Annotated in this window: 90 protein-coding genes, 4 tRNA genes and 1 pseudogene (1 of these 95 running past the window's edge); 54 read left to right on the top strand and 41 right to left on the bottom strand. The window is 66.9% G+C overall.

Annotation, left to right across the window (positions count from 1 at the left end):
* The first annotated feature begins 592 nt into the window (after positions 1-592).
* The 5 genes from LG661_RS03980 to trmD all read left to right on the top strand — a co-directional run bounded on the left by LG661_RS03980 (position 593) and on the right by trmD (position 4,257).
* On the top strand, positions 593-808 hold the full coding sequence (locus LG661_RS03980) for an eL24 family ribosomal protein (protein ID WP_230530564.1): 216 nt from the start codon (positions 593-595) through the stop codon (positions 806-808).
* 2 nt (positions 809-810) lie between these two features.
* A complete protein-coding gene (gene ffh, locus LG661_RS03975; RefSeq protein ID WP_230530563.1) occupies positions 811-2,361 on the top strand; it encodes a signal recognition particle protein in 1,551 nt (516 codons plus the stop codon).
* Between the two features lie 140 nt (positions 2,362-2,501).
* Complete coding sequence (gene rpsP, locus LG661_RS03970) at positions 2,502-2,867, top strand: 30S ribosomal protein S16 (protein ID WP_230530562.1); 366 nt, start codon at positions 2,502-2,504, stop codon at positions 2,865-2,867.
* Between the two features lie 5 nt (positions 2,868-2,872).
* The gene (gene rimM, locus LG661_RS03965; RefSeq protein ID WP_322098833.1) at positions 2,873-3,577 is read left to right on the top strand and encodes a ribosome maturation factor RimM; all 705 of its coding nucleotides are present in this window, start codon (positions 2,873-2,875) and stop codon (positions 3,575-3,577) included.
* Positions 3,574-4,257: a tRNA (guanosine(37)-N1)-methyltransferase TrmD gene (gene trmD, locus LG661_RS03960; RefSeq protein ID WP_268995431.1), complete on the top strand. Its 684-nt coding sequence runs from the start codon at positions 3,574-3,576 to the stop codon at positions 4,255-4,257. The genes rimM and trmD overlap by 4 nt, the downstream gene beginning before the upstream one ends.
* Here the strand turns inward: trmD and LG661_RS03955 are convergent, their stop codons facing one another.
* On the bottom strand, positions 4,258-5,205 hold the full coding sequence (locus tag LG661_RS03955; RefSeq protein WP_230530561.1) for a PLP-dependent cysteine synthase family protein: 948 nt from the start codon (positions 5,203-5,205) through the stop codon (positions 4,258-4,260).
* Positions 5,206-5,315: 110 nt separating this feature from the next.
* Here LG661_RS03955 and LG661_RS03950 point away from each other — a divergent pair, with 110 nt between their 5' ends.
* From LG661_RS03950 to leuD, 7 genes are all read left to right on the top strand, one after another.
* Positions 5,316-5,987, top strand: coding sequence for a winged helix-turn-helix transcriptional regulator (locus tag LG661_RS03950; RefSeq protein ID WP_230530560.1), 672 nt, complete (start codon positions 5,316-5,318; stop codon positions 5,985-5,987).
* A 140-nt stretch (positions 5,988-6,127) separates the two neighbouring features.
* Positions 6,128-6,511 carry a 50S ribosomal protein L19 gene (rplS, locus tag LG661_RS03945; RefSeq protein WP_230530559.1) on the top strand — a complete coding sequence of 128 codons (384 nt, stop codon included), beginning with the start codon at positions 6,128-6,130 and terminating at the stop codon, positions 6,509-6,511.
* A 224-nt stretch (positions 6,512-6,735) separates the two neighbouring features.
* On the top strand, positions 6,736-8,142 hold the full coding sequence (leuC, locus tag LG661_RS03940) for a 3-isopropylmalate dehydratase large subunit (protein ID WP_230530558.1): 1,407 nt from the start codon (positions 6,736-6,738) through the stop codon (positions 8,140-8,142).
* Positions 8,143-8,397: 255 nt separating this feature from the next.
* On the top strand, positions 8,398-8,661 hold the full coding sequence (locus tag LG661_RS03935; RefSeq protein WP_230530557.1) for a hypothetical protein: 264 nt from the start codon (positions 8,398-8,400) through the stop codon (positions 8,659-8,661).
* A 3-nt stretch (positions 8,662-8,664) separates the two neighbouring features.
* Entirely contained in the window at positions 8,665-9,072 is a 408-nt protein-coding gene (locus LG661_RS03930) for a metallopeptidase family protein (RefSeq protein WP_230530556.1), read from the top strand.
* Between the two features lie 91 nt (positions 9,073-9,163).
* Positions 9,164-9,772: a hypothetical protein gene (locus LG661_RS03925; protein ID WP_230530555.1), complete on the top strand. Its 609-nt coding sequence runs from the start codon at positions 9,164-9,166 to the stop codon at positions 9,770-9,772.
* Between the two features lie 222 nt (positions 9,773-9,994).
* Positions 9,995-10,597, top strand: coding sequence for a 3-isopropylmalate dehydratase small subunit (gene leuD / locus LG661_RS03920; RefSeq protein WP_230530554.1), 603 nt, complete (start codon positions 9,995-9,997; stop codon positions 10,595-10,597).
* Positions 10,598-10,612: 15 nt separating this feature from the next.
* Here the strand turns inward: leuD and LG661_RS25030 are convergent, their stop codons facing one another.
* Positions 10,613-10,735, bottom strand: a complete 123-nt coding sequence (locus LG661_RS25030) for a hypothetical protein (protein WP_268995430.1) — start codon at positions 10,733-10,735, stop codon at positions 10,613-10,615.
* Between the two features lie 129 nt (positions 10,736-10,864).
* Between LG661_RS25030 and LG661_RS03915 the strand changes: the two genes are divergently transcribed.
* The 5 genes from LG661_RS03915 (at position 10,865) to leuB (ending at position 16,097) form a co-directional block, all read left to right on the top strand.
* Positions 10,865-11,242: a cupin domain-containing protein gene (locus tag LG661_RS03915; protein ID WP_230530553.1), complete on the top strand. Its 378-nt coding sequence runs from the start codon at positions 10,865-10,867 to the stop codon at positions 11,240-11,242.
* Between the two features lie 116 nt (positions 11,243-11,358).
* The gene (locus LG661_RS03910) at positions 11,359-12,546 is read left to right on the top strand and encodes a lytic murein transglycosylase (protein WP_230530552.1); all 1,188 of its coding nucleotides are present in this window, start codon (positions 11,359-11,361) and stop codon (positions 12,544-12,546) included.
* Between the two features lie 168 nt (positions 12,547-12,714).
* Positions 12,715-13,455 carry a metallophosphoesterase family protein gene (locus LG661_RS03905; protein WP_230530575.1) on the top strand — a complete coding sequence of 247 codons (741 nt, stop codon included), beginning with the start codon at positions 12,715-12,717 and terminating at the stop codon, positions 13,453-13,455.
* A complete protein-coding gene (locus LG661_RS03900; protein ID WP_230530551.1) occupies positions 13,456-14,865 on the top strand; it encodes a bifunctional serine/threonine-protein kinase/universal stress protein in 1,410 nt (469 codons plus the stop codon). It begins immediately after the preceding gene.
* 125 nt (positions 14,866-14,990) lie between these two features.
* Positions 14,991-16,097: a 3-isopropylmalate dehydrogenase gene (leuB, locus tag LG661_RS03895; RefSeq protein ID WP_230530550.1), complete on the top strand. Its 1,107-nt coding sequence runs from the start codon at positions 14,991-14,993 to the stop codon at positions 16,095-16,097.
* A 5-nt stretch (positions 16,098-16,102) separates the two neighbouring features.
* Here leuB and LG661_RS03890 read toward each other — a convergent pair whose 3' ends face one another.
* Both LG661_RS03890 and LG661_RS03885 read right to left on the bottom strand, forming a co-directional pair.
* Positions 16,103-16,447, bottom strand: coding sequence for a hypothetical protein (locus LG661_RS03890; protein WP_230530549.1), 345 nt, complete (start codon positions 16,445-16,447; stop codon positions 16,103-16,105).
* 277 nt (positions 16,448-16,724) lie between these two features.
* On the bottom strand, positions 16,725-17,528 hold the full coding sequence (locus LG661_RS03885; RefSeq protein WP_230530548.1) for a hypothetical protein: 804 nt from the start codon (positions 17,526-17,528) through the stop codon (positions 16,725-16,727).
* Between the two features lie 379 nt (positions 17,529-17,907).
* On the opposite strand from LG661_RS03885, the gene LG661_RS03880 reads away from it, so the two are divergent.
* Entirely contained in the window at positions 17,908-18,939 is a 1,032-nt protein-coding gene (locus LG661_RS03880; RefSeq protein ID WP_230530547.1) for an aspartate-semialdehyde dehydrogenase, read from the top strand.
* Positions 18,940-18,984: 45 nt separating this feature from the next.
* Here the strand turns inward: LG661_RS03880 and LG661_RS03875 are convergent, their stop codons facing one another.
* From LG661_RS03875 to LG661_RS03855, 5 genes are all read right to left on the bottom strand, one after another.
* Positions 18,985-19,665, bottom strand: coding sequence for a carbonic anhydrase (locus LG661_RS03875; protein WP_230530546.1), 681 nt, complete (start codon positions 19,663-19,665; stop codon positions 18,985-18,987).
* A gap of 183 nt (positions 19,666-19,848) precedes the next feature.
* Positions 19,849-20,160 (bottom strand): DUF190 domain-containing protein, encoded by a 312-nt coding sequence (locus tag LG661_RS03870; RefSeq protein WP_230530545.1) that lies wholly within the window; start codon positions 20,158-20,160, stop codon positions 19,849-19,851.
* 85 nt (positions 20,161-20,245) lie between these two features.
* A complete protein-coding gene (locus LG661_RS03865; protein ID WP_230530544.1) occupies positions 20,246-21,226 on the bottom strand; it encodes a sodium-dependent bicarbonate transport family permease in 981 nt (326 codons plus the stop codon).
* A 51-nt stretch (positions 21,227-21,277) separates the two neighbouring features.
* Complete coding sequence (locus tag LG661_RS03860) at positions 21,278-22,216, bottom strand: threonine/serine dehydratase (protein WP_230530543.1); 939 nt, start codon at positions 22,214-22,216, stop codon at positions 21,278-21,280.
* A 3-nt stretch (positions 22,217-22,219) separates the two neighbouring features.
* Positions 22,220-22,957 carry a DUF429 domain-containing protein gene (locus LG661_RS03855; protein ID WP_230530542.1) on the bottom strand — a complete coding sequence of 246 codons (738 nt, stop codon included), beginning with the start codon at positions 22,955-22,957 and terminating at the stop codon, positions 22,220-22,222.
* Positions 22,958-23,125: 168 nt separating this feature from the next.
* On the opposite strand from LG661_RS03855, the gene LG661_RS03850 reads away from it, so the two are divergent.
* The gene (locus LG661_RS03850; RefSeq protein ID WP_230530541.1) at positions 23,126-24,007 is read left to right on the top strand and encodes an HpcH/HpaI aldolase/citrate lyase family protein; all 882 of its coding nucleotides are present in this window, start codon (positions 23,126-23,128) and stop codon (positions 24,005-24,007) included.
* A 37-nt stretch (positions 24,008-24,044) separates the two neighbouring features.
* Here LG661_RS03850 and LG661_RS03845 read toward each other — a convergent pair whose 3' ends face one another.
* The 4 genes from LG661_RS03845 to LG661_RS03830 are packed head-to-tail and all read right to left on the bottom strand — an operon-like array spanning position 24,045 to position 26,442.
* A complete protein-coding gene (locus tag LG661_RS03845) occupies positions 24,045-24,251 on the bottom strand; it encodes a Trm112 family protein (RefSeq protein WP_230530540.1) in 207 nt (68 codons plus the stop codon).
* Positions 24,252-24,261: 10 nt separating this feature from the next.
* Positions 24,262-24,933, bottom strand: coding sequence for an LON peptidase substrate-binding domain-containing protein (locus LG661_RS03840; protein WP_230530539.1), 672 nt, complete (start codon positions 24,931-24,933; stop codon positions 24,262-24,264).
* Positions 24,934-24,959: 26 nt separating this feature from the next.
* Positions 24,960-25,865 (bottom strand): thioredoxin, encoded by a 906-nt coding sequence (gene trxA, locus LG661_RS03835; protein WP_230530538.1) that lies wholly within the window; start codon positions 25,863-25,865, stop codon positions 24,960-24,962.
* 37 nt (positions 25,866-25,902) lie between these two features.
* Positions 25,903-26,442, bottom strand: a complete 540-nt coding sequence (locus tag LG661_RS03830; RefSeq protein WP_230530537.1) for a prolyl-tRNA synthetase associated domain-containing protein — start codon at positions 26,440-26,442, stop codon at positions 25,903-25,905.
* A gap of 150 nt (positions 26,443-26,592) precedes the next feature.
* Between LG661_RS03830 and LG661_RS03825 the strand changes: the two genes are divergently transcribed.
* From LG661_RS03825 to LG661_RS03815, 3 genes are all read left to right on the top strand, one after another.
* Positions 26,593-26,667 (top strand) — tRNA-Gly (locus LG661_RS03825).
* 179 nt (positions 26,668-26,846) lie between these two features.
* Positions 26,847-29,240 carry a transketolase-like TK C-terminal-containing protein gene (locus LG661_RS03820; protein WP_230530536.1) on the top strand — a complete coding sequence of 798 codons (2,394 nt, stop codon included), beginning with the start codon at positions 26,847-26,849 and terminating at the stop codon, positions 29,238-29,240.
* Positions 29,241-29,325: 85 nt separating this feature from the next.
* The gene (locus LG661_RS03815) at positions 29,326-31,110 is read left to right on the top strand and encodes an ABC transporter ATP-binding protein (protein WP_230530535.1); all 1,785 of its coding nucleotides are present in this window, start codon (positions 29,326-29,328) and stop codon (positions 31,108-31,110) included.
* 146 nt (positions 31,111-31,256) lie between these two features.
* Here the strand turns inward: LG661_RS03815 and LG661_RS03810 are convergent, their stop codons facing one another.
* From LG661_RS03810 to LG661_RS03795, 4 genes are all read right to left on the bottom strand, one after another.
* The gene (locus LG661_RS03810; protein ID WP_230530534.1) at positions 31,257-31,979 is read right to left on the bottom strand and encodes a fused DSP-PTPase phosphatase/NAD kinase-like protein; all 723 of its coding nucleotides are present in this window, start codon (positions 31,977-31,979) and stop codon (positions 31,257-31,259) included.
* Positions 31,980-32,105: 126 nt separating this feature from the next.
* On the bottom strand, positions 32,106-32,465 hold the full coding sequence (locus LG661_RS03805; protein ID WP_230530533.1) for a DUF1428 domain-containing protein: 360 nt from the start codon (positions 32,463-32,465) through the stop codon (positions 32,106-32,108).
* A gap of 93 nt (positions 32,466-32,558) precedes the next feature.
* Positions 32,559-32,981 carry a YciI family protein gene (locus tag LG661_RS03800; RefSeq protein WP_230530532.1) on the bottom strand — a complete coding sequence of 141 codons (423 nt, stop codon included), beginning with the start codon at positions 32,979-32,981 and terminating at the stop codon, positions 32,559-32,561.
* Positions 32,982-33,044: 63 nt separating this feature from the next.
* The gene (locus LG661_RS03795; RefSeq protein ID WP_230530531.1) at positions 33,045-33,476 is read right to left on the bottom strand and encodes a VOC family protein; all 432 of its coding nucleotides are present in this window, start codon (positions 33,474-33,476) and stop codon (positions 33,045-33,047) included.
* 61 nt (positions 33,477-33,537) lie between these two features.
* On the opposite strand from LG661_RS03795, the gene LG661_RS03790 reads away from it, so the two are divergent.
* The 10 genes from LG661_RS03790 to LG661_RS03745 all read left to right on the top strand — a co-directional run bounded on the left by LG661_RS03790 (position 33,538) and on the right by LG661_RS03745 (position 42,475).
* A complete protein-coding gene (locus LG661_RS03790) occupies positions 33,538-34,236 on the top strand; it encodes a winged helix-turn-helix transcriptional regulator (protein WP_230530530.1) in 699 nt (232 codons plus the stop codon).
* A 218-nt stretch (positions 34,237-34,454) separates the two neighbouring features.
* Positions 34,455-34,736 carry an acyl carrier protein gene (locus tag LG661_RS03785; protein WP_230530529.1) on the top strand — a complete coding sequence of 94 codons (282 nt, stop codon included), beginning with the start codon at positions 34,455-34,457 and terminating at the stop codon, positions 34,734-34,736.
* Positions 34,737-34,871: 135 nt separating this feature from the next.
* Positions 34,872-35,333 (top strand): 3-hydroxyacyl-ACP dehydratase FabZ family protein, encoded by a 462-nt coding sequence (locus LG661_RS03780; RefSeq protein ID WP_230530528.1) that lies wholly within the window; start codon positions 34,872-34,874, stop codon positions 35,331-35,333.
* A complete protein-coding gene (locus LG661_RS03775) occupies positions 35,333-36,454 on the top strand; it encodes a beta-ketoacyl-ACP synthase (RefSeq protein WP_230530527.1) in 1,122 nt (373 codons plus the stop codon). The genes LG661_RS03780 and LG661_RS03775 overlap by 1 nt, the downstream gene beginning before the upstream one ends.
* A gap of 13 nt (positions 36,455-36,467) precedes the next feature.
* Positions 36,468-37,748 (top strand): beta-ketoacyl-ACP synthase, encoded by a 1,281-nt coding sequence (locus LG661_RS03770; protein WP_230530526.1) that lies wholly within the window; start codon positions 36,468-36,470, stop codon positions 37,746-37,748.
* Between the two features lie 4 nt (positions 37,749-37,752).
* Positions 37,753-38,499: an SDR family oxidoreductase gene (locus tag LG661_RS03765; RefSeq protein ID WP_230530525.1), complete on the top strand. Its 747-nt coding sequence runs from the start codon at positions 37,753-37,755 to the stop codon at positions 38,497-38,499.
* A 161-nt stretch (positions 38,500-38,660) separates the two neighbouring features.
* Entirely contained in the window at positions 38,661-39,437 is a 777-nt protein-coding gene (locus LG661_RS03760; RefSeq protein WP_230530524.1) for a hypothetical protein, read from the top strand.
* A 166-nt stretch (positions 39,438-39,603) separates the two neighbouring features.
* Positions 39,604-40,626 carry a zinc-binding dehydrogenase gene (locus tag LG661_RS03755; RefSeq protein ID WP_230530523.1) on the top strand — a complete coding sequence of 341 codons (1,023 nt, stop codon included), beginning with the start codon at positions 39,604-39,606 and terminating at the stop codon, positions 40,624-40,626.
* Positions 40,627-40,745: 119 nt separating this feature from the next.
* Positions 40,746-41,705, top strand: a complete 960-nt coding sequence (locus LG661_RS03750) for a lipid A biosynthesis lauroyl acyltransferase (protein WP_268995429.1) — start codon at positions 40,746-40,748, stop codon at positions 41,703-41,705.
* Between the two features lie 17 nt (positions 41,706-41,722).
* Positions 41,723-42,475: a DUF1223 domain-containing protein gene (locus LG661_RS03745; RefSeq protein WP_230530522.1), complete on the top strand. Its 753-nt coding sequence runs from the start codon at positions 41,723-41,725 to the stop codon at positions 42,473-42,475.
* Positions 42,476-42,478: 3 nt separating this feature from the next.
* Here the strand turns inward: LG661_RS03745 and LG661_RS03740 are convergent, their stop codons facing one another.
* The 7 genes from LG661_RS03740 to LG661_RS03710 form a co-directional block, all read right to left on the bottom strand.
* Entirely contained in the window at positions 42,479-43,087 is a 609-nt protein-coding gene (locus LG661_RS03740; protein ID WP_230530521.1) for a TPM domain-containing protein, read from the bottom strand.
* Position 43,088: 1 nt separating this feature from the next.
* Positions 43,089-43,820: a TPM domain-containing protein gene (locus LG661_RS03735; protein WP_230530520.1), complete on the bottom strand. Its 732-nt coding sequence runs from the start codon at positions 43,818-43,820 to the stop codon at positions 43,089-43,091.
* Positions 43,821-43,890: 70 nt separating this feature from the next.
* Entirely contained in the window at positions 43,891-44,448 is a 558-nt protein-coding gene (locus LG661_RS03730) for a LemA family protein (RefSeq protein ID WP_230530573.1), read from the bottom strand.
* A 145-nt stretch (positions 44,449-44,593) separates the two neighbouring features.
* Positions 44,594-45,076, bottom strand: coding sequence for a hypothetical protein (locus LG661_RS03725; RefSeq protein WP_230530519.1), 483 nt, complete (start codon positions 45,074-45,076; stop codon positions 44,594-44,596).
* A gap of 99 nt (positions 45,077-45,175) precedes the next feature.
* A complete protein-coding gene (rlmN, locus tag LG661_RS03720; protein ID WP_230530518.1) occupies positions 45,176-46,489 on the bottom strand; it encodes a 23S rRNA (adenine(2503)-C(2))-methyltransferase RlmN in 1,314 nt (437 codons plus the stop codon).
* A 167-nt stretch (positions 46,490-46,656) separates the two neighbouring features.
* Positions 46,657-47,322, bottom strand: coding sequence for an invasion associated locus B family protein (locus LG661_RS03715; protein WP_230530517.1), 666 nt, complete (start codon positions 47,320-47,322; stop codon positions 46,657-46,659).
* Positions 47,323-47,611: 289 nt separating this feature from the next.
* A complete protein-coding gene (locus tag LG661_RS03710) occupies positions 47,612-47,992 on the bottom strand; it encodes a YkvA family protein (RefSeq protein ID WP_230530516.1) in 381 nt (126 codons plus the stop codon).
* An 82-nt stretch (positions 47,993-48,074) separates the two neighbouring features.
* On the opposite strand from LG661_RS03710, the gene LG661_RS03705 reads away from it, so the two are divergent.
* From LG661_RS03705 to LG661_RS03695, 4 genes and pseudogenes are all read left to right on the top strand, one after another.
* Positions 48,075-48,860, top strand: coding sequence for an SDR family NAD(P)-dependent oxidoreductase (locus LG661_RS03705; RefSeq protein ID WP_230530515.1), 786 nt, complete (start codon positions 48,075-48,077; stop codon positions 48,858-48,860).
* Between the two features lie 184 nt (positions 48,861-49,044).
* Positions 49,045-49,305, top strand: a complete 261-nt coding sequence (locus LG661_RS03700; protein ID WP_230530514.1) for a hypothetical protein — start codon at positions 49,045-49,047, stop codon at positions 49,303-49,305.
* Positions 49,290-49,481 (top strand): annotated as a pseudogene (locus LG661_RS25330) (hypothetical protein); the annotation flags it as partial. The gene LG661_RS03700 and the pseudogene LG661_RS25330, both read left to right, overlap by 16 nt.
* A gap of 39 nt (positions 49,482-49,520) precedes the next feature.
* Positions 49,521-50,915 carry a calcium-binding protein gene (locus tag LG661_RS03695; protein ID WP_230530513.1) on the top strand — a complete coding sequence of 465 codons (1,395 nt, stop codon included), beginning with the start codon at positions 49,521-49,523 and terminating at the stop codon, positions 50,913-50,915.
* 46 nt (positions 50,916-50,961) lie between these two features.
* Here LG661_RS03695 and LG661_RS03690 read toward each other — a convergent pair whose 3' ends face one another.
* The 5 genes from LG661_RS03690 to LG661_RS03670 all read right to left on the bottom strand — a co-directional run bounded on the left by LG661_RS03690 (position 50,962) and on the right by LG661_RS03670 (position 54,453).
* Positions 50,962-51,267 carry a 4a-hydroxytetrahydrobiopterin dehydratase gene (locus tag LG661_RS03690; RefSeq protein ID WP_230530512.1) on the bottom strand — a complete coding sequence of 102 codons (306 nt, stop codon included), beginning with the start codon at positions 51,265-51,267 and terminating at the stop codon, positions 50,962-50,964.
* An 88-nt stretch (positions 51,268-51,355) separates the two neighbouring features.
* Positions 51,356-51,946, bottom strand: a complete 591-nt coding sequence (locus LG661_RS03685) for a histidine phosphatase family protein (protein WP_230530511.1) — start codon at positions 51,944-51,946, stop codon at positions 51,356-51,358.
* Between the two features lie 36 nt (positions 51,947-51,982).
* Positions 51,983-52,519, bottom strand: a complete 537-nt coding sequence (thpR, locus tag LG661_RS03680) for an RNA 2',3'-cyclic phosphodiesterase (protein WP_230530510.1) — start codon at positions 52,517-52,519, stop codon at positions 51,983-51,985.
* A 159-nt stretch (positions 52,520-52,678) separates the two neighbouring features.
* Positions 52,679-53,722, bottom strand: a complete 1,044-nt coding sequence (locus tag LG661_RS03675; protein ID WP_230530509.1) for an aldo/keto reductase — start codon at positions 53,720-53,722, stop codon at positions 52,679-52,681.
* 68 nt (positions 53,723-53,790) lie between these two features.
* The gene (locus LG661_RS03670) at positions 53,791-54,453 is read right to left on the bottom strand and encodes an arylesterase (RefSeq protein WP_407666631.1); all 663 of its coding nucleotides are present in this window, start codon (positions 54,451-54,453) and stop codon (positions 53,791-53,793) included.
* A 74-nt stretch (positions 54,454-54,527) separates the two neighbouring features.
* Here LG661_RS03670 and LG661_RS03665 point away from each other — a divergent pair, with 74 nt between their 5' ends.
* The 5 genes from LG661_RS03665 to LG661_RS03645 all read left to right on the top strand — a co-directional run bounded on the left by LG661_RS03665 (position 54,528) and on the right by LG661_RS03645 (position 60,718).
* Positions 54,528-55,220 carry an ABC transporter ATP-binding protein gene (locus LG661_RS03665; RefSeq protein ID WP_230530508.1) on the top strand — a complete coding sequence of 231 codons (693 nt, stop codon included), beginning with the start codon at positions 54,528-54,530 and terminating at the stop codon, positions 55,218-55,220.
* 9 nt (positions 55,221-55,229) lie between these two features.
* Positions 55,230-57,818 carry an ABC transporter permease gene (locus LG661_RS03660; protein WP_230530507.1) on the top strand — a complete coding sequence of 863 codons (2,589 nt, stop codon included), beginning with the start codon at positions 55,230-55,232 and terminating at the stop codon, positions 57,816-57,818.
* A gap of 231 nt (positions 57,819-58,049) precedes the next feature.
* Complete coding sequence (locus LG661_RS03655; RefSeq protein ID WP_230530506.1) at positions 58,050-58,832, top strand: Bax inhibitor-1/YccA family protein; 783 nt, start codon at positions 58,050-58,052, stop codon at positions 58,830-58,832.
* Between the two features lie 94 nt (positions 58,833-58,926).
* Complete coding sequence (locus LG661_RS03650) at positions 58,927-59,463, top strand: GNAT family N-acetyltransferase (protein WP_230530505.1); 537 nt, start codon at positions 58,927-58,929, stop codon at positions 59,461-59,463.
* Positions 59,464-59,473: 10 nt separating this feature from the next.
* Positions 59,474-60,718, top strand: coding sequence for an MFS transporter (locus LG661_RS03645; RefSeq protein ID WP_230530504.1), 1,245 nt, complete (start codon positions 59,474-59,476; stop codon positions 60,716-60,718).
* Here LG661_RS03645 and LG661_RS03640 read toward each other — a convergent pair.
* Both LG661_RS03640 and LG661_RS03635 read right to left on the bottom strand, forming a co-directional pair.
* On the bottom strand, positions 60,715-61,089 hold the full coding sequence (locus LG661_RS03640) for a DUF2794 domain-containing protein (RefSeq protein WP_230530503.1): 375 nt from the start codon (positions 61,087-61,089) through the stop codon (positions 60,715-60,717). The two genes, LG661_RS03645 and LG661_RS03640, sit on opposite strands and share 4 nt — an antisense overlap.
* Positions 61,090-61,387: 298 nt before the next feature.
* Entirely contained in the window at positions 61,388-62,410 is a 1,023-nt protein-coding gene (locus LG661_RS03635) for a zinc-binding alcohol dehydrogenase family protein (protein WP_230530502.1), read from the bottom strand.
* Between the two features lie 97 nt (positions 62,411-62,507).
* Between LG661_RS03635 and LG661_RS03630 the strand changes: the two genes are divergently transcribed.
* The 3 genes from LG661_RS03630 to LG661_RS03620 all read left to right on the top strand — a co-directional run bounded on the left by LG661_RS03630 (position 62,508) and on the right by LG661_RS03620 (position 69,242).
* Positions 62,508-62,858: a winged helix-turn-helix transcriptional regulator gene (locus tag LG661_RS03630; protein ID WP_230530501.1), complete on the top strand. Its 351-nt coding sequence runs from the start codon at positions 62,508-62,510 to the stop codon at positions 62,856-62,858.
* Between the two features lie 116 nt (positions 62,859-62,974).
* Complete coding sequence (locus LG661_RS03625; protein WP_230530500.1) at positions 62,975-67,813, top strand: NAD-glutamate dehydrogenase; 4,839 nt, start codon at positions 62,975-62,977, stop codon at positions 67,811-67,813.
* A gap of 34 nt (positions 67,814-67,847) precedes the next feature.
* A complete protein-coding gene (locus LG661_RS03620) occupies positions 67,848-69,242 on the top strand; it encodes an MFS transporter (protein WP_407666638.1) in 1,395 nt (464 codons plus the stop codon).
* 2 nt (positions 69,243-69,244) lie between these two features.
* Here the strand turns inward: LG661_RS03620 and LG661_RS03615 are convergent, their stop codons facing one another.
* The 5 genes from LG661_RS03615 to htpX all read right to left on the bottom strand — a co-directional run bounded on the left by LG661_RS03615 (position 69,245) and on the right by htpX (position 75,912).
* Positions 69,245-69,565 (bottom strand): heavy metal-binding domain-containing protein, encoded by a 321-nt coding sequence (locus tag LG661_RS03615; RefSeq protein ID WP_230530499.1) that lies wholly within the window; start codon positions 69,563-69,565, stop codon positions 69,245-69,247.
* A gap of 42 nt (positions 69,566-69,607) precedes the next feature.
* Complete coding sequence (gene purH / locus LG661_RS03610) at positions 69,608-71,200, bottom strand: bifunctional phosphoribosylaminoimidazolecarboxamide formyltransferase/IMP cyclohydrolase (protein ID WP_230530498.1); 1,593 nt, start codon at positions 71,198-71,200, stop codon at positions 69,608-69,610.
* 615 nt (positions 71,201-71,815) lie between these two features.
* Positions 71,816-73,576: a heparinase II/III family protein gene (locus LG661_RS03605; protein ID WP_230530497.1), complete on the bottom strand. Its 1,761-nt coding sequence runs from the start codon at positions 73,574-73,576 to the stop codon at positions 71,816-71,818.
* Between the two features lie 91 nt (positions 73,577-73,667).
* Positions 73,668-74,981, bottom strand: a complete 1,314-nt coding sequence (locus tag LG661_RS03600) for an RsmB/NOP family class I SAM-dependent RNA methyltransferase (RefSeq protein ID WP_268995428.1) — start codon at positions 74,979-74,981, stop codon at positions 73,668-73,670.
* A 4-nt stretch (positions 74,982-74,985) separates the two neighbouring features.
* On the bottom strand, positions 74,986-75,912 hold the full coding sequence (htpX, locus tag LG661_RS03595) for a zinc metalloprotease HtpX (protein ID WP_230530496.1): 927 nt from the start codon (positions 75,910-75,912) through the stop codon (positions 74,986-74,988).
* A gap of 105 nt (positions 75,913-76,017) precedes the next feature.
* Between htpX and LG661_RS03590 the strand changes: the two genes are divergently transcribed.
* Together LG661_RS03590 and LG661_RS03585 are read left to right on the top strand one after the other, a co-directional pair.
* Positions 76,018-76,254, top strand: a complete 237-nt coding sequence (locus LG661_RS03590; RefSeq protein WP_230530495.1) for a DUF1674 domain-containing protein — start codon at positions 76,018-76,020, stop codon at positions 76,252-76,254.
* A 55-nt stretch (positions 76,255-76,309) separates the two neighbouring features.
* The gene (locus LG661_RS03585; RefSeq protein WP_230530494.1) at positions 76,310-77,611 is read left to right on the top strand and encodes a class I SAM-dependent methyltransferase; all 1,302 of its coding nucleotides are present in this window, start codon (positions 76,310-76,312) and stop codon (positions 77,609-77,611) included.
* A 107-nt stretch (positions 77,612-77,718) separates the two neighbouring features.
* Here LG661_RS03585 and LG661_RS03580 read toward each other — a convergent pair whose 3' ends face one another.
* From LG661_RS03580 to tsaD, 5 genes are all read right to left on the bottom strand, one after another.
* Positions 77,719-78,228, bottom strand: coding sequence for a L,D-transpeptidase (locus LG661_RS03580; protein ID WP_230530493.1), 510 nt, complete (start codon positions 78,226-78,228; stop codon positions 77,719-77,721).
* Positions 78,229-78,343: 115 nt separating this feature from the next.
* Positions 78,344-80,302 carry an acetate--CoA ligase gene (acs, locus tag LG661_RS03575; RefSeq protein WP_230530492.1) on the bottom strand — a complete coding sequence of 653 codons (1,959 nt, stop codon included), beginning with the start codon at positions 80,300-80,302 and terminating at the stop codon, positions 78,344-78,346.
* 237 nt (positions 80,303-80,539) lie between these two features.
* Positions 80,540-80,953: an EVE domain-containing protein gene (locus LG661_RS03570; protein WP_230530491.1), complete on the bottom strand. Its 414-nt coding sequence runs from the start codon at positions 80,951-80,953 to the stop codon at positions 80,540-80,542.
* Positions 80,954-80,962: 9 nt separating this feature from the next.
* Positions 80,963-81,958, bottom strand: a complete 996-nt coding sequence (locus tag LG661_RS03565) for an NAD(P)H-dependent glycerol-3-phosphate dehydrogenase (protein WP_230530490.1) — start codon at positions 81,956-81,958, stop codon at positions 80,963-80,965.
* Complete coding sequence (gene tsaD / locus LG661_RS03560) at positions 81,958-83,013, bottom strand: tRNA (adenosine(37)-N6)-threonylcarbamoyltransferase complex transferase subunit TsaD (RefSeq protein ID WP_230530489.1); 1,056 nt, start codon at positions 83,011-83,013, stop codon at positions 81,958-81,960. The genes LG661_RS03565 and tsaD overlap by 1 nt, the downstream gene beginning before the upstream one ends.
* A gap of 123 nt (positions 83,014-83,136) precedes the next feature.
* Here tsaD and hemC point away from each other — a divergent pair, with 123 nt between their 5' ends.
* The 8 genes from hemC to LG661_RS03520 form a co-directional block, all read left to right on the top strand.
* Positions 83,137-84,063 (top strand): hydroxymethylbilane synthase, encoded by a 927-nt coding sequence (gene hemC / locus LG661_RS03555; protein WP_230530488.1) that lies wholly within the window; start codon positions 83,137-83,139, stop codon positions 84,061-84,063.
* Entirely contained in the window at positions 84,063-84,761 is a 699-nt protein-coding gene (locus tag LG661_RS03550; protein WP_230530487.1) for a uroporphyrinogen-III synthase, read from the top strand. The genes hemC and LG661_RS03550 overlap by 1 nt, the downstream gene beginning before the upstream one ends.
* Before the next feature lie 152 nt (positions 84,762-84,913).
* Entirely contained in the window at positions 84,914-86,314 is a 1,401-nt protein-coding gene (locus tag LG661_RS03545; protein ID WP_230530486.1) for a COG4223 family protein, read from the top strand.
* A gap of 15 nt (positions 86,315-86,329) precedes the next feature.
* Positions 86,330-87,931 (top strand): heme biosynthesis protein HemY, encoded by a 1,602-nt coding sequence (locus tag LG661_RS03540; RefSeq protein WP_230530485.1) that lies wholly within the window; start codon positions 86,330-86,332, stop codon positions 87,929-87,931.
* A gap of 81 nt (positions 87,932-88,012) precedes the next feature.
* Positions 88,013-88,088: transfer RNA gene (locus LG661_RS03535), tRNA-Thr, on the top strand.
* Positions 88,089-88,176: 88 nt separating this feature from the next.
* A tRNA-Ala gene (locus LG661_RS03530) sits at positions 88,177-88,252 on the top strand.
* A gap of 21 nt (positions 88,253-88,273) precedes the next feature.
* Positions 88,274-88,348, top strand: a tRNA-Gly gene (locus tag LG661_RS03525).
* Positions 88,349-88,573: 225 nt separating this feature from the next.
* Positions 88,574-89,659: the 5' portion of a hypothetical protein gene (locus tag LG661_RS03520; RefSeq protein WP_230530484.1), read on the top strand. The gene runs 321 nt beyond the window's last position; the window shows 1,086 of its 1,407 coding nt (coding positions 1-1,086); it begins with the start codon at positions 88,574-88,576; its stop codon lies beyond the right edge, outside the window.

Below are 89,659 nucleotides of genomic sequence, written 5' to 3'. Positions count from 1 at the left end.
CTCGTGGAGCAGATCTGATGCAGGTTATAGCAAAGCTTGTCCCCACAGTCTAGAACAAAATGAGAACATTCCTTCGGGATCACCGGAACAGGGCCGGTGATGAGGAGGGTGTCGGCTCTGGAGAGTGTCATTCCCGGCCGGAGATGGCGCAGCCATCGCAGGGGAAGGGAATCCATAGCGCCGCGTCTGTGCGTGGATCCCCTTCCCTCGCTGCGCTCGCCGGGGATGACACGCGAATACCCCTCCCCCTTGTGGGGAGGGGCCAAGGGTGGGGGCGCCAGCTCCACATTCTAAAAGGCTGGCGCTCACACCCCCACCTCCCACTCCTCCGGCAAGCCCGAGGCCTGTAGGACAGGAGAGCGCGCCTCCGCCGCCCCCGCACGTCCAGGGCGGCTTTTCTTGACTCTTCGGCCTTTTCCCCTTAATTCCTGCCCGCAAATCTGTAGAGCGAGCCCTTTTGAGCCGCCGACCAGCCCGAGAGGCTGGAGGTCAACGTCCGACAGCGCGATGCGCCCTCGGGCGCGTTTCTCTTTGGAGCTTCTCTATGCCGCTGCGGCCGGACTGTTCCGGCCCGGCGAGAAAGGATGAACGGATGTCGGACGAGAGCCTGCGCATCGAGGACGCGATCAACGAGACCTGCCCGTGGTCGGGAAAGCCGATCTCGGCGGATTCGCTCACCCTCTATCGGGGCGAGGTCGTCGGCTTCTGCAATCCTGGCTGCCGCGACAAGTTCAAGGCGGCAATCGACCACTTTGAAAAGGCCCTTTCGGATCGCGATGTACCGCTCATCGCAAAAGGAATTGATTGATCATGTTCGAAGGCCTTTCCGACCGTCTTTCCAATATCCTGAATTCCCTCACGCGCCGCGGCGCGCTGACGGAAGAGGATGTGAACGCGGCCCTGCGTGAGGTCCGCCGCGCCCTGCTCGAGGCCGACGTGGCGCTCGAGGTCGTGCGCTCCTTCACGGACAAGGTGCGCGCCCGCGCGGTCGGCGCGGAGGTCGTCAAGTCGGTTTCTCCCGGCCAGCAGGTGGTCAAGATCGTCCACGACCAGCTCGTGGAGATGCTGGGCGCGGATGCGGAGGTCATCAGCCTCAACGCCACGCCGCCCGTCGGCATCCTCATGGTCGGCCTTCAGGGCTCCGGTAAGACGACCACCACCGCCAAGATCGCCAAGCGCCTCACCGACCGCGACCGCCGGCGCGTGCTCATGGCCTCCCTCGACACCCGCCGCCCGGCGGCGATGGAGCAGCTCGCCGTGCTCGGCAAGCAGGTGGGCGTCGACACGCTTCCCATCGTGGCGGGCCAGTCGGCCGTGCAGATCGCCCGGCGCGCCATGGAGGCCGCGCGCCTCGGCGGCTACGACGTGGTGATGCTCGACACCGCAGGCCGCGTCACCGTGGACGAGGGCCTGATGCTCGAGGCGGCGGAAGTACGCACCGCCACGAACCCGCACGAGGTCCTGCTCGTCGCCGATGCGCTGACCGGCCAGGACGCGGTCAACACCGCGCGCGCCTTCGACGAGCGCCTCGGCGTCACCGGCATCGTGCTGACGAGAATGGACGGCGACGCCCGCGGCGGCGCGGCGCTGTCCATGCGCGCCGTCACCGGCAAGCCGATCAAGCTCATCGGCACGGGCGAGAAGGTCGATGCGCTGGAGGAGTTCCATCCCTCCCGCGTCGCCAACCGCATCCTCGGCATGGGCGACATCGTCTCGCTGGTCGAAAAGGCCGCCGAGAACTTCGACGCCGAAAAAGCCCAGCGCATGGCCGAGAAGATGCGCAAGGGCAAGTTCGACCTGGAGGACCTGCGCGATCAGCTGACGCAGATGGAGAAGATCGGGGGCATCGGCGGCATGCTCGGCATGCTGCCCGGCATCGCGAAGATGAAGTCGCAGCTCGAGAACGCCAATCTCGACGACAAGGTCATCAAGCGCCAGCGCGCCATCATCGATTCCATGACCCCGGCCGAGCGCCGCAACCCGGATGTTCTGAAAGCCTCGCGCAAGAAGCGCATAGCGGCGGGCTCCGGCGTGAAGGTCGAGGACATCAACAAGCTCCTCAAGATGCACCGCCAGATGGCCGACATGATGAAGATGATGGGCGGCGGCAAGGGCAAGGGCATGGCCGGCGCGCTCGGCAAGATGTTCGGCATGGGCGGCGGCGGAATGGGCGGCATGCCCCAGCCGACGCCTGAGCAGATCGAGGCCCTGCAGAAGCAGATGGGCGGCAAGCTCCCCGACTTCCCCGGCGGGGCGGGCGGCCTTCCGCCCATGCCGAAGGGCGTGCCGGGTGTTCCGGGTCTCGGCGGGCCGAAGGGCCTTCCGGGCATCGGTGGCTTCCCGTTCGGGAAGAAGAAATGAGTTTTGTCATTCCCGGCGAGCCGTAGGCGAGGGAAGGGAATCCAGAACCGGATTGCTCTGGAACCTGGATCCCCTTCCCGCGCTCCGCGCGCCGGGGATGACGCAAGGTTTGATCACAAGGACACCAAAAGGAGAAACCCATGTCCCTGAAGATCCGTCTCACCCGTGGTGGCGCCAAGAAGCGTCCCTATTACCGCATCGTCGTTGCCGACTCGCGCTCCCCGCGCGACGGCCGCTTCATCGAGAAGGTCGGCACCTACGACCCGATGAAGCCCCGTGACGATGCCGGCCGCGTCGTTCTCGAGACCGAGAAGATCCAGGCCTGGCTCGCCAAGGGCGCCCAGCCGACCGACCGCGTCCTGCGCTTCCTCGACGCCGCCGGCCTCCTGAAGCGTCCGGCCCGCAACAACCCGCAGAAGGCCGTTCCGGGCAAGAAGGCCCAGGAGCGCGCCGACGCCCGCGCCGCTGCGGCCGCTGCTCCCGCCGGCGAAGGCGAGGCTGCGTAAGCATCATGGCGAAGAAGGAGCGCTTCAACCAGCGCTCCACTTCCTCCTTCTCCCGACCGGAGAAGGGCAGGGGTGGGGAGGCCAGCGCAAACCGACCGAAGAATGCGCCTGCACCCCCACCGTCCTCCCTTAAGGGGGATGAGGGCCGCACGGCCCCTGCCGGAGACGACCTCGTCCTCGTGGGCGAGTTCGGCCGCGCCCATGGCCTCAAGGGCGAGGTGCGGCTGAAGTCCCATACCGGCGATCCGCAGGCCATCGCGGATTACAAGCCGCTCCAGGCCTCCGACGGCCGGACCTATTCCCTGAAATCCGTGCGCCAGGCCCCCGGCGGCGCGCCCGATCTTCTCATCGCCGTCGTGGACGGCGTCACCACGCGCGAGGCGGCGGAAGCCCTCAACCGCGTGCAGCTTCATGTGGAGCGCGACAGGCTTCCTCCCCCCGAGGAGGACGAGTTCCTGCTCGCCGATCTCATCGGCCTCGCCGTCCAGAACGAGGCGGGCGACGAGCTCGGCGCCATCGTCGCCGTGCCGAACTATGGCGGCGGCGATCTTCTGGAAATTGCGCCCGTGCAAAAGGGCCCGACCGCGCTCCTGCCCTTCACCAAGGCCTTCGTGCCTTTGGTGGACATTGCCGGGAAGCGCGTCGTCGCCGCGCTGCCGGAGGATTTCTTCGAGCCGGCGAAGCCGGAACCCGGCGAGGACCGGGCGTGACCTTCGACGCCACCATCCTCACCCTTTATCCCGACATGTTCCCGGGCCCCCTCGGCGTCTCGCTCTCGGGCGATGCGCTCTCGCGCGGGCTCTGGTCGCTTGCCGCAAAGAACATCCGCGACCATGGGCTCGGCCGCCACCGCGCAGTGGACGACACGCCCGCGGGCGGCGGGCCCGGCATGGTGATCCGCTGCGACGTGCTGGCTCAGGCCATCGACGCCGCCGTGCCCGCGGACGATCCGCGCCCGAAGCTCCTCATGAGCCCGCGCGGCAGGCCGCTCACTCAAGGATACGTGCGCGAGCTCGCGGCGGGGCCGGGAGTCGTGATCGTCTGCGGCCGCTTCGAGGGCGTGGACGAGCGCGTGATCGAGGCGCGGGGCCTGAGGGAAGTCTCCATCGGCGACTACGTTCTCTCCGGCGGCGAGATGGCGGCGATGATCGTGCTCGACGCCTGCGTGCGCCTGCTGCCCGGCGTCATGGGCAAGGAAGCCTCCGGCCTTGAGGAGAGCTTCGAGACGAACCGTCTCGAATATCCGCATTACACGAGGCCGCGGGAATGGGAGGGACGCGCCATTCCCGACGTCCTGCTCTCCGGCAACCACGCCGCCATCGAGCGCTGGCGGCGGGAGCAGTCGGACAGGATCACGCGGGAGCGGCGGCCGGATCTTCTGGAGCGCTGATCAGGCGCCCGCCTCCAGCCGTGCCCCGAAGGTCTTCAGGTACTTCATCCCCGTATCGCACATGACGGTGACGACGGTGGCGTCCGGCCCCAGCCGCTCGGCGAGCCGCAGGGCCGCGATCACGTTCGCGCCGGTGGAGGTTCCCGCAAACAGGCCCTCCTCGCGGGCGAGCCGGAAGGCCATGGCCATCGCGTCTTCCGTCGAGACCTTTTCGATCCCGTCGGCGATGCTCCCGTGCCAGAGCGGCACGATGTAGCCCGCGCCGACGCCGTCGATCTTGTGCGCGCCCGTCGGGCCGCCGGACAAGACCGCCGACTCGGCGGGCTCCACGGCGACGATTCTGACATCGTCGCGATAGCGCCGCAGGCCCTCGGCCACGCCGCGCAGGGAAGCTGCCGTTCCCACGCCCTGCACGAAGCCGTCGATCCGGCCGGAGGTCTGGCTCCAGATCTCGTCCGCCATCCGGTGATAGGCGGCGATCTGGTCCCGGTTCCTCATCTGGTCGGTCCAGAAGGAGCCCTTCGCCTCGGCGATGATGCGGGCCTCCTCGATCATGTCCTTCGTCAGCTTTTCCGTCATGCGCCCGCTGTCGCTCGTCACGATGTGCAGCGTCGCGCCGAGAAGCTTCATGTGGTCGAGCTTCTCCTTCGTGAAGGCGTCCGAGGTGACGATGTCGAGCGGGTATCTCTTCACCGCGCAGACGAGGGAGAGCGAGACGCCGGTGCTGCCGCCGGTATATTCGACCACCGGGCCGCCGGGCCTGAGCCGTCCGTCGGCTTCCGCCGCCTCGATCATGGCGAGCGCCATCCGGTCCTTCATGCTCCCCGTCGGGTTCTCGTTCTCCAGCTTCAGCAGGATGCGCGCGCCGTTCTTCGGCGCGATCCTGTGCAGGGGCAGAAGCCCGGTGTTGCCGATCGTGTCCAGGATGGTGCGTTGCTTCTCAGTCATGGCGCGGGCTCCCCAGGCTGTTTCCCGCCTCCGTTACGCCGGAGGGGCCGGGTTGTCAGGTCCGGAATCCGGACTTCTCCCTGAAAGCTCGCCGTGGTAGCGCTCGATGCATGGCAGGTTACGGTCAGTTCTGTTCCGTGGCGCGGGCGCACGAGGTCATCGGCGGGCGCTGGACGCTTCTTATCGTGCGCGAACTCCTGTGCGGCAGCCGGCGCTTCAACGATATCCGCCGCGGCATCCCGCGCATCTCCCGCACCATGCTCTCCGAGCGCCTGCAGGAGCTCATCCATGCGGGGGCGGTCGAGCGCGTCGAGGGCGGGCAGGGTCCCGAATACGTTCTCACCGAGGCCGGCCGGGAACTGATGGGAATCGTGGGCGCGCTCGGAGCCTGGGGCCAGAAATGGTTGCCGCGGCAGGCGGCGGCCGAGGACCTGGACCTCGAGCCCCTGCTCGTGGACATGCAGCGGCGGGTCAGGGCCGAGGCGCTGCCCGCCGAGCCCATCGTGATCCGCTTCGAGATCGAGGGTCACAGGCCGCCGCGCTTCATGCTGCTCAAGGCGGCGGAGGTCTCGCTCTGCACCCAGAACCCGGGCTTTCCCGAGCCGCTCGTCATCCGGACTCCCCTGTCCGCCCTGGCCGCCTGGTGGCGGGGCGACGTCGGCTTTTTCGAAGCGCGGCGCATGGGGCTGAACCTGGAAGGGTCGAAGGAGCTCGCGCGGGCCTTCCCGGGCTGGTTCGAGCGCTACCTGTTCGCTCACGTGAGCCCGGCCGCCGCAGAATGAGCGGGAGCCTCGGCCCCTGCGACATGGCTCGACAACCTCCTGAAACTCCTGTATACGCGCGGCCTCAACTTAAAACAGGACGCCGAAATCCCGCGGGTCTGGGGCTTGCCCCAAGGCCACGCAACGGCAGGAGCTAGACCATGAACATCATTCAGCAGCTCGAGCAGGAGCAGATCGCCAAGCTCGGCAAGACCATTCCCGATTTCCAGCCCGGCGACACCGTCATCGTGAACGTGAAGGTGAAGGAAGGCGAGCGCAGCCGCGTGCAGGCCTATGAGGGCGTCTGCATCGCCCGTTCCGGCGGCGGCCTCCAGGAGAGCTTCACGGTCCGCAAGATCTCCTACGGCGAAGGCGTCGAGCGCGTGTTCCCGGTCTATTCGCCGAACGTGGATTCCATCAAGGTCGTGCGCCGTGGCGCCGTCCGCCGCGCCAAGCTCTATTACCTGCGCGACCGCCGCGGCAAGGCCGCCCGTATCGCCGAGCGCGCCGAGAAGAAGACCGTCGCTCCGGCCGCTGCCGAGTAAGTCTTTTCCCGACGGGACGAGTTTTCAAAGCGCGGCGTGAGCCGCGCTTTTTGCTTTTGGGGCCAAGCGTTGCAGATGGCGTGGTCACGGAAGTTTTATTGCGCAGCCTGCCTTATCTGCTATGCAAAAGTTTCAAGGCGCTGTGCGCCCACGACACCTTTTCCTGGACGGAAAGTCCCGCTAAACACGAAGAAAAGAACCCTTTCACCGCTGGAAAGAGAACCATGGCCAATCCCCGTACCCTCTACGACAAGATCTGGGACGACCACGTCGTCGACCGGCAGGATGACGGGACGTGCCTTCTCTATATCGACCGCCACCTCGTCCATGAGGTGACGAGCCCGCAGGCCTTCGAGGGCCTGCGCGTGGCGGGCCGCAAGGTGCGCCAGCCGAACAAGACGCTTGCCGTCGTCGACCACAACGTGCCGACCACCGACCGCTCGCACGGCATCGAGGATCCGGAATCCGCCACCCAGGTGGAGACGCTGGCCCAGAATGCCCGCGACTTCGGCATCGAGTACTACAACGAGCTCGACCGCCGTCAGGGCATCGTGCACGTGGTCGGCCCCGAGCAGGGCTTCACGCTGCCGGGCATGACCATCGTCTGCGGCGACAGCCACACCTCGACCCACGGCGCCTTCGGGGCGCTGGCCCATGGCATCGGCACCTCTGAGGTCGAGCACGTGCTCGCCACCCAGACGCTGATCCAGAAGAAGGCCAAGAACTTCCGCGTCACCGTGGACGGGCAGCTGCCCGCCGGCGTCACCGCCAAGGACATCATCCTGTCGATCATCGGCGAGACCGGGACGGCGGGCGGCACCGGCCATGTGATGGAATATGCAGGCGACGCGATCCGCGCCCTGTCCATGGAAGGGCGTATGACGGTCTGCAACATGGCCATCGAGGGCGGCGCCCGCGCCGGCATGGTCGCGCCCGACGAGAAGACCTACGCCTATCTCAAGGACCGGCCCAAGGCTCCGAAGGGCGACGCCTGGGACGCCGCCGTGCGCTACTGGGACAGCCTTCGCACCGACGAGGGCGCATTCTTCGACACCGAGATCAAGCTCGATGCCGCCAACCTGCCGCCCATCGTCACCTGGGGCACGAGCCCTGAGGACGTGATCTCGGTGGCGGGCGCGGTGCCCAACCCGGACGACATCCAGGACGAGAACAAGCGCCGCTCCAAGTGGCGCGCGCTGGAATACATGGGCCTCAAGCCCGGCCAGAAGATCACCGACATCACCCTGGACCGCGTCTTCATCGGCTCCTGCACCAACGGCCGCATCGAGGACCTGCGGGCGGTGGCGAAGGTCGTCGAGGGCAAGCGCGTGCACGAGGCGGTCAACGCCATGATCGTGCCCGGCTCCGGCATCGTGAAGATGCAGGCCGAGGCCGAGGGCCTGGACAAGATCTTCAGGGCCGCGGGATTCGACTGGCGCGAGCCGGGCTGCTCCATGTGCCTCGCCATGAACGCCGACCGCCTCGCGCCCGGCGAGCGCTGCGCCTCCACCTCGAACCGCAATTTCGAGGGCCGCCAGGGCTTCAAGGGCCGCACCCACCTCGTCTCCCCCGCCATGGCGGCGGTGGCGGCGATCGCGGGACGGTTCGTGGACATCCGCACCTTCGGCTGAACGCGGCGCCTGGGCCTGACGCAACCTGCTCTCCTCCCCCTTGCGGGGAGGAGGTGGAGGTGGGGGTGGTTCGGCCGGGTGAGAGGTCAGGCAAGCAAAGGTTGTAGAGACTTCGGGCATTCGCCGCGAGGCGCAGCACTCTGACATTCCGACCCCCACCCTTAATCCCTCCCCGCAAGGGGGAGGGAAGAGTGCGCGCCACACTGTGTCGCGACGCTATGATAGGTCGTGAGAATGTCGCCGGGAGAGACACCCATGAACGATCAGGACCGCGAACGGGAGGCCCACGAGGCGCTGAAGCGCGTCAACCGCGACACGGATGCGGTGGGCTCCTCGGCGCTGGCGCGCATGAGCCGGCGCGCGCAGGACCATTTCGGCGGGCGCGACGCCGTCGGTTCGGCGGAGGGCGGCGGTACCGATCCCGTCGAGCTCTGGGGCCGCCGCATCGGCCGCGCCCTGTCTGTCGTCGGCGTGATCGTGCTCGCCTTGTGGCTTCTGGTTCAGCTTCGTATCCTCTGATCCATGACCGACTGGGCCAAACTCCACGCGCCGTCCCTCGCCGATTTCGAAGCCATCGCCGAGGCGGCCTATGCGCGCCTGCCGGAAGCCTTCCGGCAGCTCTGCGAAGGGGTCGTGATCCGGGTCGAGGATTTTCCCGACGAGGAAACCATGCGGGAGATGGGTTGCGAGACGCCCTTCGACCTCCTCGGTCTCTTCCGCGGCATCGGCCTCGCCCAGGGCGGGGCCATGATGCAGACGGGCCAGTTCCCCAACATGGTCTGGCTTTACCGCCGCCCGATGCTCGATTACTGGGCCGAGCACGAGGAGAGCCTCGGCTCCCTGATCACCCACGTGCTGGTGCACGAGATCGGCCACCATTTCGGTCTCTCCGACGAGGACATGGAGGCCATCGAGGCCGCGGCCGGCTGAGGTCGGAGCCACGCCGCCCGGCGCTGTTTACGTAACGTTAAATCCCCTCGTGCATGATCGGAGGACCAGAGTCCTAGGGGGGAACCGGCCGGTGATACGCAAGCGATTCGAAAAGGTTCTTGAGCAGGTGGCGAAGGCCCATGCGAAGGCTCAGGCCGCGGCTGTCACCGGTCCGATGACGCAGCGTCACGAACGGCTTGTCCGGGCCCGCTTCATCAAGGCCGAGCGGCTCGCGCTAGCCTTCTGCCTGACCCTGGGCGTCGCTTCCCTCGGCTTTGCCGCCCACGCCATCGAGGCCCGGTTCGGGAAGACCTTCCGGCCCTCCCTGACGAACATCCTGCCTTCCCTCGAGAACGGCGTTCCGGTGAACGCGGCCATTGCCGCGGCCGCGCGCTCCACCATCGACCTCGACCCCGAAACGACGGGCTCCGTCAGAATCGGCGCGGGCCGGGGCGAGCCCGTCTACCAGGGCGACAGGGCCCGCGACCTGAAGGCCCCCGGCCGGGGCTATGTGGTCCGCGACGTGACCCGCATGGCGGCCCTCGTGGAAGGGCCGGAAGGCCTGCAGCAGGTGAAGCCCGGAGACATCCTGCCGGGCGCAGGCCGCGTCGTGACCATCGCGCGCGCAGGCGCAGGCTGGGTCGTCGTGACCTCCGAGACCGTCATCGAAAGCGCCCCGCCCCGGCAGCCCAAGGCCTGAGGCGCTTCTTCGGTCTCGGCGCGATTATCGCCGGCCCGGAGCATCGGACCCGAAGCGGAGGCCACTGGGGCCTAATGCGGTGCTCGTTCTCCTTGCCTGCGCATCGTTGGAGCGGCAGACCGGGCCCACTTTTGCGCACGATATGCTGGTCCTGACGCCCGTGCTTTGATATGAGCACCTTGCGGCGACATGGTTTACGCCGCGCGAGGATGGATCGAGGCCATGGAAAAGTTCACCGTGCTGGAAAGCGTCGCGGCGCCGCTGCGGATCATCAATGTCGATACCGACATGATCATCCCCAAGCAGTACCTGAAGACGATCAAGCGCACCGGACTTGGAACGGGTCTCTTCGCGGAGATGCGCTACCGCGAGGACGGCTCGGAAAACCCGGATTTCGTCCTCAACCAGCCGGCCTACCGCAACGCCCAGATCCTCGTCGCGGGCGACAATTTCGGTTGCGGCTCGTCCCGCGAGCACGCTCCCTGGGCGCTGCTCGATTTCGGCATCCGCTGCGTGATCTCCACCAGCTTCGCCGACATTTTTTATAACAACTGCTTCCAGAACGGCATCCTGCCGATCAAGGTCTCCCCCGAGGACCTGGAAAAGCTCTTCGACGACGCCAGCCGCGGCGCGAACGCGACGCTGACCATCGACCTGGAGAACCAGGAGATCCGCGGCCCCGACGGCGGCTCGATCAAATTCGACATCGACCCGTTCAAGAAGCACTGCATGCTCAACGGCCTCGACGGTATCGGCCTGACCATGGAAAAGGCGGCCACCATCGACAGCTTCGAGAAGAAGCTTTCCGAGCGCGCCTGGGCTTAAAGGCTAAGGCTTGTTCTACTGGACCTCATCCTGAGGAGCAGCCGCAGGCTGCGCCTCGAAGGATGATCCAGAGCGCGCTGGAGACGCCTCGTCCTTCGAGACGCTGCGCTCCTCAGGATGAGGCTGCGTAGCAGCCATGGACCCCCTTCCCGGTTCTTCGAGCCGTCGGGGATGACAATGGCGTGGGCTGCTCCCTAAGATCACTTCTCCGACCAGTGCCATCGGGTGCATCGTCCGTTCTCGCGTGCATTCCAGCTCGGAGGAGCCATGACACAAGGCAAGCCTCAGGTTCTCGACCGCGCCGATTGGGCCGTCCACGCCGAACTCTGGAAGGGCCTGATCGAGGGGCACACCCTCGGCACCGGGGTCACCGTACTCTTCTATGCGACCGACGAGGTCGGCGTCGGGCCGCGGTGGCATGTCCATCCCTATGACGAGCTGTTCATCATTCGCCAGGGGCGGGCGCTCTTCACCGTCGGCGACGAGCGCTTCGCGTGCGAGGCGGGGCAGATCGTCTTCGGTCCGGCCGGGATCCCCCACAAATTCACGAATCTCGGCCCGGGTCGGCTCGAGACCACCGATATCCACGTCAGTGACCGCTGGATCCAGACGGACCTCCCGGACCCGGAAGCCGGCTCCGGGTAAAGCAAAGTGCGGCTGGAACCGTCGGCAGCGCGCCCGGAGCGGCATGGGCTCTCACGCTCACGGCAATGTAGGCTTGGTTTCCATATATTAACCAAATTCCCCGCACACTGGGGGGCATGACCAGGATACTTGCCCCCACCCTTCTCGCTCTCCTCGGCCTCAGCCTGTCCATGCCGGCTCAGGCCCAGGATTTCCGCTCCTGCCTGTCCGGCCTTCGCAGCAAGGCCGCCGCCAAAGGCATCTCGGGACAGGCTTTCGACGTCGCGACCCGCGGCGTCGAGCCGGATCTGTCGATCCTCGACCTCATGAACAACCAGCCGGAGTTCAAGACGCCGATCTGGGACTATCTCGCCGCCCTCGTTGACGACGAGCGGGTGCAGGACGGCCGGACCGCCATGCAGCAATGGGGCCGGGCGCTCGCCGCGGCCGAGGCGCGCTTCGGCGTCGACCGGCACATGATCGCCGGCGTCTGGGGCGTGGAATCGAATTTCGGCAAGGATATCGGCGGGCGGCCGCTGATCCAGTCGCTCTCGACGCTCGCCTGCTACGGGCCGCGCCGCCGCGACTATTTCACCGGCGAGCTGATGGCGACCCTCAAGATCGTCCAGGACGGCGACATCGACCCGGCCGCCTTACGCGGCTCATGGGCCGGGGCCTTCGGCCATACCCAGTTCATGCCCTCCACCTTCCAGCGGCTCGCCGTCGACGGCGACGGCGACAAGCGCCGGGACATCATGGCCTCCGTGCCGGATGCGGTCCATTCCACCGCCAACTTCCTCAAAAAAGCCGGCTGGCAGAACAACCTGCCCTGGGGCTACGAGGTGCGCCTGCCGGAAAACTTCAACACGAAGCTCGCCGGCCGCAAGAACAAGAAGCCGCTCTCCACCTGGGCCGCCATGGGCGTGACGCGGATCGACGGGCGGCCGCTCTCGGGCAACTACCCGGCCGGCATTCTGATTCCGGCGGGCGTAAACGGCCCGGCCTTCGTGGTCACGAAGAACTTCGACGCGCTCTATTCCTACAACGCCGCCGAGTCCTACGGCCTCGCCATCGCCATTCTCGGCGACCGGCTGAAGGGCCAGCCCGGCATCCGCGCCGCCTGGCCCACCGACGATCCGCCGCTCTCGCGCGCCCAAAGGCGTGAGCTCCAGAGCCTTCTCCTCGCCCGCGGCTACGACATCGGCGAGGTCGACGGCAAGATCGGCTCCAAGACCCGCGAGGCGATCAAGGACGTGGAGCGCCGCATCGGCCTCGAACCGCGAGGCCGTCCGGGCGGCAAGGTGCTGCAAGCGCTGCGGGGCTAGAGCATTTTTCGGCGAAGTGGATCCGGTTCGCCGTCAAAAAATGCGGCAAACAAAAGAAGAGAGCCGATTCCATGCGAATGGAATCGGCTCTAGGAACATCGCGCACCGCACGCTGCCTCCCATTGGCTAGCTTGCGGCGCGGACGGGTTTGGGTCTCTCATGCGGCCCATGCTCATCGCCATCCTCACCGATATCCACGGCAACCGCGAGGCTTTGTCAGCCTGCCTCGCCCATGCCCGCACGCACGGGGTCGACCGCTTCGTTTTCCTCGGCGACTATGTTGGCTACGGGGCCGATCCGGCCTGCGTGGTGGAGACGGTTGCGGAACTCGTGGAGGAGGGGGCCGTCGCCCTCCTCGGCAACCATGACGCCGCCATCGAGGATTCCGACGAGGACATGAACAGCGTCGCCCGCGAGGCGATCCGCTGGACGCGCGCGCAGCTCGGGCCCGACCACCGCGCCTTTCTCGCCGGGCTTCCCCTCGTCCACGAGGAGGGGAGCGTTCTCTATGTCCACGCCAACGGCTACGCTCCGGCCAACTGGGACTATATGTTCGGGCCGAACGAGGCCCTGCGGCACTTTTCGCGCGTGGACGCGCAGATCACCTTCTGCGGCCATGTCCATGTGCCCATGCTCTACAACATGAGCCCGACCGCAAAAATAGTCTCCTTCGCGCCGCTCGCCGACAACGACATTCCGCTTCTTCCCAGCCGCCGCTGGCTAGCGGTGGTCGGCGCCGTGGGACAGCCGCGCGACGGCGTTCCGGCCGCGAACTACGCGATCTTCGATTCCGCGCAGCAGAACCTGCGCTACCTGCGCGTGCCCTACGATGCGGCGGCGGCGGCGCGGAAGGTGCGGGAGGCGGGGCTGCCCGAAAAGCTCGCCCAGCGGCTCGAACAGGGGCGGTAGATGCGCGCCTCCTTTCGACCCGGGACGGTGATCGACGGTTTCGAGCTTCTGGAGCCTCTCGGCCTGGGCGGCACCGCCGATCTCTGGACCGTGCGCCGCGAGGGCGATCCGACGCCGCTCGTGATGAAGATCCCGCTTCTCCACGACAGCGACGATCCCCTGCCCATCGTCTCCTTCGAGACCGAGCAGATGATCATGCCGCGCCTGTCCGGCCCGCACGTGTCGCGCTTCATCGCGACCGGCAACATCGAGACGCAGCCCTACATCGTCATGGAGAAAATCCCGGGCGTGTCGCTGAAGGCGCGCCTGCCCGATGTGCCGCTCCCCTGGCAGGAGGTGGTCGCCATCGGCGTCAAGGTCGCCAGTGCCCTGCACGACCTCCACCGCCAGCGGGTCGTGCATCTCGACGTGAAGCCGAGCAACGTCATGTTCCGGGAGACCGGGGAGGCAGTGCTCATCGATTTCGGCTTCTCCCGCCACGAGCTTCTGCCCGACCTTCTCGACGAGGAGTTCCGCGAGCCCTTCGGCACCACGCCCTACATGGCCCCGGAGCAGGTGCTGCAGGACCGCTGCGATCCGCGCAGCGATCTTTTTGCGCTCGGCGTGATGCTGTACTTCTTCGTTGCGGGCGTGCGCCCCTTCGGCACGCCGAAAGGCGGCCAGATTCGCCGCCGCCTCTGGCGCGATCCCGTCCCGCCGCGGGCGAAGAACCCGGACTGCCCGCCCTGGCTGCAGGAGATCATCCTGCGCTGCTTGGAGGTCGACCCGAAGGAGCGCTACGCGACCGCGGCGCAGCTCGCCCTCGATCTCGAGCATCCGGATCAGGTCCAGCTCACGGAGCGGGCCGAGCGGCTCGAGCGCGACAGCGGGATGAAGACGTTCCGGCGCTGGCTGAAGGCGCGCAACGCCAGGCCGCTGGAAAGCCCCAACATCGCAGGCCAGCTCTCCCGCGCGCCGATCATCCTGGCCGCCATCGATCTCTCCCCCGGGAGCGAGGATCTCGGCGAGGCCCAGCGGGTCCTGGTCCGGCGCATCCTTAACATTGAGAGCGAGGCGCGCATCGCCTGCGTCAATGTTCTCAAGCTCTCGCGCATCGCCATCGACATCCTGGAGGACGAGAACGGCCAGAGCCTCCATGTGCAGCGCCTCGTCCAGCTCCGGCACTGGGGCGCATCCCTCGATATTCCCAAGGAGCGCATGACCTACAGCGTGCTGGAAGCGCCCGATCCCGCCGCCGCCCTCATCGATTATGCCCGCCACAACAACGTGGACCACATCGTCGTCGGCGCGCGGGCCTCGTCGGCCTTCCGGCGCTATCTCGGCAGCGTCTCGTCCCGGATCGTGGCCGAGGCGCCCTGCTCGGTCACGGTGGTCAGGTCCCTCAAGGACCGCCGCGCGGCGGGCGCGTGAGCCCGTTCGCCTAACGGAGAAGGCTGCTGGCGCTTGCAAAAGGCATCGTCCCGCGCCTAAACCCTCCTCAAGGCGCGGCTCGTTCCGGCGCTTCCCCTGCAAGAACCACCACGAAGGATCTTCCCATGGCAACGCATAAGCTTCTCCTTCTCCCCGGCGACGGAATCGGCCCGGAGGTCATGCGTGAGGTGGAGAAGATCGTCGGCTGGTTCCGCAAGCGCGGCGTCGGCTTCGAGACCGAGACGGACCTCGTCGGCGGCTCCGCCTATGACGCCCACGGCGCGGCGATCTCGGAAGCCGCCATGGATCGCGCTCAGGAGGCCGATGCGGTGCTCTTCGGCGCGGTCGGCGGCCCCAAGTGGGAGAGCGTCCCTTACGCCGTGCGCCCCGAAGCGGGCCTGCTGCGCCTGCGCAAGGATCTCGGCCTCTTCGCCAATCTTCGTCCCGCGATCTGCTACCCGGCCCTGGCCGACGCCTCCTCGCTCAAGCGCGACGTGGTGGAGGGCCTCGACATCATGATCGTGCGCGAGCTCACCGGCGGCGTCTATTTCGGCGAGCCCAAGGAGATCGTGACCCTGGAGGACGGCTCCCAGCGCGCGGTCGACACGCAGCTCTATCACACGCATGAGGTGGAGCGGATCGCCCGCGTCGCCTTCGACCTCGCGAAGAAGCGCCGCAACAAGGTCTCCTCGGCCGAAAAGTTCAACGTGATGAAGACCGGCGTGTTCTGGCGCCAGGTCGTCACGCGCATCCACAAGGCGGAGTTCTCCGACGTGGAGCTCGAGCACGTGCTCGCCGACAACTGCGCCATGCAGCTTGTGCGCTGGCCGAAGCAGTTCGACGTGATCGTCACCGACAATCTCTTCGGCGACATTCTCTCCGACATCGCGGCCATGCTCACCGGCTCGCTCGGCATGCTGCCGTCCGCCTCGCTCGGGGCGGAGGACCCGAAGACCGGCAAGCGCAAGGCGCTCTACGAGCCCGTCCACGGCTCCGCGCCGGACATCGCCGGCAAGGGGCTTGCCAACCCTATCGCCATGATCGGCTCCTTCGGCATGTCCCTGCGCTATTCCTTCGGCCTGCTCGACGAAGCGGACCGGCTCGACAAGGCCATCGCCAACGTGCTCGCCTCCGGCACGCGCACGAAGGACATTGCGGCTCCCGGCGCGAACGCCGTCGGCACGCAGGATGTGGGCGACGCCATCGTCAAGGAGCTGGAAAAGCTCGCCTGATCGCCTTACTGGGGCACGCCTGTCGGCAGGTTCGGGCCGATCGGGCCGAAGGGATTGGCCGCGCCCACCCACGGACCCGGGCCGCCGGCAGGATCGGGCAGCAAGCCCTCGCCATAGAGGTCGCGCGCGCTCCACCAGGCCGTCGGCCGGTCGACGAAGGTCTGGCGGTAGGACATGGTGACCGTGCTGCCGCCGATCGATCCGGGCGGCACCACGTTGCCGGGATCGAGGAAGCTGCGGGGCGTGACCCGGAAGGTGAGGGGGCGTTCCTGGGCCTGAGCATCCGCTACGGGCGAAAAGGCCATGCCCGCAGTCAGGACGCCCAAGCCGATAAGAGCGAAGCGGCGCATCTGACACATCTCCATCATGGGCGCGCGGCCGGGAATGGCTGCGGCCTCCACACGCGAGAACCTGTCAGGTCAAGACGCCTCTTCCGCAAAAGGTTCCCCATGCAGAAAGCCGCCGGAGGGCACGGAACAGTGAGCCGGATCCTAGAGCATCGTGCGGAACCGGAGGTCCGCATCAGCGAAAAGTGGATCCGGTTTTCGCACTCAACGATGCTCTTGTCATAAGAGAATGCATCGGATGGGATCCCGAAAGTGCAAGTCCACTTTTGGGTCCGATGCCTCAAGGGCGCCGCGGCGCTCTGGGGCCTACCGAGGAGGTGCGCGCGACGGGGCTGCAGGCCTCGATCCGGCTGCGCTCGGCGCGGGCTAAGACGGCCTTGAGGGACGGGGTGGAGCCGCCGGCGAGGGCGATCCCGTCGATGAAACAGGCGAGCCCCATATCCTCGGACATGGCCCCGGAGCCGGCTCCGGAACTGCACAGCCAGCCCTGGAAGCCGAAGCCCGTCTCACCTTGTGAGAAGCGGAAGGCCTGGCATTCCTGCTCGACCGTTCCGGCAAGGGTCACGGCCGCCGCCTCCACGGGGCCGAACTTCGTCGGGACCATCCGGCTCTGAGCGTTGCGGGTGACCGACAGGCCCGCCGACGCGGCCCGGCGCACGAGATCGACGAAAAAGCTGCGCTCCGGCTCGACGGAGCCCTGGGCGAGGATGATGCGGGCGTGCCGCCCCTCCCCGAAGGCGCCGAGGATGAGGGTGTCCTCCCGCGCGCCGCTCGTATGCTGGCGCGCTTCGGCCGTCACGGGGCTTGCGCTCCGCTCCAGGGCATAGGTGCCCGGGGAGGGGGAGACCGGCTTCCATGCCGGGTCGGGGGCGATCAGGACGGAGGGCGGGACGGGGCGCGAATCCGCCGCCTGTTCCTGCTGCTGCCGCTGCTGCGCGATATAGACGAGGCCTGCGATGCTCAGAGACGACAGCACGAGAATGCGCAGCCAGGGCAGGCGCCTGCGCCCGCGGCGCAGGGAACGCTCGTCCAAGTCGTCGAACGCGTCGTCCTCGTCCCAATCGGCAAAACCGGCCTTCGGCATTCTCTCCGCCCGCAGTCAATCCACGGGATTGTTCTAGCGTAGCATTGGATGCCGTTCGAAAGCTTTCGTTGAGCAAAGTAAATCGAAGCTTAATGCGCCGGAGGAGCGTTTAAGACTTATGACGATCAAGACAGCGCTTGACGAAAGCGGCGCTTTGGTGTGTTGCTGAGCGCGACGGGCCCGCTCCGGGCCCGGTGGACGATGGCGATGGCGCTGCTCACCTTCACGACGAGCAAAACGAAAACTGCCACGACGGCCGTGAAAACGACGGCCGCTTAAGCCTCGTCGTCCCCGGTCCTCTCTCCCGTCGGGGCGAGAGGCGACACCCCAAAAGGGTTTTCAGGAGTTATCCGGGGAGAGCGACAACAGGAGAAGTCCGATGGGTTACAAGGTCGCCGTGGTCGGCGCGACGGGCAATGTGGGCCGCGAGATGCTGGGCATCCTCGCAGAGCGGGCCTTTCCGGCCGATGAGGTGGTGGCGCTGGCCTCGCGCCGCAGCCAGGGCACGGAAGTGTCCTACGGCGACAAGACCCTGAAGACGAAAGCGCTCGACACCTACGATTTCTCCGACGTCGACCTGTGCCTCATGTCCGCGGGCGGCGAGGTCTCGAAGGAATGGTCGCCGAAGATCGCGGCCCAAGGCGCGGTGGTGATCGATAATTCCTCCGCCTGGCGCTACGACGCGGACGTGCCGCTGGTCGTGCCGGAGGTCAATGCCGAAGCGCTCCGCAACGTCAAGAAGGGCATCATCGCGAACCCGAACTGCTCGACGGCCCAGCTCGTCGTGGCGCTGAAGCCGCTCCACGACCGCGCCACGATCAAGCGCGTCGTCGTCGCCACCTACCAGTCGGTTTCCGGCGCGGGCAAGGACGGCATGGACGAGCTCGACCGCCAGACCAAGGCGCTCTACTCGCTTCAGGACGTGCAGGAGAAGAAGTTCCCCAAGCGCATCGCCTTCAACCTGATCCCCCACATCGACGTGTTCATGGAGGACGGGTACACGAAGGAAGAGTGGAAGATGATGGCCGAGACGAAGAAGATTCTCGACCCCAAGATCAAGCTCACCGCCACCTGCGTGCGCGTGCCGGTCTTCATCAGCCACTCGGAAGCCGTGAACGTGGAATTCGAGAAGCCGATCACGGCGGACGAGGCGCGCGACATCCTGCGCTCCGCACCCGGCCTGATGGTGGTCGATAAGCGCGAGCCCGGCGGCTACATCACCCCGCACGAGGCGGCCGGCGAGGACGCGACCTACATCTCCCGCATCCGCGAGGACATCACGGTCGAGAACGGCCTCTCCTTCTGGTGCGTCTCCGACAACCTGCGCAAGGGCGCGGCGCTCAACGCGGTCCAGATCGCGGAATCCATGATCAATCGCGGCCTGCTCAAGTCGAAGAAGCAGGCGGCTTAATCGTCCGCTAATAACTGAAAGGCCGCCTCCGGGCGGCCTTTGCGTTTAAAGCGGTCCCGCATCCCGTGCGGAGAACATCGAGACCCGTGCGGGCACGTCATCTACGGCCGGCTTGAAGTCTCCGGTTTCCGGGTCGCGCACCAGCAGCACGCCGGTCAGGACGCCAAAGTAAGCGCCGTGGAGCTGGAGCTTGCCGCGCTCCACCAGGAGGCGCACGCAGGGGAAGGTCATCAGGTTCTTCAGGCTGTTCTCGATGGCGGCGAGTTCGAGCCGCGGCAGGTACTCGTCGAGATTGCCGTCATGAGGCCCGAGCCGCTCGCCCGCGGGCTTGATCAGGTTCATCCAGCGGCCGATGAAGTCGCCCGGCGAGAGAGGGGCGGTCTCGTCGGCGAAGGCGCGCACGCCGCCGCAGCGGGCATGGCCCAGCACCACGATGTGCTTTACCTTCAGCGCCTGCACGGCGAATTCGAGCGCCGCCGAGGTGCCATGGTAATCGCCGCCCGTCTCGTAGGGCGGCACCAGGTTCGCCACGTTGCGGACCACGAATAACTCGCCCGGGCTCGCATCGAAGATCACCTCCGGCGAGACGCGGCTGTCGCAACAGCCGATCACCATGATCTCGGGCGACTGGCCCTTCTCGGCCAGGGCCTCGAAGCGGGTCTTCTCACGCGGAAACCGCTCGTCGAGAAAGGCGCGATAGCCCTCGGTCAGGCGTTGTGGAAACATGCGGTCGCTCCTTGCCGGTGCATGGGGCAGCCCCTGCGGGCTGCTGGATCGGGGAGGGCTTATAAGCCGCCGGGGCGAGGGCCTCAATGGCCGGCCGCGCGGGATAGAGCGGTCGGCATCGGGACGGGATCGCAGACGGCTTATCGCCAATTCCGACGGAAAGCCGGCTCTCAGTGTTCGGCTCTAGAAATGCTCCGAGCGGATCACCTGCACGTCGGAGACGGCGACGATGCCGATCTGGCGTGCGACGACCGCATAGACCTCATCGAGAACCGGGTCGAGGCGCGCCGGGTCCGTGATGCAGATCACCATCACCATGCGGCCCGCATCCCCCGCGAGGCCCTCGCTCGACCAGGCGCCGTCATGGCCGCGCCCGGCCAGGGCTGGGATGACCGTGTATCCCGTCACCTGAGCCCGGTCGAGGCGGTCCAGCAGGCGCTTGAGAGCGGGATATTCGACGACGATCTCGACGCGTTTCTTCAGATGGGTCTGCATGGCGAGCGGCTCCTCCCGTTGCTTTCTCTTATGATGAGAGCATCGTTGAGTGCGGAAAACCGGATCCACTTTTCCGCACGATGCTCTAGCCCGCCGCCAGCCCGGCGAGCGCTAGATAGAGCGGGATGCCCAGGGACAGGTTGAAGGGGAACGTCACCCCGAGCGACAGGGTGAGATAGATCGCTGGCCTCGCCTCCGGAAGGGCAAGGCGCATGGCCGCCGGCACGGCGATGTAGGAGGCGGAGGCCGCAAGCGTGATGAACAAAGCCGCTCCGCCCGGCGAGAGGCCGAGCGGCCAGATGGCGAGCGTCGCGAGCGCCGCGCTGATGAGCGGCATGACGATGCCGAAGCCCAGCACGGGCGGGGAGAGGTGGCGCGCGCCCTCCCGCATGCCGCGCCCGGCGACGAGTCCCATGTCGAGCAGGAACAGGCAGAGCACGCCGCGGAACGGGTCGACGATGAAGGGTGCGATCGTCGCGAGCCCCTTCGCGCCCGTCGCCCAGCCGATGAGGAAGGATCCCACGAGCATGACCACCGAGCCGTTGAGGCCGACCTCATGCAGCAGCGGTCCCAGGCCCTCGCGTCCGGGCTTGGCCTTCTGGCCGCTGCGGGCGAGGAGCAGAGCGGACAGGATCGCGGGCGTCTCCATCACCGCCGCGACGGCGACGATGTATCCCTCGAACGGCAGTCCCTGCCCCCGCACGATCTCCGTCGCCGCGATGAAGGTGACGATGGAGATCGATCCGTAATGCGCCGCCACCGCCGCGGCATCGACGGTGGAGAGGCGCGAGAACGCGCGCAGAAGTGCAAAGCCGATGACCGGAATGAGAAAGGACAGGACGATCCCGACGCCCATCACGCCGATCATCTGAAGGGTGACGCCGCCTGCCGCCACCTCCGCGCCGCCTTTGAAGCCGATGGCGAGCATGAGGTAGAGCGCCAGCGTCTTCGCCACCGCCTCCGGGACCGTCAGATCCGAGCGCGCGAGGGCCGCCGCGAGCCCCAGCGCGAAGAAGAGGACCATCGGCGAGAGGAGGTTCTGGGCTGCAAGTTCGAAAAGGTTCACGGAACGGACCCGGTGCAGGTGAAAGGGGGCGCGGCGGAGGACGGGGCTCCGTCAGGGCACGAGTTCGGCGAGCCGCTTCAGCTCGACATTGGCTCCGCACAGGAGCACGCCGACCCGCTCGCCGGCGCGAGGCCTGTAGGCGCCGGAGATCAGCGCAGCGAGCGCCGCCGCGCCGCCGGGCTCGGAGGCGATGCGGTACTCGCGCCAGAGAAGCCCCTGCGCATCGCGGATCGCCTCGTCCTTCACGAGGGCCACATGATCGACCGTCTGGCGGCACATGGAATAGACGAGATCGCCGGTATTCTTCGCGCCGAGGGAATCCGCAGCGACGGAATCGACATCCACGTCCACCGGCCCTCCGGCGGCAAGCGCCGCGTGGAGCGCCCGCGAGCCTTCCGGCTCCACGCCCACCACCTTCACCCGGCCCGCCCACCAGCTCGCGACGCCGCTGATGAGGCCGCCGCCGCCGACCGCGACGAGAACCGTTTCGAGGGCGGGGGCGTCCTGCTCCCATTCGAGACCCGCCGTGCCCTGGCCCGCGATGGTGCTCTCGGCCGCGAAGGGGTGGATGCGCAGCGCCCCCGTCTCGGCCACGTAACGGTCGCAGGCTTCCTGCGCGTCCGCATAGCGCGCGCCGCCGATCACCACCTCCGCTCCGTGCGAGCGGATGACGGCGATCTTGGCGGGGCTGGAGATTTCGGGAACGAAGATGCGGGCCTTCACGCCGAGCTGCTTCGCCGCATAGGCCACCGCCGCGCCGTGATTGCCGCCAGAGGCCGCAGCGACTCCGGCCTCGGTCACGGGCTGCGACAGGAGCGTGTTGAAGGCGCCGCGGGTCTTGAACGAGCCCGCGTGCTGCAGGAATTCCAGCTTCAGGCTCACCGGCCCGTCATGGCCGAAAGCCCCGGCCTGGTTCAGGACCGGCGTGCGGCGGATATGGGGGGCGATGCGGGCATGGGCTGCTTCGATATCGGCGCGGGCGATGGTCATGGGTTACCTGCGGAGCGTCCAGATGGCGACGGGAAGGCCGTGGGAGTCCCGGCCCGGCGGGTCGGGAAATGGCTGTCCCCCACCTCTCGCGATATCGAGCGCGACGGTCAAGCCCGCGAGCGCATCGAGAAGGTCGTCCGCGGCGGCCCCCGGCGGCGGGGCGGCGTGGATGATTGTCTCCGGCAGGAACCCGGATCGCGCGAGAAGCCTCCGGCGCAGGGCCAGACCCGGAGGATAGGGCGTGCCCTTCACCTTCTTCGGCTCGTCGAGCGCCCACCTTCCGTTGAGCGCCCAGAAGGCGAGCTCCGGGTGGACCTCGTGGATGCGGGACAGAAGATCGGGACGGGAGCGCAGCAGCGCGTCGATCTCCCGGATCTTGGGAAAGATGGCGAAGCCCTGGCGCGAGACCTTCTTCGGGGGATCGGAGGTGGCGAGCGCGATGGCGCAGGCTTCCCCGTAATCCGCAGTGAAGACGGCCCGGCGCGAGGGAATGGCGAAGACCGAGGATTGCCGCTGGCCGAGGAGCGGGCGGATCAGCCGTTCCGGCTCCCGGCCGGACCCCTGCGTGGCGTCGGGCAGTCCGATGGGCATGTCGACGGCCACGATCCCGGGCTCGTCCGGCCCGTCGAGAATGTCGGCCAGCGACGGCGCGGTCACGATGCGGACGGATTGCGGATCGCCCGCGCGCATCAGCGCCGCGATCCACCCCGCCCGGCACCCATCGATCCCTGCGACCCACATTCCCAGCCTCCTCCATGTCATCCCCGGCGGCCGCTTTGCGGCCGGGAAGGGGATCCATATTCCGGGAGCCCGTATCCGGATTCCCTTCCCTCGCTTCGCTCGCCGGGAATGACATTGCTCTGCCACCGGATGCCCGATTACAACTCACAGGCCGCACGAGGAAAGACCATGACCGCCATCCGCCCGCGCCGCAGCGCTCTCTACATGCCGGCCTCCAATATCCGCGCCCTGGAGAAGGCGAAGACCCTGCCTGCGGATGCCGTGATCTTCGACCTGGAGGATGCGGTCGCGCCCGACATGAAGGAAAGCGCCCGCGAGCAGGCCTGCGCGGCGGTTGCGGGCGGCGGCTACGGCCCGCGGGAGGTGGTGATCCGCATCAACGCCCTCGACACCCCCTGGGGCGAGGCGGATCTGGCCGCCGTTGCGGCTGCCGGGCCGGATGCGGTTCTCGTCCCGAAAGTCTCGTCGGTGGAGACGCTCGCGGCGGTGGGCCTGCGCCTCAGGCGGCTCGGCGTGGCGGAGCGGATGCAGGTCTGGGCGATGATCGAGACGCCGCTGGCGATCCTCGAGGCGCGGAGCATCGCCAGCGCCGCCCACGACGTGGACACGCGGCTCGCCTGTTTCGTCATGGGCACGAACGATCTGGCGAAAGACACCCGCACCCGGCTTGCGCCCGGACGCGCGGCGATGCTGCCCTGGCTCATGACGGCGCTCGCCGCCGCACGGGCCTCCGGCATCGACATTCTGGACGGCGTCCATAACGGCATCGATGATGCGGCGGGGTTCCGCGAGGAATGCGAGCAGGGCCGCGATTGCGGCTTCGACGGCAAGACCCTGATCCATCCGAACCAGATCGCCGCGGCGAACGAGATCTTCGCGCCGTCGGCGGAAGAGGTCGCGCGCGCGCGCGCCATCATCGCGGCCTTCGAGCGGCCGGAGAATGCGGGAAAGGGCGTCATCAGCCTGGACGGGCGCATGGTGGAGCGGCTTCACGCCGAGATGGCGAAGCGGGTCGTGGCGCTGGCGGAGGCGATCGCACAGCGGAGGTGACGCCGGAACTCCCTCCCCGGCAGGGAGGGAGGAAGTCTCAATCCGTGATCTGCCGCGCTTCTTCCGGCAGCATGATCGGGATGCCGTCGCGGATCGGGTAGGCGAGCTTGGCGCGGCGGCTGATGAGCTCCTGGCGCGCAGCGTCGTAATCGAGCGATTCCTTCGTCAGGGGACAGACGAGGAGTTCGAGCAGCTTGGGGTCGGCCCGGGTGGCCTCGACCGGCTGAGATGTATCCTGGGTCATCGGATCAATCCTATTGCAAAGTCGAATCGGAGCCCTCGCCGCCACGGGCGAGTTCGATTTCCGTCAAAGCGATGAGAACCTCTGCGCGCGTCTTGAGGTCGGGTGCTTCGAGCAGGGCCTGCTTCTCGCGCACGCCGAAGGGGCTCATCATGCACAGGGCGTTGACGAGAGCCTCGTTGGGGGCCTCCTCGATGCCGCGCCAATCGACTTTCACATGCGCCGCATCGACGAAATCGCGCAGGGCCTTCACGACGCCCGCCCGGTTAACTTCCTGCTCGCCGGCGCGCGCGGTGAAGTCGACGGTGAAGGGCTCGAAATTCACGCGGCACCGGCGGTAGAGCGTCGTCTGGGGCAACTCCTCCTCGATGCGGAAGCGCGAAACGCCGACGAGGGTGATGAGGTAGCGCCCGTCGCCGGTCTCGGCGAGCTGGGTGATGCGGCCCGCGCAGCCCACATGGTAGAGCTTCGGCGTCGTCGAGGTAGCATTGCTCTCCGCATCCGGCTGCACCATGCCGATGATGCGCTCACCCTTCAGGGCGTCGTCCACCAAGGCGAGGTAACGCGGCTCGAAGATGTTGAGCGGCATCTGGCCGCGGGGCAGGAGGAGCGCTCCGGGAAGGGGAAAGACGGGGATGACCGATGGGCAATCTTCCGGCCCCCGGTATACCGCGTTCATTCCCATGCCGATCTCCCCGTTGGCCGGCTGCGTCAGGCAAACAGGATCGAGGAGAGTCTCCGCCGACCTGCGAGAGTCATCTCGTCCGTCGGGCCCCAGGCCTCGAAGAACTGAACGAGCTGCTTGCGCGCGCCGTCATCGTTCCAATTGCGGTCCCGCCGGACGATTTCAAGGAGGTGGTAGACAGCTTCTTCGCGCCGTCCGCGCGCGTTGAGCGCAAGCGCCAGATCGAAGCGCGCCTGGTGATCGGCGGGATCGGCCTCCACCTTGCGCTGAAGCTCGGTCGTGTCGCCGAGTGAGGCGGCCTGCTCGGCGAGCTCGATCGCCGCGCGGGCGCCGGCAACCGCCGGATCGTTCGCCTTGTCCGCCGGCGCCATGGCGAGGAAGCGCTTCGCGCCTTCGAGATCGCCCAGCTCCACGTGAAGCTTCACGATGGCCGCCAGCGCCGCCACGTTCTCAGGATCCTGGGACAGGACTGCAACATAAAGCTCCGCCGCACCGGCCGCATCGCCCGCCGCCGCCAGGCGGTCGGCCTCGGCCAGAACCTCCTCCACGGCGCTGGGCCCGAGCGGCCCGACGAGGCGCTCGATGAAGGTCTTGATCTGGCTTTCCGGCAGCGCGCCCATGAAGCCGTCCACCGGCTGGCCGCGCTGGAAGGCGAAGACGGCGGGAATCGATTGCACGCCGAGCTGGCCCGCGATCTGCGGGTGCTCGTCGATGTTCATCTTCACCAGCTTCACCTTGCCGCCGGCGGCGCGCACGGCCTTTTCCAGCACCGGGGTGAGCTGTTTGCAGGGACCGCACCAGGGGGCCCAGAAATCGACCAGCACGGGCTGGTTCATCGATTCGGCCAGAACGTCCTGGCGGAACGTGGCCGTGGTGGTGTCCTTCACGAGATCATCGGAGGGAGTTCCGGGGATAGGATTGTCGGAGAGCATGCGATCCTCGCAGGAAATCGTGGTGGGAAGCTGCTCCCTAGATGGGAGCTTGGGAGCCCTGTGACAATTCCGCCGGGGGCTCGGGCAGGCGCAGGATGAGCGGTTCGTGTCCTGTGGCCTTGAGGAACGTCAGAAGACCCTCCCGGGAAACGCCCGTGGTCATGGAATTCACGAGGGGATGAAAGTTCACCCGCTCGTGCTCCATCAGGTTGGCGTCGAGGATCATCGTGACCCGGCCCTCGGCGTCGTTCGCAACGGCGAAAGGCGTCACCGAGCCCGGCTCCACGCCCAAAAGCTCCCGCAGCTGCTCCGCCGAGCCGAAGGAGAGGCGGCCCGACGCGCCGATGGCCTCGTGGGTGCGCTTGAGGTCGATGGGAGTCTCGTCCTTGGCGGTAATGAGGAAGAAGCGCCCCTTCTTGTCCTTCACGAAGAGGTTCTTGGAATGGGCGCCCGGGATCCGCGCCTTGACGGGGCGCGATTCGGCAACCGTGAAGACGGGCTCGTGCTCGACGGTCTCGGCGGGGATGCCGAGGGTGGCGAGGCGATCCAGGAGCTCTTGCGGGGAGAGATGGGCCAAGGCTGAACGGACTCCGGTGATGCCCGGCTTCTACCGAGCCTGCCCGGAAGGCTCAAGCGTTCCGCAAAAACTTCTTCGAAAACCCCTTGCAAAGTGAATCGTTTTGGGGCAAATCAGCGGCCTCGCAAAGATGCCTCGGCATCGCGGAGCGCGGGTGTAGCTCAGGGGTAGAGCACAACCTTGCCAAGGTTGGGGTCGAGGGTTCGAATCCCTTCGCCCGCTCCAATTTCCAGAACCCACTGGATCTACAAAAACCGCCTTAGGGCGGTTTTTTGTTGCCCGGATGCGCAGCCAGCCGCTTCCTGCTAAGAGTCCTCCTCACGACGAACCGATGCGACCCCGCCCCTGGCCTCGCCGGCACGGGAGGGCGGTCTGGAAGCGCCGCATCACCCGGGAGGACCCATATGGCCGACGCGCAGCACCTTGAATTTCTGAAGGAACTCGAGCGCAAGGTGCTCTGGCTCTCGACCTGGACCATCCACAACGCCAATCACCTGCGTCCCAACGAGGACGGCATGAAGGTCGGCGGGCATCAGGCCTCCTCGGCCTCGCTCTCGACGATCCTGACCGCGCTCTATTTCTCGGCGCTGCGCCCGGAGGACCGGGTGGCGGTGAAGCCCCATGCGAGCCCGATCTTCCACGCGATCCAGTACCTCTTCGGCAACCAGACCCGGGAGAAGCTGGAGAATTTCCGCGGCTACAAGGGCGCGCAATCCTATCCCTCCCGCACCAAGGACGGGGATGACGTGGATTTCTCCACCGGCTCCGTGGGCCTCGGCGTCGCGCAGACGCTCTTTGCGAGCCTCGTGCAGGACTACGTGAAGGCCCATGGCTGGGCCAAGGATATTCCTGAAGGCCGCATGATCTCGCTCGTGGGCGACGCGGAGATGGACGAGGGCAACATCTTCGAGGCGCTGCTGGAGGGCTGGAAGCACGGCATCCGCAACACGTGGTGGATCATCGACTACAACCGCCAGAGCCTGGACGCGGTGATCCGCGAGGGCCTGTGGCAGCGCTTCGAGGCCCTTTTCCGCAATTTCGGCTGGGAGGTGGTGATCCTCAAGCACGGCTCGCTGATGCAGGAGGCTTTCAAGGAGCCCGGCGGCGAGCGCCTGAGGGACTGGATCGATTCCTGCCCCAACCAGCTCTATTCCGCGCTCACCTTCCAGGGCGGGGCCGCCTGGCGCAAGCGCCTGCTGGACGACCTCGGCGACCAGGGGCCGGTCACGCGCCTCATCGAGAAGCGCTCGGACGAGGAACTGGCGCGGCTCATGTCCAATCTCGGCGGGCACGATCTCCCGAGCCTGCTCGACGCCTTCGAGAAGGCGCGGCAGCACGACCGGCCGGTCTGCTTCCTCGCCTACACCATCAAGGGCTTCGGCCTGCCGCTCGCGGGGCACAAGGACAACCATTCGGGCCTGCTCACGCCGTCCCAGATGGAGGCCTGGCGCGCCGCTCAGAACGTGCGCCCCGGCCATGAATGGGACAAGTTCGAGGGGCTCAACGTCCCGCAGGCGGGAATCGAAAAGTTCCTGAAGGCCGTGCCCTTCGTCCAGAAGGGCACCCGCCGCCATGCGGCTCCGAAGGTGCCGGTGCCGGACAAGCTGACCTTCCCGGCCAATCCCTCCATGTCGACCCAGCAGGGCTTCGGCCTCATCCTCAACGAGCTCGCGCGCTCCGACCAGCCTCTCGCCGAGCGCGTCGTCACCACCGCGCCGGACGTGACGGTCTCGACCAATCTCGGGGCCTGGGTGAACCGTCGCGGTCTGTTCGCTCGCGAGAGCCTCGTGGATACTTTCAAGAAGGAGCGGATTCCCTCGACCTACAACTGGGAATTCTCGCCGGAGGGCCAGCATATCGAGCTCGGCATCGCCGAGATGAACCTGTTCATCGTGCTCTCGGCGCTGGGCCTTTCGCATTCGCTGTTCGGGGAGCGGATCCTGCCGATCGGCACCCTCTACGACCCGTTCATCTATCGCGGCGCGGATGCGCTGAACTATGCCTGCTATCAGGACGCCCGCTTCATGATCGTCGCCACGCCCTCGGGCGTGACGCTGGCGCCCGAGGGCGGCGCGCACCAGTCCATCGGCACGCCGCTCGTCGGCATGGCGCAGGACGGGCTCGCCTCCTTCGAGCCCGCCTTCGTGGACGAGCTTTCCGTCATCATGCGCTGGGCCTTCGACTACATGCAGCGCGAGGGGGGCGAGCCCGACGAGAGGACGTGGCTGCGCGACGAGACCGGCGGCTCGGTCTACCTGCGCCTGTCCACCCGCACCCTGGAGCAGCCACGCCGCGAGATGACGCCGGATCTGGCCGACGACATCATGGCGGGGGCGTACTGGCTCAGAAAGCCCGGTCCCAACGCCCAGGTCGTCGTCGCCTATACGGGCGCGGTCGCGCCGGAAGCCATCGAGGCGGTGGGCCTCATGGCCGAGGACCGGCGCGACATCGGCCTGCTGGCCATCACCTCCGCCGACCGGCTCAATGCCGGCTGGACGGCGGCGCAGCGCGCCCGCGAACGCGGCCTCGTCCATGCGCGAAGCCATGTGGAGCGGCTTCTCGCCGAGGTGCCGCCCCATTGCGGGCTCGTGACCGTGATCGACGGGCATCCGGCGACGCTGGCCTGGATGGGCTCGGTCATGGGCCACCGCACGCGCTCGCTGGGCGTCGAGCATTTCGGCCAGACCGGCACGGTCAAGGACCTCTACCGCCATTTCGGCATCGACGCTCAAGGCATCATCGCCGCCGCGGAGATGATCGCGCCGGGCCGTCCGATCCGGCATCTGAAGGCCGTCTGAGGCGGCTGCGGCAGAGGGGAATTTGCCGCCTGCGGGGCTCGCGTGCTAACCGCGGGCCCACGATCACAAGAGTTCCAGCAGCGTCATGGCCCGCAAAAGCCTCCTCCGGGGCGACACCCTTCCCCTGATCCGCCGCCTGTGGCGGGACTGGATGCGTCCCCATGTGAAGACGCTGGCGGTGGTGGTGGTGCTCATCGCCATCGTCGCGGGCGCGACCTCGCTCTACACCTACCTCATCAAGATCGCCTTCGACGCCTTCGCCACGAAGGACGAGACCGTCCTCCGGCTCGGGCCCGCCGTCGTGGTGGCGGTGACCTTCGTGCGCGGCTTCTCGCTGCTGGCCCTGACCGTGCTGACCAACAGGGTCGTCACGAAGATCGAGGCGGACATGCAGACCGCCCTCTACGGCCGCATGATCGAGGCGGATCTCGCCCAGATCGGGCGTGAAAGCCCGGCGGCGCTGACGCAGCGCTTCACCACGGATTTCCTCTTCATCCGCGAGGCGCTCACCCGCCTCTCGACGGTCTTCCTGCGCGAGATCGCCACCATCGTCGCCCTGGTCGTGGCCATGCTCTGGATCGACCCGGTCCTGACGCTGGTGGCCGGCATCGTCGCCCCGATCATCGCCTATCCCATCGACAGGATCGGCCGGAAGCTGCGCCGCGTGGCGATCTGCACACAGGAGCAGGCGGGCCAGATGGCGAGTCTCATCGCCGAGAGTCTCGCCGGCACGCGGATCGCCAAGACCTACCGGCTGGAGGGCTATCTCAAGGGCAAGGCGGCCAGGACCTTCGACGAGGTCCGCCGTCTCAAGATGAAGGCGGCGAATGCCCGCGGGCGGCTCGATCCGCTGCTCGAGGTCGGCGGCGGGCTTGCCGTCGCGGCGGTGCTGCTGCTGATCGGGCAGCGGATCCTCTCGGGCGAAAGCACCGTTGGCGACTTCATCGCCTTCGTCACCGCGCTCATCATGGCCGCCCAGCCGATCCGCGCGCTCGGCAATTTCAACGCCATCGTCCAGGAGGCGGCAGCCGCCCTCCAGCGCACCTTCGCCGTGATGGACGAGGAGCCTGACATCCGCGACAGGCCCGGCGCCAGGCCGCTCGCGCTCGCGGGCGGCGAGATCCGTTTCTCTGCCTTGAGCTTCTCCTATGGCGGCGAGGCGACGGCCCTCCACCGCGTCGACCTGACGGCCGAGGGCGGACGCACCACGGCGCTCGTCGGCCGGTCGGGCTCGGGCAAGTCGACGCTCCTCTCCCTCGTGCCGCGCCTCTACGACGTCACGGACGGAGCCGTCCTGATCGACGGGCAGGACATCCGCGACGTGACGCTGGAGAGCCTGCGTTCCGCCATCGCGGTGGTCAGCCAGGACGTGGTGCTCTTCGACGACACGGTGCGCGCGAATATCGCCTTCGGTCGCGCGAACGCATCGCACGAAGACATCGTGGAGGCGGCGAAGGCCGCCGCGGCGCATGATTTCATCATGAAGCTCCCCGATGGCTACGACACGGTGGTGGGCCCTGCCGGCGGACGCCTCTCGGGCGGCGAGCGCCAGCGCGTGTCGCTGGCCCGTGCCTTCCTGAAGAATGCGCCGATCCTGCTGCTTGACGAGGCGACGAGCGCGCTCGATTCCGAATCCGAGCGCCTGGTGCAGGACGCCATCCGCAGGCTCATGAAAGGCCGCACGACGCTGGTCATCGCGCACCGGCTTTCGACCGTGCGCGACGCGGACAACATCGTGGTGATGGAGCAGGGGCGCGTGGTGGAGACGGGCTCGCACGACGTGCTGATCGCCATGGGCGGTTCCTACGCCCGCCTGCACCGTCTGCAACTGTCGGACGACAGCGAGCCGCGCCTGGCGGCGTCCTCCTGAATCAGGAAGTAATCCCGCAGCCTCATCCTGAGGAGCGTAGCGTCTCGAAGGACGAGGCGTCTCCGGTGCGCTCTGGATCATCCTTCGAGACGCCGCTTTGCGGCTCCTCAGGATGAGGGGAGGGTAGGCCGGCGTGAGGGCGAAGCCTATTCCCGCCGCATGATCCGGTCGACGAGGATGTTGGACCAGAAGCCGGGGCGGAAGCTGCGCTCCAGGGCTTCCGGATCGTAGTGCGTCTCGACCCAGGTCAGGAACGGAATGCCCTTGGCCTCGCCCTCCTTACGGTAGAGGTCGAAGAAGGCGTCGAGAATGCCGGTCTTGGAGAAGCGGAAATGGCCGTAGCGGACATGGAGCTGCCGCTGCGCCTCGTCCACGCTCCGGCCCTCATGGACGAGAAGGTAGAGCGCCGCGACGAAGCCCGCGCGATCCGCGCCCGACTTGCAGTGCAGGACCGCCGGATAGGCGAGGGTGTCGAAGAATTCCTTGGCCCTCAGCAGGGTTTCCCGGTCCGGCGCGCCGCGGGAGCGCACGATGAATTCGGTGAGCGTGATGCCGAGACGGCCGCAGATCTCCTTCTGGAGCTGCCAGGAGCCGTGCTCGCGTCCGCCGCGCAGGTTGATGATGGTGCGCACGCCCTCGGCCTTCAGCCGCGCGATCTGGTGCGGCGCGGGCTGGGCGGAGCGCCAGAGACGGTCCGAGACCCGGTGCTTGTTGAGATAGATGAGCCGGAACACCCCGTGATCGACGAGGAGCATGTTGGCCCAGGCGCGCAGGCGTCCCGCGCCGCCTTCGACGGGCTTGTCCCAGCGGGCGATGCGGGCCATGCGCCGGGCATAGCGGACTTCAGGCTTGAGGAACCTGTTGATCACGTCGACTCGGTGACTCTCGAATGTGACGAAAAAGGCCCGAGCTTTCGGCCCGGGACCGGGGCCCTTATGGGCGATGGGTGCCGATTAATCAATCGGCCCGGACCTGAGGCGATTGCCGCAGTCCGGCTAGCGGTCCTCTCCCGTATCGAGCAGCACCTCGAACCCGCCATAGATCAGGCGCTTGCTGTCGAAGGGCATGTCGGGCTCGGCGAGCCTCGGGTCGTTCATGACCTTCGGGGTCGCTTCGTCGCGCACTTCCTTCGAGGGCCAGACGATCCAGGAGAACACCACGTTCTCCCCGGCCTCGGCCTTCACCGCGCCCTTGAAATCCGTGACCTTGCCGTCGGGCAGGTCGTCGCCCCAGCACTCCACGATGCGCAGCGCGCCGTATTCCTTGAAGATCGGCGCCGCTTTTGCGGCCACCGCGCGGTAGGCCTCCCGATTGCCGTCGGGGACGGGGATCACGAAACCGTCGATATAGCTCATCGTTTCCTCCTTTGTCTTGGATGGGCGCCGACACGGTGCCTTCAGGCCCGCTTCTCGCGATGGCGGCGAGCTGGATCGGCAGCCGACGGGGTTTCAGCGGCCGGACACTCTTTCGCGGATCCGGTCTTCCTGTGCGACAAGTTCCGGCGTGAGAGCCTCGCCGAAGTCGGCTGTCTCATAGAGCGGGCGGATCTCGATCTCGCTGGGTCCCGGCATTGGGTTGGAGCAGCGCTTCACCCATGCGAGCGCCTCGGCCATGTCCCTGACCTCCCAGAGCCAGAAGCCGGCGACGAGCTCGCGGGTCTCGGCAAAGGGCCCGTCGATCACGGTGCGGCTCGGGCCGTCGAAGGCCACGCGCTTGCCCTGGGACGACGGCTTCAGGCCTTCGCCGGCGAGCAGGATTCCCGCTTCGGCCAGTTCCTCGTTGAACTTTCCCATGGCCTCGAAGGCCTCGGTCGAGGGCATGAGGCCCGCTTCGCTGTCCTTTGTCGCTTTCACCAGAACCATGACACGCATCGTCTTCTCCCTGTGTTCGACACAGGCCCGTCGGCCTGCCGATTTCTGCTTGGCGGCCGGCCGTCAGGCCGTCGCCATGTCCCCCATGGCTTCCTTCGCGGCCGCCATGTCCATCCACATCACCTCCCAGATGTGCCCGTCCGGATCCTCGAAGCTGCGCCCGTACATGAAGCCGTAATCCTGCTTCGGGCCGGGATCGATCTGCCCGCCCGCAGCGCCGGCCTTGGCGATGGTGCCGTCCACCTCTTCGCGGCTGTCGGCGGAAAGGCAGATCAGCACCTCCGAGGTCTTGGTCGCATCCGCGATGGCCTTGGGCGTGAACTGGCGGAACTTGTCGTGGGTCAGGAGCATGGCGTGAATGGTCTCGGAAAAGACCATGCAGGCGGCGGTGTGGTCGGTGAACTGCTCGTTCTTGACCGCGCCCAGGGCCTCGTAGAAGGCGATGGACTTCTCAAAGTCGCCGACGGGCAGGTTCACGAAGATCAGCTTGGACATTGGTTCTTCCTCCGGTGTGTCGGTTTGACATTGATTCCCGAGAAAGTTATAAAAAGCAACTATGAAGTTAGAAAAAATAACTAACACTTCCGAGGCGCGGCGGCGCCATTACGAGGACGCCTGCGCCGCAGCCCATGCCCTCGACCTCGTGGGGGAGCGCTGGGCGCTCCTCGTCATGCGTGAGCTGATGCTCGGCCCGAAGCGGTTCAGCGACCTGCGCGAGAGCCTTCCCGGCATCAGCGCCAATGTGCTCACCCAGCGCCTCGAAGGGCTCGAGGCCGCGGGGGCGCTCGTGCGGCGAAAGCTCCCGCCGCCCGTCTCGGCCCAAGTGTACGAACTGACGGAATGGGGTTACGAGAGCGAGCCGATCTTCCAGGCGCTGGGCCGCTGGGCGGCGCGCTCGCCCCGGCACGACCCCACTCTGCCCTTCAGCGCCGCGTCGTTCTGCCTTTCTCTGCGGACGATGCTGGACCCGAAGCGCGCCGAGGGGCTCGACGCCCGGATCGGCTTCCGCCTGGGCGATGAGACCTTCCTCGCCCGTCTCGCGGAAGGGCGGATCGAGATCGCGCGCGCCCCGCTGGAGGGGGCGGACCTGGTCTTCGCCGGGACGCCGCCCATACTGGCGGGGGCGATCTATGGCGGCCAGCCGCTCGACGCCCTGGAGCGGGCGGGCGCGCTCACGGTGGAGGGCGAGCGCGCCCTGGCCGAGCGCTTCGTGACCCTGTTTCCGCTCCCGCCCAAGGCCGAACGGAGCGCGTGACCGGTCCCGAGGCGTCGCGCCGCCTTCCTTTGCCCCGTGTGCTCCGGAGCACACGGGGCAAAGGAAGGCGCGGCAAGGGCGTTGCCGCTTGGCGGTCCGTCGTGTAAGGGGAGCGTTCTAATACAACCCCTCCTTGACGAAAGAGCGGCTGAAAACCCGGGCTTCGTGGCCTGGCGGCAATGCATCGTCGAGACCAAGCACTTCAGGAGAGCGGCGTCATGTCGTCTACCTTCAAGACCGTCGCCGGCATCATTTCAGAGACCGCCGACATCCCGCGCGAGCAGATCACGCCCGAGAGCCATGCCATCGACGATCTCGGCATCGACTCCCTGGCCTTCCTCGACATCGCCTTTGCGATCGACAAGGCCTTCGGCATCAAGCTGCCCCTGGAGCAGTGGACGCAGGAAGTGAACGAGGGCAAGGCGCCGGCCGAGGAGTACTTCGTGCTCAAGAATCTCGTCGCCCGCATCGACGCCCTGGTCGCCGCCAAGCAGGCCTAACCCAACGACAAGACGACGCACCCCGGCGGCCCGGACCTGACAGGCCGGCTCGGAGAGGCAATCCATCGCGAACCCCGCCTCATGGATTTCCTTCCCCGTTCCACCCGCCGGGAGCGACAGGGTCACGGAATCCGGATGCGCCTCGAATATTTTGAAATGATCGACCAGGTGACGAGCCTCGACCGCGATGCGAAGCGGATCGAGGCCCGCTCCACCGTGCCGATGGAAAGCCCCGTCTTCGAGGGGCATTTCCCGGGCCATCCCCTCGTGCCGGGCGTGCTCCTGACCGAGACCATGGCGCAGGCCTCCGGCTATCTCGTGCTGGGCCTGACGGACTTCTCCCACATGCCGTTCCTCATGGGCGTCGACAAGGCGCGCTTCCGCACCTTCGTGCCCCCTGGTACGGTCCTCACCGTCACCGCGACGCTGGAGCATGAGGGCTCGGGCTATGCGGTGACCAAGGCGAAGATCATGACGGAGGGCAAGCCGGTCTGCGATGCGGAGCTGCGCTTCCGGATCATGCCCTTCCCGGATGGGATGGACAGCCTGATGCGCGCCCAGGGCAAGCGCATCGGCCTCTTGGGGGAGACAGCCTGATGCGCGACGTGGTCATTACGGGAGTGGGTCTCGTCTCCTCGGCGGGCGAGGGGCTCGAGGCGCATCTTGCGGCGCTGTCGGGCGGCGCTCCGCGCACGGATGCCGAGACCTTCGCGCCCCATCCGGTCCATCCGGTCGCGCCGCTGGAATGGGACCGCCAGATCGCGAAGAAATCCGACCAGCGGCAGATGGAAGCCTGGCAGAAGCTCGGCTGCTATGCGGCGGGCCTCGCCCTCGACGCGGCGAAGGCCAAGGACGACGCGGCGCTCAAGGGCCGCATGCAGCTCATCGTGGCGGCAGGCGGCGGCGAGCGCGACTACGCGGTCGACGGCCAGATCCTCACCGGACTGCGCCAGGCGGAAAATCCGGGCGTCTTCCTCAACGAGCGCCTGATGGGCGATCTGCGCCCGACGCTCTTTCTTGCGCAGCTCTCGAACCTTCTCGCCGGCAACATCTCCATCGTCCACGGCGTCACGGGAGCCTCGCGCACCTTCATGGGCGAGGAATCGAGCGGCGTGGACGCGCTGCGCATCGCCCGCGAGCGCATCGCCTCGGGGCAGGACGACATCTTCCTCGTCGGCGGAGCCTACAATGCCGAGCGGCCCGACGTGCTGCTCATCTACGAAATGGGCGGCTTCCTCTGGAAGAAGCCTTATGCCCCGGTCCGCGAGCGCCCCGCCGATGGCGGCGGCATGATTCTCGGCTCCGGCGCGTGCTTCCTGGTGCTCGAATCCCGCGAGCATGCGGAGGCCCGGGGCGTGAAGCCGCTGGCCTCCATCGCCGGCGTCGCCTCCGACCGCAGCCGCCGTAAGCCCGGCAGCGTCGAGCAGGCGCTTCATGGCCTGTCCGCGCAGCTCGGCGGAAAGCCCGATGCGGTGATCTCCGGCGCGACCGGCGTGAAGGGCATCACGGAGGAGGAGCTGGCGGCGCTGAAGGACATCGCCCCCGGCGCGGCCGTCCATGCGACCGGCGATCTCGTCGGCCACACCATGGAGGCCCAGGCCCCGACGGGCGTGGCGCTCGCGGCGGGCCTGATCTCCGAAGGAAAGGCCGCCGAGGCGCTCGTCACCTCCGTCGGACATTGGCGCGGCGAAGGCGCCGTGCGCCTCGTGAAAGCTTGAGGAGAGAACGGCTATGGCGCTTCGCGACAAACAGGGCCGTCCGCTCGTCGCCGTCACCGGCATGGGCGTCGTCACCTCCATCGGCCAGGGCAAGGACGAGACCTGGGCCGCGCTGACGGCCGGCCGGTCCGGCATCCACCGCATCGAGCGCTTCCCCACCGAGGGCCTGCGCACCACGATCGCCGGCACCATCGATTCCGTGAAGGTCGAGCCCTTCTGCGCCCCCATGCTCTCCGAGCGCCTCGCCATGCTGGCGGCGGAGGAGGCGGTGGGCCAGTCGGGTCTCGCGCCGACCGATTTCCCGGGCGCGCTGTTCATCGCCGTTCCCCCTGTCGAGATGGAATGGCCGCAGCGCGAGGTGCTGGCCGAGGCCTCCGGCGAGACCGGCGACGTCACCTACAAGGATCTGCTGAAGGCCGCCGCCACCGGCCGCTTCAAGGCCTGGCACGATCTCTTCATCTTTGGCACGGTGGCGGACCGCGTCGCCGACCGCTTCGGCACGCGGGGCTCGCCGATCTCGCTCTCGACCGCCTGCTCGTCCGGCGCGACCGCGATCCAGCTCGGCGTCGAGGCGATCCGCCGCGGCGAGGCCGATGCGGCGCTCTGCATCGGCACCGACGGGTCCGTGAACCCGGAATCCCTCATCCGCTTCTCCCTGCTCTCGGCGCTGTCGACGCAGAACGAGAACCCGGAGGCCGCCTCCAAACCCTTCTCCAAGAACCGCGACGGCTTCGTCATGGGCGAGGGCGGCGCGGCGCTGGTCCTCGAGAACGCGGAAAAGGCCAAGGCCCGCGGCGCAAAGATCCTCGGGTACGTGCTCGGCTGCGGCGAGAAGGGCGACGGCTTCCATCGCACCCGCTCCTCCCCCGACGGCTCGCCGGCGATCGCGGCGATCAACCAGGCGCTCGCCGATGCGGGCGTATCGCCAAACGATATCGACACCATCAACGCCCACGGCACCTCGACGCCGGAGAACGACAAGATGGAGGCCATGAGCTGCACCGCCGTGTTCGGCGAGCGCATGGCGAGCCTCCCGATCTCGTCGAACAAGTCGATGATCGGCCACACGCTCACTGCCGCCGGCGCGGTGGAGGCGGTGATGTCGCTGCTGACCCTCAGCACCGGCCGCATTCCGCCGACCATCAACTACCACGTGCCGGACCCGGCGATTCCGCTCGACGTGGTGCCGAACGTGGCCCGCGACGCAAAGGTCGATTTCGTGCTCTCGAACTCCTTCGGCTTCGGCGGCCAGAACACCTGCCTCGTCTTCGGGGCCGAGCCCAAGGGGGCCTGAGACCATGACCCGCATTCTCGTTACCGGCGGCGGCAAGGGCGTCGGCGCGGCAACCGTGCGCGCACTCGCGGCGGCCGGCCACGACGTGGACTTCACCTACCGTTCCTCCGCGGACGCCGCCAAGGCGCTCGCCGACGAGCTGATGACGGCGCATCCCGGCCGCGCCATCAAGGCCCATGCGGTGGACCTCGCCGACAAGGCGGCGCTGGAGGCCTTCTGCGAGGTGCTGGAAGGCGAGAGCTTCTTCGGGCTCGTCCACAATGCCGGCCAGTCCTACGATGCGCTCGCCGCCATGATGCAGCAGGACAAGGCCGAAGCCGCCATGCAGGTGAACTTCTGGTCGCTGACCCGCATCGCGAAATCCCTCATGCGCGGCATGATCCGCGCGAAGGCCGGGCGCATCGTCGCCATAGGCTCGGTGGCCGCGCTCCAGGGCAATCCCGGCAACGCGGCCTATGCCGCCTCCAAGGGCGCGCTGATCTCCTATTGCCGTACGCTCTCCGTCGAGACCGCCAAGCGCGGCGTGACCGTCAACGTGATCGCCCCCGGCTTCATCGACACCGACATGATGGCCCCCTACGCCGCCTATCGCGAGAGCATGGAAAAGCAGATCCCCGCCGGGCGCTTCGCGAGGCCCGAGGAGATCGCAGGTCTGGCGGCCTTCCTCATGAGCGAGCCTGCCGCCTACATCACCGGCGCGGTGCTCCCCATCGACGGCGGGCTCACGGCGATGCTGGGCGTGCACCGCTGATCTTCATGTTGCGGGAAAGGTGAGCGGGCTGTATCTGTTATAAAATAACACGGATATGCGCTATGGCTCTCCCTTTCCTGCAGTCCCCCTTCACGATGTGGTTCATCCTTCAGCAGGCGACGGCTCTTCACAACGAGGGTGTGGCAGGTCACGACGAGCTGATGCGCAAGCTGGCCGAGCAGACGGCAGACTATGTCTTGGAGGAAGGTGATTTGGAGGAGGGCGTTCCCCGTGACAAAGCGAGCCTTGTCGCGGAGATCCAGCAGGACACCGTCCTCAATCAGATGATCAGGATGCTCGTCACCGAAGTCGAGACTATTCCCGAAGAGGCCCTGGAGGTCTGGGAAGGTCACGAGCCGGATGAGACCAGCTCAAAGATGAAGCTGACCGAACAGCACCTCATGCTCATCCGTCGTCCTCGGTTCGCCTGGAGTACGATTGAAGTGGGTGCCCCGCGCGTCGATACGGAGCAGCCTTACGGGTCGCCCGATCCGCTGAAGGATATCGCTGCCATGACCGGCAAGGCGCCCGTTCCCAAATTCGCCAGACGCCATGCCGACATGACCACGGTCCTGAATTCCTACCTGCGGCAGTTTCGGCTGCAGCCGGGCACCTACGGCGTCGAAGGGCGTCCGTTTGAATTGACGCAGGATCATCTGACTCTCGCGAAGCGGATGTGGTTCGAATGGGACACCGCTCCGCTTGAAGGTTTCGAGGAGGGCTCTTGGCCCAGGCCGGCGATCGATCCCAAGCGCCCTTACGGGAGCTTCAGCTTCTACCAGCAGGAAATGGCGATCCATTTAGGCTGGCTCCACGGCGAAGTTCGCGAACTGACCGAAGACGAAATGTCCCGCCTGACCGAGATGCATCACGAGATGCTGGATGCAATGCGAGTGATCGCAGCGCAGGGCACGATTGCGGCTGACAGCGCTCCCTGAGGTCGTGAGGCCCGGCTTCCCGGGTGGAGCGAAGACCTGCACCTGCGGGTATGAGCCTGAACTTGCCATCCGCCCCGCCGCCCTTTAAGCCGCCGCAAACAGTTTCTCCGCGTCATGGCCGGCTTGTCCCGGCCATCCACGTCTTTGCACTGCAAGGATTTTATGCATGCGCTCCCTTCAGCTCTTCGGCGACCGTGATCTTCGCATCACCGAGATCGAGGCTCCCCCGCCTCCCGGGCCCGGCGAGGTCCAGGTGCGGGTGCGGGCGCTGGCGCTGAACTTCCTCGATGTCTGGGGCTTTCGCGGCATGGCCTTCGCCAAGCGCAAGATGCCCCAGGCGGTAGGCGTCGAGGCGTCCGGCGAGATCGCGGCGGTGGGCGAGGGTGTGACGCGCTTCAGGGCGGGCGACCCGGTCACCATGTACGGGGCCGAGACCTGCGGCCATTGCAAGGCCTGCCGGGAAGGCCGTGACAATCTCTGCGAGAACGTCGCCGGGATCATGGGCTTTCACATCGACGGCTTCGCCCGCGAGCTGATCAACCGGCCCGAGCGCCTCGTGATCCCGGTGCCGAAGGGCGTCAGCTTCGAACAGGCGGCCTGCGCGCCCATCGGGTTCGGCACCGTGCAGCACATGCTCTTCGACAACGCCAAGCTCGAACCGGGCGAGTCGATCCTGGTCCATGCCGGCGGCTCCGGCATCGGCACGGCGGCGATCAAGATGGCGAAGGCCATCGGCTGCACGGTCTATACGACGGTGGGCGACGACGAGAAGGGCGAGAAGGCGAAGGCTCTGGGCGCCGACTACGTCATCAACTACCGCACGGAACGCTTCGAGGGCGAGGTGCGCCAGCTGACGAAGCGCAAGGGCGTCGACGTGGTGTTCGAGCATGTGGGCGCGGAGACCTGGAACGGCTCGCTGCTCTGCCTCAAGCGGGGCGGCCGTCTCGTCACCTGCGGCTCGACCTCGGGCGTCTCCACCACCATGAACCTGATGCAGCTCTTCCAGCAGCAGTACCGGATCTTCGGCTCCTTCGGCTGCCGGATCGAGAACATCAGCCAGTCCCTCGACAAGATGGCGGAAGGCATGACCCCGGTCATCGACTCGGTCTTCCCCCTCGACGAGTTCCAGAAGGGCCTGGAGCGCCTGGAAGGCCGCAAGGTCTTCGGCAAGGTGATCGTGACCTTCTGAGCGCCGGAAGGACAAGCTGCCGCGCCGCAAGGCCTTGACGAAGCAGGCTTCCCGCGGAATGAGGCATGGCTTCGCTTGACGGCCGCTTGCCGCGACCCACCAGCTCAGGACCCGATTTCGTGCAGAATTCCAAACGCCCTCGCAGCCTCGTCTCGCGCCTGACCGAGACCGTCATGGTCGGCGTGGTGCGCAGCGTCTTCGCCCTGTCGCGGGCGCTTGGCCCAGAACGGTCGGGAGCGGTCGGAGCGGCGCTCGCGCGCTGGATCGGGCCGTGGCTCGGGGCTCACAGAACGGCGCTCAACAACATCCGCGCCGTCTATCCGGAGAAGACCGAGGCCGAGGTGAAGGCGCTCGCGCTCGCAGCCTGGGACAATCTCGGCCGCACGGGCGGGGAATATCCGCATCTTGGCCGCCTCTTCGACTACGATCCCGACAGCGAGGCCGTCGGGCGCACCGAGGTGGACGGCATCGAGCACTTCCTCAGCCTGCGCGACGACGGGCAGCCCGGCATCATCTTCTCCGCCCATCTCGCCAATTGGGAGCTGCCCGCCATCTGCGCCGCCCGGTTCGGGCTCGACGCCACGGCGGTGTTCCGCGCGCCCAACGACCCGGCCATCGCCCGCGTGCTGCACGAGATCCGCAGCGAGACCATGGGCGGGCTGGAGGCGGCCCGCCAGGGCGCAGCCTTCGCCATGCAGGGAGCGCTGGAAAAGGGCGGCCATCTCGGCATGCTCATCGACCAGCACTTCACCCGGGGCGTGGTGGTCAACTTCATGGGCCGCCCGGCCCTCGTGAACCCGATCCTGGGGAAATTCGCCCGCCGCTTCGACTGCCCGGTCCACGGGGTTCGGGTGATCCGCCTCCCCAACCACCGTTTCCGGCTGCAGCTCACGCCGCCCCTCAACCTGCCCCGCGATCCGGACGGGCAGATCAATGTGGAGGGCGCCATGCAGGTCATGACCTCCGTGGTCGAGACCTGGGTGCGGGAAAACCCTGAGCAGTGGCTCTGGATGCATCGCCGCTGGCGGGTTCCCCCCAAGGTTCAGGGGACGGTTCAAGCTAAAGTGAGTTCCCATTAGGGACTGATTCGTGTTCCATGGCCCGCATCATGGTGTCACGATTGAAATGGTTGCTGGCGGCGCTCGGCACGGCGGCCCTCATGGGCCCTGCCCTGGCCGATCCGCCTCGCGCCGTCCTTGAGCTCTTCACGAGTCAGGGCTGCTCCTCCTGCCCGCCGGCGGATAAACAGCTGGCCGAATATGCGCGCCGGCCCGATATCGTCGCCGTCTCCTTTCCCGTGAATTACTGGGATTATCTCGGCTGGAAGGACACCCTTGCCCATACGTCCTTCACCAAGCGCCAGAAGGCCTATGCCCATGGCCGCAAGGACAGGCAGGTCTTCACGCCGCAGATGATCGTGAACGGCCGGAAATCCTGCATCGGCTCCGACAAGGCCACCATCGAGAAGACCATCCAGGCCGCCTCCCACGGAGGCCAGGGCCTGCCGGTCGATATCGCGCTCACGGAGCAGAACGGCGTCGTCACCATCGCCGTCGATGAAAAGGAGAAGACCGAGGAGCGCTCCGCCGAGGTCTGGGTCATGCCTGTCCTGCGCTCGCACACGGTGCCGATCGGCAAGGGCGAGAACGAGGGCAAGACGGTCACCTACGCCAACGTGGTCCGGGCTCTTGTGCGCGTCGGCGAATGGCGCGGCGGCTCCGCCCGCTACGAGGTATCGCTGGATACCGCCCGCCAGGGCGGCGACGGCTATGTGGTGCTGCTCCAGGTCTCCAAGGGCAATCTGCCCGGCCCGATCCTGGGCGCGGCCAAGAGCGCCAGCCTCAACTAGCCCTCAGAGCAGGATCACCTTGTTCGGCAGCTCGTCCGTGTCGTCGAAGCGCGCGGGGGCGTGTTCCGCGAGAATGTCGCCCGTATGCCGGATCGCGCCGACAAGCCCGTCGGCGATCCGGCCCTCCCGGATGGCGCCCGTCAGATCGGCGATGATGTCGGCCCAGACCTTCGGATCGACCTGGTCCGCGATGCCCGTATCGGCCAGGATCTCGGCATAGTGCTCGGCGAGCGCCACGTAGATCAGCACGCCCGTCTTCTCCCGGGTGCGGGTGAGGCCGCGGCGGATGAACTCGCGGGCGGCGGCCTCGTGGGCGCGGGCATGCTTGATGAAGCGCGGCACCAGGGCGTAGCGCCGCTTCGGCCATGACAGGAAAACGCTCAGGACCAGGGCGACCACAAGCTGGACCAGGAAGATGCGCGAGGCGGCAAGGGTCGTGATCTCGATCAGCGGCCAGGGCGCGACGAGCGCGGCGAGAAGCGCCCAGAGAAGCGGGACCGAGCGGTAGGCGCTGGCCTGCTCCGCCACCACCACCACGACTTCGCCGGCCGTCCTGTCCTCCACCTCGCGGATGGCGTCCGCAAGGCGCACCTGATCCTCGGACGAGATCATCCTACCAGCTCCCCGATGCGCCGCCGCCGCCGGACGAGCCGCCCCTTCCGGAGAAGCCTCCGCCGCCTGACCATCCCCCGCGCGATCGGCCCGGCCATCCGCCGGTGGTGACGATCCAGGGACCGTGCCGCCCGCGACCGATCCGGCGCGGCCGGCCCGCGCTCATCATCCGCGAGATGATGAAGAACAGGACCAGGAAGATGATGAAGGCGGCAACGGGATCGAAGGGCGTCTCGGCATCCTCGCGCACCTCGGCGCGGCGCTGCCATTCCTCGGCGTCGCCAGTCAGGATCGAGAGCACGGCGTCCGTTCCGGCATCGATCCCGCCCGCGAAATTCCCGCGCTGGAACTGCGGCGCGATGGCCGTGGTGATGATGACCTTTGACAGGGCGTCGGTCAGCGCACCCTCGAGCCCATAGCCGACTTCGATGCGGACCTTGCGCTCGTTGGGAGCGACGAGGAGCAGCGCGCCGTTGTCCTTTTCCTTGTCGCCGAGTTGCCAATGCCGGAACAGTCGGTTGGCGTAGTCCTCGATGGCATAGCCTTCGAGGGAGGGCACGGTGGCGACGACCACCTGGTCCGTCGTCTTGTCCTCATAGGCCTTGAGCTTGGCTTCCAGGGCCGCGCGTTCCTGCGGCTGCAGAAGGTTCGCTGCGTCCACCACGCGGCCCGTCAGGGGCGGGAAGGTCTGGGCGATGGCGGCGAGGGGGATGAGGAGGAGAAGTGCGGCCAATATGACCACATTCGCTCCGCCATGGCCTCCCGGCGAGGGGGAGGGGAAAACCCGTGCGCCCTTCATGCCCTTAGAACTTCACCTCCGGCGGGCGCTCGGCGCCGGCCGTGGCGGTGAAGGTCTGCATGGGCTCGGCCTCCGGATAGACGATGGCCGCGATCCAGCGGCCCGGAATGGTGCGCAGCTCCGTGTTGTAGGCGCGCACGGCCTCGATGTAATCGCGGCGCGCGACGGCGATCCGGTTCTCCGTGCCTTCGAGCTGCGACTGCAGGGCGAGGAAGTTGGCGTTGGATTTCAGCTCCGGATAGCGCTCGACGGTGGCGAGCAGGCGGCCCAGCGCGCCGGAGAGCTGGTTCTGCGCCTCCTGGAAGCGGCGGAACTGCTCCGGATCGGTGACGGTCGAGGCATCGACCTGGATCTGCGAGGCGCGCGCGCGGGCCTCCGTGACCTGGGTCAGAACTTCCTGCTCCTGGCGCGCGAAGCCCTTCACGGTCTCGACGAGGTTCGGGATCAGGTCGGCCCGGCGCTGGTACTGGTTCTGCACCTCGCTCCAGGCGGACTTCGCCTGCTCTTCGAGGGTGGGCACATTGTTGATGCCGCAGGCGGACAATCCAAGGCTCAGGACCATGACGGTCAGGACGGCACGGATCCGTGCCGGAAGCGGCAAACCCATCATTGTTCTTGTTCCTCGATTCGCTCCGGTCCCTCCACACATGGAACAAGCCGGGCCGTTCAACAAGCCGCTTTGGCGGGCAGCCGCCGCCGCAGCGCCGTCATCCGGCCTGCTGCGTCTCCCCTCCGCCCGCCTCGCGGCCCGCTATGGCCCAGTAGACGAGGCCGGCCACCGCGCCGGTGAGAGCGAGGATGAAGCTCACATGCAGTTCGGCCGGGTTGGCGACGCGGGCTTCGCCGCGCAGGATCCAGGGCACGGCGGCGGTCAGCACGGCCATGGCGCCTGCATGCCAGGCGAGGCTGCGCGCGCGGATCGCCTCGCTAACGACGGCCACGAGAAGCGGCGGGAAGACGAGGAGAGAGAACACGAGCCGCCCCACGGCCAGGAAGGCCTCGGTCACGATGGGGGCAGGATCCTCGGAGGAAAGGACCGCATCCAGGAACGACCAGAACCCGAAGAAGAGCGTGTCGCCGGTCAGCGTCGCCATGACCGGATCGACCATGGTGGCGATGAGGAAGAAGAGGCTGCTCGCGCCGATGGCGATGAGGAGGGCGAGCGGAATGAGGAGCAGCCAGCGGATCATGGCTCGGCTATAGCATGGCCGTTATCGTGTGTCCGCAGAATGCATCATCGCTGGCTCAAGCCAGCGATGATGAAGGGAGAAAGCGTGGAGGATGCGGGATTACTCCCCGTCCCCCAGCGCATAGACGCCCTCGGCCCCGATGCCCTGTTCGGCCATCATGCGGGCGCGGGCTCGCAGCTTTTCGGTTTCGCTCTTGAGCTGGCCGCAGGCGGCGAGGATGTCGCGGCCGCGGGGCGTGCGGACCGGGGAGGCGTAGCCGGCGCGGTAGACGATTTCGGAGAAGCGCTCGATCCGCTCCCAGTCCGAGCACTCGTATTTCGAGCCGGGCCAGGGATTGAACGGGATCAGGTTGATCTTCGCCGGAATGCCCTTGAGCAGCCGGACCAGCTCGCGCGCATCGGCATCCGAGTCGTTCACGCCCTTGAGCATCACGTACTCGAACGTGATGCGGCGAGCATTCGACAGGCCGGGATAGGCGCGGCAGGCGTCGAGGAGCTGCTTGATGTCGTATTTGCGGTTGATCGGCACCAGCTCGTCGCGAAGGTCGTCGCGCACCGCGTGGAGCGAGATGGCGAGCATGGTGTTGGCTTCAGCCCCAAGGCGCTCCATCTGCGGCACGACGCCGGAGGTGGAGACCGTGATGCGGCGGCGCGACAGGGTCAGGCCCTCGCCGTCCGACATGACGTCGATGGCGGCGATCACGTTGTCCGTGCTGTAGAGCGGCTCGCCCATGCCCATGAACACGATGTTGGACACGAAGCGCCCGCCGTCGGTGGGAACGAAGGCGCCTTCCGGCGGCGTGGCGTGCGGCCAGTCGCCGATGGAGTCGCGGGCGACGATGAGCTGCGCCACGATCTCGGCCGAGGTCAGGTTGCGCACGAGGCGCTGCGTGCCCGTGTGGCAGAAGGAGCAGGTGAGCGTGCAGCCGACCTGGCTCGACACGCAGAGTGTGCCCCGGTCGACCTCGGGGATATACACGCACTCGATCTCCGCGCCCTTGTCGAGGGGCCCGGTCGAGGCCAGGCGGATGAGCCACTTGCGGGTGCCGTCCTTCGACACCTGCTCGGAGACGACCTGGGGGCGGGCGAGCGTATAGGCGGAGCTGAGCTTTGCGCGCAGCTCCTTGCCCATATTGGTCATCTCGGAGAAGTCTTTCGCACCCCGGAAATAGATCCAGTGCCAGAGCTGGGCCACGCGCATCTTGAGCTCGCGCTCCGGCACGCCGATGGCCGCCAGGGAATCCTTCAGCTGGTCGCGGGTGAGCCCGATGAGCGATGCGCCGCCGGGGGCTGCGCCCGCCACGACGTTCAGCTCGGCCGTCTTCTCGACGAAGCCGGCTGCGCGCGCGGCATCGCTCACGGCCACCGGGGCCGCATTGGGGTTACGCTTGGCGATGTCGAGCGCCGTCGCCATGGGAAATCTCAAGCCTCGTCTTTGGGGAGCGGAGAGCGTCTATAACACGATTGCGTCGGAAACGTGAGGTCCTTGAAGACGCAAAATTCCGGGCTTTCGCCCGGAACAGATGCGTATTCAGGCCCGCCATTTCAACCGCGCGGCGGGGTTTTCCAGGCTCCGGCCGCTCAGGAGACGCATTCCTTGCGGGCGTGATCCAGCGCCTTGCTGAAGCCGCTCAGGGAATAGAGGTCCATGAGGCTGTTGCCGCGGGCGGACTGTGTCTTGAGCGTGAGATTCGCGCCCTTGATCATGGCCGTGATGGCCTGACCCTCTTCGGCCGGGTTCTTCAGCCAGGCATTTCCCTCCTTGGTGAGAAGGGCGTAAGACGCGTCGCCGATGGCGGCCTCCGCCGGGCCGTTCTCCTTGGCCGGGAAGCCGAGGACGACGGCGACCTCGTTCTTCACGTTCTCCGCCGGGCGGAAGGAGACGAAGAGATAGGCCGGATCCCGGTTCAGGTTCTTCGGCAGCCGGTCCTTGGGCTGGGTCAGGGCATAGCAGATCTTGGAGCGGCCGCTCTGGGCCGTGTAGACGCCCCAATCGCCGTAGGAAGCAATCAGCGACGCACCGCCCGGTCCCGTGGCGGCCTGGGCCGAGCCCGCGGCTGCCGCAGCTCCCGCTGCAGCCTTGGCGGCGGGCTTGGCTGTCGTGGTCTTCTTCTGCGCCGGTTTGGCCTGCGCCGTCTTCTGGGCAACGGGACGCTGGACCTGGGCCATGACGGGCCCGGCTGCCAGGGCGAGAAGGGCGGAAATCGTGCCTGCGGCCAGGCCGCGCTTGAGAGATACGATCATCATGAGGCGGATGTTTAGTCCAAGATGGTTAAGAACTCTTCACCATCTCCGTTAATGCCAAGCCGCCCTGAAGGCGATGCGTCGAAACGTGGCGTGACGGCCGTGGAGCAAAATAAAAGGGCCGTCGAAACGGCCCGCGGAGTCGGTTGGAAAAAGTTTTTGGTCGTTGAAAGGAGGAGGACTCAAATCGGCTACGCATCAACGCATTAACCATATAAAGAAAAATAATATCATTGCAATAGGTCTATATTCCTAAGAAGCGCCAGGCATTCCGGCCATCCTAAGCTTGGCTTTACTTGCCGATATCGCTCAAGGTCTTCCGCGCCTTCTCCCGGTGATCGTCCCGGATAGCGCCTGCGACCTGCGCGATGGCGGCCGCCAGGATGGCTGCGTCGTCGGCAAAGCCCATGAGGGGCAGAAAATCCGCCACCGCATCGGTCGGCAGAACGAAATAGGCGATCGCGCCCAAGAGAATCAGCTTCACCCGATTCGGCGTCGTCGGGTCGGTGGCGCAGTAGAAGGCCGCCACCAGATCCTCGGCGAAGGGGATCCTGCCCGCGACCCGCCTCAGCTTGTCCCAGAACCGCTGCTTCAGGCCTTCCTCGTCGCGGGTCGCTGTGCGCATGGCGTCCATCTCGGCCTTGGTGAAAGGCTTGGTGAGGGGTTCGCTCATGCGGTCAACTCCTTCGACAATCCACGTTTCCGTCCTGCGGCGGATGGCTTAAGACATCACGGCATCCATTGAGAGGAAACCCATGAAGCTCGACAATTCTGTGGCGGCCGTCGTCACCGGCGGCGCCTCCGGCCTCGGCGAGGCGACAGCGCGGATGCTGGCCTCGCAGGGCGCGAAGGTCGCCATCTTCGATATGAACGCCGAGCGCGGCGGCCAAGTTGCGAAGGAGATCGGCGCGGTCTTCTGCGAGGCCGACGTGACGAACGAGGCCTCCATCGATTCGGCGCTGGACAAGGCTCGCGCCGCCAACGGAATCGAGCGCGTCCTCGTCAACTGCGCCGGCATCGCGCCGGGCAGGCGCACGGTGACGAAGAAGCGCGAGACGGGCGAGCTCATCCCGCACGACGTCGCCAGCTTCCGCCGGGCGATCGAGATCAACCTCATCGGCACCTATGCGATGATCGCCAAATGCGCCGCCGCCATGGCGGGGCTCGATCCCGTCACGCCCGACGGCGGGCGCGGGGTGATCATCAACACCTCGTCGGTTGCGGCGCAGGACGGGCAGATCGGGCAGGCGGCCTATTCCGCCTCGAAAGGCGGGGTCCTGGCTCTCACCCTCCCCGTCGCCCGCGACCTGTCCGGTTTCGGCATCCGGGTGATGACGATCCAGCCGGGGCTCTTCCACACGCCGCTCTTCGAGGGCATCGCGGAGGATTACCGCAAGGCGCTGGAGGCCAATGTCCCGTTCCCCTCGCGCCTCGGTCGGCCCGAGGAATATGCGGCGCTGGTGAAGGCCGTCGTCGAGAACGACATGCTCAACGGCGAGGGCATCCGCCTCGACGGAGCGCTCCGGATGCAGCCGAAGTAAGACTTCTGCGCACCATGCATACGGGGTTCCGGCGGAGTGACCGCCGGAACGGATCCGCCGGTTCCTCCAGTGCCGCCTCGCGCAGAGAAATGTCGGGAATCGGCGCTCGGGGCGCGAGTCGGTTTCTTGGCTTTATGACTGCATTCCTGTAACCCTGCTGCAGGATGAGCGCGGGGGCAAGGATATGGGCAAGATCGTCTTCAGAGAGAATGCGGGCACGAACCTCGCTTTCGAGGAGATCTTCGGGTCCCACACGTCGTTCACCGCCGCTGTGTTCAATGCTGCGAGCTTCGCAAACAGTTCGGAAGGACCCTATCAGAACGCCCAGCTGCGTCTGGACGGCTCCGGCATCCTGGCGACACAGTTGCCCGACAACACGTATTTTGCCAGCCTTGGTTCGGTCTCTGCGGCTATTTCAGGTTCGGCGACATTCAAGCGGATCTGACGATCGACAACGTTCCTGACAATCTCCCTGGCTTCGCATCCACCCTGAGAATCAGCGGCCTTTCCGCCTTCGATGAGCTGTTCAGCGGCAACGACACCATCACCGGTTCGAGCGGGGCCGATCATCTGACCGCCTACGGACTATCCTCCACCGACACCCTGGAAGGCGGCGGCGGCGACGATATTCTCTGGAATCGGGGCCAGGCCAATGCGGAGATGATCGGCGGTTCGGGCAGCGATGTTTTCCGCCTCGGCGCCGGGGTCGCGAACGCCGTGATTGCAGGCGGCGAGGCAGATGGCGCCGGACCGGCGGGCGATGTCGATACCGTCGTGGTCGAGGGCGCCGGAATCGGTTTCGCCTCCATTTCGCAGATCGATGCGCTGCGCTTCGCGTCCAGCGGCGGAGAGGGCAGCCTCACGTTGCGCCATGATCAGGTTGGCGCAGGTCTCGTCTCGCAGGCGTTGCGCGTGGAGGGTTCGGCCTCGCAGCGCGATTCGGTGGTCCTGGAGCGCTCGGGAACGGGCACCGCGGATCTCGATCTATCGGGCTGGAGCTTTTCCAACTGGGGCCGGCTCGACCAGGCCGTCACATTCCGCTTCGACGACGATGCGGGAGCGCCCCAGGCCGACCGCATCGTCGGCACTGCTGTCGACGATGTGATCTGGGCAGGGGCCGGGTCGGACACGCTGAGCGGCGGGCGCGGCGCTGATCTTGTCGCCGGCGGAGATGGCGATGACGTCTTCATCCTCAAGGCGGGCGATGTAACCGCAGGCGACCGCGTGATCGGCGGCAGCGGCACGGACACGATCCGCCTTTCGGGCGATGTCGACATGTCCCTGATGCGCCTGTCGGAGATCGAACGGCTCGCGTTCGACGGCGCCAAGCGGATCCAATTCAGCGACGGCGTTCCACAGTCGTCCCTGGCCATTGCCGGCGATGCTCACGCCAACGAGGTCACGATCCGGCTGTTTTCAGCGCGCACCATCGACCTTCGCAGCTGGAGTTTCACGAACTGGAGCCGCGCTGACACGCTGCAATTCGAGGGCAGCGCTGGATCCGACTATTTCCTTGCGCCGCGAGGATCGGTCACGGCGGACGGCGGAAATGGGCACGATGTTCTCGTGGGATCCACAGGGGCGGACCGGATACAGGGCGCAAGCGGCAACGACAGGCTTTATGGCGGCGACGGGGCCGACATCCTCGATGGCGGGACAGGCACCGACAGGCTCTCCGCCGGATCCGGAAAGGATCGGCTGGCGGGAGGATCCGGCAAGGACGTGCTCTCGGGAGGAACTGGGAAGGACAGCTTTCTTTTCGATACGAGGCTCGGCAAGTCGAATATCGACAGGATCACCGATTTTCGTGCGAAGGACGACACGATCCAGCTCGAGCGGGACGTCTTCACGAAGATCGCCAAGAAGGGAACGCTCGCGAAGAGCGCTTTCCACGTCGGGACGCGGGCCCACGATGAGAATGACCGGATCGTCTACAACAAGAGCAAAGGGGTCATCTCCTATGATCCTGATGGTTCCGGCAAGGCGGCGGCGGTGGCCTTTGCCAAGATCAAGGCGGGCCTTGCGCTGAAGGAGAAGGACTTCTTCGTCCTCTAACAAGCCGGCGGAGTGCAGGCGCGGTTCCCCGCCGATCCGACCCGGCTCATGAGCTCTTCGCCGAGCCCGCCGCGAGCTGGTCCATGCTTTGGGCCAATTCGACGTCGCGGCGGGTCAGGCCGTCCGCGTCGTGGGTGGAGAGGGTCACCTCGACCTTGTTGTAGACATTGAACCATTCAGGGTGGTGGTTCATGGGCTCGGCAACGAGGGCGACGCGGGTCATCCAGCCGAAGGCGGCGTTGAAATCGTCGAAGACGAAACGCTTGTGAATGGCGTCGCGGCCCTCGACGAGGGTCCAGCCGGTCAGGGCGGGCAGGAGTTCGGCGCGTTCGGCTTCGGTCAGGCGGTTCATGGCATGCTTCATCGCTGGGACGGGTTGCTCTTAAGTGATGAAGCGCGAAGAGGCGGTTTCAAGCCCCCGGCGACTTCGCGTAAGCCGCTCAGGTCGCAAAACCCTCCTCGATGGTGCGCCAGTCCTGCTTCAGGGCCAGCGGATCGCGGTCGATGACGATGAAGCAGCCGCCGCCGGGATGGGAGGGCCGGCTCTCCCGGCCGATTTCCACGTTCTGAAGATGGGCCGTGAGCAGGCATCCGACGCCGCCATGGGAGACGATGACGATGTCGCCGGACGTCCCGTCCTCCCGCGCGATGCGGCCGACGGCGTTCACGATCCGGGTCTGGGCGTCGATGGCGCGCTCCCAGCCGCGGATGCTCTCCTGCGGGCGGGAAAAGAATTCGTCCACCACCTCCCAGAATTCCGGCGGGGCGATGTAGCCCGTGGACGAGCGGTCGTTCTCGCCCAGGTCCTCTTCGGTGCGGTAGGTGAGGCCGAGACGCTCTGCCACGATCTCCGCCCCGTCCATCGCCTTCCTCTCGGTGCTGGCATAGACGGCCGAGACGTTCCGGCCCGCGAGGGCTTCCACGAAGCGCTCCATCCGCGCCCGTCCGACGGCGTTCAGGGGCCATTCGGGAATGGGCATTTCGGGGTCGATGACGACTTCGGGATGGGTGATGAAGATGAGGGAGGCCATGGCCAAGCTTAAGCCCTGCCTGCGCTCCCGTCGAGCTTACCCGAGGGGGTAGGCCGCTTCCACGATATAGGGGCCCCCGCCGGTGGAGGCGCGGGAGGAGAACAGGACGAAGCGGTGGGCCGTGAAGGTGAGCTTCGGGAAATGCCCCCGGGTGGCGATGTAGTCGGCGACATCCATGGGCGAGGCGTCGCGCAGACGGGCGAGCGTCACGTGCGGCATGAACTTGCGTTTTTCCGGGGCCACGCCGACCCGGCGGATCAGGCGCTCCTGCTCGGACTGGAGGTCGTTCAGCTCGCCGTTGCCGGAGGCGCGGGCGAAGACGACGCGGGGACGGTCGCCGCCGAAGGAGGCGAGGCCGTCGATGGTCATGGGGATGGGGTCCCGCCGCCGGGCGTCGCCCAGAATCGAGAAGACGTCGCCTGCGGTGCGCTCATCGATGTCGCCGATGAAGCGCAGGGTGATGTGGTAGTTCTCAGGGTCGATCCAGCGCGCGCCGGGAAGGCCGCCGCGGTAGCTCGAGAGGATGGCGCCGATATCGGCCGGGATCTCGATGCCGGTGAACAGGCGTGGCATGCGGCACCTCCCGGGCTTGGCGGATACTCAATTCTTGAGAATGGGGGCGGGCCGACCGCCCTGGCAAGACGCTCTTTCAGACGATCGACAGCCCGGAATTGTTCCAAGGCCCTGCCGTCATCCCCGGCACAAGGCCGGGGATGACGAAAGCCAGCTTGCTCAAGGGCAGGGGTTGCAGTGCGCGACGTGAATCGCGTCGATGCGCTTTTCCAGCTCCGGCGTGATCGTCACCGCGATGGAGGCGATATCGGTCTTGAGCTGCTCCATGGAGGTCGCGCCGATGATGTTGGACGTGACGAATGGCCGGGAATTGACGAAGGCCAGGGCCAGCTGGGCGGGATCTAGGCCGAATTCCCTGGCGAGCGCCAGATATTTGCGGATGGCGGCTTCGGCCGTCGGGTTCTCGTAGCGCTGGCCGCGGTTGAACAGCGTCGTGCGTGCGCCCGGCGGGCGGGCTCCGTCGAGATACTTGCCGGTGAGATAGCCCTGGGCGAGGGGCGAATAGGCGAGCAGGCTCACGTCCTCACGCAGGCTCACCTCGGCCAGCGCCACCTCATAGGTGCGGTTGAGGAGGTTGTAGGCGTTCTGGACCGACTGCACCCGGGCCAGGCCCTTGGCCTCGGCGCTCTTGATGAAACTCATCGTGCCCCAGGCGCTCTCGTTGGAGAGGCCGAAATGGCGGATCTTTCCGGCCTTCACCAGGTCCGTCATGATCTCGACGGTCTTAGGGATAGGGTGGGCCTTGCCCTCCTGGTGACGGTAGATCGTCGGGTTCGAGCCCCAGGGCATGGGGCGATCCGGCCAGTGGATCTGGTAGAGGTCGATATAATCGGTCTGAAGCCTTCTCAGGCTCTTGTTGACCGCCTCCTCGATCTGGGCGCGGGAGAGCTCGGCCGGCGAGCCGTCGTCCCTGAACCAGGTGTTCTCGGAGCGTCCCACCACCTTGGTGGCGAGAATGACCCTGTCTCGGGTTCCGCGCGACTTGAACCATGAGCCGATGATCCGCTCGGTCGAGCCCTGGGTCTCCGGGCGCGGCGGGATGGAATAGAGCTCGGCCGTATCGAAGAAGTTGATGCCCTGGTCGAGGGCATAGTCCATCTGCGCGTGACCTTCGACCTCGGTGTTCTGCTGGCCCCAGGTCATGGTGCCGAGGCAGATGAGGCTGACATTGAGATCCGTGCGGCCGAGGCGGCGGTATTCCATGGGTCAAGGCTCCTCGCGGCGAAAAGCTCCGCCGCGTTCAGGCGTGAGGGACGCGCCGATTGGGGAAGTCAGCGCTGAGAGATGCGGGCGAGAAAGGTCTCGACGGTCGGGAGGATGCGCTCGACGATCTTTTCCACCCCCTCGGCCGTCGGGTGAATGCCGTCGGGCAGGTTGAGGGCTGGATTGCCGACCACTCCTTCCAGGAAGAAGGGATAGAGCACAAGGTCGTGCTTTTGCGCAATGTCCGGATAGATGCTGTCGAATTTGGCGGTGTATTCGGGTCCGAGATTGCGCGAGGCGTACATGCCCGCCAGCATGACCGGGATGTTCCGCTCCTTCAGGCGCTGGACGATGGTATCGATGGCCTTCCGGGTGACGGCGGGACCGATGCCGCGCAGCATGTCGTTGGCCCCGAGCTCCAGAATCACCCCATCCGTATCGTCGGGAACGGACCATTCGAGCCGCTCGAGTCCGCCGGAAGCGGTGTCGCCGGATACTCCTGCATTGGTGATCTCGACATTGTGGCCCCTGGCTTTCAGGGCGCGCTCCAGGACCTCCGGAAAAGCAGCGTCCTGGGGCAGTCCGTAGCCTGCGGTCAGGCTGTCCCCGAGCGCGACGAGGTGGATCGGATCCTCTTGGGCCAGGGGAGCGTGGAGGGGGGCGATCATGGCGGCAAGCGCTGCCGCACACGCAAATATGATCGTCATGAATGGGCCGGATTGGCGCTTCATCGATAGGATTCCCATATGTGCCGGATTAGACCGGAATTCTTCGGCGGGTTTTCCAACAGATCGGGTGAACGGGCATGCAGGACAAGGCCATCGCGCTGCACGATGTCGATTTGAGCCTCGGGCGCGGGGCCGCGCGGGTGCATATCCTGAAGGGAATCTCCCTCGGCGCGGGGCGGGGCGAGGCGGTCGGCCTCGTTGGACCTTCGGGCTCGGGCAAGTCCACGCTGCTCATGACCATGGCGGGCTTGGAGCGTCCGGATTCGGGCAAGGTCATCGTCGACGGCACCGATCTCGCGGGGCTCGACGAGGACGCGCTGGCGCGTTTCCGGGGCCGGCGCATCGGCATCGTCTTCCAGTCCTTCCACCTCGTCCCCACCATGACGGCGCTCGAGAACGTGGCGCTGCCCCTGGAACTCGCCGGGGAGGCCGATGCCTTCGAGCGGGCGGAGGCCGAGATGGAGGCGGTGGGCCTCGGTCACCGGCTTCACCATTATCCGGCGCAGCTGTCCGGCGGCGAGCAGCAGCGCGTGGCGATCGCCCGCGCCCTCGTGCCGAACCCCGCCATCCTCGTGGCGGACGAGCCCACCGGGAACCTGGACGAGAAGACGGGCACCTCCATCGTCGATCTGCTGTTCGCCCTCAAGCGGGACCGCGGCGCGACTCTCGTGCTCGTGACCCACGACCTCAATCTCGCGCGCCTGTGCGACCGCACGGTGCGCCTGCGCTCCGGCCACATCGAGGCCGATGCGGCCACGGTCCCGGCGTAAGGAGGCTTAATGCACGGCACGGTTTCCGCCTCGCCGCAGCGGGGCACAAGGTCCGCTTCGTCCCTGCCTCTGGTGCTGCGCCTTGCCCTGCGCGAGCTGCGCGGCGGCCTGAGGGGCTTCGGCATTTTTCTCGCCTGCATCGCGCTGGGCGTAGCCGCAATTGCAGGCGTGTCCTCCCTGTCGCGCGCGCTCACGGAAGGCATCTCCGGCGAGGGCCGCCGGATTCTCGGCGGCGACATGGCCTTCTCCCTGCTCCAGCGGGAGGCGAGCGAGGGCGAGCGCGCCTTTCTCGCCTCGAAAGGGCAGGTCAATGTCATCGCCTCCATGCGCGCCATGGCGAATGCGGGCGAGAAGGGGGCCTCCCTCGTCGAGATGAAGGCGGTCGATGCGAGCTATCCGACCGTCGGAACGCTCGAGACCGAGCCGCAGCTGCCCCCTTCCGAGCTTCTCGCGGGGCGCGACGGCGTCTTCGGCGCGGTGGCCGATCCGGCTCTCTTCGCCAAGCTCGATCTGAAGGTGGGCGACCGGATCACCGTCGGTTCGGCTCCTTTCGAACTGCGGGCAAGCCTCCGGTCGGAGCCGGACAAGATCGCGGACGGCATCGGATTCGGTCCGCGCCTCATCATCTCCCAGGAGGCGCTTCGCGCCACCGGCCTTGTCCAGCCGGGCAGCCTCGTGCGCTGGACCTACCGCCTGGCCCTTCCGCCCGCTCTTTCGACGGAGGCGGGAATGACGCAGGTGGAGGCGGAGGCGAAGCAGGTCCTGCCGGAAGCCGGATGGCGCGTCCGCACCCGGCTCAACGCCGATCCGCGCTTTGCCAAGAACATCGAACGCTTCACCCAGTTCCTGACGCTGGTCGGCCTCACAGCCCTGCTCGTGGGCGGCGTCGGCGTCGCCAATGCGGTGCGCGCCTTCGTGGACCGCAAGCGCGCCTCCATCGCGACCCTGAAGAGCCTCGGCGCGCCGGGCGGCCAGGTGGTGATGCTCTACCTCACCCAGGTCATGCTGATCGCAGGCGTCGGCATCGCCATCGGTCTGGCGGTCGGGGCGGCCCTGCCTTTCATCGTCACGGGCCTCTTCGGTCATCTCCTTCCGATCCCGATCAGGCCGGTCATTGCTGTCGGCGAACTCGGCGTCGCACTCCTCTACGGCGTTCTGACCGCCCTGGTCTTCGCGCTCGCGCCTTTGGGGCGCGCCCATGACGTGCAGGTCTCGGGGCTCTTCCGCGATCAGATCGACCCGGAGAGCCGCTGGCCGCGCCGCCGCTATCTCGTGGCGCTCGCCCTTTCCGTCGCGGCGCTCGTGGCGCTTGCCGTCGTTGCGGCCTACGACCGGCGGATCGCCCTCATGTTCGTGGGCGCGGCGGCTGGATCCTTCGTGCTGCTGCGCTTCGTGGCGCTCGGAATTATGGCGCTGGCGCGCCGCCTGCCCCGGCCCCGGAGGACCGCGCCGCGGCTTGCGCTCGCCAATATCCACCGGCCCGGCGCCCTCACGCCCTCCCTTGTGCTATCTCTGGGGCTCGGCATCACGCTCCTGGTGACGCTCGCCCTCATCGACACCAACCTGACGCGCCAGCTCACGCAGACGTTGCCTGAGCGCGCGCCGAGCTTCTTCTTCCTCGATATCCCCAACGCCCAGGCCGATGCCTTCGAGGACTTCCTCGAAGCCCAGGCTCCGGGAGGCGAGATCGAGCGCGTGCCGATGATGCGCGGGCGGCTCGTGACCTTGGGCGGCCGTCCGGTCAGCGAGATCAGGGCGGACGAGGACGTGTCCTGGGTGCTCGAAGGCGACCGGGGGATCACCTATTCCGCAATGCCTCCGGAAGGCTCGCGCCTCGTGGAAGGCGAGTGGTGGCCCGAGGACTACCGGGGCAAGCCCCTCGTCTCCTTCGACAAGAAGATCGCCGAGGGCCTGGGGTTGAAGATCGGGGACGAGATCACCGTCAACGTCCTCGGGCGCAACATCTCCGCCACCATCGCCAATCTGCGCGAGGTGGAATGGCAGTCCCTCAGCATCAACTTCGTCATGGTGTTCTCCCCCAACACCTTCGCTGGGGCGCCCCATACGCATGTGGCGACGGTCACGTTCCCCAACGGATCGGACGCGGCGACGGATGCGCGGATCCTGCGGCGCTCGGCCCAGGAGTACCCCATGGTGTCGAGCGTGCGGGTGAAGGATACGCTGGAGGCGGTCAACGACGTGGTCTCGCAGCTCGTCATGGCGATTCGCGGGGCAAGCTCCATCGCGCTCATCGCGAGCCTGCTCGTTCTGGCAGGAGCCCTGGCGGCGGGGCACCGGGCGCGGCTCTACGATGCGGTGGTGCTGAAGACGCTCGGCGCCACGCGGGCCAAGCTGCTCTCGGCCTATGCCCTCGAATATGGGTTTCTGGGCCTCGCCACGGCGGTTTTCGGCCTCCTGGCGGGCGGCCTTGCGGCTTACCTCATCGTGACTCAGATCATGCGCTTAAGCTTTACGCTCGATCTGTCGGGCGCTCTTCTCGCCTCGATTCTGGCGATTCTTGTCACGATCGCGCTGGGACTGATGGGAACCTGGCGTATCCTCAGTCAAAAGCCGGCTTCATATCTAAGAAACCTTTAACAAATCAGGAGCGGGGGAGCGGCCGGAGGCGTATTTCACAACTCTACTGGTGGGGTATGCCGCGGTCCTTCCGCTTTATTCCGCTCACGATGGCTTGAAGCTTGGCGTTGCCTCTTGCGGAACTGAAGCCAACCTCTCATATTTCCTTTGTCGCCGACCAAGCGGCGACCGAAGGCTGACTTCCCGGCCTTTCGAGGGAACATCAACGGGACACCGTGAGAAAGGACTCCGATGCAACCGTATGAGCAAAACCAATACGCCTATGGCACCGGCTTTGCCCGGACGGCAGCACAGGTCGACCAGGGCCTGCGCTCCTTCATGCTCGGCGTCTATAACAACATGGTCCTGGGCCTGGCGATTTCAGCCCTGGTCGCGCTCGGCCTGAACATGCTCGCCACGACGAGCGATCCGTCCCTGGCGGTCGCCCGAGCCGGCAGCATCAATCTCACTCAGTTCGGCGTTCTGCTCTACACGTCGCCTCTGAAGTGGGTGATCGCGCTGGCGCCCCTGGCCTTCATCTTCTTCTTCTCGTTCCGCATGGACCGGATGTCGGCTGCGGCTGCGCGCGGCACCTTCTTCGCCTTCGCGGCGGTGATGGGCGCTTCGCTCTCCACGCTGCTCCTCGTCTATACCGGCGCGAGCGTGGTGCAGGTGTTCTTCATCACGGCGGCCGCTTTCGGCTCGCTGTCGCTCTGGGGCTACACCACGAAGCGCAGCCTGTCGGGCATGGGCTCGTTCCTGATCATGGGTCTGATCGGCCTGATCCTCGCCATGATCGTGAACATCTTCCTTGCCTCGACCATGCTGCAGTTCGCCATCTCCGCGATCGGCGTGCTGATCTTCGCAGGCCTCACGGCTTACGACACGCAGAAGCTCAAGGAGATGTATCTCTACGGCAACTACGACACCGAGGCCGCCGCCAAGGTGTCCGTGTTCGGGGCCCTGACCCTGTACCTAGACTTCATCAACATGTTCCAGTTCCTCCTCGCTCTGCTGGGCAACCGCAACGAGTAACGGAACGGACATACCGGTCCTTCGAGCCCCGGCCCACAGCCGGGGCTTTTTCTTGGCCGTTGCATGGGCCGCGGCTTGGGCTTAGGAGGGCTCCATGAGCCTTCTCGTCCGCCCCTCCCGCGATGCCGACCTACCTGCCATCACGGCGATCTACGCCCATGCGGTGCTGCACGGGACGGCCTCCTTCGAGCTCGACCCGCCCGGCGAGGCGGAAATGGCCCGCCGGAGGCAGGCGCTTCTGGAGGGCGGGTACCCCTACCTCGTTGCGGAGCGGGACGGGGTTGTTCTCGGCTATGCCTATGCGGGGGCCTACCGGACGCGGCCCGCCTACCGCTCCACGGTCGAGGATTCGATCTACATCGCACCCGAGGCGCAGGGGCAGGGGGTCGGTCGCGCGCTCCTGAAAGACCTGATCGACGCGTGCGAGGCAATGGATTTCCGCCTCATGATCGCCGTCATCGGCGACGAGGAATCGAAGGGCTCCATCGGGCTGCACCGGAGCCTCGGCTTCGCGCTTTCCGGAATCATTCCGGGCATCGGCTACAAGCACGGGCGCTGGCTCTCCACCGTGCTCATGCAGCGCCCTCTCGGACGCGGGATCTCCCAGCCACCGACCCGGCCGATAGCTTGAGGTCCGAGACATGTTCGCAGGCGTGATCCGCAGGCCGGACGGCGCTCTCTGGCACAATCCCGATTTCATGCGCCTTTGGGCGGCGCAGAGCCTCTCCGCCATCGGCGCGCGCTTCACGCGGGAAGGGCTGCCGATCATCGTGGCGCTGACGCTCGACGCCTCGGCCATGGATCTCGCGCTGCTCGTGGCGCTCAGCGCCCTGCCGGGAGTGGTCTTGAGCCCCTTCGTCGGAGCCTGGATCGACCGCACCCGACGCAGACAGGTGCTCATCCTGGCGGACCTCGTGCGGGCCGCGGCGCTCGCAACCCTGCCTATCATGGCCTGGTTCGGGACTGTCACCATCGGCCAGGTGATCGGGGTGGCCACTGTCGTCGCCCTCTTCTCGATGGTCTTCCAGACGGCGGATAACGCCTATCTGCCCACCGTCATCGAGCGCGATCAGCTCCTCGACAGCAACGCGAAGCTCGCGACCACGGATGCGTTCGCGGAGGTTGCCGGGCCCGCCATGGCGGGCGTCACCATCCAGCTCCTGACGGCGCCCTTCGCCATCCTGATCGACGCCTTGTCCTATCTCTGGTCCGCCGCGCTTCTGGGCTCCATCAGGCGCAAGGAGATCCCGGTCGCCACGGGCGAGCATGCGCCCGATCTCTGGCGCGAGACCAAGGAGGGGCTGCGCTTCGTCTTCGGACACCCAATCCTGAGGCCCTTGACGCTCTGTTCTGCGACGCTTGCCTTCTTCTTCGGCTTCTTCGCGCCGCTCTACATTCTCTATGCGGTGCGCGATCTCGGCATCGAGCCCGGCATTCTCGGTTTTGTGATCGCCTTCGGGGGCATAAGCGCCCTGATCGGCGCGCGTTGCGCCGCCTGGGCGGGATCGCACCTGCCTTCACGCCGCCTCCTGCTGGGAACGCTTCTCGCCTACGGGGTTGCGGTCTGCTTCATCCCCCTGGCCCAGGGGCCGCTCTGGCTCGCGGTCGCGCTCCTGTGCATTCCGCAGCTTCTGGGCGATGGCCTTTTCGTGGTGTTTCACACCAATGCCGTCGCCCTGCGCCAGAAGGTGACGCCGGATGCCCTGCGGGGGCGCGAGGGCGGAAGCCTGCATCTCCTGACCGGCGGACTGGGACTGGTTGCGGCCCTGATCGCGGGCACCCTCGCCGAGCAGATCGGAATCCGCCCGGTCCTGTGGGCTGCGGCGCTCGGCATCCTTGCCTCGAGCCTGTGGCTCCTCGCTCTGCCGGACGAGGCCGACGGCTAGTTCGAAACCACTTTCGGCTTATCGAGAACCCGCAGCACCCGGTCGAGCTCGTGCCCGCGCTTCAGGATGAGGCCGGTCGAGACGATGACCGAATAGGCGCCCTGCTTCTTGGACAGTTTCGGGTCCTTCTCGATCCGGTAGAGGGGCATCTCCGAGCTGCGCCGGTAGATGGAGAACACGGCCTTGTCGGGCATGAAGTCGATGGCGTAATCCCGCCACTCGCCCGCGGCGACCATGCGGCCATAGAGGTTGAGGATGGTCTGCAGCTCCTTGCGATCGAAGGCGACCTGTTTCGGCGCGGCGGGGAAGGGCAGGATGTGGGCCGAGCCCGGGCCGCCGCGCATCGGCTCTGCGATCTCACCTTCGCTCATGATCTCTCCCAGGACTGGTAACTCTGTCCTGATGATGGGGTCGGCTAAAGATCGGATCAACCCGGCATCGCGCAATCGCCCGAGTCTTTGCGTGCGAATCTTGATTTTGCCGCAATCATGCCCTCAGGCAGCCCCACTGGATGGAGATAAGAACTCCGTTGCCTCGACGGCCCGGCTCAATGACCGGCTTGGACACGTCAGCCCCCCAGCCCTCCGGGTCGTTTAGCGAGCCGGGCCACCAAAGTCGAAGCATAAGGCCGCCCGCAGGCGGCCTTTCTTTTTTGGCTGAGTCCAGCCCTCACGTCCCGAACCCCGACAGCACGATCTTGCCCCGGGCGCGGCCGCTTTCGATGAAGGCGTGGGCCCGCTTGAGATTGGCCGCATTGATCGGCCCGAGCGTGTCCGCCAGGGTCGTCCGGAGCGTGCCCGCATCCACGAGACGGGCGACCTCGCCCAGGATCTCGTGCTGGCGCTGCATGTCCGCCGTCTGGAAGGTCGAGCGGGTGAACATCGATTCCCAATGGATCGAGACGCTCTTGCTCTTGAGCTGACCGATGTCGAGCGGGGCCTTCGGATCGTCAATCAGCGCGAAGCGGCCCTGCGGCGCGATCAGCTTGGCGATCTCAGGGAAGTGCTCTTCCGTCTGGGTAATCGAAAACACGAAGGCGGGCGCGCCAAGGCCCAGGGCCTCCACCTGCCCGGCGATGGGCCGGCTGTGGTCGATGACGTGATGGGCCCCGAGTTCCCGGACCCAGCTCCCGGTCTCCGGCCTTGAGGCCGTGGCGATGACCGTCACATCCGTGAGCCGGCGCGCCAGCTGGACCGCCACCGAGCCCACGCCGCCGCCCGCTCCCAGAATCAGGATGGCGTTCGCCGCGCCGGTGACCGGACGGAGGATGTCGAGCCGGTCGAACAGGGTCTCGAAGGCGGTCAGGGAAGTGAGCGGCAGGGCGGCCGCCTCCGCGAAGCTCAGCGAACGGGGCTTGAGGCCCACCAGCCGCTCGTCCACCACATGGAATTCCGCATTGGTGCCGGGGCGTGTGATGGCCCCTGCATAGAAGACCTCGTCTCCCGGCTTGAAGAGGGAGGCCTCCGGCCCGACCGCCGTCACGATTCCGGCGGCGTCATAGCCCAGGACCTTGGCGCCTCCCGGTTCCGGCTGCATCCGTACACGGACCTTCGTATCGACCGGATTGACCGAGACGGCCCTGATCTCGACCAGGAGGTCCCGCGCTCCGGGCTCCGGGCGGGGGAGTTCGAGATCGATCAGGGACGATCCGGCTTCGATGGGGAGGGATTCGCGATAGGCAACGGCGCGCATGGCTTGTCTCCTGTTGAGTGGAGACAGAATGGGGACATAATGCTAACCTTCGCAAGAACGCACAATTTCTGCACATAGTGTCGAAAAGGATACCGTGATGACGCAGCTTCATCCGAAGGCGACCATGACCACCGGGTGCTCCGTCGAGCGTGCGCTCAACCTCATCGACGGCAAATGGAAGATCGTCATCCTCCACAAGCTCCTGAAGGGCACGCTGCGCTTCAACGAGCTCCGCCGCCAGATCCCGGCCGTGACCCAGCGCATGCTCACCAACCAGCTGCGGGAACTCGAAGCCGACGGGCTGATTATCCGAACGGTCTATCCGGAGGTGCCGCCGCGGGTCGAATATTCGCTCTCGGCACGCGGGCGCAGCCTCGAACCGGTGATCATGGCGCTGAAGGCATGGGGCGACAGGAATCTGTCGTCGCCCGAGGTCGAAGCAGCGTAAAGTGTCTGTGCGTTGCAATAACTTAACCCTGTCATAGGCTGATCGGCAGGGTTCGGTTGCGCGGCCTTCCGGTCTGTGGCAACGCTCCCGCAACAACCGTGAGCGAGGATGCGCGCATGAGGCTGGAGACGCCGACCAGCGGAAGCGAACTGACGGCCGAGGCCGTCGCCGTGCTGGAAACCGGGCACAAAGCCGTTCCACCTGCTTTCGTCCACCATCTCTACGGGCGTGTTCCGTCCGAGGATCTCGCGGTCTATTCGCCCGAAGCTCTCGCGGAGCTGGCGGCCGAGGCCTACGAGCACCTCAAGGCGCCCCGCGCAGGCGAGGTGGAGGATATCCACCTCATCGACCTCGAGATCGAGCGCGAAGGCCGCAACCGTGACGTGACGGTGCTCGAGATCATCAACGACAACATGCCCTTCCTCCTCGACTCGACGCTGGCCGAGATCGTGGATCAGGGTTACGAGCCGTTGCTCGTCGCGCACCCGATCCTGGCGGTCGAGCGCGATGCGGGCGGCGCTCTCGTCCGCCTCGTGGGCGAGACGACGGCGTCCTCGCGCATCGGCGTGAGGCGCGAAAGCTTCATTCATATCCACCTGCCGCGCATCGACGATGCGGAATCGCGCAGCCGTCTCATCGAGGCCATGCGCCATGTCCACAAAGACGTGGCGCTCGCCGTTCATGACTGGCCCGGCATGCGCGCGCGCATCACCGAGCTCGTTCAGAATTACCGGCTCAATCCTCCGCCGCTGCCGGAGGACGAGGTGACGGAGGCCATCGCCTTCCTCGACTGGATCGCGCAGGACAACTTCACCTTCCTTGGCCTTCGCGAGTACCGCCTGCCTGCCGGCGACACCGCCGCCGATCCGGTGGAGGGCTCCGGCCTCGGATTGCTGCGCGATCCGTCCGTGCGTGTTCTGCGGCGCGGCCGCGAGCTGGTGGCGATGACCCCGGAGATCCGCGCATTCCTGGCGCGCCCGAAGGCGCTCATCATCACCAAGGCGAACGTCAAATCCCGCGTCCACCGCCGCGCCCACCTCGATTACGTCGGCGTGAAGCTCTTCGACCGGAAGGGGCAGCTGCAGGGCGAGCTGCGCATCATCGGCCTCTTCACCTCGAGCGCCTATACCAACACCACGGGCGAGGTCCCGTATCTGCGCCACAAGGTGGAGAAGGTGATCGCGCGGGCGGGCTTCGATCCGGCGAGCTATGCTGGCCGCGCGCTGCTCAACGTGCTTGAGAACTACCCGCGCGACGAGCTGTTCCAGATCGACGAGGAAACGCTTTACCACTTTGCCATCGAGGTCATGAATCTCTCGGAGCGCCCGCGCGTGCGGGCGCTGGCGCGGCCCGACGAGTTCGACCGCTTCGTGTCCGTTCTCGTCTTCGTCCCGAAGGACCGCTACGACACGGGCGTGCGCCTGCGCATCGGGCAGTTCCTCGCCCGGATCTACGAAGGTCGCGTCTCCGCCTCCTACCCGGCCTATCCGGAAGGCCCCCTGTCGCGCACCCACTACATCATCGGCCGCGACGAGGGGCAGACTCCGCAGGTTTCGCGTGAGACCCTGGAGAAGGGCATCGCGAGCATCGTGCGGACCTGGGGCGACGCGTTGCGCGACCAGCTCCTCGAGACCATCGGCGGCGCACGGGCCCGCGCGCTCGCGGCCCGCTATGCCGACGCCTTCAGCGCCGCCTACCGCGAGGCCTTCGGGGCCGAGCAGGCGATCAAGGATATCGGCCTCCTGGAGCAGCTCTCGGAGGCGCGTCCGCGCGCGGTCGACCTTTACCGACGCGAGGGTGACGATGAGACCCGCGTGAACCTGAAGCTGTTCTCGCGCGGCACGGCGCTGCCCCTCTCCGAGCGCGTGCCGCTGCTCGAGAATCTCGGCTTCCGCGTCGTGAACGAACGCACCTATCGCGTGGTCTCGACGGGCGTCTCCGGCATGGACCGCGTATGGCTCCACGACATGACGCTCGAGCGCGCAGCCGGTGGTGCGATCCGGATCGACGAGATCCAGGATCTCATCGAGGCGGCCCTTCTGGCCCTGTTCCGCGGCCTTGCGGAATCGGATGCCTTCAACCGCCTCGTGCTGGAAGCAGGCCTCGGCTGGCGCGATGTGGCCATGGTGCGGGCGCTCGGCCGCTATCTTCGCCAGATCCAGATAACCTACGCGCAGGACTATCTCGCGGACACGCTCGCGCGTCACGGCGACATTGCCGTGCGCATCGTCGAACTGTTCTACGCCCGCTTCGATCCGCGCGATCAGGATGCGGCTGCGCGCGCCGCCAAGGAAGACACAATCCGCGCGGTGATCGAGGAGCAGCTGAAAAGCGTCACGAGCCTCGACGATGACCGGATTCTGCGCCGCTTCATCAACCTCGTGGAGGCGGCGGCCCGCACCAACTTCTTCCAGCTCGAAGACAACGGCCTGCCGCGACAGACCATCGCGTTCAAGTTCGAATGCGCGAAGGTGGAAGGGCTACCGCTGCCGAGGCCGCTTTTCGAGATCTTCGTCTATTCGCCGCGCGTGGAAGGCGTGCATCTGCGCTTCGGCAAGGTCGCGCGCGGCGGCTTGCGCTGGTCCGACCGGCCACAGGATTTCCGCACGGAGGTTCTGGGTCTCGTCAAAGCGCAGCAGGTCAAGAACGCGGTCATCGTGCCGGTCGGCGCAAAGGGCGGCTTCGTGCCCAAGCATCTGCCCCCGCCGGGCGACCGCCAGGCCTGGCTGGCGGAAGGCACCGAGAGCTACCGCATCTTCGTGCGCACGCTCCTGCAGCTCACCGACAATATCGTGGGCGACAGCGTGGCGCAGCCGCCGGACACCGTGCGCCACGATAGGGACGATCCCTACCTCGTCGTCGCAGCCGACAAGGGCACCGCCACCTTCTCCGATACGGCGAACGCGCTTTCCATCGAGAAGGGCCACTGGCTGGGCGACGCCTTCGCCTCGGGCGGCAGCCAGGGCTACGACCACAAGAAAATGGGCATCACCGCCCGCGGCGCCTGGGAAGCGGTGAAGCGCCACTTCCGCGAGATCGACATCGACATCCAGACGCAGCCCGTGACGGTGGCGGGCGTGGGCGACATGTCGGGCGACGTGTTCGGCAACGGCATGCTGCTCTCGCGCGCCGTCAAGCTCGTTGCCGCCTTCGACCACCGCGACATCTTCCTCGATCCGAACCCGGATCCGGAGGCCTCCTATCTGGAGCGTCAGCGTCTCTTCGACCTGCCCCGTTCGAGCTGGCAGGATTATGACAAATCGCTCATCTCGAAAGGCGGCGGCGTGTTCCCGCGCAACGCCAAGTCGATTTCGCTCTCGCCGGAGATCCGCGCCCTTCTCGAGCTCGACAAGGCGGAGGCCACGCCCGCCGAGGTGATGAGCGCGATCCTGAAAGCTCCGGTCGGCCTTCTCTGGTTCGGCGGCATCGGCACCTATATCCGCTCTTCCTCGGAAACGGACGAGCAGGTGGGCGACCGCGCCAACGATCCGATCCGCATCACAGGCGCGGATGTGCGCGCCAAGGTGATCGGCGAGGGCGCGAATCTCGGGCTGACCCAGCGCGGGCGCATCGAGGCCGCGCGTACGGGCGTGCGTCTCAACACGGACGCCATCGACAATTCGGCCGGCGTCAACACCTCCGACGTCGAGGTGAACATCAAGATCGCGCTCACCACTCCCGAGCGCGACGGCCGCCTCAGCCAGGACGAGCGCAATGCGCTGCTCGCCGACATGACCGACGAGGTCGCAAGGCTTGTCCTGCGCAACAACTACCTGCAGACCCTTGCGCTTTCGCTCTCGGAGCAGAAGGGTGCGGGCGATCTCGGTTTCGCGCGCCGTCTCATGCATATGCTGGAGGCGCAGGGGCGTCTCAATCGCACGGTGGAATACCTGCCCGATGACGGAGTCCTGCTGGAGCGTGGCCGACGGGGCGAGGGACTGACCCGGCCCGAGCTGGCGGTGCTGCTCGCCTATGCGAAGCTCTCGCTCCACGATGAGCTTCTGGACAGCACCGTCCCGGACGATCCCTATCTCTCGAAGGAGCTCGAGCGCTACTTCCCGGATGAGATGCGCGAGCGCTTCCCCGATGCGATCGCAAGCCACCGCCTGCGCCGCGAGATCATCGCCACCCAGCTCGCCAACGCCATCATCAACCGGGGCGGGCCGACCATGGTGGCCCGTCTCGTCGACCAGACCGGCGCCGACGCGCCGACGATTGCCGCGGCTTACGCAGCCACCCGGGATTCCTTCGGCCTGATCGAGATGAATGCGGCGGTCGATGCCCTCGACGGCGTCGCGCCGGGCGCACTGCAGCTTCGCCTCTATGGCGAATTGCAGGACCTGCTCATGAACCGGATCGTCTGGTTCATCCGCAACGTCGATTTCGTCAGCCACTCCCTCGACGACATTATCGGCACCTATCAGGCCGGCATCGCGGAGGTGGAGGCGAGCCTGCCGGAGGCGCTCTCGCCCCAGGCGCTCGAGGCCTGGGACCAGCGCACGAAGGCGCTGGTCGAGCAGGGCGCGCCGGAGGAGCTTGCGCGCCGCATCGCGTCGCTGCCGGATCTCGTCGCCGCGCCCGACATCGTCCAGACGGCGCACAAGACCAGCAAGCCCGTGAAGGAGATCGCCTGCACGCATTTCGCGCTCGAGGCCTCGTTCCAGCTCGGCTCGCTCATCGGCGCGGCCCAGCAGATCCCGGTCAGCGACTACTTCGACCGGCTGGCCCTCGACCGGGCTATCGACGGCATCGCCTACGCCCATCGCAATCTCACCGCGGAGATATCCTCCCTCGATTCCTCGGGAGCGGCTGCGGTCGAAGCCTGGAGCGAAAGGCGGGGTGCGGACGTGACCCGGATCAAGAATGCGGTCGACAACATCGTCTCCTCGGGCCTGACGCTCTCGAAGATCACGGTGGCGGCGAACCTGCTCGGCGATCTGGCGCGGACGACGTGACGCGATGAGCCGGGCCTTGGCCGAAGCGACCGGCATCGCAAAGCCTGTGGACGAGAGCGGACCTGCGACGGCATCCGCCGTCCAGGCCTCGCGTCCCGCCATCCTCGGCTGGCTGCTCTTCGACTGGGCCTGCCAGCCTTTCTTCACGCTGGTGACGACCTTCGTCTTCGCGCCCTATTTCGTTTCCGCCCTGGCTCCGGACCCGGTGACGGGACAGAGCCTCTGGGGCTACGCCACGGCGGCGGCGGGCTTGGCGCTCGCCATCCTCTCGCCGGTGCTTGGCTCGATCGCCGATGCGACCGGGCCGAAGAAGCCCTGGATCGCCGTATGCGGTCTCATCCTCGGCCTCGCATGCTTCACCCTGTGGTACGCGGCCCCCGGCCAACAGAGCGCAATCGCCATCGCGCTGATCGCCTTCGCCTTCGGCACGGTTGCGGTGGAGGTGGCGGCGGTGTTCAACAACGCCATGATCCCCCACCTCGTCCCGCCGGAGCGCTTCGGGCGTCTCTCCGGCTCGGGCTGGGCCATGGGCTATTTCGGCGGTCTCGTCTCCCTCGTTGTCGTACTGGGCTTCCTGGCGGCCAACCCTGAGACGGGCCGGACCATTCTCGGCTTCGAGCCGCTTTTCGGCCTCGATCCGGCCCAGCGGGAGGGCGACCGCATCACGGGGCCTTTCTCAGCCCTGTGGTTCCTCGTCTTCGTCCTGCCGCTCTTCCTCTTCACTCCCGATGTCGCCCGCTCCACGCTCGCCACGGGCGCGGCCGTCAAGCAGGGATTCGCGCAGGTCCGAAACACGCTCGTCGATGCGCGCCGGCATGGGAGCGTGCTGCGCTTCCTCCTCGCCAACATGGTCTATCAGGACGCCCTTGTGGCGCTCTTTGCCTTCGGCGGCATCTACGGGGCAGGGGTGTTCGGCTGGCAGGCCATCGAGCTCGGCGTGTTCGGCATCCTGCTCACCATCACCGGAACCCTCGGCGCGCTGGTCGGCGGACGGCTCGACGACCGCATCGGGGCAAAGCCCGTGGTCGCGGGCGCGATTCTGATCCTGGTGCTGGTCTGCTTCGGCGTTCTGTCCCTGGGGCGCGAGCACATGCTCTTCATCGTCCCAACCGCGCCGCCGGCGCCGGAGGACGGGCTCTACGGCACCGCGCCGGAAAAGATGTTCGTGCTGCTGGGCCTCCTGATCGGCGCGGTGGCAGGGCCGATGCAGGCCTCCTCGCGCAGCCTTCTCGCGCGGCTGGTGCCGGCGCGGGAGGCAGGGCGCTATTTCGGCCTGCTGGCGCTCTCGGGCAAGGTCACGTCCTTCCTCGCGCCGCTGTCGGTGGCCATGGCGACGGCCTATTTCCAGACACAGGCCGCGGCTCCCGCCGTGCTGATCCTGTTCCTGTTCGCAGGCCTTGCGCTGCTCAGCGGCGTGAAGCGGGTATAGGCCTAGTCCAGCGTCACCGCCGTGCCGCTCACGGTGACCATCATCATGCCCTCGTTCTTGCCGATGGCGCCGTAATCCATGTGAACGCCGACAATGGCATGCGCGCCGAGGCGTTGCGCTTCCTCGATCATTTCGCGGATGGCGGTGTCGCGCCCATCGCGCAGGACCCGCTCATAGGAGCCCGAGCGCCCGCCGACCACGTCGCGGATGGAGGCGAAGAAATCGCGAAAGACGTTCGCGCCCAAAATGGCTTCGCCCGAGACGATGCCCCGGTAGGAGCCGATGCGGCGGCCTTCGACGGTGGGCGTGGTGGTGACGATCATCAGAGTCTCCCTTGGTGGAGACTCTGATGTAGGGATCGGTTCTCAGTGACGGAAGTGGCGGTGCCCCGTGAGGACCATGGCGAGGCCCGCCTCATCGGCGGCCTTGATCACCTCGTCGTCGCGCATGGAGCCGCCGGGCTGGATCACGGCGGTGGCGCCGGCTTCCGCAGCGGCGAGCAGACCGTCCGCGAAGGGGAAGAAGGCGTCGGAGGCGACCACCGAGCCCTTGGCGAGGGTTTCCGGCAGGTTCGCGGCCTTCGCGGCTTCGGCCGCCTTCCAGGCGGCGATGCGGGAGGAATCGACCCGGCTCATCTGGCCTGCGCCGATGCCGACGGTGGCGAGATCCTTGGCATAGACGATGGCGTTCGACTTCACGTGCTTAGCGACGCGGAAGGCGAAGCGCAGGTCCTTGAGCTCGCGCTCCGTGGGCGCGCGCTTCGTCACCACCTTCAGGTCCATGGCGTCGATCACGGCATTGTCGCGCCCTTGCGCCAGGAAGCCGCCCGCCACCGTGCGGAGGGTGAGCCCTTCCTGGCGCGGATCGGGCAGGGAGCCGGCGAGCAGGAGGCGCAGGTTCTTCTTGGCCGCGACGATGGCGATGGCTTCCTCGCTTGCATCGGGGGCGATGATGACCTCGGTGAAGATCTCGGTGATGGCTTTTGCCGCTTCCGCGTCGAGCGGGCGGTTCATGGCGACGATGCCGCCGAAAGCCGAGACCGGATCGCAGCGAAGCGCCTTCTCATAGGCCTCGCGAAGGCTTGCGCCTTCCGCCACGCCGCAGGGGTTGGCGTGCTTGACGATCACGATGGCGGCCGAGCGGCTCGGATCGAACTCGCCCACGGCCTCATAGGCCGCGTCCGTATCGTTGATGTTGTTGTAGGAGAGCTGCTTGCCCTGCACCTGGCGCGCGGTGGCGACGCCCGGGCGGTTCTCCGGGGTGCGGTAGAAGGCGGCATTCTGGTGCGGGTTCTCGCCGTAGCGCAGGACTTCCGCGATGGAGCCGCCGAGCGCCCGGACAGGCGGGGTCGCCTCGCCGAGTTCGTTCGCGAACCAGTTGGAGATCGCCGCGTCATAGGCCGCCGTGCGCGCATAGGCCTTCTGGGCGAGGCGGCGGCGAAGGGTAAGGGTCACCGAGCCGTCGTATTGGCCGAGGTCATCGAGCACGGCGGCATAGTCCGCGCCGTCCACCACCACCGCCACGTCGCCGTGGTTCTTGGCCGCCGCACGGATCATGGCGGGACCGCCGATATCGATGTTCTCGATGCAGTCGTCGTAAGGCTTGCCCGCCGCGACCGTCGCCACGAAGGGATAGAGGTTCACCACGAGCAGGTCGATGGGCTGGATGCCGTGGGCCAGCATCGCCGCCTGGTGCTCGGGGTTCGCGCGGATGCCCAGGAGCCCGCCATGAACGGCGGGGTGGAGCGTCTTCACGCGCCCGTCCATCATCTCCGGAAAGCCCGTGAGATCGCTCACGTCCTTCACGGGCAGGCCCGCCTCGCGCAGGGTCTTGTGCGTGCCGCCGGTGGAGACCAGCTCGATGCCCCGCGCAGAGAGCGCCCGGGCGAAGTCCACGAGGCCCGTCTTGTCGGAAACGGAAAGAAGGGCGCGCGTCACGCGCTTCAGGTCGCTCGGCATCCGGCCGCTCCATGCGAAGGGTTTGATCTGCGGGCGCGATAGCACGGCGGGAGAGCGATGGGAACCGGGCAGCCCACAGAACCGCAGGCCTCCGTCAGCCCTCAGCCCGCGTCTACAAGCTTGGCGGATAATGTATCTTCTGCTAGGACTTCCTTCATGATCAACCGCGTGTCCCGCCTTACCCGTCGTTTCACGTACCTGAGAGGGTGCGCGGGATGGGTGTTGCGCTGACGCGTGCATGATCATTCCCGAGGACCCTCCCGAGGCGGGTAGGGTCCTGGAGTTCTCTGCTCTCCTCACATCGAGTGGAGAGCAAGCATGGACACACATTTCCCTTCGCCGAAGCACAAGCCCCATTTTTATCGAGCCGTTCTCACCGTCAGGAATGTTGCCTCCTGGGCAGCGGGAATCCTCGCGTGGTGGAATCGCTTCACCTATCGGCGAGCCTTGCAGAGATTGGAGCACCTCAACGACCACGCACTGCGCGACGTCGGTCTGTGGCGCGAGCCCGAAAGCCGAGTGGACGGATTGTGGAGAATGAACCCGCCGCCTTGAGGAATCGAGGGCTCAGGGGAGCTTAATTTTCCCTGAGCCCTCGCCGGCAGTCTGCTGTCTTCAAAGTAGCTCCGGCCCCGGTTCCTGCGTCTGTCCCGGCGTGTAGGTGCGCGCCATGCGCTCGAAACGCCAGCGTACGGAGGGGGTCTCGCTTGGGCGCAAGGTCAGGACGATCTGCTCCGTGCGGCGCATGCCGTCGGGGGCGGCGAGAAAGACGCTGTCCTCCACACGGGCCTCGATGGGATCGGCGGAGAACTGCCAGGCCTCGCGGTTCGGCAGGACCAGCATGACCACGCGCCCGTTCTGGGCCCGGCTCGCCCGGACGCCGGGCGCGAGGTGAAAGCGTATGATGGCCTCCCGGGAGGCGGCGCTGGCCCCTTCGCCCCAGAAGATGTCCTCGCCGTCCAGGCTGTCGCCCTTGGGCGACAGGTGCCAGCGCCGCTCATGGGTGAGGCCGAAGCGGGCCTGGTAGCCGTCGTGGCTGGCGCTGAGCGACTGCACGTGCTCCCGCTCGCTGCGCTCCGCCGTCACCTGCTCGGGGCCGCTGACGATCACGGGCCCGAGGCGGCGCAGGAGCCAGCCGGCGATCCGGCGCTCCGCCAGTCCTCCCTTGTCGCTGACCATCTGGCACGACGAGGCATCGCCGATGGAGGCGGTGGAATGGGCGGCGGTCGAGCGGGAGGCCTGGATGATGGCGTCGCCCGCGATGCGCGGCATGCCGCAATTGACCACGATGCGCTGCATGCCGCTGGAGAATTCGAAGGAGAGGCATCCCGCGCCCGCTTCCGTCGAGAGGGCGACCGGGGGCGGCGCGCCTACATCCGCCACCAGCAGGGTGCGTCCGGCCTCTACGCGCTCGTAGCCCGAATGGGGCGCATGGTGGATCGGCTGGCTGCGCATGTCGTCATAGGTCAGCAGCGTCGCCAAATGGTCCGCCGCCGTGACGCCCATGCCGTTGAAGTGGGAGAGGGTGCCGTCCCCGTGACGGAAGAGCCTCACCATGGGCAGCATCCTGTCCACGGCGCGGAGCAGGGCTTCGGGCGTGTCGATCTCGCGGCTGGCGAACATCTGGCGCAGGGGCAGCAGGTCGAACAGGAGATCGACGGTGATCCGCGGGTTGCGGCTCGCATGGCCTCCGTCCGGCAGGATCTGGCGGTCGAGTTCGCGGGCGAGGTAACGGCTCGCCCGCCGCGTGGTGCGCTCCAGGCCCTCGCAGCACAGGCCCGCATAGCAGAGCGCGATGGCGGCCATGAGCTGCGAGAAGGGCGGAACGCCGGAGCGGACATGCCGCTCCAGCTCGCGCACATGCTGGCCGATGATCCGCAGGAACCGCTGGTAGAATGCGTGGTCCGCCCCTTCCAGGATCAGCGGCGACTGGCTGACGAGGGACATGAGCCTGCGGGCCGTAACCTGCGTATCGCAGGCGAGCCGCTTGTCGCCGAGACGGGAGGTGACGAACTCGTCCACAAGGGAGCGGGCATTGGCCTGGGCCAGCGCCGTGCCGGCGGCCCTGAGATGCCTGAGCCAGCCGAAGCCGTAGAGGGCCTCGCCCCAGGCGCGGCTCGGCGGCGCAAACGCGAAGGGCGAGCGCCCGCCCGTGGTGATGGCGCGGCCCGCGAAGGCGAAGAAACCGGAATAGATGTCGGTCGCGATGGTGGGGTCGGCCGTGCGCAGGTCCTGCGGCGCGAAGAGCAGCCGCGTCGGCATCGGAGTCCCGCTCAGGACCTTGGACGACGTCCAGACCGCGGCTCCACGCATGGAGCGGCCTGCCTCACGAAAGGCAAGCCGGTAAAGCCGCCAGCGATCTGGCCCGAAATCCACTCCTGGCGCTCCTCGTATCATGCTGTATCCGCGTCAGCTTAAGAGAGGACTTCCTGCTGACTGGTTAACAACCGGTAAGCGCAGGCTCCTTTTATGCCGTACCTTTGTGCACAAACCGCGCGACAAAAAAGCCGTCGAGGCCGCTGCGGTCGTGGTCGGCAAGCTCCAGCTGGAACGGCAGGGTTCTCAAGTCGCCCTGCGGCGTGATGCATTCCGCCCATCCGCCGATCTCGGCGGGCTCGATGGGCCGGCGCACGAAATCCGGGTGACGGGCGAGGAAGGCCTCCGCCTGGCGCTCGCCTTCCTCGGCTTCGAGCGAACAGGTGCAATAGACCAGCCGTCCGCCAGGCTTGAGCAGGGCCGCCGCCTTGTCGAGCAGACGGCTCTGCAGGCCCGAGAGCTTGCGGATGTCCTCTTCGCCCTTGGTCCAGGCGACGTCCGGGTGGCGGCGGATCGTGCCGGTCGCCGAGCAGGGGGCGTCGAGCAGGATGGCGTCGAAGGCGGGCTCGTCGAGCTTTTCCGCATCGATGGCGCGGGTCTCGGCCTTGAAGTTCAGGCGGGCGAGGTTCTCCTCGAGCCGCTTCACCCGCCTAGGCGACCGGTCGACGGCCAGCACCTCGGCCCCGGTGGAGGCGATCTGGGCCGTCTTGCCGCCCGGAGCCGCGCAGAGATCGGCGATGCGTTCGCCGGGCTTCGCATTCAGCAGCCGGGCGGGAAGGGCTGCAGCGGCATCCTGCACCCACCAGGCGCCCTCCTCGTAGCCAGGCAGGTCACGGATGGCAGTACGCTCGACAAGGCGGATGCTGCCGGTGGGGAGAAGAACGCCGCCGAGACGTTCCGCCCAATCCTCGGGCTTCTCCTTCACCGTCAGGTCCACCGAGGCCATGGAGCGGTGCGCCTCGGCGATCTTCCTGGCGAGGGGCTCGCCATATTGCGCAATCCAGCGCGCCTCCAGCCAGGTCGGCGTATTGAGCCAGGAATCGCTCTCGGCCAGGATCGCTTCTTTCTCCCGCGCCACGCGCCGCAGCACCGCATTGATGAAGCCGCCGGCATGGCTGAGCTTGGGATCTTCCTGAGCGAGCGCGACGGCGGTGTCCACGGCGGCGTGGTCCGGTACGTCGAGAAACAGGATCTGCGCCGCACCGATGGCGAGAAGATGCATCAGGCGCTCGTCACGGGGCTCCTTGTTGAGCCGCTCGCGCAAAGCGCGTCCGATGGTGCCGAGGCGGCGGAAGGTGACGATGGCGATAGCCCGCGCCAGGGCCTCGTCCCGGGGCGAGAGGGCTTCCGCCGGGGCCAGCTCCTCCAGCACGTCGTCGAGCGGCACGCGCCGCTTCATGGTTTCCGCCACTGTCTTCCAGGCGAGGCGGCGGGGGCCGAGTCCTGCTTGTTCGGAATGGTCCACGGCTTTAGCCCCAGGGTCCGCGACGGGAAGGGGAGCCCCAGGGGCTCGTAGAGGCTCCGGAGGCGAAGCTGCCTTGAGGCCGGGATGCGGCTCCCATCTCCTGCGCCAGGGCTTGGAGGGCGGCGATCCGGTTTTCGGTCGCCGGGTGGGTCGAGAAGAGATTGTCCATGCCGTGGCCTGTGAGGGGATTGATGATGAAGAGCGACGCGGTCGCCGGGTGGTTCTCCGCATCGTGGTTCGGAATTTGCGCCACGCCGCCCGCGATCCGCGACAGGGCCGAGGCGAGCGAGAGCGGCTGACCGCAGATCTGCGCGCCGAGCCGGTCGGCGTTATATTCCCGCGAGCGGCTGATCGCCATCTGGATGATCATGGCCGCGATCGGCGCAAGCAGCATGGTTGCCAGCGTCACGATCGGGTTGGGCCGGGCGTCGCCCCGTCCGCCGAAGAGAAAACCGAACTGGGCGAGCGTTGCGATGGCGCCTGCAATCGTCGCGCTCACCGTCATGATGAGCGTATCGCGGTTCTTGATATGGGCAAGCTCGTGCGCCATCACGCCGGCGATCTCGTCCCGGGAAAGCATGCGCAGAAGGCCGGTGGTGGCCGCCACCGCTGCCTTCTCCGGGCTTCTGCCCGTAGCGAAGGCGTTGGGCTGCGGATTGTCGATGAGATAGACCCGCGGCATCGGCAGGCCCGCGCGATGGGCGAGCTCCCTCACCATTCCGACCAGTTCGGGGGCCGTGCGCTCGTCCACCTCCACCGCGTGGTGGGCGGAAAGCGCCAGCCGGTCCGAGTTCCAGTAGGCGAAGGCGTTCATCGCGATGCCCAGGCCCAGCGCGATCATCATGCCGCTCGCGCCGCCCAGCAAGTAGCCGACAACGCCGAACAAGGCGGTCAGGGCTGCCAGCAGCATTGCAGTCTTGACGGTGTTCATCGGGGTCTCCACCTCGTGGGGAACGTCGGATCCATTCGCACAGCGCTTATGTGGGAACGGTCCAGCTCCCTCCCAAGGGCCTCCGAGAACTGGCAAAGGCGCTTCATGAGCACGAACGACACACCCGAGACAAGCCCGGACCTCCCCGTCGAGGGCGCGGCCCCCGGCAAGCCCCTTTCGCCCGCAGCCCAGCGGGCCCTGGAAGAGGCCGCCCGACGCCGCCTCGAAATCGACGCCCGTGCGGCCGAGATCGCCAAGGCCAAGGAACACCAGGGCCGGGGCGGCCTGGAGCCCGTCCGCTACGAGGATTGGGAGGTGAAGGGGCTGGCGAGCGACTTTTAACCGGTTGTCTCCGGCAAAGGCCGCGCTTAGTCTCGCCTCCCGAAAGGGGAGGGGCATGAGCAAGGCGGCACGGCTGGAGATCCTTCGCGATCTCTTGAGCGAGGCGCATCGGGCGCTCGACCTGTCCTTCGGCTTCGAGCTGTGGGACGGCTCGACGATCCCGGCGGATCTGCCCTCCTATGCCATGCGGCTCGTCATCCGGCGCGAGAACGTGGCGGCCGCTCTTCTGCGCCGCCCGACGCTCGACACAGTGATCAACGCCCATGTGGCGGGCCTGCTCGACCTGAAGAACGGCACCCTGTTCGATCTCGCCGACCAGCGCCCGCGGGGAAAGATCGGCCGCCGCCTGAAGGAGGTGAGCAAGGCCAAGGCCTTGAGAGCCGCCTATCACTTCCTGCGCGCGCCCGCCGACATGCCGCGCCCCCTCGACCGGCCGCGGGAGGGCACCGGCGCCCGGGACGGCAAGCCCTCCACCAACAAGGCGAATATCGCCTACCACTACGACGTGTCGAACGACTTCTACCGGCTCTTCCTCGACCCGAAGATGGTCTATACCTGTGCCTACTTCCAGCCCGACTGGCACGACGACCTCGCCCGCGCGCAGAGGGACAAGCTCGACATGATCTGCCGCAAGCTGCGGCTCAAACCCGGCGAGCGCCTTCTCGACATCGGCTGCGGCTGGGGCGCGCTCATCTGCCATGCGGCGCAGCATTACGGGGTCAAGGCGACGGGCGTCACGCTCGCCGAGGAGCAGGCGGCGCTCGCGCGGGAGAAGATCGCGCGGCTCGGCCTGCAGGACCGGGTCGAGGTGGTTCTCAAGGACTTCACCCAGGTGGAGGGGGAGTTCGACAAGATCTCCTCCATCGGCATGTTCGAGCATGTGGGCATCGCCAACCACCCGACCTACTTCCGCACGGTGCATCGGCTGCTGCGGCCGCGGGGCCTTTATCTCCACCACGCCATCGCCCGGCGCGCCAAGCGCTCGAAGCGTGCCTTCGGCCGTTTGAGACCCGAGGCCAAGGCGATCATGCGCTACATCTTTCCGGGCGCTCAGCTCGATCATCTCGGCATGTCGGTCGCCAATCTCGAACGCTACGGCTTCGAGGTGCATGACGTGGAGGCCTGGCGCGAGCACTACCAGCGCACCACCCGCCTCTGGTGGGAGAACCTGAGCGCCAACAGGGCGCAGGCTGAGGCCGAGGTCGGCCCCGAGACCACCCGCGCCTGGCTTCTCTATCTCGCCGGTGTGTCCCTGGGCTTCGAGCGCGGGGTCATCGGCGTCAACCAGACGCTGGCCTCCAAGCGCACGCGCGGACCGTCAGGGCTGCCGCCGTCGCGGGCGGATCTGTATCGTTGATTGGCAGCCTAATCCTGTGGAGGCGCGAAACCGGCGATTCGGAGGATGATCCAGGGAGCGCGGGAGACGCTGCGTTTGTCAGGATGAGCGCTCGTGGATGACGCTTCCTAGCGCTCCACCACCACCCGCGTCCCCACGCTGACCTGATCGAAGAGATCGATGATGTCCTCGTTGAACATGCGGATGCAGCCGTAGGACGCGTAGGTGCCGATGGAGTTCGGGCGGTTGGTTCCGTGGATGGCGTATTCGTCGAGGTCGAGGGTCAGCGCCCGCTCGCCCATGGGATTGTTGGGCGCGCCGCCGGGAATGACGTCGGGCAGGCGCGGGTTGTCGCGCTTCACCTCTCTCGGCGGAGACCAGGCGGGCCGCACATGCTTGCCGTTGATGCGCGCCTCGCCGAACCATTGCTTGTCCGGGCGTCCCACGGCGACCCGGTAGCGGAAGGCCGTGCCGTCCCCGCGCACGTAATAGAGCCGCCGCTCCTTGGTCCTGACGACGATGGTGCCCGGCTCCACCCGCGCCTTGAAGGGCACGACCTCGCGGGCAACGGCGTCTGTATTGGTGACGGCCATGGCGCCGATCACGGCGGCCATGGCGATTGCGGCGCGCACGCCCATGTCTCAAGCTCTCCGCAGGAATGATCGCTTAGGGTGAGACGCCGATGAAAAGGCTAAGGTTCCGTTAAGCAGGCACCCCGGATCGCAAAGTGGAATCCGGGGTGTCGTGGATCCTTCAGGCCGCCTGCGTGCGCTTGTTCTGGCGGTTGGTGATCAGGTCGTCGACCACGGTGGGGTCGGCGAGCGTTGAGGTGTCGCCCAGCGAGCCGAACTCGTCCTCGGCGATCTTGCGCAGGATGCGGCGCATGATCTTGCCGGAGCGGGTCTTGGGCAGGCCCGGCGCGAACTGGATCAGGTCGGGAGAGGCGATGGGGCCGATCTCCTTGCGCACCCAGGCGACGAGCTCCTTGCGAAGCTCCTCGCTCGGCTGCTCGCCCGCCATCAGGGTGACGTAGGCGTAGATGCCCTGGCCCTTGATGTCGTGCGGATAGCCCACCACTGCCGCTTCCGAGACCTTCGGATGGGCGACGAGCGCCGATTCGACCTCAGCGGTGCCCATGCGGTGGCCCGAGACGTTGATCACGTCGTCCACGCGGCCGGTGATCCAGTAATAGCCGTCCGCATCGCGGCGGCAGCCGTCGCCGGTGAAGTATTTTCCAGGGTAGGTGGAGAAGTAGGTCTGCACGAAGCGCTCGTGGTCGCCGTAGACCGTGCGCATCTGGCCCGGCCAGGAATCGGCGATCACGAGGTTGCCCTCGGTTGCGCCCTCCAGCACCTTTCCTTCCGCATCCACGATCTCCGGCCTCACGCCGAAGAAGGGGCGGGTGGCCGAACCGGGCTTCAGCTTGGTCGCGCCGGGAAGCGGCGTGATGAGGATGCCGCCGGTCTCCGTCTGCCACCAGGTGTCGACGATGGGGCAGCGGCTGTCGCCGACCACGCGGTGATACCATTCCCAGGCTTCCGGATTGATCGGCTCGCCGACGCTCCCCAAAAGCCGCAGGGTCTTGCGGGAGGTCTTCTTCACCGGCTCCTCGCCCGCCTGCATGAGGGAGCGGATCGCGGTCGGCGCGGTGTAGAAGATGTTGACGTTGTGCTTGTCGATCACCTCCCAGAAGCGGGAGATCGAGGGATAGGTCGGCACGCCCTCGAACATCAGGGTCGTCGCGCCGTTCGCGAGCGGCCCGTAGAGGATGTAGGAATGGCCGGTCACCCAGCCGACGTCCGCGGTGCACCAGTAGACGTCGCCGTCATGGTAATCGAAGACGTATTGATGCGTCATCGCTGCATAGACGAGATAGCCGCCGGTGGTGTGCAGCACGCCCTTCGGCGTTCCGGTGGAGCCCGAGGTGTAGAGAATGAACAGCGGGTCCTCCGCGTTCATCTCCTCCCAGGGGCACTCGTCCGTCACCTGGTCGGCCGCCTCGTGATAATAGACGTCGCGGCCCGGCACCATGTTCACGGCGGACCCCGTGCGGCGCACGACGAGGACGTGGTCCACGACACCCTCGCCGATCCGCTCGATGGCGGCGTCCACATTGACCTTCAGGGGCACCTTGCGCCCGCCGCGCAGGCCCTCGTCGGCGGTCACGATGAAGGCGGATTTCGCATCCTGGATGCGGCTGGCCAGCGAATCCGGCGAGAAGCCGCCGAAAACCACGGAGTGGATCGCGCCGAGCCTTGCGCAGGCGAGCATGGCATAGGCCGCCTCCGGGATCATCGGCATGTAGATCGTCACCCGGTCGCCCTTCCCGACGCCGCGGTTGCGCATGATGTTGGCCATGCGGCAGACCTCGGCATGAAGCTCGCGGTAGGTGATCTTCTTCGATTCGGACGGGTCGTCGCCTTCCCAGATGATGGCGACCTGATCGCCGCGGGTGTCGACGTGCCGGTCGACGCAATTATAGGCGACGTTGGTCACGCCGTCCTCGAACCAGCGGATCGAGACCTCGCCGGGGCCGAAATTGGTGTTCTTGATCCTGGTCGGCGCGGTGAACCAGTGGATCCGCTTGGCCTCTTCCGCCCAGAAAGCCTCCGGATCTCGGATGGAGGCCTCGTATTTCGCAAGATAGCCGGCGTTATCCAGATAGGCGCGGCGGCTCCACTCCGACGAAACGTCGTAGATCTTCTCTTCCATGGCGCTTCTCCCAGACGCGTCCCTGTTGGGTAATTAGGTCTAGGTTTACGGAAAGAGAGAGGGTCCGGGCAAGCGGGACCGGCATCGGACTTTGGTCGCTGCTACTTTCGGGTGTTTCGAAGGTTCAGCGCCGTCCCCGGCGGCCCGCGGGACCGGAAAGGGGATCCATTGCGGTGCGCTTAGCCCTGGATTCCCTTGCCCTCTGCTTCGCGTCCTTCCGGAAAAGACAATGAGCTCTTACAGCCCGCCCATCCGGCAGACGATCTCCCACTCCTCGTCGGTGACCGGCTGCACCGAGAGGCGGGAATTGTTGACGAGGATCATCTTCTCGAGGCCGGGCTGCTTCTTGATTTCGTCCAGCGTTACGGGCCTCGGCAGGGCCTTCACGGCGTTGACGTCGACCATGCCGAACTTGCCGGTCTCGTCCGTGTGGTCGGGGTAATATTCCCGGATGACCTCGACGATGCCCACCACCGCCTTGCCTTCGTTAGAATGGTAGAAAAAGCCCTGCTCGCCCTTTTTCATCGCCATCAGGTTCTGCTTGGCGACATGGTTGCGCACCCCGTTCCAGAAGGTGCCTTTGTCGCCTTGCGCGACCTGGGCGTCCCAGGACCAGACGGAGGGTTCGGACTTGTAGAGCCAGTGGGCCATCTTCAACTCTCAATACTCGGACTTGATCGGACGGTTCATCAGCGCATCGACAGCGTGGTCGAGGGTCCATGCGCCGGAAAGGATCTGCTCGACGGCCTCGGCGATGGGCATGTCGATGCCTTTCGCACGCGCCAGCGCCACGAGGGCGCTTGCGGTGGCCGCTCCCTCCACCAGCTTGCCGCCCGCCGCGTCATCCACGCTCAGGCCCTGGCCGAGACGCATGCCGAAGGCGAAGTTGCGGGAATGGGCGGAGGAGCAGGTGAGAACGAGATCGCCGAGGCCGGAGAGGCCCATCAGGGTCTCCGCCTCGCCGCCATAGGCGCGGGCGAAGCGCAGAAGCTCCGCGAAGCCGCGGGCGATCAGCGCCGCCTTGGCGCTCTCGCCGAGGCCTTTGCCGGCCACGGCCCCGCAGGCGATGGCCAGCACGTTCTTGGCCGCCCCGCCGATCTCGACGCCACGGATGTCGTGGCGATGATAGACCCTCAAGGTCGGCCCGGAGAGGGCGAGAGCAAGCTCTTCCGCGCGCGCCGAATCCCGGCAGGCCAGGGTCACGGCGGTCGGCAGGCCGCGGGCCACGTCATCCGCGAAGCTGGGACCGGAGAGCACGGCGACGGGCGCGCCGGGGCGGACCTCCTCCGCCACGTCGCAGAGAAAGGCGTTCGTGCCCCGCTCGATTCCCTTGGCGCAGAGCACGAGGGGCGTGGCGGCGGGCAGGACGGAGGCGAGCGCCGCCGTCATCTCCCGCGTCGTCTGGGCCGGAGTCACGAGGAGCACGGCGCGGCATGTGGCGAGATCGCCGAGATCGGCGGTGGGCCGGATGCGGTCGTGCAGCCTGACGCCCGGCAGGAAGCGCTCGTTCGTGCGGGTCGCAGCAAGCGCTTGCGCCTGCTCGGCCGTGCGCATCCACAGGATCGCGTCGTTTCCGGCCGCCGCCGCCGCATTGGCGAGCGCCGTTCCCCAGGCTCCCGCGCCGGCAATGCCGATGGAACCGGAAGGCAGGCTCATCAGGCCTTCGCTCCCGCCTCGTCGCGGCTCGTGTCCAGCGGCCAGCGGGCGCGGGCCGGCGCGCCGATATCGTCGATGAGGCCGAGCCGCAGGCGCTCGAGGCCCGCCCAGGCGATCATCGCGCCGTTGTCGCCGCAGAGCGACACGGGCGGGGCGACGAGCTTGAGGCCCGCCTCGACCGCAAGCCGCTGGAGGGCCTGCCGCATGGTCTGGTTGGCGGCGACGCCGCCCGCCACCACGAGGGCGCTCGGATGGCCTGCGATTTCGCGGAATTTGCGCAACCCGACGCGGGTGCGGTCGACCACCACGTCCACGATCGCGGCCTGGAAGCTGGCGCAGAGATCGGACACGTCGGTCTGCGTGAGCGGCGCGATGCGCTCCGCCTCCAGGCGCACGGCGGTCTTGAGGCCGGACAGGGAGAAATCGGGCTCGGCTCGTCCCATGAGCGGGCGAGGCAGGGCGAAGCGCTCCGGATTGCCCTTTGCCGCCTCGTTCTCCACGTGGGGGCCGCCGGGATAGGGAAGCCCCAGCATCTTCGCCACCTTGTCGAAGGCCTCGCCGATGGCGTCGTCGATGGTGGTGCCGATGCGCGTGTAGTCGCCGACCCCCTTCACCGCCACGAGCTGCGTGTGGCCGCCGGAGGCGAGAAGCAGCAGATAGGGAAAGCCGATGCCGTCGGTCAGGCGGGCGGTGAGCGCATGGGCCTCGAGGTGGTTCACCGCCATCAGCGGCTTGCGGGTGACGAGCGCCATCGCCTTGGCGGTTGTGAGCCCCACGAGCACGCCGCCGATGAGGCCGGGGCCGGCCGCCACCGCGATGCCGTCGATGTCGTCCACGGTGCAGCCCGCTGTTTTCAGGGCGCGGGCGACGAGCCGGTCGAGCACCTCCACATGGGCCCGGGCCGCGATCTCCGGGACCACGCCGCCATAGGCCGCGTGCTCCGCAATCTGGCTCAGGACCTCGTTGGAGAGGATCTCGCCCCGTCCGTCGAAGCCGAGTGCCACAACGGCGGCGGCGGTCTCGTCGCAGGTGGTCTCGATGCCAAGGATGCGCATGGTCGTCGGGCTGCCGTTGCTACGTGTTTGTTCGGGCTTTGCGGCCCGCCTGTCCTCCCCCTATAGTCCGCCCCGACGCACAAGATCAAACGCCATCTCGCATCATCGGAGAGCACAGCAGGAATGCCCCTTTCATCCCCCCTGGTCATCGGCACGCGCGGCAGTCCCCTGGCGCTGGCCCAGGCCCGTGAGACGCAGGACCGCGTGAGCATCGCCCATGGCTGGCCCGTGGAGCAGCTGCCCCTGTCGATCATCAAGACCACGGGCGACGCCATTCAGGACAGGCCCCTCTCGGAAGCCGGGGGCAAGGGGCTCTTCACCAAGGAGCTCGACATCGCCCTGCTGGAGGGCTTCATCGATCTCGCCGTGCATTCCGCCAAGGACCTGCCGACGACCCTGCCGGAAGGCATCGTCATCGCAGGTTACCTGCCCCGCGAGGATGTGCGCGACGCCTTCATCAGCCGCCGCTTCAAGACCCTGCACGAGCTGCGGGCAGGTGCGGTGGTGGGCTCCGCCTCCCTTCGCCGTCAGGCGCAGATCCGCCGCCTGCGACCCGACCTGCAGGTCACGCTGCTGCGCGGCAACGTGCAGACGCGTCTCGCCAAGCTGGATGGCGGCGAGGTCGACGCCACGCTCCTCGCCATGGCTGGTTTGCGCCGCTTGGGGCTGACCGACCACGTCACCACGATCCTCGACACGGAGGACTTCCTGCCCGCGGTGGGGCAGGGGGCCATCGCCATCGCGGTGCGGGTGGAGGACGAGCGGGTACGGGAGGCCCTTGAGCCGATCCTCCACGAACCGACGGCTCATACGCTCGCCGCTGAGCGGGCTTTTCTCACAATCCTCGACGGGTCGTGCCGCACGCCCATCGCCGGCCATGCCCGCCTGATCGACGGCGAGCTCGAGATACGCGGCCTCGTCATGCGTCCCGACGGCTCGGAAAGCCTGGAGACCGCCCGGCGCGGCGCGGTCTCCGATGCCGTCGCCATGGGGCGCGAGGTGGGCACCGAGCTGCGCACCCGCATGCCCGCAGGTTTCCTCAGCGCCTGATGCTCGTTCTCGTCACACGCGCATCGGAGGATGCATCGCGCACGGCCCGAAAGCTTGAGGCCCGTGGGCATGAGGCTCTCTGCGCGCCCGTGATCGAGATTGCCACAACGGGCGAGCCCGCTCCTGCAGGCCCCTATGATGCTATCGTCGTCACCAGCGCTCATGCGGCGGAGGCCCTGTCTGCCATCGAGAACAGGCAGCTCACCGTTTTCGCCGTGGGTGAGCGCACGGCGGAGACGGTGCGGGATGCGGGCTTCTCGTCCGTATCCGTAGCGGAAGGCGATGCGGCGTCCCTGTCGCGGCTGATCCGGCGCGAGAAGGAGCCTGGACTGACGCTGCTCCACGTGATGGCCCGACACCACAAGGACGAGCCGGCGGCCTCGTTGCGCGCATCCGGCTTCCACGTTCTGCAATGGGAGGCCTACGAGGCAAGGGCCACCGGCAGCCTGCCGCCGACGGCCATCGAGGCGCTCCGCTCTGGCAAAATCGGCGCGGCGCTCCATTATTCTCGAAGGAGCGCGGATCTCCTCGTCCGGCGGATGGGGGAGGCGGGGCTGACGTCCACTCTCGGAAGTTTTCCGCACCTCTGCCTCTCGGCGGATGTGGCCGTGCCTCTCGAGGCCATGGGCGCTCCCGTCCTTGTGGCGGAGGAGCCTGCGGAGGGCGCTCTCCTCGGACTTCTCGACGGCCCTCTATGACGTCGGCAGCCGTTTCGATTACGATTGGGGCTTTAGGGATCTTTGCAGACCATCAAGGACGACATTCTTGCCAGGGAACGAAACGCCGCGCTCAAGCTTGCCACAATGACCTTCCACCGTGACCTTTCAAGAGTGCCCACCAAGAGCGAACAGTGACCCATTCATCCGATCCCCGAGCCCCGAAATCCTCTCGCAAGAAGCCCGCGCGCGAACCGACGACCCTCGACCTGAAGGCGACGGTCGTCGACGATGGCGCGTCTAGGGAGGAGACGAAGCCGGAGGAGACGATATCGCCTGAGCCCGAGAAGGCAGCCCAGGAGGAGGTGTCGAAGCCGGAGGCTACCCTCGATTCGGGCCTCGCGACCGATTCGATTGCGCCGGAGACCTCCTCCAACGAGCCGCCGTCGCAGCCTCCTCCGCCCGAGAGCGGGCCGGTTCGCGACACCGATCACCGGAAAACCCCTCTTGGGGCCCTGGTCGGCGCCGGCCTCCTCGGCGGGCTCGTCGGTGCAGGAATCCTCTACGGCGCGCAGACCTGGCGCGGTCCCGAGGGTCAGGACGATGCCCGGCTGGTGCAGCTGGAGCAGCAGGTGGCGACGCTCGGGCAGCAGGGCGTGCGGCCAGGGGATCTTCAGGCCCTGTCCGGCCGCATCGGCGCGGTCGAGAATACAGGCGCATCCCTCAATGAGCGGCTTCAGGCCCTTCAGAGCACGGCCGAGCAGGCCCTGGCGCAAGCTCAGGAAGCCGCCAACCGGCCGGTCCCGGAGGTTCCTGCCCCGCAGACGGATGCGGCTCTGGCCCAGATCACCGAGCGCCTGTCGGCGCTGGACAATCAGGTTCAGAACGTAGCGCAGGAAGCTGCCAATGCGGCCCAGACCGCGACAAGCGCCCTGAACGCAGCGCAGAACCTTGATGGCCGGATCGCGGAACTGGACAGCCGCCTCGCCGCGCAGCAGCAGAGCCTTTCAGCCCTGTCCAACGATATCGGGGCGCTCTCCAACCGGCTGGCCCAGGAGAACCAGGGCGCGACGAGCGCCTTCCAGACCGGAACCCGGATCATCCTCGCGGAGCGCCTGAGCGACGCCCTGCGGAACGGAACGCCCTATGTGGACGTCCTGGAGGGGCTGAGGCATGTCGAGGCCGATCCGGCGCGGCTTGCTCCTCTCGAACCCTTCGCACAGCAGGGGGCTCCCACGGCCGCCGAGATCGCGCAGCGCTTCGAGCCTCTCGGAGCCGCTATCCTGCGCGAGAGCCGTGGGCCGGCAGGGGGCTGGACCGACCGGCTTCTGCGCATGGCGGACCGGGTGGTCACCGTCCGTCCCGTGGACCAGCCAGGCTCCACGGGGGTTCCGAGCCTCGTCGCGCGCATCGAGCAGGCTTTGGAGCGCGGGGATGTGGCGGAGGCGGTCGCCGCCTGGCAGGCCCTGCCGGAGCCGGCGCGGCGCATGTCCGAGGAATGGGCGCAACAGGCTGCTGCGGTCGCCCAGGCCCGCCAGGCCGGTCAGGCCATCGCCGACAACGCTCTCGCCGCCCTCAACCGAACGGCGCAGTAAAAGGATCAGCCCAGGATGTGGCGCGCTCTCCTCTTCATCGCTCTCCTCTGCATTGCGGCTTTCGGTGCAGTCTGGCTGGCCGACAGGCCCGGCACGGTCCTGATCACCTTCGGCGGCTATGAGATTCAGACTTCGGTGGCCGTGGCCGCCATCGCCTTTGCTGGCCTTGCATTGCTGCTGGCGCTCCTCTGGTCGGCGGTATCCGGCCTGCTGCGCCTGCCCTCCCGCCTGACGTCCGCATCCCGCTCGCGTCGCCGCTCGCGCGGCTATCAGGCGGTCTCCCGCGGCATGGTGGCCGTGGGCGCGGGCGACACCATCGCGGCCCGTCGCTACGCCAGCGAAGCCGAGCGTCTTCTGGGCCAGGAGCCGTTGACGCTTCTGCTCAAGGCCCAGGCCGCTCAGGTCTCCGGCAATCGAGCTGCGGCCGAGGCCGCGTTCACGCAGATGATGGAGGAGGACCAGACCCGGGTTCTCGGCTTGCGCGGTCTCTTCGTCGAGGCCCGCCGCCGGGGCGATGCCGTGGCCGCCCGCGAATACGCGGCCGAGGCCGTCCGCCTTGCGCCGGCCGCCGCCTGGGCGAGCGACGCCGTTCTCGAGGCGCGCTGCGCAGAGCGGGACTGGCGCGGAGCGCTGGAAGCCATCGAGCGGCGGACCTCCCTTGGGCTTCTCGACAAGACGACGGCCCGCCGCCACCGGGCGGTGCTCCTGACGGCGGACGCCCTCGACCGGGTCGACAACGATGCGGAGGGGGCGCTCAGAAGCGCCCAGGACGCGGTGAAGCTCGCTCCCGATCTCGTGCCCGCAGCGGCTCTGGCCGGCCGCCTCCTGGCGCGCCGGGGCGATATGCGCCGCGCCGCCAAGGTGATCGAGGTCGCATGGCGCAGCCAGCCCCATCCCGATCTCGCCGAAGTCTATCTCAATGTGCGGCCCGGCGATTCGGCCCTCGACCGGCTCAAGCGCACCGAGACCCTCCTGAAAATGTCCGGTGGCGATCCGGAAGGGCGGCTGGCGGTGGCGCGCGCCGCCCTCGAGGCGCGGGAATTCGCCCGTGTCCGCGAGGTGCTCGAACCGCTGCTCGCCGAGCGCCCGACCATGCGGGTATGCCTCCTCATGTCGGATCTGGAGCAGCTGGAGCACGGCTCGACGGGCCATGGCCGAGGCTGGCTCGCCCGCGCCACCCGCGCGCCGCGGGATCCCGCCTGGATCGCGGACGGGGTCGTGTCCGACTACTGGGCCCCGGTCTCGCCCGTCACCGGCCGCCTCGACGCCTTCGTCTGGCAGGCGCCGCCGGATGTGCTCGTAGCGCCTGAGCTCACCCTGAGCGACGAGGTCACGGCGGATCTCGACGAGGAACCCAAAGCCCTGCCGGTTGTGGTGGTGGAGGAGCCGCCCGCGGTTGCTGCGCCTGCGGAGCCCGCGTCCGAACCTGCGCCCGCGCCTGCTGTCGTGGAGAAGAGCGAGGTCGTCGAGACCGTGGAGGCGGGGGAAAGGGAGCCGGCGCAGGAAGCCCCCCTCCCGCCCAAGCCCGAGCCCGTCGTCTTTCCCGCCAACCCGCCGGACGTGCCCAAGCCCAAGGAGACGACGCCGGCGAGGCGCGGCGTTTTTTCAATCTGGTAGGGCGGATCCAGGCCTTTCCATCCTTGCCAAGTGGCGGGGGAGAGGGTATGAGGTCGCCCTCTTCGTTCGCACATTTGCGACGCCGCAATAGCTCAGCTGGTAGAGCACCTCATTCGTAATGAGGGGGTCGGGGGTTCGAATCCCTCTTGCGGCACCATCATTTCCAAAGGTTTCCAACAGGATCCCGAGGAAGGCGTCCCGGACCCCAATTGGGATGGATGTGGAACGAATGGACCGATTGGTCTGGGGCCATAGCTCAGCTGGGAGAGCGCTTGCATGGCATGCAAGAGGTCGGCGGTTCGATCCCGCCTGGCTCCACCATTCCTCTGAAAACGACGGAGCGCGGGTGTAGCTCAGGGGTAGAGCACAACCTTGCCAAGGTTGGGGTCGAGGGTTCGAATCCCTTCGCCCGCTCCAGTTTTCGCAGCCGGTTACAATCTCCAGAACTCCAGCATCCCCTAGGTTGCGTCAACGTATGTCCGTCTCTCTGACAGGTTGTCGCACTCCGTAAAAGCTCTTGTCCTCGCCTCATGTCCCGCAGCCGATTCAAATCGGTAATCCTGACGGACGAGTGCGCATCCGAAGGACAATGGCCTGCCGTCTCCGCTGGCGCGATACTTCCGGAAAAGGGAGGCACGAGCCATGAACATCGAATACGGCGATACCAGCGGAAATCTGACCGGATTCCAGAGAGGAAAGAACCAGACTCTTGTCGGCGTGGTCACGCAGGACAACATCCTCTACGGCGACGCTTATGGGATTCTGGACTTCGCGCGCGGCGGCAACGATACGCTGAGGGGATCGACGGAGGTATCGAACACCTTCTTCGGCGATGCGCGGTGGATGTCCAACTTTGCGAGGGGCGGCCACGATACGCTGTCCCTGCAGGGCACAGACTCGACTCCCACGACGACCAGCATTCTCTACGGCGATGCCTACGAGATGTCCGACCTCGCTGCGGGAGGGCGTGACGTTTTCAACCTCGTCGGCTCCTATGCGCAGGGAACGCTCTACGGCGATGCCTACTGGATGTCGGAACTGACGCGCGGTGGCCATGACATCTTCAACGCTGGGGACGGCGGTGGCACCTTCTACGGCGATGCTCATGTCATGTCTGGATGGGCGCGCGGCGGTCATGATGAAATGACCGGGGGAAACGGCAACAATCTCCAGACCATTCTCTACGGCGATGCCTACCAGATGTCGGGCTTTACCAGGGGCGGCAACGATAAGCTCGATCCTGGGTGGTGGGGTATCGTCTATGGCGATGCCTATACCATGACCGGAAGATCTCGCGGCGGCCATGACACCATTACGGCCGGCGGGCGCGTTTCGGAGCTGTTCTATGGCGATGCAAAGTCTATGTCCGGTCGGTCGGTCGGTGGTAACGACACCATGAATATCGGTAGCCAGATCCACACGGTATACGGCGATGCCTACGAGATATCCGACTACGCACGAGGGGGGCACGACACAATCGCAGGTGACGGATTCCAGTCGGATCTCTTCGGCGACGCCTATACGATGAGCGGTCGCGTTCGCGGCGGCAACGACAAGCTGACTGGAGGCAACAATCTGGTCTCGAACGAGCTCTTCGGCGATGCCTATACAATGGGCGGCAGGAGCAAGGGCGGGCATGATGTGCTCACCGCAGGCGCCGGAAGCAGCGAGAACCTGCAGAACGACCTCTATGGCGATGCGTACAAAATGTCGGGCAACACCTGCGGA

Source organism: Microvirga roseola, from assembly GCF_020866965.1.
In the GTDB taxonomy this organism is placed as follows: Bacteria; Pseudomonadota; Alphaproteobacteria; order Rhizobiales; family Beijerinckiaceae; genus Microvirga; species Microvirga roseola.
This window is presented reverse-complemented; position numbering and strand designations above follow the sequence as displayed.

Coding starts and splice junctions, on each gene's coding strand:
- ffh (WP_230530563.1), top strand. CDS start 811: ATGTTCGAAGGCCTTTCCGACCGTCTTTCCAATATCCTGAATTCCCTC.
- LG661_RS03690 (WP_230530512.1), bottom strand. CDS start 51,267: ATGAACCGCCTGACCGAAGCCGAACGCGCCGAACTCCTGCCCGCCCTG.
- LG661_RS03625 (WP_230530500.1), top strand. CDS start 62,975: ATGAGGCTGGAGACGCCGACCAGCGGAAGCGAACTGACGGCCGAGGCC.
- LG661_RS03840 (WP_230530539.1), bottom strand. CDS start 24,933: ATGGGAATGAACGCGGTATACCGGGGGCCGGAAGATTGCCCATCGGTC.
- LG661_RS03710 (WP_230530516.1), bottom strand. CDS start 47,992: ATGAGCGAACCCCTCACCAAGCCTTTCACCAAGGCCGAGATGGACGCC.
- LG661_RS03700 (WP_230530514.1), top strand. CDS start 49,045: ATGGGCAAGATCGTCTTCAGAGAGAATGCGGGCACGAACCTCGCTTTC.
- LG661_RS03770 (WP_230530526.1), top strand. CDS start 36,468: ATGGCGCTTCGCGACAAACAGGGCCGTCCGCTCGTCGCCGTCACCGGC.
- rlmN (WP_230530518.1), bottom strand. CDS start 46,489: ATGGCGACGGCGCTCGACATCGCCAAGCGTAACCCCAATGCGGCCCCG.
- LG661_RS03780 (WP_230530528.1), top strand. CDS start 34,872: ATGCGCCTCGAATATTTTGAAATGATCGACCAGGTGACGAGCCTCGAC.
- LG661_RS03980 (WP_230530564.1), top strand. CDS start 593: ATGTCGGACGAGAGCCTGCGCATCGAGGACGCGATCAACGAGACCTGC.
- LG661_RS03655 (WP_230530506.1), top strand. CDS start 58,050: ATGCAACCGTATGAGCAAAACCAATACGCCTATGGCACCGGCTTTGCC.
- thpR (WP_230530510.1), bottom strand. CDS start 52,519: ATGCCACGCCTGTTCACCGGCATCGAGATCCCGGCCGATATCGGCGCC.
- LG661_RS03935 (WP_230530557.1), top strand. CDS start 8,398: ATGAACGATCAGGACCGCGAACGGGAGGCCCACGAGGCGCTGAAGCGC.
- LG661_RS03795 (WP_230530531.1), bottom strand. CDS start 33,476: ATGTCCAAGCTGATCTTCGTGAACCTGCCCGTCGGCGACTTTGAGAAG.
- LG661_RS03890 (WP_230530549.1), bottom strand. CDS start 16,447: ATGCGCCGCTTCGCTCTTATCGGCTTGGGCGTCCTGACTGCGGGCATG.
- LG661_RS03540 (WP_230530485.1), top strand. CDS start 86,330: ATGTGGCGCGCTCTCCTCTTCATCGCTCTCCTCTGCATTGCGGCTTTC.
- LG661_RS03905 (WP_230530575.1), top strand. CDS start 12,715: ATGCTCATCGCCATCCTCACCGATATCCACGGCAACCGCGAGGCTTTG.
- LG661_RS03910 (WP_230530552.1), top strand. CDS start 11,359: ATGACCAGGATACTTGCCCCCACCCTTCTCGCTCTCCTCGGCCTCAGC.
- LG661_RS03870 (WP_230530545.1), bottom strand. CDS start 20,160: ATGCAGACCCATCTGAAGAAACGCGTCGAGATCGTCGTCGAATATCCC.
- LG661_RS03875 (WP_230530546.1), bottom strand. CDS start 19,665: ATGTTTCCACAACGCCTGACCGAGGGCTATCGCGCCTTTCTCGACGAG.
- LG661_RS03695 (WP_230530513.1), top strand. CDS start 49,521: ATGATCGGCGGTTCGGGCAGCGATGTTTTCCGCCTCGGCGCCGGGGTC.
- LG661_RS03730 (WP_230530573.1), bottom strand. CDS start 44,448: ATGGTCCTGAGCCTTGGATTGTCCGCCTGCGGCATCAACAATGTGCCC.
- LG661_RS03590 (WP_230530495.1), top strand. CDS start 76,018: ATGAGCACGAACGACACACCCGAGACAAGCCCGGACCTCCCCGTCGAG.
- LG661_RS03815 (WP_230530535.1), top strand. CDS start 29,326: ATGGCCCGCAAAAGCCTCCTCCGGGGCGACACCCTTCCCCTGATCCGC.
- LG661_RS03900 (WP_230530551.1), top strand. CDS start 13,456: ATGCGCGCCTCCTTTCGACCCGGGACGGTGATCGACGGTTTCGAGCTT.
- LG661_RS03740 (WP_230530521.1), bottom strand. CDS start 43,087: ATGATCTCGTCCGAGGATCAGGTGCGCCTTGCGGACGCCATCCGCGAG.
- LG661_RS25030 (WP_268995430.1), bottom strand. CDS start 10,735: ATGGCTGCTACGCAGCCTCATCCTGAGGAGCGCAGCGTCTCGAAGGAC.
- LG661_RS03670 (WP_407666631.1), bottom strand. CDS start 54,453: ATGAAGCGCCAATCCGGCCCATTCATGACGATCATATTTGCGTGTGCG.
- LG661_RS03765 (WP_230530525.1), top strand. CDS start 37,753: ATGACCCGCATTCTCGTTACCGGCGGCGGCAAGGGCGTCGGCGCGGCA.
- LG661_RS03820 (WP_230530536.1), top strand. CDS start 26,847: ATGGCCGACGCGCAGCACCTTGAATTTCTGAAGGAACTCGAGCGCAAG.
- htpX (WP_230530496.1), bottom strand. CDS start 75,912: ATGAACACCGTCAAGACTGCAATGCTGCTGGCAGCCCTGACCGCCTTG.
- rplS (WP_230530559.1), top strand. CDS start 6,128: ATGAACATCATTCAGCAGCTCGAGCAGGAGCAGATCGCCAAGCTCGGC.
- LG661_RS03790 (WP_230530530.1), top strand. CDS start 33,538: ATGAAGTTAGAAAAAATAACTAACACTTCCGAGGCGCGGCGGCGCCAT.
- purH (WP_230530498.1), bottom strand. CDS start 71,200: ATGCCGAGCGACCTGAAGCGCGTGACGCGCGCCCTTCTTTCCGTTTCC.
- LG661_RS03880 (WP_230530547.1), top strand. CDS start 17,908: ATGGGTTACAAGGTCGCCGTGGTCGGCGCGACGGGCAATGTGGGCCGC.
- LG661_RS03930 (WP_230530556.1), top strand. CDS start 8,665: ATGACCGACTGGGCCAAACTCCACGCGCCGTCCCTCGCCGATTTCGAA.
- LG661_RS03615 (WP_230530499.1), bottom strand. CDS start 69,565: ATGATCGTCACCACCACGCCCACCGTCGAAGGCCGCCGCATCGGCTCC.
- rimM (WP_322098833.1), top strand. CDS start 2,873: ATGGCGAAGAAGGAGCGCTTCAACCAGCGCTCCACTTCCTCCTTCTCC.
- LG661_RS03665 (WP_230530508.1), top strand. CDS start 54,528: ATGCAGGACAAGGCCATCGCGCTGCACGATGTCGATTTGAGCCTCGGG.
- LG661_RS03850 (WP_230530541.1), top strand. CDS start 23,126: ATGACCGCCATCCGCCCGCGCCGCAGCGCTCTCTACATGCCGGCCTCC.
- LG661_RS03705 (WP_230530515.1), top strand. CDS start 48,075: ATGAAGCTCGACAATTCTGTGGCGGCCGTCGTCACCGGCGGCGCCTCC.
- LG661_RS03550 (WP_230530487.1), top strand. CDS start 84,063: ATGCTCGTTCTCGTCACACGCGCATCGGAGGATGCATCGCGCACGGCC.
- LG661_RS03675 (WP_230530509.1), bottom strand. CDS start 53,722: ATGGAATACCGCCGCCTCGGCCGCACGGATCTCAATGTCAGCCTCATC.
- LG661_RS03805 (WP_230530533.1), bottom strand. CDS start 32,465: ATGAGCTATATCGACGGTTTCGTGATCCCCGTCCCCGACGGCAATCGG.
- leuC (WP_230530558.1), top strand. CDS start 6,736: ATGGCCAATCCCCGTACCCTCTACGACAAGATCTGGGACGACCACGTC.
- LG661_RS03800 (WP_230530532.1), bottom strand. CDS start 32,981: ATGCGTGTCATGGTTCTGGTGAAAGCGACAAAGGACAGCGAAGCGGGC.
- LG661_RS03725 (WP_230530519.1), bottom strand. CDS start 45,076: ATGATCCGCTGGCTGCTCCTCATTCCGCTCGCCCTCCTCATCGCCATC.
- LG661_RS03580 (WP_230530493.1), bottom strand. CDS start 78,228: ATGGGCGTGCGCGCCGCAATCGCCATGGCCGCCGTGATCGGCGCCATG.
- LG661_RS03565 (WP_230530490.1), bottom strand. CDS start 81,958: ATGAGCCTGCCTTCCGGTTCCATCGGCATTGCCGGCGCGGGAGCCTGG.
- LG661_RS03760 (WP_230530524.1), top strand. CDS start 38,661: ATGCGCAAGCTGGCCGAGCAGACGGCAGACTATGTCTTGGAGGAAGGT.
- trxA (WP_230530538.1), bottom strand. CDS start 25,865: ATGCTCTCCGACAATCCTATCCCCGGAACTCCCTCCGATGATCTCGTG.
- LG661_RS03885 (WP_230530548.1), bottom strand. CDS start 17,528: ATGCCGAAGGCCGGTTTTGCCGATTGGGACGAGGACGACGCGTTCGAC.
- LG661_RS03775 (WP_230530527.1), top strand. CDS start 35,333: ATGCGCGACGTGGTCATTACGGGAGTGGGTCTCGTCTCCTCGGCGGGC.
- LG661_RS03745 (WP_230530522.1), top strand. CDS start 41,723: ATGGCCCGCATCATGGTGTCACGATTGAAATGGTTGCTGGCGGCGCTC.
- LG661_RS03660 (WP_230530507.1), top strand. CDS start 55,230: ATGCACGGCACGGTTTCCGCCTCGCCGCAGCGGGGCACAAGGTCCGCT.
- tsaD (WP_230530489.1), bottom strand. CDS start 83,013: ATGCGCATCCTTGGCATCGAGACCACCTGCGACGAGACCGCCGCCGCC.
- hemC (WP_230530488.1), top strand. CDS start 83,137: ATGCCCCTTTCATCCCCCCTGGTCATCGGCACGCGCGGCAGTCCCCTG.
- LG661_RS03645 (WP_230530504.1), top strand. CDS start 59,474: ATGTTCGCAGGCGTGATCCGCAGGCCGGACGGCGCTCTCTGGCACAAT.
- LG661_RS03685 (WP_230530511.1), bottom strand. CDS start 51,946: ATGGCCTCCCTCATCTTCATCACCCATCCCGAAGTCGTCATCGACCCC.
- LG661_RS03585 (WP_230530494.1), top strand. CDS start 76,310: ATGAGCAAGGCGGCACGGCTGGAGATCCTTCGCGATCTCTTGAGCGAG.
- LG661_RS03855 (WP_230530542.1), bottom strand. CDS start 22,957: ATGTGGGTCGCAGGGATCGATGGGTGCCGGGCGGGGTGGATCGCGGCG.
- rpsP (WP_230530562.1), top strand. CDS start 2,502: ATGTCCCTGAAGATCCGTCTCACCCGTGGTGGCGCCAAGAAGCGTCCC.
- LG661_RS03715 (WP_230530517.1), bottom strand. CDS start 47,322: ATGATGATCGTATCTCTCAAGCGCGGCCTGGCCGCAGGCACGATTTCC.
- LG661_RS03950 (WP_230530560.1), top strand. CDS start 5,316: ATGGCAGGTTACGGTCAGTTCTGTTCCGTGGCGCGGGCGCACGAGGTC.
- LG661_RS03915 (WP_230530553.1), top strand. CDS start 10,865: ATGACACAAGGCAAGCCTCAGGTTCTCGACCGCGCCGATTGGGCCGTC.
- acs (WP_230530492.1), bottom strand. CDS start 80,302: ATGGAAGAGAAGATCTACGACGTTTCGTCGGAGTGGAGCCGCCGCGCC.
- LG661_RS03635 (WP_230530502.1), bottom strand. CDS start 62,410: ATGCGCGCCGTTGCCTATCGCGAATCCCTCCCCATCGAAGCCGGATCG.
- leuD (WP_230530554.1), top strand. CDS start 9,995: ATGGAAAAGTTCACCGTGCTGGAAAGCGTCGCGGCGCCGCTGCGGATC.
- LG661_RS03570 (WP_230530491.1), bottom strand. CDS start 80,953: ATGGCCCACTGGCTCTACAAGTCCGAACCCTCCGTCTGGTCCTGGGAC.
- LG661_RS03630 (WP_230530501.1), top strand. CDS start 62,508: ATGACGCAGCTTCATCCGAAGGCGACCATGACCACCGGGTGCTCCGTC.
- LG661_RS03755 (WP_230530523.1), top strand. CDS start 39,604: ATGCGCTCCCTTCAGCTCTTCGGCGACCGTGATCTTCGCATCACCGAG.
- LG661_RS03650 (WP_230530505.1), top strand. CDS start 58,927: ATGAGCCTTCTCGTCCGCCCCTCCCGCGATGCCGACCTACCTGCCATC.
- LG661_RS03785 (WP_230530529.1), top strand. CDS start 34,455: ATGTCGTCTACCTTCAAGACCGTCGCCGGCATCATTTCAGAGACCGCC.
- leuB (WP_230530550.1), top strand. CDS start 14,991: ATGGCAACGCATAAGCTTCTCCTTCTCCCCGGCGACGGAATCGGCCCG.
- LG661_RS03955 (WP_230530561.1), bottom strand. CDS start 5,205: ATGACTGAGAAGCAACGCACCATCCTGGACACGATCGGCAACACCGGG.
- LG661_RS03640 (WP_230530503.1), bottom strand. CDS start 61,089: ATGAGCGAAGGTGAGATCGCAGAGCCGATGCGCGGCGGCCCGGGCTCG.
- LG661_RS03845 (WP_230530540.1), bottom strand. CDS start 24,251: ATGACCCAGGATACATCTCAGCCGGTCGAGGCCACCCGGGCCGACCCC.
- LG661_RS03860 (WP_230530543.1), bottom strand. CDS start 22,216: ATGACCATCGCCCGCGCCGATATCGAAGCAGCCCATGCCCGCATCGCC.